This is a genomic window from Allomesorhizobium aridi, assembly GCF_043769475.1.
In the GTDB taxonomy this organism is placed as follows: Bacteria; Pseudomonadota; Alphaproteobacteria; order Rhizobiales; family Rhizobiaceae; genus Allomesorhizobium.
Genome location: NZ_CP171729.1, coordinates 4,478,405 through 4,592,969 on the forward strand (window position 1 = coordinate 4,478,405; position 114,565 = coordinate 4,592,969).

The 114,565-nt window shown below is 64.0% G+C and carries 100 protein-coding genes, 2 tRNA genes and 10 pseudogenes (2 of these 112 cut by a window edge); 63 read left to right on the forward strand and 49 right to left on the reverse strand.

What is annotated here, in order from left to right; genetic code table 11:
- On the reverse strand, positions 1-432 hold the 5' portion of the coding sequence (gene secB, locus ACG873_RS24200) for a protein-export chaperone SecB (RefSeq protein WP_394888347.1). 78 nt of this gene lie to the left of the window's left edge; 432 of the gene's 510 nt are visible here — the first part of the coding sequence; the start codon lies at positions 430-432; its stop codon lies beyond the left edge, outside the window.
- A gap of 91 nt (positions 433-523) precedes the next feature.
- The gene (locus ACG873_RS24205) at positions 524-1,006 is read right to left on the reverse strand and encodes an FxsA family protein (RefSeq protein WP_394888349.1); all 483 of its coding nucleotides are present in this window, start codon (positions 1,004-1,006) and stop codon (positions 524-526) included.
- Between the two features lie 197 nt (positions 1,007-1,203).
- Here ACG873_RS24205 and ACG873_RS24210 point away from each other — a divergent pair, with 197 nt between their 5' ends.
- The 6 genes and pseudogenes from ACG873_RS24210 (at position 1,204) to ACG873_RS24235 (ending at position 4,383) form a co-directional block, all read left to right on the forward strand.
- Positions 1,204-1,908 (forward strand): Tim44/TimA family putative adaptor protein, encoded by a 705-nt coding sequence (locus ACG873_RS24210; protein ID WP_394888350.1) that lies wholly within the window; start codon positions 1,204-1,206, stop codon positions 1,906-1,908.
- Between the two features lie 24 nt (positions 1,909-1,932).
- Positions 1,933-3,036, forward strand: coding sequence for a murein transglycosylase A (locus ACG873_RS24215; RefSeq protein ID WP_394888351.1), 1,104 nt, complete (start codon positions 1,933-1,935; stop codon positions 3,034-3,036).
- Positions 3,033-3,572, forward strand: coding sequence for a Smr/MutS family protein (locus ACG873_RS24220; RefSeq protein ID WP_394888352.1), 540 nt, complete (start codon positions 3,033-3,035; stop codon positions 3,570-3,572). Before ACG873_RS24215 ends, ACG873_RS24220 begins: the two co-directional genes overlap by 4 nt.
- Positions 3,569-3,931 (forward strand): helix-turn-helix domain-containing protein, encoded by a 363-nt coding sequence (locus ACG873_RS24225; protein ID WP_394888353.1) that lies wholly within the window; start codon positions 3,569-3,571, stop codon positions 3,929-3,931. The genes ACG873_RS24220 and ACG873_RS24225 overlap by 4 nt, the downstream gene beginning before the upstream one ends.
- 126 nt (positions 3,932-4,057) lie before the next feature.
- A pseudogene (locus tag ACG873_RS24230) lies at positions 4,058-4,144 on the forward strand (DoxX family protein); the annotation flags it as partial.
- Positions 4,145-4,248: 104 nt separating this feature from the next.
- A complete protein-coding gene (locus tag ACG873_RS24235; protein ID WP_394893823.1) occupies positions 4,249-4,383 on the forward strand; it encodes a hypothetical protein in 135 nt (44 codons plus the stop codon).
- A 3-nt stretch (positions 4,384-4,386) separates the two neighbouring features.
- Here ACG873_RS24235 and ACG873_RS24240 read toward each other — a convergent pair.
- The 6 genes and pseudogenes from ACG873_RS24240 to hslV form a co-directional block, all read right to left on the reverse strand.
- Positions 4,387-5,351, reverse strand: a pseudogene (locus ACG873_RS24240) (DUF1402 family protein).
- 106 nt (positions 5,352-5,457) lie between these two features.
- Entirely contained in the window at positions 5,458-6,795 is a 1,338-nt protein-coding gene (hslU, locus tag ACG873_RS24245; RefSeq protein WP_394888354.1) for an ATP-dependent protease ATPase subunit HslU, read from the reverse strand.
- Complete coding sequence (locus ACG873_RS24250; RefSeq protein ID WP_394888355.1) at positions 6,792-7,901, reverse strand: hypothetical protein; 1,110 nt, start codon at positions 7,899-7,901, stop codon at positions 6,792-6,794. Before ACG873_RS24250 ends, hslU begins: the two co-directional genes overlap by 4 nt.
- A 3-nt stretch (positions 7,902-7,904) precedes the next feature.
- Complete coding sequence (locus ACG873_RS24255; RefSeq protein WP_394888356.1) at positions 7,905-8,510, reverse strand: DUF2585 domain-containing protein; 606 nt, start codon at positions 8,508-8,510, stop codon at positions 7,905-7,907.
- Positions 8,507-9,025: a GNAT family N-acetyltransferase gene (locus ACG873_RS24260; protein ID WP_394888357.1), complete on the reverse strand. Its 519-nt coding sequence runs from the start codon at positions 9,023-9,025 to the stop codon at positions 8,507-8,509. Before ACG873_RS24260 ends, ACG873_RS24255 begins: the two co-directional genes overlap by 4 nt.
- The gene (hslV, locus tag ACG873_RS24265; RefSeq protein ID WP_394888358.1) at positions 9,015-9,563 is read right to left on the reverse strand and encodes an ATP-dependent protease subunit HslV; all 549 of its coding nucleotides are present in this window, start codon (positions 9,561-9,563) and stop codon (positions 9,015-9,017) included. Before hslV ends, ACG873_RS24260 begins: the two co-directional genes overlap by 11 nt.
- 633 nt (positions 9,564-10,196) lie before the next feature.
- Here hslV and hisB point away from each other — a divergent pair.
- The 7 genes and pseudogenes from hisB (at position 10,197) to coaA (ending at position 14,789) form a co-directional block, all read left to right on the forward strand.
- The gene (gene hisB, locus ACG873_RS24270) at positions 10,197-10,796 is read left to right on the forward strand and encodes an imidazoleglycerol-phosphate dehydratase HisB (RefSeq protein WP_394888359.1); all 600 of its coding nucleotides are present in this window, start codon (positions 10,197-10,199) and stop codon (positions 10,794-10,796) included.
- 1 nt (position 10,797) lies between these two features.
- A complete protein-coding gene (locus tag ACG873_RS24275) occupies positions 10,798-11,262 on the forward strand; it encodes a DUF2628 domain-containing protein (RefSeq protein WP_394888360.1) in 465 nt (154 codons plus the stop codon).
- 1 nt (position 11,263) lies between these two features.
- Complete coding sequence (gene hisH, locus ACG873_RS24280) at positions 11,264-11,914, forward strand: imidazole glycerol phosphate synthase subunit HisH (RefSeq protein WP_394888361.1); 651 nt, start codon at positions 11,264-11,266, stop codon at positions 11,912-11,914.
- Complete coding sequence (gene hisA, locus ACG873_RS24285) at positions 11,911-12,675, forward strand: 1-(5-phosphoribosyl)-5-[(5-phosphoribosylamino)methylideneamino]imidazole-4-carboxamide isomerase (protein WP_394888362.1); 765 nt, start codon at positions 11,911-11,913, stop codon at positions 12,673-12,675. The genes hisH and hisA overlap by 4 nt, the downstream gene beginning before the upstream one ends.
- Positions 12,672-13,457, forward strand: a complete 786-nt coding sequence (gene hisF, locus ACG873_RS24290; protein WP_394888363.1) for an imidazole glycerol phosphate synthase subunit HisF — start codon at positions 12,672-12,674, stop codon at positions 13,455-13,457. The genes hisA and hisF overlap by 4 nt, the downstream gene beginning before the upstream one ends.
- Positions 13,458-13,477: 20 nt before the next feature.
- A pseudogene (locus tag ACG873_RS24295) lies at positions 13,478-13,798 on the forward strand (phosphoribosyl-ATP diphosphatase); the annotation flags it as partial.
- 19 nt (positions 13,799-13,817) lie between these two features.
- A complete protein-coding gene (gene coaA / locus ACG873_RS24300; RefSeq protein WP_394888364.1) occupies positions 13,818-14,789 on the forward strand; it encodes a type I pantothenate kinase in 972 nt (323 codons plus the stop codon).
- A gap of 3 nt (positions 14,790-14,792) precedes the next feature.
- Here coaA and ACG873_RS24305 read toward each other — a convergent pair whose 3' ends face one another.
- From ACG873_RS24305 to ACG873_RS24325, 5 genes are all read right to left on the reverse strand, one after another.
- Positions 14,793-15,410 carry an alpha-ketoglutarate-dependent dioxygenase AlkB family protein gene (locus ACG873_RS24305; protein ID WP_394893678.1) on the reverse strand — a complete coding sequence of 206 codons (618 nt, stop codon included), beginning with the start codon at positions 15,408-15,410 and terminating at the stop codon, positions 14,793-14,795.
- Positions 15,411-15,486: 76 nt separating this feature from the next.
- Complete coding sequence (gene lysM, locus ACG873_RS24310; protein WP_394888365.1) at positions 15,487-16,008, reverse strand: peptidoglycan-binding protein LysM; 522 nt, start codon at positions 16,006-16,008, stop codon at positions 15,487-15,489.
- Between the two features lie 100 nt (positions 16,009-16,108).
- Entirely contained in the window at positions 16,109-16,546 is a 438-nt protein-coding gene (gene arfB, locus ACG873_RS24315; protein ID WP_394888366.1) for an alternative ribosome rescue aminoacyl-tRNA hydrolase ArfB, read from the reverse strand.
- Complete coding sequence (locus ACG873_RS24320) at positions 16,543-17,211, reverse strand: nitroreductase family protein (RefSeq protein WP_394888367.1); 669 nt, start codon at positions 17,209-17,211, stop codon at positions 16,543-16,545. The genes arfB and ACG873_RS24320 overlap by 4 nt, the downstream gene beginning before the upstream one ends.
- 89 nt (positions 17,212-17,300) lie before the next feature.
- Positions 17,301-18,911 (reverse strand): phosphoenolpyruvate carboxykinase, encoded by a 1,611-nt coding sequence (locus tag ACG873_RS24325; protein ID WP_394888368.1) that lies wholly within the window; start codon positions 18,909-18,911, stop codon positions 17,301-17,303.
- Between the two features lie 353 nt (positions 18,912-19,264).
- On the opposite strand from ACG873_RS24325, the gene ACG873_RS24330 reads away from it, so the two are divergent.
- From ACG873_RS24330 to trxA, 12 genes and pseudogenes are all read left to right on the forward strand, one after another.
- Positions 19,265-19,966: a response regulator transcription factor gene (locus ACG873_RS24330; protein ID WP_394893679.1), complete on the forward strand. Its 702-nt coding sequence runs from the start codon at positions 19,265-19,267 to the stop codon at positions 19,964-19,966.
- A gap of 21 nt (positions 19,967-19,987) precedes the next feature.
- Positions 19,988-21,772: a stimulus-sensing domain-containing protein gene (locus ACG873_RS24335; protein WP_394888369.1), complete on the forward strand. Its 1,785-nt coding sequence runs from the start codon at positions 19,988-19,990 to the stop codon at positions 21,770-21,772.
- A 6-nt stretch (positions 21,773-21,778) separates the two neighbouring features.
- Positions 21,779-22,228, forward strand: coding sequence for an HPr kinase/phosphorylase (locus ACG873_RS24340; RefSeq protein WP_394888370.1), 450 nt, complete (start codon positions 21,779-21,781; stop codon positions 22,226-22,228).
- 172 nt (positions 22,229-22,400) lie between these two features.
- On the forward strand, positions 22,401-22,802 hold the full coding sequence (locus ACG873_RS24345; protein ID WP_394888371.1) for a PTS sugar transporter subunit IIA: 402 nt from the start codon (positions 22,401-22,403) through the stop codon (positions 22,800-22,802).
- Positions 22,799-23,101, forward strand: a complete 303-nt coding sequence (locus ACG873_RS24350) for an HPr family phosphocarrier protein (protein ID WP_394888372.1) — start codon at positions 22,799-22,801, stop codon at positions 23,099-23,101. Before ACG873_RS24345 ends, ACG873_RS24350 begins: the two co-directional genes overlap by 4 nt.
- Positions 23,102-23,257: 156 nt before the next feature.
- Positions 23,258-24,655 carry an adenosylhomocysteinase gene (gene ahcY / locus ACG873_RS24355; protein WP_394888373.1) on the forward strand — a complete coding sequence of 466 codons (1,398 nt, stop codon included), beginning with the start codon at positions 23,258-23,260 and terminating at the stop codon, positions 24,653-24,655.
- Positions 24,656-24,853: 198 nt separating this feature from the next.
- On the forward strand, positions 24,854-27,421 hold the full coding sequence (locus ACG873_RS24360) for a sensor histidine kinase (protein WP_394888374.1): 2,568 nt from the start codon (positions 24,854-24,856) through the stop codon (positions 27,419-27,421).
- Positions 27,422-27,429: 8 nt separating this feature from the next.
- Positions 27,430-28,932, forward strand: a complete 1,503-nt coding sequence (gene tsaE / locus ACG873_RS24365; protein WP_394888375.1) for a tRNA (adenosine(37)-N6)-threonylcarbamoyltransferase complex ATPase subunit type 1 TsaE — start codon at positions 27,430-27,432, stop codon at positions 28,930-28,932.
- The gene (locus tag ACG873_RS24370; protein ID WP_394888376.1) at positions 28,929-29,657 is read left to right on the forward strand and encodes a nucleotidyltransferase family protein; all 729 of its coding nucleotides are present in this window, start codon (positions 28,929-28,931) and stop codon (positions 29,655-29,657) included. Before tsaE ends, ACG873_RS24370 begins: the two co-directional genes overlap by 4 nt.
- Positions 29,654-32,788, forward strand: coding sequence for a double-strand break repair protein AddB (gene addB, locus ACG873_RS24375; RefSeq protein WP_394888377.1), 3,135 nt, complete (start codon positions 29,654-29,656; stop codon positions 32,786-32,788). The genes ACG873_RS24370 and addB overlap by 4 nt, the downstream gene beginning before the upstream one ends.
- Positions 32,785-36,304: pseudogene (addA, locus tag ACG873_RS24380) on the forward strand (double-strand break repair helicase AddA). The gene addB and the pseudogene addA overlap by 4 nt, the downstream one beginning before the upstream one ends.
- Before the next feature lie 74 nt (positions 36,305-36,378).
- Positions 36,379-36,702, forward strand: coding sequence for a thioredoxin (gene trxA / locus ACG873_RS24385; protein WP_165026084.1), 324 nt, complete (start codon positions 36,379-36,381; stop codon positions 36,700-36,702).
- A gap of 192 nt (positions 36,703-36,894) precedes the next feature.
- Here trxA and ACG873_RS24390 read toward each other — a convergent pair whose 3' ends face one another.
- From ACG873_RS24390 to ACG873_RS24420, 7 genes are all read right to left on the reverse strand, one after another.
- Positions 36,895-37,977 (reverse strand): ABC transporter ATP-binding protein, encoded by a 1,083-nt coding sequence (locus ACG873_RS24390; protein WP_394888378.1) that lies wholly within the window; start codon positions 37,975-37,977, stop codon positions 36,895-36,897.
- A 9-nt stretch (positions 37,978-37,986) separates the two neighbouring features.
- Positions 37,987-39,039, reverse strand: coding sequence for a carbohydrate ABC transporter permease (locus tag ACG873_RS24395; RefSeq protein WP_394888379.1), 1,053 nt, complete (start codon positions 39,037-39,039; stop codon positions 37,987-37,989).
- Positions 39,036-40,061: a carbohydrate ABC transporter permease gene (locus tag ACG873_RS24400; protein WP_394888380.1), complete on the reverse strand. Its 1,026-nt coding sequence runs from the start codon at positions 40,059-40,061 to the stop codon at positions 39,036-39,038. The genes ACG873_RS24395 and ACG873_RS24400 overlap by 4 nt, the downstream gene beginning before the upstream one ends.
- Before the next feature lie 16 nt (positions 40,062-40,077).
- Entirely contained in the window at positions 40,078-41,340 is a 1,263-nt protein-coding gene (locus tag ACG873_RS24405) for an ABC transporter substrate-binding protein (RefSeq protein ID WP_394888381.1), read from the reverse strand.
- Positions 41,341-41,421: 81 nt separating this feature from the next.
- Complete coding sequence (locus ACG873_RS24410) at positions 41,422-43,947, reverse strand: hypothetical protein (RefSeq protein WP_394888382.1); 2,526 nt, start codon at positions 43,945-43,947, stop codon at positions 41,422-41,424.
- Positions 43,944-44,780 carry a 5-dehydro-4-deoxy-D-glucuronate isomerase gene (gene kduI, locus ACG873_RS24415; RefSeq protein WP_394888383.1) on the reverse strand — a complete coding sequence of 279 codons (837 nt, stop codon included), beginning with the start codon at positions 44,778-44,780 and terminating at the stop codon, positions 43,944-43,946. Before kduI ends, ACG873_RS24410 begins: the two co-directional genes overlap by 4 nt.
- Positions 44,777-45,877, reverse strand: coding sequence for a glycoside hydrolase family 88/105 protein (locus ACG873_RS24420; protein WP_394888384.1), 1,101 nt, complete (start codon positions 45,875-45,877; stop codon positions 44,777-44,779). The genes kduI and ACG873_RS24420 overlap by 4 nt, the downstream gene beginning before the upstream one ends.
- Before the next feature lie 107 nt (positions 45,878-45,984).
- Between ACG873_RS24420 and ACG873_RS24425 the strand changes: the two genes are divergently transcribed.
- On the forward strand, positions 45,985-47,031 hold the full coding sequence (locus ACG873_RS24425) for a LacI family DNA-binding transcriptional regulator (protein ID WP_394888385.1): 1,047 nt from the start codon (positions 45,985-45,987) through the stop codon (positions 47,029-47,031).
- Between the two features lie 38 nt (positions 47,032-47,069).
- On the opposite strand, the gene ACG873_RS24430 is transcribed toward ACG873_RS24425, so the two are convergent.
- Both ACG873_RS24430 and ACG873_RS24435 read right to left on the reverse strand, forming a co-directional pair.
- On the reverse strand, positions 47,070-47,615 hold the full coding sequence (locus ACG873_RS24430) for a flavin reductase family protein (protein ID WP_394888386.1): 546 nt from the start codon (positions 47,613-47,615) through the stop codon (positions 47,070-47,072).
- Between the two features lie 61 nt (positions 47,616-47,676).
- A complete protein-coding gene (locus ACG873_RS24435) occupies positions 47,677-48,834 on the reverse strand; it encodes an LLM class flavin-dependent oxidoreductase (protein ID WP_394888387.1) in 1,158 nt (385 codons plus the stop codon).
- Positions 48,835-48,975: 141 nt separating this feature from the next.
- On the opposite strand from ACG873_RS24435, the gene ACG873_RS24440 reads away from it, so the two are divergent.
- Both ACG873_RS24440 and ACG873_RS24445 read left to right on the forward strand, forming a co-directional pair.
- Complete coding sequence (locus ACG873_RS24440) at positions 48,976-49,653, forward strand: GntR family transcriptional regulator (protein ID WP_394893680.1); 678 nt, start codon at positions 48,976-48,978, stop codon at positions 49,651-49,653.
- 9 nt (positions 49,654-49,662) lie between these two features.
- The gene (locus ACG873_RS24445; RefSeq protein ID WP_394888388.1) at positions 49,663-50,778 is read left to right on the forward strand and encodes a Gfo/Idh/MocA family protein; all 1,116 of its coding nucleotides are present in this window, start codon (positions 49,663-49,665) and stop codon (positions 50,776-50,778) included.
- Positions 50,779-50,972: 194 nt separating this feature from the next.
- Here ACG873_RS24445 and ACG873_RS24450 read toward each other — a convergent pair whose 3' ends face one another.
- Positions 50,973-51,851 (reverse strand): alpha/beta fold hydrolase, encoded by an 879-nt coding sequence (locus ACG873_RS24450; RefSeq protein WP_394888389.1) that lies wholly within the window; start codon positions 51,849-51,851, stop codon positions 50,973-50,975.
- Positions 51,852-52,068: 217 nt separating this feature from the next.
- On the opposite strand from ACG873_RS24450, the gene ACG873_RS24455 reads away from it, so the two are divergent.
- Positions 52,069-52,446, forward strand: coding sequence for an ArsR/SmtB family transcription factor (locus tag ACG873_RS24455; protein WP_394888390.1), 378 nt, complete (start codon positions 52,069-52,071; stop codon positions 52,444-52,446).
- Positions 52,443-52,976: an SRPBCC family protein gene (locus ACG873_RS24460; RefSeq protein WP_394888391.1), complete on the forward strand. Its 534-nt coding sequence runs from the start codon at positions 52,443-52,445 to the stop codon at positions 52,974-52,976. Before ACG873_RS24455 ends, ACG873_RS24460 begins: the two co-directional genes overlap by 4 nt.
- Positions 52,977-53,082: 106 nt before the next feature.
- Here ACG873_RS24460 and ACG873_RS24465 read toward each other — a convergent pair whose 3' ends face one another.
- On the reverse strand, positions 53,083-53,478 hold the full coding sequence (locus ACG873_RS24465; RefSeq protein ID WP_394888392.1) for an iron chaperone: 396 nt from the start codon (positions 53,476-53,478) through the stop codon (positions 53,083-53,085).
- A 267-nt stretch (positions 53,479-53,745) separates the two neighbouring features.
- Here ACG873_RS24465 and ACG873_RS24470 point away from each other — a divergent pair, with 267 nt between their 5' ends.
- Positions 53,746-54,819, forward strand: a complete 1,074-nt coding sequence (locus ACG873_RS24470; RefSeq protein ID WP_394888393.1) for a siderophore-interacting protein — start codon at positions 53,746-53,748, stop codon at positions 54,817-54,819.
- 21 nt (positions 54,820-54,840) lie between these two features.
- On the opposite strand, the gene ACG873_RS24475 is transcribed toward ACG873_RS24470, so the two are convergent.
- From ACG873_RS24475 to ACG873_RS24485, 3 genes are read right to left on the reverse strand one after another with little or no spacing between them, the layout of a single operon-like run.
- On the reverse strand, positions 54,841-56,052 hold the full coding sequence (locus ACG873_RS24475) for an MFS transporter (protein WP_394888394.1): 1,212 nt from the start codon (positions 56,050-56,052) through the stop codon (positions 54,841-54,843).
- The gene (locus ACG873_RS24480; RefSeq protein ID WP_394893681.1) at positions 56,052-56,780 is read right to left on the reverse strand and encodes a TonB-dependent receptor domain-containing protein; all 729 of its coding nucleotides are present in this window, start codon (positions 56,778-56,780) and stop codon (positions 56,052-56,054) included. Before ACG873_RS24480 ends, ACG873_RS24475 begins: the two co-directional genes overlap by 1 nt.
- Positions 56,683-58,158 (reverse strand): TonB-dependent receptor plug domain-containing protein, encoded by a 1,476-nt coding sequence (locus ACG873_RS24485; protein ID WP_394888395.1) that lies wholly within the window; start codon positions 58,156-58,158, stop codon positions 56,683-56,685. The genes ACG873_RS24480 and ACG873_RS24485 overlap by 98 nt, the downstream gene beginning before the upstream one ends.
- 220 nt (positions 58,159-58,378) lie before the next feature.
- On the opposite strand from ACG873_RS24485, the gene ACG873_RS24490 reads away from it, so the two are divergent.
- Both ACG873_RS24490 and ACG873_RS24495 read left to right on the forward strand, forming a co-directional pair.
- Positions 58,379-58,738, forward strand: a complete 360-nt coding sequence (locus tag ACG873_RS24490) for a hypothetical protein (protein ID WP_394888396.1) — start codon at positions 58,379-58,381, stop codon at positions 58,736-58,738.
- A 515-nt stretch (positions 58,739-59,253) separates the two neighbouring features.
- Positions 59,254-60,294 (forward strand): OmpA family protein, encoded by a 1,041-nt coding sequence (locus ACG873_RS24495; RefSeq protein WP_394888397.1) that lies wholly within the window; start codon positions 59,254-59,256, stop codon positions 60,292-60,294.
- 15 nt (positions 60,295-60,309) lie between these two features.
- On the opposite strand, the gene ACG873_RS24500 is transcribed toward ACG873_RS24495, so the two are convergent.
- The 7 genes and pseudogenes from ACG873_RS24500 to ACG873_RS24530 form a co-directional block, all read right to left on the reverse strand.
- Complete coding sequence (locus ACG873_RS24500) at positions 60,310-61,395, reverse strand: ABC transporter ATP-binding protein (RefSeq protein WP_394888398.1); 1,086 nt, start codon at positions 61,393-61,395, stop codon at positions 60,310-60,312.
- Between the two features lie 234 nt (positions 61,396-61,629).
- Positions 61,630-62,737, reverse strand: a pseudogene (locus ACG873_RS24505) (ABC transporter ATP-binding protein).
- Positions 62,734-62,943: a hypothetical protein gene (locus ACG873_RS24510; RefSeq protein ID WP_394888399.1), complete on the reverse strand. Its 210-nt coding sequence runs from the start codon at positions 62,941-62,943 to the stop codon at positions 62,734-62,736. The pseudogene ACG873_RS24505 and the gene ACG873_RS24510 overlap by 4 nt, the downstream one beginning before the upstream one ends.
- Positions 62,940-63,899 (reverse strand): carbohydrate ABC transporter permease, encoded by a 960-nt coding sequence (locus ACG873_RS24515; protein ID WP_394888400.1) that lies wholly within the window; start codon positions 63,897-63,899, stop codon positions 62,940-62,942. Before ACG873_RS24515 ends, ACG873_RS24510 begins: the two co-directional genes overlap by 4 nt.
- Position 63,900: 1 nt before the next feature.
- On the reverse strand, positions 63,901-64,806 hold the full coding sequence (locus ACG873_RS24520) for a carbohydrate ABC transporter permease (protein WP_394888401.1): 906 nt from the start codon (positions 64,804-64,806) through the stop codon (positions 63,901-63,903).
- A gap of 72 nt (positions 64,807-64,878) precedes the next feature.
- Positions 64,879-66,189, reverse strand: coding sequence for an ABC transporter substrate-binding protein (locus ACG873_RS24525; protein WP_394888402.1), 1,311 nt, complete (start codon positions 66,187-66,189; stop codon positions 64,879-64,881).
- Between the two features lie 363 nt (positions 66,190-66,552).
- A complete protein-coding gene (locus tag ACG873_RS24530; protein WP_394888403.1) occupies positions 66,553-67,194 on the reverse strand; it encodes a TetR/AcrR family transcriptional regulator in 642 nt (213 codons plus the stop codon).
- An 84-nt stretch (positions 67,195-67,278) separates the two neighbouring features.
- Here ACG873_RS24530 and ACG873_RS24535 point away from each other — a divergent pair, with 84 nt between their 5' ends.
- The 3 genes and pseudogenes from ACG873_RS24535 to ACG873_RS24545 all read left to right on the forward strand — a co-directional run bounded on the left by ACG873_RS24535 (position 67,279) and on the right by ACG873_RS24545 (position 69,762).
- Positions 67,279-68,475, forward strand: a complete 1,197-nt coding sequence (locus ACG873_RS24535) for a Tm-1-like ATP-binding domain-containing protein (RefSeq protein WP_394888404.1) — start codon at positions 67,279-67,281, stop codon at positions 68,473-68,475.
- Positions 68,476-68,483: 8 nt separating this feature from the next.
- Positions 68,484-69,352, forward strand: a pseudogene (locus ACG873_RS24540) (phosphoenolpyruvate hydrolase family protein).
- On the forward strand, positions 69,349-69,762 hold the full coding sequence (locus ACG873_RS24545) for a cupin domain-containing protein (RefSeq protein ID WP_394888405.1): 414 nt from the start codon (positions 69,349-69,351) through the stop codon (positions 69,760-69,762). Before ACG873_RS24540 ends, ACG873_RS24545 begins: the two are co-directional and overlap by 4 nt.
- A gap of 144 nt (positions 69,763-69,906) precedes the next feature.
- Here ACG873_RS24545 and ACG873_RS24550 read toward each other — a convergent pair.
- A pseudogene (locus ACG873_RS24550) lies at positions 69,907-70,205 on the reverse strand (transposase).
- On the opposite strand from ACG873_RS24550, the gene ACG873_RS24555 reads away from it, so the two are divergent.
- Entirely contained in the window at positions 70,206-71,150 is a 945-nt protein-coding gene (locus ACG873_RS24555) for a transposase (protein WP_394888406.1), read from the forward strand. It abuts the pseudogene before it with no gap.
- Positions 71,151-71,936: 786 nt separating this feature from the next.
- Here the strand turns inward: ACG873_RS24555 and ACG873_RS24560 are convergent.
- The 3 genes from ACG873_RS24560 to ACG873_RS24570 all read right to left on the reverse strand — a co-directional run bounded on the left by ACG873_RS24560 (position 71,937) and on the right by ACG873_RS24570 (position 76,990).
- On the reverse strand, positions 71,937-73,118 hold the full coding sequence (locus ACG873_RS24560) for a M24 family metallopeptidase (RefSeq protein ID WP_394888407.1): 1,182 nt from the start codon (positions 73,116-73,118) through the stop codon (positions 71,937-71,939).
- A 218-nt stretch (positions 73,119-73,336) separates the two neighbouring features.
- On the reverse strand, positions 73,337-75,931 hold the full coding sequence (locus ACG873_RS24565) for a TRAP transporter permease (RefSeq protein WP_394888408.1): 2,595 nt from the start codon (positions 75,929-75,931) through the stop codon (positions 73,337-73,339).
- A gap of 75 nt (positions 75,932-76,006) precedes the next feature.
- Complete coding sequence (locus ACG873_RS24570) at positions 76,007-76,990, reverse strand: TAXI family TRAP transporter solute-binding subunit (protein ID WP_394888409.1); 984 nt, start codon at positions 76,988-76,990, stop codon at positions 76,007-76,009.
- Between the two features lie 114 nt (positions 76,991-77,104).
- On the opposite strand from ACG873_RS24570, the gene ACG873_RS24575 reads away from it, so the two are divergent.
- On the forward strand, positions 77,105-77,977 hold the full coding sequence (locus ACG873_RS24575; protein ID WP_394888410.1) for a MurR/RpiR family transcriptional regulator: 873 nt from the start codon (positions 77,105-77,107) through the stop codon (positions 77,975-77,977).
- Positions 77,978-77,980: 3 nt separating this feature from the next.
- On the opposite strand, the gene ACG873_RS24580 is transcribed toward ACG873_RS24575, so the two are convergent.
- On the reverse strand, positions 77,981-79,306 hold the full coding sequence (locus ACG873_RS24580; RefSeq protein WP_394888411.1) for an aspartate aminotransferase family protein: 1,326 nt from the start codon (positions 79,304-79,306) through the stop codon (positions 77,981-77,983).
- Between the two features lie 108 nt (positions 79,307-79,414).
- Here ACG873_RS24580 and ACG873_RS24585 point away from each other — a divergent pair, with 108 nt between their 5' ends.
- Positions 79,415-80,290, forward strand: a complete 876-nt coding sequence (locus ACG873_RS24585) for a 3-keto-5-aminohexanoate cleavage protein (protein ID WP_394888412.1) — start codon at positions 79,415-79,417, stop codon at positions 80,288-80,290.
- A gap of 166 nt (positions 80,291-80,456) precedes the next feature.
- Here the strand turns inward: ACG873_RS24585 and ACG873_RS24590 are convergent.
- Positions 80,457-80,532 (reverse strand) — tRNA-Ala (locus ACG873_RS24590).
- A gap of 175 nt (positions 80,533-80,707) precedes the next feature.
- Complete coding sequence (locus ACG873_RS24595) at positions 80,708-81,091, reverse strand: TIGR02300 family protein (RefSeq protein ID WP_394888413.1); 384 nt, start codon at positions 81,089-81,091, stop codon at positions 80,708-80,710.
- 183 nt (positions 81,092-81,274) lie between these two features.
- On the opposite strand from ACG873_RS24595, the gene aroA reads away from it, so the two are divergent.
- Together aroA and ACG873_RS24605 are read left to right on the forward strand one after the other, a co-directional pair.
- Entirely contained in the window at positions 81,275-82,615 is a 1,341-nt protein-coding gene (gene aroA / locus ACG873_RS24600) for a 3-phosphoshikimate 1-carboxyvinyltransferase (protein WP_394888414.1), read from the forward strand.
- A gap of 1 nt (position 82,616) precedes the next feature.
- A complete protein-coding gene (locus tag ACG873_RS24605) occupies positions 82,617-83,261 on the forward strand; it encodes an FMN-binding negative transcriptional regulator (RefSeq protein WP_394888415.1) in 645 nt (214 codons plus the stop codon).
- Positions 83,262-83,270: 9 nt separating this feature from the next.
- On the opposite strand, the gene ACG873_RS24610 is transcribed toward ACG873_RS24605, so the two are convergent.
- A complete protein-coding gene (locus ACG873_RS24610; RefSeq protein ID WP_394888416.1) occupies positions 83,271-84,134 on the reverse strand; it encodes a hypothetical protein in 864 nt (287 codons plus the stop codon).
- A gap of 220 nt (positions 84,135-84,354) precedes the next feature.
- A protein-coding gene (locus ACG873_RS24615; RefSeq protein WP_394886139.1) for an IS5 family transposase occupies positions 84,355-85,112 on the reverse strand; the annotation gives its coding sequence in 2 pieces (ribosomal slippage) (positions 84,355-84,753 and positions 84,756-85,112; 756 coding nt in all).
- Between the two features lie 194 nt (positions 85,113-85,306).
- Between ACG873_RS24615 and cmk the strand changes: the two are divergent.
- The 3 genes and pseudogenes from cmk to ACG873_RS24630 all read left to right on the forward strand — a co-directional run bounded on the left by cmk (position 85,307) and on the right by ACG873_RS24630 (position 89,971).
- A pseudogene (cmk, locus tag ACG873_RS24620) lies at positions 85,307-85,958 on the forward strand ((d)CMP kinase).
- 209 nt (positions 85,959-86,167) lie between these two features.
- On the forward strand, positions 86,168-87,874 hold the full coding sequence (gene rpsA, locus ACG873_RS24625) for a 30S ribosomal protein S1 (RefSeq protein ID WP_394888417.1): 1,707 nt from the start codon (positions 86,168-86,170) through the stop codon (positions 87,872-87,874).
- A gap of 138 nt (positions 87,875-88,012) precedes the next feature.
- Entirely contained in the window at positions 88,013-89,971 is a 1,959-nt protein-coding gene (locus ACG873_RS24630) for a hypothetical protein (protein WP_394888418.1), read from the forward strand.
- A 4-nt stretch (positions 89,972-89,975) separates the two neighbouring features.
- On the opposite strand, the pseudogene ACG873_RS24635 reads toward ACG873_RS24630, so the two are convergent.
- Together ACG873_RS24635 and ACG873_RS24640 are read right to left on the reverse strand one after the other, a co-directional pair.
- Positions 89,976-91,567 (reverse strand): annotated as a pseudogene (locus ACG873_RS24635) (5-guanidino-2-oxopentanoate decarboxylase).
- Complete coding sequence (locus tag ACG873_RS24640; RefSeq protein WP_394893683.1) at positions 91,564-92,412, reverse strand: dimethylarginine dimethylaminohydrolase family protein; 849 nt, start codon at positions 92,410-92,412, stop codon at positions 91,564-91,566. The pseudogene ACG873_RS24635 and the gene ACG873_RS24640 overlap by 4 nt, the downstream one beginning before the upstream one ends.
- 228 nt (positions 92,413-92,640) lie before the next feature.
- On the opposite strand from ACG873_RS24640, the gene ACG873_RS24645 reads away from it, so the two are divergent.
- The 5 genes from ACG873_RS24645 (at position 92,641) to ACG873_RS24665 (ending at position 96,958) form a co-directional block, all read left to right on the forward strand.
- Positions 92,641-93,453 (forward strand): ABC transporter ATP-binding protein, encoded by an 813-nt coding sequence (locus tag ACG873_RS24645; RefSeq protein WP_394888419.1) that lies wholly within the window; start codon positions 92,641-92,643, stop codon positions 93,451-93,453.
- Positions 93,454-93,505: 52 nt separating this feature from the next.
- Entirely contained in the window at positions 93,506-94,285 is a 780-nt protein-coding gene (locus tag ACG873_RS24650; protein WP_394888420.1) for a transporter substrate-binding domain-containing protein, read from the forward strand.
- Between the two features lie 179 nt (positions 94,286-94,464).
- Positions 94,465-95,133, forward strand: a complete 669-nt coding sequence (locus tag ACG873_RS24655; protein WP_394888421.1) for an ABC transporter permease — start codon at positions 94,465-94,467, stop codon at positions 95,131-95,133.
- The gene (locus ACG873_RS24660; RefSeq protein ID WP_394888422.1) at positions 95,130-95,942 is read left to right on the forward strand and encodes an ABC transporter permease; all 813 of its coding nucleotides are present in this window, start codon (positions 95,130-95,132) and stop codon (positions 95,940-95,942) included. The genes ACG873_RS24655 and ACG873_RS24660 overlap by 4 nt, the downstream gene beginning before the upstream one ends.
- A gap of 2 nt (positions 95,943-95,944) precedes the next feature.
- Positions 95,945-96,958, forward strand: coding sequence for an Ldh family oxidoreductase (locus tag ACG873_RS24665; protein WP_394888423.1), 1,014 nt, complete (start codon positions 95,945-95,947; stop codon positions 96,956-96,958).
- A gap of 60 nt (positions 96,959-97,018) precedes the next feature.
- Here ACG873_RS24665 and ACG873_RS24670 read toward each other — a convergent pair whose 3' ends face one another.
- Entirely contained in the window at positions 97,019-97,216 is a 198-nt protein-coding gene (locus tag ACG873_RS24670) for a CsbD family protein (RefSeq protein ID WP_394888424.1), read from the reverse strand.
- 172 nt (positions 97,217-97,388) lie between these two features.
- Here ACG873_RS24670 and ACG873_RS24675 point away from each other — a divergent pair, with 172 nt between their 5' ends.
- From ACG873_RS24675 to ACG873_RS24685, 3 genes are all read left to right on the forward strand, one after another.
- On the forward strand, positions 97,389-97,841 hold the full coding sequence (locus tag ACG873_RS24675) for a DoxX family protein (protein WP_394888425.1): 453 nt from the start codon (positions 97,389-97,391) through the stop codon (positions 97,839-97,841).
- Between the two features lie 143 nt (positions 97,842-97,984).
- Positions 97,985-98,959: a complex I NDUFA9 subunit family protein gene (locus ACG873_RS24680; protein WP_394888426.1), complete on the forward strand. Its 975-nt coding sequence runs from the start codon at positions 97,985-97,987 to the stop codon at positions 98,957-98,959.
- A 14-nt stretch (positions 98,960-98,973) separates the two neighbouring features.
- A complete protein-coding gene (locus tag ACG873_RS24685) occupies positions 98,974-99,741 on the forward strand; it encodes a sulfite exporter TauE/SafE family protein (protein WP_394888427.1) in 768 nt (255 codons plus the stop codon).
- Between the two features lies 1 nt (position 99,742).
- Here ACG873_RS24685 and ACG873_RS24690 read toward each other — a convergent pair whose 3' ends face one another.
- Positions 99,743-100,549, reverse strand: a complete 807-nt coding sequence (locus tag ACG873_RS24690) for an undecaprenyl-diphosphate phosphatase (protein ID WP_394888428.1) — start codon at positions 100,547-100,549, stop codon at positions 99,743-99,745.
- Positions 100,550-100,703: 154 nt separating this feature from the next.
- Between ACG873_RS24690 and ACG873_RS24695 the strand changes: the two genes are divergently transcribed.
- The 4 genes from ACG873_RS24695 to mepA all read left to right on the forward strand — a co-directional run bounded on the left by ACG873_RS24695 (position 100,704) and on the right by mepA (position 104,647).
- Positions 100,704-101,396, forward strand: coding sequence for a glutathione S-transferase family protein (locus ACG873_RS24695; protein WP_394888429.1), 693 nt, complete (start codon positions 100,704-100,706; stop codon positions 101,394-101,396).
- The gene (gene queG, locus ACG873_RS24700; RefSeq protein WP_394888430.1) at positions 101,377-102,555 is read left to right on the forward strand and encodes a tRNA epoxyqueuosine(34) reductase QueG; all 1,179 of its coding nucleotides are present in this window, start codon (positions 101,377-101,379) and stop codon (positions 102,553-102,555) included. The genes ACG873_RS24695 and queG overlap by 20 nt, the downstream gene beginning before the upstream one ends.
- Positions 102,552-103,463, forward strand: coding sequence for an SDR family oxidoreductase (locus ACG873_RS24705; RefSeq protein WP_394888431.1), 912 nt, complete (start codon positions 102,552-102,554; stop codon positions 103,461-103,463). The genes queG and ACG873_RS24705 overlap by 4 nt, the downstream gene beginning before the upstream one ends.
- Positions 103,464-103,567: 104 nt before the next feature.
- Positions 103,568-104,647, forward strand: a complete 1,080-nt coding sequence (mepA, locus tag ACG873_RS24710) for a penicillin-insensitive murein endopeptidase (protein WP_394888432.1) — start codon at positions 103,568-103,570, stop codon at positions 104,645-104,647.
- 7 nt (positions 104,648-104,654) lie between these two features.
- Here the strand turns inward: mepA and ACG873_RS24715 are convergent, their stop codons facing one another.
- The gene (locus ACG873_RS24715; protein ID WP_394888433.1) at positions 104,655-104,918 is read right to left on the reverse strand and encodes a hypothetical protein; all 264 of its coding nucleotides are present in this window, start codon (positions 104,916-104,918) and stop codon (positions 104,655-104,657) included.
- Between the two features lie 255 nt (positions 104,919-105,173).
- Here ACG873_RS24715 and ACG873_RS24720 point away from each other — a divergent pair, with 255 nt between their 5' ends.
- The 7 genes and pseudogenes from ACG873_RS24720 (at position 105,174) to ACG873_RS24750 (ending at position 112,398) form a co-directional block, all read left to right on the forward strand.
- A complete protein-coding gene (locus ACG873_RS24720; RefSeq protein WP_394888434.1) occupies positions 105,174-106,208 on the forward strand; it encodes a glucokinase in 1,035 nt (344 codons plus the stop codon).
- A gap of 114 nt (positions 106,209-106,322) precedes the next feature.
- Positions 106,323-108,182 carry an ABC transporter ATP-binding protein gene (locus ACG873_RS24725; RefSeq protein ID WP_394888435.1) on the forward strand — a complete coding sequence of 620 codons (1,860 nt, stop codon included), beginning with the start codon at positions 106,323-106,325 and terminating at the stop codon, positions 108,180-108,182.
- A complete protein-coding gene (gene dapB, locus ACG873_RS24730; protein ID WP_394888436.1) occupies positions 108,179-108,991 on the forward strand; it encodes a 4-hydroxy-tetrahydrodipicolinate reductase in 813 nt (270 codons plus the stop codon). Before ACG873_RS24725 ends, dapB begins: the two co-directional genes overlap by 4 nt.
- 46 nt (positions 108,992-109,037) lie before the next feature.
- Positions 109,038-109,659 (forward strand): annotated as a pseudogene (locus ACG873_RS24735) (2,3-bisphosphoglycerate-dependent phosphoglycerate mutase).
- 103 nt (positions 109,660-109,762) lie between these two features.
- A tRNA-Leu gene (locus tag ACG873_RS24740) sits at positions 109,763-109,847 on the forward strand.
- A gap of 184 nt (positions 109,848-110,031) precedes the next feature.
- Positions 110,032-111,228 carry a tyrosine-type recombinase/integrase gene (locus ACG873_RS24745; protein ID WP_394888437.1) on the forward strand — a complete coding sequence of 399 codons (1,197 nt, stop codon included), beginning with the start codon at positions 110,032-110,034 and terminating at the stop codon, positions 111,226-111,228.
- Positions 111,229-111,327: 99 nt separating this feature from the next.
- Entirely contained in the window at positions 111,328-112,398 is a 1,071-nt protein-coding gene (locus tag ACG873_RS24750; RefSeq protein WP_394888438.1) for a hypothetical protein, read from the forward strand.
- Positions 112,399-112,524: 126 nt separating this feature from the next.
- Here the strand turns inward: ACG873_RS24750 and ACG873_RS24755 are convergent, their stop codons facing one another.
- Positions 112,525-114,565, reverse strand: partial view of a beta strand repeat-containing protein gene (locus ACG873_RS24755; RefSeq protein ID WP_394893684.1) — the 3' portion only. It continues 4,769 nt past the right edge of the window; 2,041 of the gene's 6,810 nt are visible here — the last part of the coding sequence; its start codon lies beyond the right edge, outside the window; it ends in the stop codon at positions 112,525-112,527.

A 114,565-nucleotide genomic window follows, 5' to 3' on the forward strand; every position in this document is an offset into this window, starting at 1 on the left:
GAGCATCAACGGCGGGAAGCCGCCATTGCGGGTTGCTTCAGCGACGATCTGGCGTGCGAACGGAAACAGCAGGCGCGGGCATTCGATGAAGAGCAGCGGCAGCATGTGCTCCTGAGGGAAGCCCTCGATGCGGAAAACGCCGCCATAGACCAGCTCGACGTTGAAGAGAACGTCCTTGTCGAAGGAGGCCTTTGCATTAAGCGCCAGGTTGACGTCGAATTCCTTCTCCGAAAGCGGATTGGCGTTCACGTTGACGCTGATGTTGATGCCCGGCGCCTTGTCGCGGCCGCGCAGCGAGTTGGGCGCGCCGGGGCTTTCGAAGGAAAGATCCTTCACATACTGGGCAAGAACGTTGAGCGACGCCTGGGTCGCGGTAGCGTTTCCATTTCCGCCGGTCGGCGTGCCCGCAGTTTCTTTTTCTTTTTCGGCCATCGCCACGATCCTCTTGGTTCAGCCGCATCGCGGCCCGAATTAAAATCGAGCGTTCGCTACCATGGGCGGCATGTCAAGACAAGTTTGGCCTTCACTCCTCGTCGATCCGCCGCCAGGGCGTTTCCGACGGTCCGCCCTTCGAGTAATCGTCGCGGTCCAGATCTATGGTGCGGCCGCGACGGAAACCGCCGCCGCGCATCACGGAGAAATCGGTCGCGAAGTCGACGCGCCTCTTGAGGAATCGCCAGCCAAGGTCGCGGACGACAGGCACGAAAAGCAGGATGCCCAGAATATCGGTCAGGAATCCGGGGATCAGGAGAAGGAAGCCCGCGACCAGGATCATGATGCCGTGGGCGAGTTCACGACTCGGATCGCGCCCGGCTTCCATCTCGCGGCGGATGCGCGCCATCACGCCAAACCCCTGGAAGCGCAGCAGCATGGCGCCGGCGATGCCTGTCGCCACGATGAGGCCGAGCGTCGCAAATACGCCGATCTGCCGGCCGACAAGCACGAAGCCCGCGATTTCCAGCAGGGGAAGCACGAGCAGGAAGAGAGGGATGATGGGTATTCGCACGAAACCGCCGAGTTTTGCGTTGGAACGGGAATGCGCCGGTTGATGATGGCGCTCCGTTGTCAGATAGGTATGCACGGCTTTGATTTGAATGATGGCTGCATGCGTTCTATATGCAATGATTGAACAGCGCGACGCGGCGCCGGGTGGCGATGTCGCTCTCCTCACCCGCTTTGACACGGGATCGGTTGGCGGAAGACATGGAATTCTTCGACTTCGGCACTCTATTTTTTCTGGTCGCGGCTGTCGTGATCTTTTTCCAATTGCGTAATGTGCTGGGCCGGCGCACCGGAAGCGAGCGTCCGCCCTTCGATCCCTATACGGCTGGCCGGACCCGCAGCAAGGATGCGGCGGCCAAGCCTGAAAACGTCGTTTCGCTGCCGCGCAAGCGCACCGCCGCCGAAACCGAGGAGGCGTTCGCCGCCATCGACCTCTTCGCCAAGCCGGGTACCGACCTGAACAAGGGTTTGCGCTCGATCAAGGAAGCAGACGCCTCCTTCGACCCGAAGTCCTTCGTTGACGGCGCCAAGATGGCCTACGAGATGATCGTCATGGCCTATGCCGACGGCGACCGCAAAACGCTGAAGAACCTGCTCTCGCGCGAAGTCTATGACGGCTTCGTGGCGGCAATCGCCGACCGCGAGAAGCGCAACGAAAAAATCCAGTCTTCCTTCGTCGGCATCGACAAGGCCGACATCGTCTCAGCAGAGATGAAGAACGGCGAAGCCCATATCACGCTGCGCATCGTCAGCGAACTGATCTCGGCGACCCGAGACAATGCCGGGGCCGTCATCGACGGCGATCCCGAGACGGTCGCCGAGGTCAAGGACGTTTGGACCTTCGCCCGCGACACGCGCTCGAAAGACCCGAACTGGAAGCTCGTCGCGACCGAAGAGGAAGACTGACGCTCTACGGCTGGGGTCCGTCCAGTGTCGCTGTCGCGCGTTTTCCGCATTGCCTTCTTTGCCGATTTGCCCGGCTGGGCGGCGGATGATCAGTCCGCGGCATACGAAGCCTTTCGGCGCTCGGCCGCGCATGTCCAGACGAAGCCCTATCGCTCCGGCGCGCTCGGCGTGGAGTTTTCGAGCTTTGCCGCGGCCTACGAGGCGGCGCAGGCCGTGCGATCGCCGACCCGGGCGGATGCAAAGGGCTTTTTCGAGCGCTTTTTCCTCCCTGCACGAATAATTCCGGAGGACACCGGCGCAGGCCTCGTCACCGGCTTCTACGAGCCGGAGGTAGAGGCGTCCCCGTTCCGGACGGAGCGCTTTTGCGTGCCGCTGCTTTCCCGCCCCGACGATCTCGTCGATATTGATGACACCAATCGGCCGGCCGGCATGGACCCGTATCTGGCCTTCGCCAGGCAAACCGACGCGGGACCGGTCGAATATTTCGACCGCGCAGCGATCGAAACGGGCGCGCTTGCCGGGCAGGATCTTGAAATCGCCTGGCTCGAAAGCAAGGTCGACGCCTTCTTCATCCATGTGCAGGGTGCGGCGCGGCTCGCCATGACCGACGGTCGCCAGCGCCGCATTACCTATGCCGCCAAATCCGGTCAGCGCTTTTCCGGTCCGGGAAAGATCCTCGCCGATATCGGCGAGATCCCGCTCAACCATGTGACCATGCAGTCGATAAGGGCCTGGTTCGCGCGAAATCCGGATCGCATCGACGAGATATTGCGGCAGAACCGCTCCTACATCTTCTTTCGCGAAGCGCAGGTCGACGATCCGGCCTTGGGCCCGGTCGCGGCGGCGAAAGTGCCGTTGACGCCGGGCCGCTCCATCGCCGTGGACCGGCTTCTGCACACGTTCGGCACGCCTTTCTTCATCGATGCGCCATCGCTGACAGCGTTTGACGGGAAACCTTTCCGGCGTCTGATGATCGCGCAGGACACTGGTTCGGCGATCATCGGCTCGGCGCGCGGCGATCTCTTCGCCGGTTCGGGCTTCGCGGCCGGCGAAATAGCGGGTGTGGTGCGCAACGAGGCGGATTTCTTTGCGCTCATTCCCCGCGCTTTGGCCGAGGCGGCGCCATGAGCAAGCCGTCGAACAAAAGACTCAGCGATGAGGACCGGGTTTTGTGGAGCCTCGTAGCCCGCTCGACAAAGCCGTTGAAAGGCAAGCAGGCGGTCGACATCCCCGAACCGCCGCCTGTCTCGGTGGATGAGGCGATGGACGCGGTTGCGCCGCGACCAGCCGCTTCGCCGGCCGCCCGCCCGAAGCAGAGCGTGGCGCATTCCCTGGACCGTCCGACACACGAGAAGCTGGCGAAGGGGCGGCTGCCGATCGAAGGCCGCGTCGACCTGCACGGAATGAGCCAGGAGCAGGCTTATTCGCTGCTGCTTTCCTTCCTGCATCGGGCGCATGTCGGCGGCGTGCGCTACGTGCTGGTGATCACCGGCAAGGGCTCGTCGTCGGGCGGCGAGGGCGTGCTGCGGCGCGCCGTGCCGGCGTGGCTGTCGACGGCGCCGTTCCGACCACTCGTCAGCAGCCACGATCACGCCGCGCGCAATCATGGCGGCGCCGGCGCGCTCTATATCCGGTTGCGCCGCCACCCGGCCAAAAGCTCGTGACGCCGCTTGGGGTGAAGTTACGTGCGCTGCGGCGCGAGCGCGGCGTCAGCCAGAAAGACATGGCCAAGGCACTGGGCATCAGCGCCGCCTATCTGTCGGCGCTGGAACATGGCCATCGTGGGGTGCCGAGCTGGGCGCTTGTCCAGAAGATGATCGGCTATTTCAACATCATCTGGGACGAGGCCGAGGAGCTGGAGAACCTGGTCTGGTCGTCAGACCCGCGGGTGGTGATCGATACGGCCGGTTTGCCGCCGGAAGCCACCCGACTGGCAAATTTGCTTTCCCGGAACATCCGGCAGATGGACCAAGCAACCATCCGTGCGCTTCTGACCCTTGTGCAAGCGAAAATAAACCACTGAACGCCTGTCGGATTCCGGCGCCTCCCCGCGTCCTTTGGTGCAGACAACGCCAAACAGGGGCAGGCCATGAGTGAAAAGACGAAGATTGTAACCGGGTGGGTGCTTACGGGCGTCTATGCGCTCTTCATGCTTGGGGCGTCGATAACGCCGAAACTTCTCGGATTGCCCATCGCAAGCGAAACGATGACGCAGCTTGGATGGCAGGACGGCTACGTCCTGATGATCGGGTTGATCGAGCTTGCCTGTGTGCTTCTCTATCTATTCCCGAAGACCAGCGTGCTCGGGGGGTCCTCACCATGGGGCTGCTTGGCGGGGCCATGGCGACGCAGATCCGTGTCGGCAATCCGCTGTTCAGCCATGTCCTCTTCAGCATCTATCTTGGCTTGTTTATGTGGGGTGGTCTGTGGCTGCGCGATCCGGCGCTGCGGGCCATATTCCCGTGGCGTCGGTAGCGATCAGAACAGCGCCTGCAGTTCCGGCAGCTTCTCGTTGACGAGCCAGCCGTAGTAATTCTCTTCCGGCAATCTCGGCTCCTGCCCTTCCAAGAGACGCTTTTCATTCTCTGCCTTGAGCGCATAGGCGCGGGCTTCCGGATCGCCGACATTGTAGAGCGTCGCGGTGATGCCGGGATTTTGCGAGATGTCGAAGCCGGCGATGGTGCGGTAGGCGTCGATCGATTTCTTCAGCGTCGCAGCCACATAGGGCAGGGTCAGGTCGGGATCCATGATGGTCTCGTAGACCTGGTTCGGCTGGCCGGGGTCGAGCTTCGGCAAACCCGAGACCTGATGCACCAGATCGCTCATCTGCAGCGCGGTCAGCGGATTGAGCTGGCCGATGCCGAATGTCTGGCCGGCATAGAAGGGCTGGAAGAAGGTGGCGCTGAAGCGGTCGTCGGGATAGGCGACGCCGTCCACGGTCCGGCCGCGGAAGTGCCGGTTCCAGACCCGCTCGCGGCAGGTCCATACTTCGTAGCTGCCAGACAGGTTCGCGCACACCGAAAATTCCGGCCGCGCGATAAAGGCGACAATATCCTCCTCGCCGTAGCTGAAGCTCAGGCGGCTGCTGAGATAGGACACGGCCTTGACGTAGTAGGTCTGCAGCCGGTCGTAGGCATCGACATTGTAGGTGTGCTCGCCGACGATCGCGCCGACAATGTGGATAGGGTCGATGCCATAAGCGTTTGCCGCCCCCTGATCTTGGAACGCAGCTCGCCGTCGCTCTGCAAGAGCGCGTAGACCTTGCGGTATTTCGCCTCGAAGCTGGACCGGCCTGCCTGCGTGCGCTTGGTCGAAGCGCCGGGAACGCCAGGCTGTTCGATGTGCCGGTTGCCGGCAGGAATCAGGGTCTGCGCCCGAGCCTGAATCGCGCAGACGCCCAGCGCCAGAACCAGCGCAATCGCAAAACTGGATGATCTCGTCATTTGCCGCCGCAACCCCGCATGGCCGGGCAACCCTAGGTTAAAGCCCGGCCGGGAGTCGAGTCCTTGTTGCCTGTCAGTGTCGCCGGCCCCTCCCGGCGCGGCACCTTTAAAGGATGAATCGCGACAAATCTGTGTTCTTGGACAGGTCGCCGACATTCTTCTGGACATAGTCGGCATCGATCGTGATCTCCGAACCGGAGCGGTCCGGCGCGTTGTAGGAGATGTCGTCGAGCACGCGCTCCATCACCGTCTGCAGACGCCGTGCGCCGATATTCTCAAGCGTCGCGTTGAGATCGACGGCGATGCCGGCGAGCAGATCGATGGCGTCGTCAGTGAACGAAAGCGTCACGCCTTCGGTGTCCATCAGCGCCACATATTGCTTGATCAGGCTCGCCTGCGGCTCGGTCAGGATGCGCCGGAAGTCGTCTTTCTCAAGCGCGCGCAGCTCAACGCGGATAGGCAGGCGGCCCTGGAGCTCGGGCAGGAGATCAGATGGCTTGGACACGTGGAACGCACCGGAGGCGATGAACAGTATGTGGTCGGTCTTGATCGGCCCGTATTTGGTGGCGACCGTGGTGCCCTCGACCAGCGGCAGCAGATCGCGCTGCACGCCCTCGCGGCTGACCCCGGCGCCCATGCCGCCGTCGCGCGCGGCGATCTTGTCGATCTCGTCGAGGAACACGATGCCGTCGTTCTGAGCCGACTGCAGCGCCATCTGCACGACCTGGTCCTGGTCGAGAAGCTTGTCGGATTCATCGTCGATGAGGTGAGAATAAGACTCCTTCACCGTCGTCTTGCGGGTCTTGGTGCGCTGGCCGCCCATTGCCTTCGACAGCATGTCGTTGATGTTCATGACGCCGATATTGGCGCCCGGCATGCCCGGGATCTCGAAGCTTGGCAGGCCGCCGCTGCCTGTGTCGGCCACCTCGATCTCGATCTCCTTGTCATCGAGTTCGCCCTCGCGCAGCTTCTTGCGGAAACTGTCGCGGGTTGCGGGACTAGCCGTCTTGCCGACAAGCGCTTCCAGCACGCGCTCCTCGGCGTTGAGATGCGCGCGCGCCTTGACCTCTTCGCGCATCTTTTCGCGCACGAGGCCGATGGCGACCTCGACCAGGTCGCGGATGATCTGCTCGACATCGCGCCCGACATAGCCGACCTCGGTGAACTTTGTCGCCTCGACCTTGATGAAGGGCGCACCGGCGAGCCGGGCCAGCCGCCGCGAGATCTCGGTCTTGCCGACGCCGGTAGGCCCGATCATCAGAATGTTCTTCGGCATCACCTCTTCGCGCATCTCGCCTTCGAGCTGCTGACGCCGCCAGCGGTTGCGCAGCGCGATGGCCACGGCGCGCTTGGCGTCCTTCTGACCGATAATGTAGCGGTCGAGCTCGGAAACGATTTCGCGGGGGAGAATGTGGTCATTGTAAATGCTCTTTGACTGACTCAAGTCTGCAGGTGGCGCAGATGGGAACCGGGAAGCCGCAGTGCAATAGTTGGCGGCAGCAGGCTAAGCAGCACGCCCCGCAGGCGGTGCCAGCCGGCGCTTAGAACCAGCACGACCGCGCCGAGCACCAGGACCGTAAGCGGCACGACACCGTCGATAAGCCCGCTCGCGCCGACCAGCGAGGCGAAGGCGATGCCGGCATAGGACAGGCCCGAAACCAGCACGGCGCGCCGATCGACCACGACCGCGACGACAGCAAGCAGCGAGAACACGGCGAGGATGCCCCAGGCCGAAGCCGTATTGGTCATTCCCGATTCCGGCGCAAAGCCGCGGATCAGGGGATGCACGATCATCGGCGCTGCCAGAAGATGCAGCCAGAAGGCGATGTCGGTACGGCGCGTCACCCGCATTGGATCACTCATGTCGAAGCGCATGGCGAGCGCGAACACGGCCAGTCCGCAGATCAGCACGATGGGCGTGGAGGCATAGTCGACGAAGTCCGGCGCCGCCGTGAAAAGCAGGCCAACGATGGCGCCGACAAGCGCCAGCGTACCTGCTGCGATCGTAATCGGGACGCGAAAACGCCAGTAGTGCAACGCTGCGCCGGCCACCGTCACGAGCGCGGCGCCTGCGAGAGCCAGCGGATCATCGAAGTGCAGTCGACCGAAGCCGAGCCCAGGCCGGAAACCCGCAGCCTGTTCGGTCAGGGTCTCGAACGCATGATAGGAGGCCACGAACACCGCGGCGGCGTAGACGATCAGCAGGACGATGCTGGGCAGCGCCATGCGCCGCGTTCGGGTAAAGAACTCGGCAAGACCCCAGGCGGTCACTGCCAGAATGGCGGCCGTTCCGAAAAGGCTGAACGCCTCATAGGCAAAATAGCCGAGGGCGCCAAGAAAGAGCGCGAGGCCGATCGTCACGAAGATATCGCCAAAGCCGCTGATGAAGCGCAGCTTCTCGTCGTCCTCTGGTTCCAATGCTCCGGCCTGCGCGATTTCCAGATCGCGAAGACCCTGTGCCTGCTCGGCCGACAGCACTCCCTGCGTTACGGCGGCCTGCAAGGTATTTTCGGAGATGGCGCGGACGGGAATGTTCATTGCAACGGTCATGACTCACACCGGCCCGGATTGCCACTGCTTGATGAACTCGAAGGGGTGCAGCAGCATGATCACGTTGAGGGTCAGGTTATCGCGGATGACGAGGCCCACGCCTATTTCGAAGGCGAGCGCGAGGGTCACGATCAGCCATATAGGGAGCCGCGCCGCCATGGCAAAGCCCAGCACCATCCACAGCGTGTCGGATACCGAGTTGATGACGCTGTCGCCGAAATAATCGAGCGAGATCGTCGAGTCGCGATAGCGGTTGATGATGAAGTCGGTGTTTTCCAGCAACTCCCAGCCGGCTTCGATAACCACCGCGAAGGCCAGGCGGACGCCGACATTGACGCGCGGCATGACCAGCCAGAGCAGCCAGTAGAACAGGAAGCCGTGGATGATGTGCGAGAATGTGTACCAGTCGGCGAGGTGCTGGCTGTTCTCGCTGCTCGCCGCCTGGCCGTGCCAGAACTTGACCGTTCCGCATTCGCAGATCGGCGGCTGGCCCATGATGTAGAGCGCAATGCCTTGCGCGGCGATCAGTGCTGCGGCCACAAGTACTCCGGCCAGGAAAACGCGCCGGTGTCCGGCGGCTTGCGGATCGGCCGCCTGCGTTACAGTCATGAAAATTCCCCCTCCTCATTGTCGCGCGCCATCATCAGCGCGGGACCGTAGACCGATGTGCGCGTGTCGAACGCCTTGAAGCCGGCCTTTTCGTAGGCCCGGATCGCCCGGAGATTTGCCGGGTCCGGATCGATTATCACGCGCGGCGTCCCCTCCGCGAAGAGTTCTTCGACGAATTGCCGCACGATCGCCGAGCCGTGGCCGATGCCGACCAGATCCGGGACGCCGATCGAAAGATCGATGCCGAGCGTGCCGAAGGGCTGGTCCTGGTAGGGATGGTCGTCTTCGAGATGCGGGTCGTAGCTCTGAAGATAACCGATCGGCCTGCCGTCGAGCTCGATGATCAGCGGTTCGACCGAGATGCTGTCGATATGCTCGCGGATCGACGCGATTTCTTCGTCGGGATCGTCCCACCATTCCGCCACATGCGGTTCGGCTAGCCAGCCGGCGATCATCTCGAGATCGTCGGGCGTCACCGGCCGAAAGCTGTACCGGGGCTTCAACCTATGCGGCATCGAGGGTTTCGATGACGAAATTGCTGTTGGTGTAGACGCAAATCTCCGAAGCGATCAGCATCGCCTTGCGGGCGATCTCCTCGGCATCCTTTTCGGTGTCCAGCAGCGCGCGGGCGGCGGCGAGCGCGAAATTGCCGCCCGAGCCGATCGCCATGACGCCCTGTTCGGGTTCCAGCACGTCGCCGGTGCCGGTAAGCGCGAGAGAAACATTCTTGTCGGCTACCAGCATCATCGCCTCCAACCGGCGCAGATAGCGGTCGGTCCGCCAGTCCTTGGCGAGTTCCACGCAGGCGCGCGTCAGCTGGTCGGGATACTGCTCGAGCTTGGCCTCGAGGCGTTCGAGCAGGGTGAAGGCGTCGGCGGTGGCGCCGGCGAAGCCGGCGATCACATTGCCCTTGCCGAGACGGCGTACCTTCTTGGCATTGCCCTTCATGATGGTCTGGCCGAGGCTGACCTGGCCGTCGCCGGCGATCACGACTTTTCCGCCCTTGCGCACCGTGATGATGGTCGTGGCGTGCATGGTCAGTTCGTTCGACATTTTCTGCTCCGATTTCGCGCGAGTCCCGAGAAGGCGAAAAGCACGGTACGAGGATGGTTCCGGGCCATATGTATGCGACGTCCTGCGGAATGCAATCCAGGGGTCGCGGCGGTCGATCTCGGGTCTTGTCGTTCGGGTCATGTGTCGGTCTCGCCATGTTGAGGGCACGCGGATACGTTCCCGCGCTTCTTCTCGAAGCCGGGGTGTGGGAAGCGGCGCATGGCAGCGACGCCTAATCAATTTAATTTAGTGACGCGCTGCCATGCGCCGCCGGCGTTTTCTCCCCTTGCCGCTCCCGGCCCATGCCCTGTCCCGGTATGCTGGGACAAGGCGCGGGCGCACAGGTTCGACCCGGGGCCGGAGCGTCCCGCACGACCATGCGGGAACATCTCCGGCGCCACACTTGCCTGGATGCCGGTCGTGCACACCCGTTCCCACCAGCAAGCTGCCGGGATGGAGTATGCGGGCATCAGGGGAGGGTGTGGACAAAGCTTGGGAAAACATTCCTGACAGATGCTGACAGAAGGGGAATGGCGCGATGGCGCACCTCATCATCGCAGCCGATCCGCCAACTTTCCTTCGCAGGATCATGCTGATAGAAGGCTCGCATTCCTGAAACGCAAGGACCGCCCGATGGCCTCCCGCTCCGCCGAGATCAGCCGCAAGACCAGGGAAACCGAGATCGCCGTCTCCGTCGACATAGACGGTGCAGGCCACTCGGAAATCGCAACCGGGATCGGCTTTTTCGATCACATGCTCGACCAGTTGTCGCGGCATTCGCTGATCGACATGAAGGTCACGGCCAAGGGCGACCTGCACATAGACGACCATCACACAGTGGAAGACACCGGCATCGCCATAGGCCAGGCCCTGGCCAAGGCGCTGGGCGACCGGCGCGGCATAATGCGCTATGCCTCGATCGACCTCGCCATGGACGAGACGCTGACGCGGGCGGCGATCGACGTTTCGGGCCGGCCGTTCCTAGTCTGGGACGTTTCGTTCTCCTCGCCGAAGATCGGCACCTTCGACACCGAGCTGGTGCGCGAATTCTTCCAGGCGCTGGCGCAGAATGCCGGCGTGACGCTGCACGTCGCCAATCTCTATGGCGCCAACAACCACCACATCGCCGAAACCTGCTTCAAGGCGGTGGCGCGGGTGCTGCGCGCGGCGTTCGAGCGCGATCCACGCCAGCCGGAGGCGGTTCCCTCGACCAAGGGCACGCTGGGAGGCTAGAGTGGCGGTCTATGTCGTCATGGAGCCTCCGGCGCCTGCTGCCGACGCCATGCTGGTGCGCGATGGGTTCCACCTGTTCGGGTTCCTGACGCCGCCGATATGGCTGCTCTGGCATCGCATGTGGATCGAGGCGATTGTCGCCTTCGCGGTTGCGATGGTGCTTGCCGCCCTGGGCGAAGCGCTGGACGCCGGACTTGCCGGGACGCTTCTGTCGCTGCTGGTCTCGATCTATGTCGGCATCGAAGGCGCCGCACTTCGGCTTGCGGCGCTGCGCCGCCGCGGCTGGCGCGAATGGGGCGTGGTCGAAGCGGATTCCTTCGGCGACGCCGAGGCCCGCTATCTGTTCGACGCTGCGCCGGCGGGGCTGGAGGAGGTAGCAAGCCCGCCGCCGGCGCGGCACCCGATCGCGCCTGCCCACCGATCCGGTCCGGCGCTCGGCCTGTTCAACTATCCCGGAAAACCCTGACATGCGGGTCGCGATCATCGATTACGGCTCGGGCAATCTACGCTCGGCCACCAAGGCGTTCCAGCGCGCCGCGCGGGAAGCGGGAGTGGATGCGCAGATCGACCTGACGGCGGACGCCGAGCGCGTGCGCAGCGCCGACCGCATCGTGCTGCCGGGCGTCGGCGCCTATGCCGACTGCCGCGCCGGCCTGGCCGCGGTGGAAGGCATGAACGAGGCGATCGAGGAGGTCGCGATCGCGAAAGGGCGGCCATTCCTCGGCATCTGCGTCGGCATGCAGTTGATGTCCGAGCGCGGGCTGGAGAAGACAATAACCGAAGGCTTCGGCTGGATTGCGGGCGACGTGAAGGAGATCACGCCGGACGACCGGGCGCTAAAAATCCCGCAGATCGGCTGGAACACGATTCACGTGAAACATGCGCACCCTCTGTTCGACGGCATCGTGACCGGCGAGAGCGGGTTGCACGCTTATTTCGTCCACTCCTATCATCTCGACGCGACCGATCCGGCGCAAATCCTTGCCGTGACCGACTATGGCGGCCCGGTGACCGCGGCCGTGGCGCGCGACAATCTGGCAGGCACGCAGTTCCATCCCGAAAAGAGCCAGGCGCTGGGCCTGGCGCTGATCGCCAATTTCCTGAGGTGGAAGCCGTGATACTCTTCCCCGCCATCGACCTGAAGGACGGCCAATGCGTGCGCCTGAAGCTCGGCGACATGGAGCAGGCCACGGTTTACAATGCCGACCCGGCGGCCCAGGCGAAAACCTTTGAGGAGCAGGGGTTCGAATGGCTGCATGTCGTTGACCTGAACGGGGCGTTCGCGGGTGAGAGCGTCAACGGCGCGGCGGTCGAGGCGATTCTTGCGGCGACGAAGAACCCTGTGCAGCTCGGCGGCGGCATCCGCACGCTGGCCGACATCGAGGGCTGGCTCGAAAAGGGCCTGGCGCGGGTGATTCTCGGCACAGTGGCGGTGCGCGACCCCGATCTGGTCAAGCAGGCGTGCAGGGAATTTCCGGGTAAGGTAGCGGTCGGCATCGACGCCAAGGGCGGCAAGGTGGCGGTCGAGGGCTGGGCTGAGGCGTCCGAGCTCGGCGCGATCGAGCTGGCGCAGAAATTCGAAGGCGCGGGCGTCGCCGCGATCATCTACACCGACATCGACCGCGACGGCATTCTGGCCGGCATCAACTGGGAAGCGACGATCGAGCTTGCCGACGCGGTCTCAATTCCGGTGATCGCGTCGGGCGGCCTCGCCTCCATTGCCGACATCGTGCGCATGACCATGCCCGACGCGAAAAAGCTCGAAGGCGCGATATCGGGCCGCGCGCTCTATGACGGGCGCATCGATCCGCGCGAGGCGCTGGCGATTTTGCGCGGCGATTTGAAGCTTTCGCCTGGCTTGTTCGAGGAGCGGCTATGACCCTCAAAGCCCGCGTCATCCCATGCCTCGACGTCAAGGACGGCCGTGTCGTCAAGGGCGTCAACTTCGTCGATCTGATCGACGCCGGCGATCCGGTCGAGGCGGCCAAAGCCTATGATGCAGCCGGCGCCGACGAGCTTTGTTTCCTCGACATCACGGCTTCGTCGGAAAACCGCGAGACGATCTTCGATGTCGTCGCACGCACCGCCGAGCAGTGCTTCATGCCGCTGACCGTCGGCGGCGGCGTGCGCCAAGTCGCCGACATAAGAAAGCTTCTGCTTGCCGGAGCCGACAAGGTGTCGATCAATACGGCGGCGGTGAAAAATCCGGATTTCGTCGCCGAGGCCGCCGACAAGTTCGGCAACCAGTGCATCGTCGTCGCCATCGACGCCAAGAAGGTTGCAGGCCCGGGCGAAACCGACCGCTGGGAGATTTTTACGCATGGCGGCCGGGAAAAAACCGGCATCGACGCGATCGATTTCGCGCGAAAGGTGGTCGACCTCGGCGCCGGCGAGATCCTGCTCACCTCCATGGACCGCGACGGCACCAAGGCGGGCTACGACATCGCGCTGACCCGCGCGGTGGCCGATGCGGTGCGCGCCCCGGTGATCGCGTCCGGCGGCGTCGGCACGCTCGACCACATGGTCGCCGGCATCCGCGACGGCCATGCGACGGCGGTTCTGGCCGCCTCGATCTTCCATTTCGGAACCTACACCATAGCCGAAGCCAAGGCCCATATGGCGGCCGCCGGCCTACCTATGCGGCTGGACTCCGCCTCCTGACCATCATACAGGGTTTTTCGATGACGGATTTTTCGCTCGCCGATCTGGAGAGGATCATCGCAACGCGCGCCCGCTCCGGCGACCCGGAATCGTGGACGGCGAAGCTTTATGAGCGCGGCATCGAAAAGGCCGCGCAAAAGCTCGGCGAGGAGGCGGTCGAGACGGTGATTGCAGCCGTCAAGGGCGACGCCAAAGCCGTCATTTCGGAAAGTGCCGATCTTCTTTATCATTGGCTGGTCGTGCTGACGATCGCAGGTGTCTCGACTTCGGATGTCATGGCCGAACTGGAGCGGCGCACCGCGCGGTCGGGCACGGCCGAAAAAGGCGTCGCGCGGCCGGAGCTGAACATGCCGCCGCAATATGGGAAAAGCGATGGATCAACTCGTTCCGACCGAGAAATATTCGCCCTATCGCTTTTTTTCGGCCGAACGCTGGGCTGATTTCCGCGCCGACACGCCGCTCACGCTGACCGAAGACGAGGTCAGCCGGCTCAGCTCGCTTTACGACCCGATCGACCTCAACGAGGTTCGCCGCATCTATCTGTCTATGTCGCGCCTGCTGTCGGCCCATGTCGAGGCGAGCCAGCTGCTTTTCCATCAGCGGAAGGATTTCCTGAACGTCGACGACGCGATCAAGACGCCGTTCATCATCGGCATGGCCGGATCAGTGGCCGTCGGCAAATCGACCACGGCGCGCGTGCTCAAGGAACTGCTTGGCCGCTGGCCGTCGAGCCCCAAGGTCGACCTGGTCACCACCGACGGGTTCCTGCTGCCCAACGAGGTGCTGCGCCGCGAAAACCTCATGGAGCGCAAGGGCTTTCCCGACAGCTACGATGTCGGCGCGCTGCTGCGTTTCCTGTCGGCGATCAAGTCGGGCCAGCGCGATGTCCGCGCGCCGGTCTATTCCCACCTGACCTATGACGTGATGCCGGGCGAGTTCGTGGTCATCGACCGGCCGGACATATTGATCTTCGAGGGGCTGAACGTGCTGCAGCCGCGCGAATTGCCCAAGGACGGCAAGTTCGTCCCTTTCGTCTCGGATTTCTTCGATTTTTCGATCTATATCGACGCCGACGAGGAGATGATCCACAACTGGTACATCACCCGCTTCATGCGTCTCAGGGAGACGGCGTTCCGCAATCCCGAATCGTTCTTCCACCGCTATTCGCAGCTATCGGAAGACGCCGCCCGCGCCATCGCCGAGGGGCTGTGGGCCAACATCAATTTGAAGAACCTGCGCGAAAACATCCTGCCGACGCGGCCGCGCGCCGACCTGATCCTGCGCAAGGGCGCCGATCATCTCGTCGAAGAGGTGGCGCTCAGGAAGCTGTGAGCCTCAAACGGGACGCGTGACCCTTCTTAGCGTCAGGTTAATGCGGCCGCCATTCTTCAGGAGCGTCGACGTCGCCGGATAGATGCGGTCGACGCCGTGGAAGGCGAGCCGGCCCTCGCCGCCGAGCACGACCAGATCGCCGCTTCGCAGCCGGAAGGATTTTGTCTGCCCGTCGCGGCTGGTCTGGCCGACCCGGAACAGGCAGTCGTCGCCGAGCGAAACCGAGAGTACGGGCGCGGCGAGGTCGAGTTCGTCGCGGTCCTGATGCAGGCCCATCTTCGCCGCATCGGTATAGAAATTGACCAGGCAGGCTTCAGGCGGATGCGGATAGCCGGCGACCTCATGCCAGAGGCGCAGCAGCGCGTCCGGGATCGGCGGCCACGGCTCGCCGGTCACCGGATGGGTCGGCTGGTAGCGGTAGCCGCGTTCCTTGTCGGTCACCCAGCCGACCGGCCCGCAATTGGTCATGCGCACGCTCATCTCCTTGCCGGTGCGCGGCATGACGGGAACATAGAGCGGCGCGGCCTGAACGACCTTGCGGATATCCTCGACCAGCGCTTCCTGCGCATCGCGGTCGAGGTAGCCCGGAATGTGGCGAACGCCTTTGGGGAGCACCTGGATCATCACTTGCCTCACAGGTGAAAACGGCGGCTGTGAGCCGCCGTTCCGTCAAAGGGCTGTCGTCCGCGTTCCGGCTTCACGCCGTCTCAAGGTCGGGAATCCGCAGCACCTGGCCGGGATAGATCTTGTCCGGATGCTTGAGCATCGGCTTGTTGGCCTCGAAGATGACAGTGTATTTCGACGCCTTGCCCTTGCCGTAGGTCTTCTCGGCGATCTTCGAAAGGTTGTCGCCCTTCTTGACCGTATAGAACACCGGCTCCTTTGCGGGCGCCGAAGCTGCCACCAGCGCCGTCATGTCGACATTGCCGTCGAGCTTCAGGCCTGAATCGGGAACCACGACCTTCAGCTCGCTGGCTTCGACTTTCGAAAAACCGAGCGTGTTGCCGACAGCGACGACCGCCTTCTCGAAGATGGACTGGTCCTTGACGACGCCCTTGAGGATGATCTTGTCGCCCTTGACCGCGACATCGACGTTCTCCGTGCCGAGCTTGTGCGATTCAAGCTCCTTCTTCACAGCCGCGGCTTTCGCCGCTTCGTTGTCGTCATCGCCGAAGCCAAGTTTCTTCCCGACATTCTTCACAAAATCGAACATGCCCATGCCAGAGTCTCCTTGCGCCCCCGCGCGGCCAATCTGGCATTTCAATTGCAAAAATGGAAGCTGGATCGATGCGAAGCTCGCGCGCAAATTGCGCGGACGCTCAGTCGTTCTCGACCTTGCCGCGCAACTTCTTCACGTTTGATCGCCCCGCCTTGCTTTGCAGCCGCCTCTCAACCGAACCCTTGGTCGGCCGCGTCTTCTTGCGCGGCTTGGGCGGCGGCTCGGCGGCCTTGGCGACGAGCGCCGTCAGCCGGGCGCGCGCATCGGCCCTGTTCTGTTCCTGCGTGCGGAAACGGCCGGCCTCGATGACGATGACGCCATCCTTGGTGGCGCGCTGGCCGGCTAGGCTGATCGTGCGTTCCCGCACGCGTTCGGACAGGCCCGGCGCGTTGCGGGCGTCGAAGCGCAATTGAACGGCGGTCGCCACCTTGTTGACGTTCTGGCCGCCAGGGCCGGAGGAGCGGATAAAGTTTTCGACCAGTTCGTCTTCGCCGATGAAGACATCCGGCGCGATCGAGATGCCGCTGCGTTCGGTCATTCGCGCCAGACGATGATCTCGTCCGCTCCTTTGCGCCTTATGTCCGGCACCTTCGCGTCTTCGGCCGGGTAGCCTGCCACGAGCAGGATAATCGCCTTCTCACGGTCGGGCCGATCGCAGATCGCATTGAGAAAACCCATCGGTGAAGGCGTGTGGGTCAGCGATGCAAGCCCGGCATTGTGCAGGCTGGAAATCAGCAGGCCGGTGGCGATTCCGACCGATTCGGGCACGTAGTAATGCTTGATCTTTCCGCCATCCGGACCGAGGCCGTAGCGCTGGGCGAAGATCGCGATCAGCCACGGCGCGGTTTCCAGGAACGGCTTATCCGGATCGGTGCCGAGCGGGCCGAGCGCATCGAGCCATTCCTGCGAGGCGCGACCGCTGTAGAATTCGCGCTCCTCCTCTTCCGCCGCCACGCGGATACGCGTCTTCATCGCGGGATCCGAAATGCAAACGAAGGTCCAAGGCTGCTGGTTAGCGCCCGACGGCGCGCTCGCCGCTGTCATCACGCAATCCTCGATCAGGCGGCGCGGCACCGGGCGGTCGGAAAAATGGCGCACCGTGCGCCGCCTCGACATCAGCTCGCGGAACTCGGCGGCGCGTTGCGCCATGTCCGGCTCGGCATATCCGCGGAAGCGCAGCGGACTTTCTTTCAGCTCGGGCATTGGTTCCTCCGGCCTCGCGATGGAACGGTTTAGCCAAAAGAAAAAGGCCCGGCAAATGCCGGGCCTTAAAAAGCGAGCTGTGAGACCAGCTACTCCGCCGCTTCCTGCATGCGCGGCGCCGCGCCCAGCACGGAGGCGTCGACATGCGCTTCGAATTTGCCGAAATTGTCGATGAACATGCCGACGAGCTTTTTTGCCTGCCGGTCATAGGCCTGGCGGTCGGCCCAGGTCGACCGGGGATCGAGCATCGCCGCATCGACGCCGGCCACGGCGAGCGGCGCCGCGAAGCCGAAATTGGGGTCGGTGCGGAATTCGGCATTGTTGAGCGATCCGTCGAGCGCGGCCGCAAGCAGCGCCCGCGTCGCCCTGATCGGCATGCGCTTGCCGGTTCCGTAGGCGCCGCCGGTCCATCCGGTGTTGACCAGCCAGCAATCGACGCCGTGCTCGGCGATCAGCCGGCGCAGCAGATTGCCGTATTCGGAAGGGTGGCGCGGCATGAAAGGCGCGCCGAAGCAGGTCGAGAATGTCGCCTCGGGCTCGGTGACGCCCTTCTCGGTTCCAGCGACCTTGGCGGTATAGCCGGAAAGGAAATGGTACATGGCCTGCGCCGGCGTCAGTTTGGCGATCGGCGGCATCACGCCGAACGCGTCGGCGGTCAGCATGATGATGTTCTTCGGGTGGCCTGCGCGGCCGCTCTTGCTGGCGTTGGCGATGAAGGAAAGCGGGTAGGCGCAGCGCGTGTTTTCGGTCAATGAGCCGTCGTCGAAATCCGGGACGCGGTTCTCGTCGAGGACGACGTTTTCCAGCACCGTGCCGAAGCGGCGCGTGGTGGCGAATATCTCCGGCTCGGCCTCCGGCGAAAGGCGGATCGTCTTGGCGTAGCAGCCGCCTTCGAAATTGAAGATGCCGTCCGGCCCCCAGCCATGCTCGTCGTCGCCGATCAGCGTGCGCGACGGATCGGCCGAGAGCGTGGTCTTGCCCGTTCCGGACAGGCCGAAGAATACCGCCGCGTCGCCATCCGGCCCGACATTGGCCGAACAGTGCATCGGCATGACGCCGCGGGCCGGCAGCAGGTAGTTCAGCACCGTGAACACCGACTTCTTCATTTCGCCGGCATAGGAGGTGCCGCCGATCAGAACGATCATGCGGGTGAGGTCGACGGCGATCACGGTTTCGGTGCGACAGCCATGCCGCGCCGGATCGGCGCGGAAGGAAGGAAGGTCGATGATGGTCAGGCGCGGCACGAAGCCGTCCAGATCCTTCGCCTTCGGGCGGATCAGGAGGTTGCGGATGAACAGCGAATGCCAGGCATATTCGGTGACGACGCGCGTCGCGAGCTTCTGGCTCTCGTCGGCGCCGCCGACCAGATCCTGCACGAACAGATCCTTGCCGGCCGCATGCGCCGTGAAATCGGCCAGCAGCGCATCGAAATGCGCCTCGCTGATCGGCTTGTTGTTGTCCCACCAGACATGCGGCTCGGTCGCCGCGCTGCGGACGACGAACTTGTCCTTGGCCGAGCGCCCGGTGTGCTGGCCGGTATAGGCGACGAGCGCGCCGTGCGCCGTCAGGCGAGCTTCGCCGCGGCGAATCGCCTGCTCGTAAAGCGCCGCCGCGCCGAGATTGTAATGGACGTCGCCGGAGGTCGTCAGGCCGGCCCTGTCGATCCCGCACCCGGGATTGCGTTTTCCTATTTCCGTCATCTGGGCCCTTTCAGACGCCTGCCGCCGCTTCGCACCGACTGGGAAGGCTTCCCAAGGGCACAAATCCGTCAGAAACAGAAAAGACGAACGATTTCAAATCATTAATCGATTTAAAGATTTTGAAATATTTTTAAATCGGTTGTATTGGCCAACAAGCCGCATCGCATCCGTGGTATAAGGGATTGAGATCGCTGGGCCAAACGGGTAAGGAGCCACCTCGGGGCGGAGCGATTGTGGCAGCCCGGCTGTGACATCGGCCGGTGGATGTGCCACATTTTGTACCTAATTTGTCCCCCAATAACCCCTTCTCGACGAAGGAAGGGACACCCCCGCTCATGAGGGAGCAACTTGAAATGGCGACGATCGCGCTGGTCGATGACGACCGCAACATTCTGACCTCGGTGTCGATAGCCCTGGAATCGGAGGGGTACCGAGTCGAAACGTACACCGACGGCGCCTCGGCGCTGGAGGGGCTGGCGGCGCGCCCGCCGAGCCTTGCGATACTGGACATCAAGATGCCGCGCATGGATGGCATGGAACTTCTGCGCCGCATGCGCCAGAAGAGCGACCTGCCAGTCATCTTCCTGACGTCGAAGGATGACGAGATCGACGAATTGTTCGGGCTGAAGATGGGCGCGGACGATTTCATCCGCAAACCATTCTCGCAGCGCCTCCTGGTCGAGCGGGTCAGGGCGGTGCTGCGCCGCGCCTCGGCCCGCGAGGCGGCCGCCAAGACGCCGAACCAGCAGGCCCGTTCGCTGGAACGCGGCCAGCTCGTGATGGACCAGGAGCGCCATACCTGCACCTGGAAGGGCGAACCGGTGACGCTGACTGTCACCGAATTCCTGATCCTGCATTCGCTGGCGCAGCGTCCGGGCGTGGTCAAGAGTCGCGACGCGCTGATGGATTCGGCATATGACGAGCAGGTCTATGTCGACGATCGCACCATCGACAGCCACATCAAGCGCCTGCGCAAGAAGTTCAAGGCGGTCGACGACGATTTCGAGATGATTGAAACCCTCTACGGCGTCGGCTACCGGTTCCGCGAGGCTTAGGCCTAAAATCCGGCGATCCGAATGGTCTTGGAAGTGGAGTTGAAGAAGCCGGCGGCCGCCATGAAGCGGCCGCGCCGGGTCGTGCCTTCGCTCCTGTCCAGGATCACCGTGCCGCTGCGGCGCTTCCTCGGCCATCACGTCTTCTCGAGCCTGACACGGCGCATCCTTTTCCTGAACCTCGCCGGCCTCGGCGTCCTTGTCGTCGGCATCCTCTACCTGAACACTTTCCGCGACGGGCTGATCGACGCCCGCGTCGAAAGCCTGATGACGCAGGGCGAGATCATCGCCGGCGCTATCGCGGCTTCCGCGACGGTCGAGACCGATTCGATCAGCATCGATCCCGAGAAACTGCTCGAACTGCAGGCCGGCGAGAGCATCGGCCCCGGCTCCGACCAGCTCGACAATCTTGACTTCCCGATCAATCCGGAGCGCGTGGCGCCGGTGCTGCGGCGGCTGATCTCGCCGACCAGGACGCGCGCACGCATCTACGACCGCGACGCCAACCTGCTTCTCGATTCCCGCCATCTCTATTCGCGCGGCCAGATCCTGCGCTACGACCTTCCGCCGGTGGCGGAAGAGGAGCCAAGCCTGTTCGAGCGGCTCCAGAAGGCGGTTTTCGACTTCTTCCGCGGCACCGACCTGCCGATCTACCGCGAGCAGCCCGGCGGCAACGGCGCGGCGTTTCCGGAAGTGATGAACGCGCTGACCGGCAGCCCCTCCACGATCGTGCGGGTCAGCGAGCAGGGCGAGCAGATCGTCTCGGTCGCTGTTCCCATTCAGCGCTTCCGTGGCGTGCTCGGCGTGCTGATGCTTTCCACCGAAGGCGGCGACATCGACAAGATCGTCAGCGCCGAGCGCAAGGCGATCCTGCGCGTCTTCGGCGTCGCGGCGCTGGTCACGGCGCTCATGTCCATGCTCCTCGCCTCCACCATCGCAAACCCGCTGCGCAGGCTCTCGGCTGCGGCGGTGCGGGTGCGCCGCGGCGTCAAGAACCGGGAGGAAATCCCGGATTTCTCCGACCGCCAGGACGAGATCGGCAATCTTTCGATCGCCGTGCGCGACATGACCAACGCGCTTTATGCCCGCATCGAAGCGATCGAGAGTTTTGCCGCCGACGTGTCGCATGAGCTGAAGAACCCGCTGACCTCGCTGCGCAGCGCCGTTGAAACCCTGCCGCTGGCAAAAAGTGCGGAATCGCGCGAGCGGCTGATGGATGTGATCCAGCACGATGTCCGCCGCCTCGACCGGCTCATCACCGACATTTCCGACGCGTCGCGGCTTGACGCCGAGCTGGCGCGCGAGGACGCCGGCAAGGTCGACCTGAAGCACCTGATTTCCGACCTGGTCTCGGTCTCGCAGGAGGCCGGCCGCCACAAGCGCCCCATGAGCATCGACTTCAAGGCAGCGAAACTGCCGCAGGGCGTCAAGGGCTATTATGTCACCGGCCACGACCTGCGGCTCGGCCAGGTCATCACCAACCTGATCGAGAACGCGCGTTCCTTCGTTCCCGAGGAGGGTGGGCATATCAGCATTTCGCTTGCGCGCGAGGGCAAGTTCGTCATCGTCACCGTCGACGACAACGGTCCCGGAATTCGCTCCGACAGCATCGACCGGATATTCGAGCGCTTCTACACGGACCGCCCGTCGAGCGAAGCGTTCGGCCAGAATTCTGGCCTCGGCCTGTCGATCAGCAGGCAGATCGCCGAGGCGCATGGCGGCACTCTGACGGCGGAAAACATCCCCGGCGGCAAGCCCGGCGACATCAAGGGTGCGCGCTTCGTCATGACGCTTCCCGCCGAAGGCTGACGGAAAATGGCCCCGCAGAACAACATGCACGGTACGGCGGTCGTGCTCGGCGACCGCGGCGTTTTGATCACAGGCGGCTCCGGCTCCGGCAAATCGACGCTGGCCCTGGCTCTCATGGCGGAAGTCAGGCGCGAAGGAATGTTTGCCCGGCTGATCTCAGACGACCAGCTTTTCCTGGTCGCCCATAGCGGGCGGGCAGTCTGCAGCGCGCCACCGGCGATCGCCGGGCTGGTTGAGGTGCGCGGGGTCGGGCCGCAGGCGGTCCTGTCCGAGCGCGCGGCCGTCGTCGATCTACTGGTCAGGCTTGTGCTGGCGGGTGAAGCCGAGCGTTTTCCCGAGGAAGCAACCGCCACGCTCGCCGGCTGTCAGGTCGCCTGCCTTGACCTTGCGGAACGCAACGCCGCCGGTGCGGTCGCGGCCGTGGCAGCCAGGCTCCGCCTTCCGCCATTCGTCTAATACAGGCGGCTGCGATGACAGGAAATGCGTCAAAATGCACGGTTCAGCCGCAATTTGGGACTTGTCAACGCGCGCCGCGTCGACAAGATAGCGCTCCCGCCGTCCCGGAGAAATGGAGCGCCGGGCATTTCAAGATGAGCTTGTGAAAAGCCGTGACGGGAGCCGCCGCAGAATGATTGGACTCGTGCTTGTCACGCACGGTCAGCTGGCCGAGGAATTCCGCCACGCCGTCGAGCATGTCGTCGGGCCGCAGCAGAATTTCGCAACCGTCGCCATCGGAGCCGATGACGATATGGAGCAGCGCCGGCGCGACATCGTCGACGCCGTCGCCCTGACCGATACCGGCGCGGGCGTGGTGGTGCTGACCGACATGTTCGGCGGAACGCCGTCCAACCTCGCCATTTCAGTGATGGAACCCGGCCGCGTCGAGGTTATCGCCGGCATGAACCTGCCGATGCTGATCAAGCTGACCAGCGTGCGCAAGGCCGACAACATGAGCGGCGCGCTGGAGGAAGCCCAGACAGCCGGCCGCAAATACATCAACGTCGCCAGCCAGCTCCTGAGTAGCAAATGAGCGGGATGCCGTTTTCTAGCGAGGACGGCATCGTCAGCCGCGATTTCGAGATCGTCAACCAGCGCGGACTGCACGCCCGCGCCTCGGCCAAATTCGTCCAGGTGGCGGGCAGCTTTCGCGCCTCGGTCGACGTCGAGCGCGACGGCGTGAAGGTAGGCGGCACCTCGATAATGGGCCTGATGATGCTGGCGGCCAGTCCCGGAAGCTCCATCAGGGTCACCGCCAGGGGACCGGAGGCTCCCCAGGTCATGGCCGCGCTGGAAGAGCTGATCGCCAGCCGTTTCGGCGAGGAATCCTGACGTCCGCGCGTCCGGCAGGACATGCAGGAATAAAGATTTCTTTATATCCCATTGTCGGAGGCCAGCTTATCTGTTAGTCAGGCGCCGATAAATTGCGCCCTTTTGAACGGTTTTGCGCCGGGGCGCTCGTCAAACTCATTTCACCGGAGCGCTGCCATGGCAGATAAGGATTACATCGTCGCCGACATTTCGCTCGCCGACTGGGGCCGTAAGGAAATCGAGATCGCCGAAACCGAAATGCCGGGCCTGATGGCCTGCCGCGAGGAATTCGGCGAAGCCAAGCCGCTCAAGGGCGCGCGCATAACCGGATCGCTGCATATGACGATCCAGACTGCGGTGCTGATCGAGACGCTGAAGGCGCTCGGCGCAGAAGTCCGCTGGGCGTCCTGCAACATCTTCTCCACGCAGGACCATGCCGCCGCGGCGATCGCCGCTTCCGGCGTTCCGGTGTTCGCCGTCAAGGGCGAGACGCTGGAAGATTATTGGGTATACACCGACCGCATCTTTCAGTGGGCCGACGGCGGCACGTCGAACATGATCCTCGACGATGGCGGCGACGCCACCATGTACATACTGATCGGCGCCCGCGCCGAAGCCGGCGAGGATGTGCTGTCCAATCCGGGCAGCGAAGAGGAAGAAATCCTGTTTGGCCAGATCAAGAAGCGCATGGCGGCGACGCCGGGCTTCTTCGCCAAGCAGAAGGCTGCGATCCGCGGCGTTACCGAAGAGACCACGACCGGCGTCAACCGGCTCTACCAGCTGCAGAAGAAGGGCCTGCTGCCCTTCCCGGCGATCAACGTCAACGATTCGGTCACCAAGTCGAAATTCGACAACAAATACGGCTGCAAGGAATCGCTGGTCGACGGCATACGCCGCGCCACCGACACGATGATGGCCGGCAAGGTCGCCGTGGTCTGCGGCTACGGCGATGTCGGCAAGGGCTCGTCCGCCTCGCTCAAAGGCGCCGGCGCCCGGGTCAAGGTGACCGAGGTCGACCCGATCTGCGCGCTGCAGGCGGCGATGGACGGCTTCGAGGTCGTGACGCTGGAAGACGCCGCGCCGACCGCTGATATTGTCATCACGACGACCGGCAACAAGGACGTCATCACGCTCGATCACATGCGCATGATGAAGGACATGGTGATCGTCGGCAATATCGGCCACTTCGACAATGAGATCCAGGTGGCGGCGCTGCGCAACCTGAAATGGACCAACATCAAGCCGCAGGTCGACATGATCTCCTTCCCGGACGGCAAGCGGATGATCCTGCTTTCCGAGGGCCGGCTGCTCAATCTCGGCAACGCGACGGGCCACCCGAGCTTCGTCATGTCGGCGTCCTTCACCAACCAGGTGCTGGCGCAGATCGAGCTCTGGACAAAGCCCGGCGCCTACGAGAATCAGGTCTATGTGCTGCCCAAGCATCTTGACGAAAAGGTCGCCCGGCTGCACCTCGACAAGCTAGGCGCCAAGCTCACCGAGCTGAGCGGCGAACAGGCAGCCTATATCGGCGTTACGCAGCAGGGTCCGTTCAAGCCGGAACACTACAGATACTGATCTGCGTTTACCAAACTACCAGATGTTGAAGCCGGGCGGTTGACTTTCCGCCCGGCTTTCTTTTGCGCCGCAGCCTTCTTCACGCCGATTCGCCCAGACTGTATGGTGGCGTGATTCGCGATGCTTTCGCTCTTCTGCGGACCGGCGGGGCATCGTCGGGCGGTCTTGAAATTCAGACGGCGGAGAGGAAACATAGGCATGCCGGGGGAATACCCGCGTCGGGCGGGACTGGCCGTTACCGGCGGCCGCAACGACTTTCATGCCGGCGCACGGTTTGGCGGAACAAGGCTGGTGCGCCTGTTCGTCCGTTCGTCCGCCGGGCGCCTGCTTGGCGCTACCTCGCTGTCCACGCTTTTGCTTGCAGACATTGCGGTCGCTCAGACCGATGCGGCCGTGCGCATGGCAGGCCTCTCGGTCGACACCTTCGAAGTCATGCAGATGGCAATGTTCACAGGCGTGATGGGCGCAGCGCTGATCTCCGCCATTGTCCTGATCAGAGAACGGGCGCGCACCTCCGGCGAAAACGCCGAACTGCGCACCCGCATCGCCGACCTCAACGCCGCACTGCAGCGCTCCGAAGCGCTCCTCAACCTGCGCGACCAGCGCGTCGTTGTGTGGACCGCCGAGAAGCAGAAGCCGGAACTGATCGGGACACTGCCGGCCGAGACCGGCGCGCCCGAGGACCGTTCCGCCTTCCTGGCATTCGGACGCTGGCTGATGCCGCGCTCGGCCGCGGCGCTGGACCACGCAATGGCGGGACTGCGTGAAAGAGCGGCCGCTTTCGATCTGGTGGTCGAAACGCAGGGCGGCTCTCCGCTGGAGGTCCAGGGCCGCAAGAGCGCCGCCCACGCCCTGGTCAAATTCATGTCCCTTTCGGAGGCGCAGCGCAACCAGGCGCGGCTCCGGCTCGATAACCAGCGCCTCTCGACCGAGTATGAAAGCATGCTCGGGCTGCTCGACGCGCTGAAGACGCCGTTCTGGCTGCGCGCGGCGGACGGGCGGTTGAAATGGGTCAACCGGGCCTATGCGGAGGCAGTGGAAGCCTCCAGCCCCGACGCCGCGGTCGGCGAAGGCAAGGAGTTCCTCGGCACGCAGGCGCGCGAGGCGATCGCCCGCCAGCACGTTGCCTCGCCGGTTTTCGAGCAGAAGCTGTCGACTGTGATCGGCGGCGACAGGAAGGTATTCACCGTCACCGATTTTGCCGGCGGCTCCGGTTCGGCCGGCATCGCGCTGGACATGAGCGCCGTCGAGGCTATCCGCGAGGATTATGAGCGGACCGTCCGCAGCCACGCCGACACGCTCGACCAGCTTACCACCGCGGTCGCCATCTTCGACAACGGCGAGAAGCTGCGCTTCTTCAACCAAGCGTTCCAGAAGCTCTGGGACCTCGATGGCGGCTTCCTGGCAAGCGCGCCCGACAACGCGCTGCTGCTCGACCGGCTGCGCAGCGAGGGCAAGATCGCAGAACAGCCGGAATGGCGACGCTGGAAGGAGAATCTGCTTGGCGCATACCGTGCGGTCGAAACGCAGGAACATTGGTGGCATCTGCCCGACGGGCGCACCGTTCGCGTCGTCGCCAACCCGCAGCCGAACGGTGGGGTAACCTGGGTCTTCGAGAACCTGACCGAGAGGATGAACCTGGAGAGCCGCTACAACACGGCGGTCAGGGTTCAGGGCGAAACGCTGGACAACCTGGCCGAAGGCGTGGCGGTGTTCGGCCCCGACGGCCGCATAAGGCTGTCAAACCCGGCCTTCGCCGGGCTCTGGGGGCTGCCGTCGGACATGGTCGAGCGGAAGATGCACATTTCGGCGATCCGCGCCGAGTGCGATGCGCTTGCCAAGGATAGCCCATGGGGCGGCTTCGTCGCCGCGGTTACCGGCTTCGATGACGAGCGACGCGACAGGCATGGCCAGACCGAGCTGAACAGCGGCATCGTCCTGCGCTTCGCCGTCATCCACCTGCCCAACGGGCAGGTTATGATGACCTTCGTGGACGTGACCGACAGCGTCAATGTCGAGCGGGCGCTGAAGGAGAAGAACGAGGCGCTGCAGAAGGCCGACCAGCTAAAGAACGATTTCGTCCAGCACGTATCCTACGAACTGCGTTCGCCGCTGACCAACATCATCGGCTTCACCGAATTGCTATCGCTGGCGGCGACGGGACCGCTGGCGCCGCGCCAGCGCGAATATGTCGAGCATATCGGCTCGTCGTCCTCCGTGCTGCTCACCATCGTCAACGACATTCTCGACCTTGCCACGGTCGACGCCGGCATCATGGAGCTGGAGATCGCCGAGGTCCGCATCGACCAGACCATCGCGGCGGCAGCCGAGCTTATCGCCGACCGCCTCGAAGAGCATTCGATAAGGCTGGAGATCGACGCGGCCGCGGCGCCCAAGGCCTTCCATGGCGACGAGACCCGCATCCGCCAGATCCTCTACAATCTCCTGAGCAACGCCGTGAACTACGCGCCTGAGTCCAGCGCGATCACGCTTTCCTGCCGCCAACTGGAGCAAGGTGTCGAATTCGCCGTGCACGACGACGGACCAGGCATGTCGCCCGAAGTCCTCGACACCGTATTCAAGCGGTTCGAGCCGCGGGTCAACGGCGGCAGGCGACGCGGCGCAGGCCTCGGCCTGTCGATCGTCAAGAGCTTCGTCGAACTGCACGGCGGCAGCGTCCGCATCGACAGCGGCAGGGACCGCGGCACCACGGTGATCTGCCGGTTTCCGGCCGCGCCGAGCGGCGTACGCGCGGCGGCCGAGTAGCGGGCCTGATGGACGTTTCCGCGCTTGAGCGCTTCCTGCCCGACGAGCGGGCGACCGGCATGCTGGGCGCGGACCTTGCGCTGGCGCTGCGCGCCGGCGATGTGCTGGCGCTCGAGGGCGACCTCGGCGCGGGCAAGACGACCCTGGCGCGCGGCCTGATCCGGGCGCTTGCCGAGGATCCCGAGCTGGAAGTGCCGAGCCCGACCTTCACGCTGGTGCAGGCTTACGAGGCGCGGATTCCGATCCACCATTTCGACCTCTATCGGCTGTCCTCGGCCGCCGAGCTGGACGAGCTGGGCTTTGACGACGCGATTTCGCAGGGCGCGGCTCTGGTCGAATGGCCGGACCGGGCGGCAGGCCGCCTGCCGGCAAGCGCCGTTTTCGTGGAACTCACGCACGAACGCGACGGCAGAACGGCGACGGTCACGGGAACAGGACATGTTTTCGAGCGCATCACCCGTTCGCTCGCCGCGCGCGATTTTCTGGTGCGGTCGGGCCACGGCGACGCGCAGCGGGCATACTTCACGGGCGATGCCTCGGCGCGTTCCTACGAGATCGTTCGCGACGGGCAGCCGCTGGTGCTGATGAATTCGCCGAAGCTGGTGCTCGGCCCGCCGGTGCGTGACGGAAAGCCCTATGCCGAGATCGCGCACACGGCGCAGTCCGTTTCGGCCTTCGTCGCCATCGACCGTGCGCTGAAGGCCGGGGGCGTGGCGGTTCCGGAAATTTTCGCTGCCGATCTCGAACGCGGTTTCCTGCTTATCGAGCATCTCGGCTCGGGAAGTTTCCTTGACGATGGCCGCCCGGTTGCGGATCGTTACGCGGCGGCGGCCAAACTGCTCGCTGCGATGCATGGCCGGAAGTGGCCAAGTCGCATGGAAGCAGCGCCCGGCGTGACCCATACGGTGCCGCCCTTCGACCGCGCCGCGATGATGATCGAGGCCGATCTGCTGGTGGACTGGTATATTCCGTTCTTAACCGGTAAGCCGGCTAATGATGAAATCCGATCCGGATACCATGATGCATGGAGCCAGGTCTTCGACCTCATGGAACGCGCGGAAAAGACGCTGATGCTGCGCGACTTCCACTCGCCGAACCTGATCTGGCGCGGCGAGCGCCGGGGCCACGACCGCATCGGCGTGCTCGATTTCCAGGATGCGCTGATCGGGCCGTCGGCCTATGATCTCGCCTCGCTGGCCATGGATGCGCGCGTGACGGTGCCGCCGGAAATCGAGCGCTCGACCTACGACGCCTATGTCGCCGCGCGCCGTTCGGCGGGGCCGTTCGACGAGGCCGGCTTCAGCGAAGCCTATGCGGCTACGGCGGCGCAGCGGAACTCCAAGATCCTCGGCATCTTCGTGCGCCTGAAGGAACGCGACGGCAAGCCGGACTATCTGCGCCATTTACCGCGTATCCGCGACTATCTCGGCCGCGCGCTGGCGCATCCGGCGCTTGCCGGTCTAAAGGATTTCTACCGGCGCAACGGCCTGCTAGGAGACACTGAAGAATGAGCGGCGCGCCTGATACCGCAATGGTCCTCGCCGCCGGGCTCGGCATCCGCATGCGGCCGATCACCGCCACCAAGCCAAAACCGCTGATCGAAATTGCCGGCAAGCCGCTGCTCGACTGGGGCCTCGACAGCCTGGCCGAGGTCGGCGTCACCAAGGCCGTCGTCAACGTCCACTACCTGCCCGAACAGATCGTCGCCCACGCCGCCATGCGGCAAAGGCCGAGGGTGGTGATTTCCGACGAAAGCGCGGCGTTGCTCGATTCGGCCGGCGGCATCGTCAAGGCGTTGCCGGAGCTCGGGCCCCGGCCGTTCTACATCGTCAATGCCGACACCTTCTGGATCGACGCGGCCGAGCCCAGCCTCGCCAGGCTCGCCTCCGCGTGGGACGCGTCGAAAATGGACATGCTGCTCCTGCTGGCCGACATCGCGTCAGCCACCGGCCACAGCGGCAGCACCGACTTCCTGGTTGCGCCCGATGGCCGCCTGTCCCGCGCCGGCGGCGATCCGGCGGGGCTGATCTACGCCGGGGCAGCAATAGTCGACCCCGGAATCTTTGCCGGCGCAGCAATCGCGAAACAATCGCTCAATCTTTATTTCGACCGCGCAATCGCGGGCGGGCGGCTGTTTGGCCTTCAAATGAACGGCAGCTGGATCACGGTCGGCACTCCGGATGCCATAGCGCCGGCGGAGGCGGCGGTCGCGCGGGCGCAGGCAGTCGGCGCATGAACGGCCGACTTCTGCCGCCGCGGGTGTTTTCGATCCCGCCGGCCGTCGCCTTCCTGCCGACGCTGGCCGAAGCGTTGAACGATGGCCGGCTCGTGCCCGGCTTCCGCTTCGACGGCGATCCGCTTGCGCTCGCCGACGCGACGATTTACGTGCCGACCCGCCGCGCCGCGCGCGAGTTGAGGGGCATCTTCGTCGACAAGGCCGGCGGACGCTCGGCGATCCTTCCGGTCATCAGGCCGCTCGGCGAGTTCGACGAGGACGAGGCTGCCTTCGCCCCCGACAGCGCGGCGGCGCTCGACTTGCTGCCACCCATTCCCGCCGCGGACCGGCTGCTGCTGCTGGCGCCGCTGGTGCGGGCATGGAAGCGGCGGCTTCCCGCCCATGTGGCGGCGCTGTTTGAGGAAGATGTGGTCATTCCCGCCTCGGCCTCCGACGCTCTCTGGCTGGCGCGCGACCTTGCCGCGCTGATGGACGAGATCGAGACCGAGGGTTCCGACTGGAAAAAGCTTGGCGAGCTGGTTTCCGGCGATCTGGCCGGCTGGTGGCAGGTGACGCTCGATTTCCTCGAGATCGTCACGTCGAGCTGGCCGGCGCTGCTTGCCGAGCGCGGGCAATCGAACCCCGCCGTGCATCGCAGCGCGCTGATCCGGCTGGAGGCGGAGCGGCTGCGGCGAAATCCGCCCGCAGGCCCGGTGATCGCCGCGGGCTCCACCGGCTCGATCCCGGCGACCGCCGAACTGCTGTCGGCGATCGCGCGGCTGCCGAACGGCGCGGTGGTGCTGCCGGGGCTGGACAAGGCGCTCGACGAGCGGTCGTGGTCGGTCATCTCGGATCTCGCGCCGCAGGCATCGGTTCTCGGCCACCCGCAATACGGGCTGGCGAAGCTCTTGCGCAAGATCGGCATTCCGCGGGCTGACGTCGAAGAGATTGGCGTCCCTGACAGGGCGATGTCGGCGCGGACGATCCTCGTCGGCCAGGCGCTGAGGCCGGCCGAAACGACGGATGACTGGGCCGCCGGCCGCGCCGGCATGGATACCGGCGGGCTGGCCGATGCGCTCTCCGGCGTGACGCTGCTCGAAGCCGCGAATGAACGCGACGAGGCGGCGGCCATCGCGTTGGCGCTGAAAGCCGCGGTCGAAGCGCCGAACCGCACTGCAGCACTTGTCACCGGCGACAGGAACCTGGCGCGGCGCGTCTCGGCCGAATTGCTGCGCTTCGGCGTGCGCGCCGACGATTCCGGCGGCACGCCGCTCGCCAACACTGCGCCGGGAGCGCTTCTGCGCCTGCTGGCGCAGGCCGCATTCCGGGCCGGCGACCCGGTGGCGCTGCTTTCGCTGCTCAAGCATCCGCTGCTTTCGCTGGGGCTGGAAAGACAGGCGGTGCGGGCGGCGGTGGAAACGATCGAACTCGTGGCCCTGCGCGGCGGAACCGGCCGGCCGGATCTCCATGAGCTGCGGGCATTGTTCGATGAGCGTTATGCCGGCTTGGCAAGTCGGAGCAGACAGCCGGCCTGGTCCAGTCGCCTGAGCGAAAGGCGCATCAACGCAGCGCGCGACGCATTGGCGCGGCTGGCCGAAGCCGTAGCGCCGCTTGGCCCGTTCCGCGAAGCCGGCGAGGTCGAGCTGGCGGCGATCATGCGCGCGACGGTGATGACGCTCGAAAATCTCGCGCGCGGCGCTAATGGGGGCAGCGGCGGCCTTTATGCCGGCGACGCAGGCGAGAAGCTCGCCGAACTCATGCGCGGGCTGGTCGCCTCGACGGCTTCGTTCACCTTCGACGCGGCCGAATGGCCGGACGTGCTGGAGGCGCTGCTTGCGCCCGAAATCGTCAAGCCGGCTCACGGAACCGACAGCCGCATATCCATCTGGGGCGCGCTGGAGGCGCGGCTGCTAAGGGTCGACACGCTTGTCGTCGGCGGGCTGAACGAAGGCGTGTGGCCGCGCAAGCCGCAGGCCGACCGCTTCATGTCGCGTGTCATGAAGACCGGCATCGACCTCGAGCCGCCGGAGCGGCGCATCGGACAGTCGGCGCATGATTTCCAGATGGCGATGGGGACGGAGGACATCGTCCTGTCGCGGTCGGCCCGCTCGGGCGATGCCCCCGCCGTTCCCTCGCGCTGGCTGCAGCGCCTGCTGGCCTTCGCCGGACCCGGTCAGGCCGAGATCATGCGCGCCCGCGGCGCTGCGCTGCTCGACTGGGCGCGGGCGCTTGACGCCGGTGCGCCGGTGAAATTCGCCAAGCGGCCCGCGCCAACGCCGCCGCTCGATGTCCGGCCGCGCCGGTTTTCCGTGACCGAGATCGAAACGCTGCGGCGCGATCCCTACGCGATCTATGCACGCAGGATCCTCGACCTTGCGCCGCTCGATCCGCTGGTGCGCGATCCCGGCGTGGCCGAGCGCGGCACGCTGTTCCACAAGATACTTCACCGCTTTTCCGAAACGGTTGCCGATCCGCGCGACGAAGAAGCCTACGGACTGCTCATCGACGCCGGCCGCGAGACCTTCGCCGAGGCGGCATTGCCCGAAGATGTAGCGGCTATATGGTGGCCGCGCTTCATGAAGATGGCTGCGGAGTTCATCGCCTGGGAGCGCAGCCGCGCGGTAAATGTCGTCAGCCGCCACCCGGAAGCGCGCGCCGAAGCGACGCTCGTCGGCGGCTCCGGCGTGACGCTGTCCGGCTACGCCGACCGCATCGACCTGCTGCCGGCCGGCATGGCCGACATCATCGACTACAAGACCGGCTCGTCGCCGTCGAAAATGCAGGCGCATACGTTGCTGGCGCCGCAGCTGGCGCTTGAGGGCGCGCTGATGCAGCGAGGCGCGTTCCGCGAGCTTGGCAGCCGCACGCCGGCGGAACTCGCTTTCGTGCGGCTCAAGGCCAACGGCCTGGTGCTGGAAGAATCGATTTTGCGTGTGAACGGAACGCCAAAATCCGGCCCAGTGCTTTCGGAGGAAGCCTGGGAGCGCCTGGAGGCGCTGCTCGACCACTACAACAATTTCCAAGCCGGCTATCTTTCGAGGGCGCTGCCGTTCCGCGAAGGCGAGACCGACGGCGACTACGATCATCTCGCCCGGGTCCTGGAATGGTCGGCCGGCGGCGACGGGCCGGACGATCTGGACACCGGCGAATGAAGAAGAAACCCATCGTTCCGAAGGAAACCGCCGACCGGCAGGCAAAGGCCTCCGACCCGCAGCATTCCGTCTGGGTGTCGGCCAATGCCGGCTCGGGCAAGACGCATGTGCTGGCGCAGCGCGTGATCCGGCTTTTGCTGGAAGGCACCGATCCGTCCAGGATATTGTGCCTGACCTACACGCGCGCCGCCGCCGCCAACATGTCGAACCGCGTCTTCTCCAGCCTGTCGGCCTGGACGATGCTCGGCGACGACGAGCTGGCGCAACGGATCGAGGAGCTGGACGGCAGGAAGCCCGATGCCGAGAAGATGCGGCGCGCCCGTCGGCTGTTTGCGCAGGCGCTGGAAACCCCCGGCGGGCTGAAGATCCAGACGATCCACGCATTCTGCGAATCCGTGCTCCACCAGTTCCCGCTGGAAGCCAACATCGCCGCGCATTTCGAGATGCTCGATTCGACGATGGAGCAGACGCTCTTCGCCACCGCGCGGCGCGAGATGATTACGGGTGCTGCAGCCCGCAATCCCGAACTCGCGGAGGCTTTCGCGACCGTGCTGGAGCGGGGCGGCGAATGGGGCCTCGACATGCTCCTGAAGGAGATCGTGCAGAAGCGCGACGGCCTGCGCCTGCTGATCGATGCCGCTGGCGGCGGTCCAGCGCCGTACGAGGCGCTGTTTTTGGAATTCGATTTTGCGCCGGAAGACAGCGCCGAGGGCATCGCGTCCGTGGCCTGGCCGCTTCCCGGATTCCCACCGGATTTCTTTGCGCGGTTTTCCGAAGCAGCGGAGGCGGTCGATGCCCGCTCTGTAATCAAGGACATCCTGCCCGATGCGGTTCTCGCTTTCGCCGAAACCGATCCGGTGAGGCGTCTGCAATTGCTTCAGCGGGGCTTTCTCAAGGGCGACGGCGAGCCTTATGCAACCTCCAGGATGTTCACGAAGAGGCTGCTGGCTCGCCTGCCCGATCTGCAGCAGCGCTACGCGCAAGCCACAGACGCGATCATCGCCGCCTGCGACCGGCTGGCGCTGTTTCGCATGCTCGAAGGCACGCGAGCGGCGCTGACCATCGCCGACTGGCTGATCGCCCGCTACGAACAGCTGAAGGCCGGTCGCGGCTTCCTCGACTTCAACGATTTGATCACCCGCACCGTGCGGCTGCTCGCGCGCCAGGATGCCGGGCCATGGGTGCAATACAAGCTCGACAAGGGCATCGACCACATCCTGCTCGACGAAGCGCAGGATACGAGCCCGGACCAGTGGAACGTGGTCAAGCGGCTGGCCGAGGAGTTTTTTGCCGGGCTCGGCGCGCGCGACAATGTGCACCGCACGGTGTTCGCCGTAGGCGACGAGAAGCAGTCCATCTATTCGTTCCAGGGAGCCGCGCCCGAATCCTTCGCCCAGACCGGCCATGAATTCTCGCAGCGGATCTCGCGCGGCCAACGGCAGCTTCGAGAGGGTCGGCCTTACATGGTCGTTCCGCTCGACCGGCGATGTGCTCGCGGCCGTCGATCTGGTGTTCGCCGGCGAACAGGCCCGCCGCGGCCTGTCGCAGGATCCCGAGCCGCCGGACCACAAGGCAATCCGCGCCAATGAGCCCGGCTATGTCGAGCTGTGGCCCTCCGTCGGCGCCGAGGCGATCGATGAGCCGGAGGACTGGAGGGAAGCGATCGACCATGCCCAGGCCCCGGCGGTGCGGGTGGCCGAGCAGGTCGCCGCGACCATCCAGGGCTGGATCCAGTCCGGCGAGATTATCGAGGGGACCGGCAAGCGGTTGAGTGCCGGCGACGTCATGGTGCTGGTGCGCAAGCGCGACCGCTTCGTCCACGCGCTGGCGCGCAGCCTGAAGAACCGGCGGATCCCGGTCGCAGGCGCCGACCGGCTTAGCCTGCCCGGCCATATCGCGGTCAAGGACATGATGGCGCTCGGCCGGTTCCTGATCCAGCCGGAAGACGATCTGTCGCTGGCGGCTGTGCTCAGAAGCCCGGTCTTCGCCCTGAGCGGGGACGATCTGTTCGCGCTCGCCGCCGGCCGCGGCAAGAGCATGTCTTTGGCTGCCTCGCTGCGCAAGCATGGCGAAACCGACATCCGGCTGGGGCTGATCGCCGAGAAACTCGATGCCTGGGCCGGCGAAGCTGCGTTCAAGCCGGTCTTCGAATTCTATTCGGGCGTGCTCGGCCGCGACGGCGTGCGCCGGCGCATGATCGCGCGGCTTGGCCAGGAGGCCGGCGACATTCTCGACGAGTTTCTGAGCTTCTGCCTCGCAGAGGAGCGGACCGGCCTGCCGGGGCTGGAAGCCTTCTTGGCGACGCTGGAAAGTGCGGGGCCAGACATCAAGCGCGAGATGGACCAGACCCGCGACGAGGTCCGCATCATGACGGTCCATGCCGCCAAGGGGCTGGAGGCTCCGGTGGTGTTTCTCGTCGACAGCGGGGCAGCCCCGTTCAGCGAGCAGCATCTGCCGCGCCTGGTGCCGTTCGAGCCGCAAGGCGAGCTTCACCGCGTCACGGCCTATCTCTGGCGCTCGGCCGCCGACATCGCCAACGGCGTTTCGCAAGCGGCGGCGCTGCGCATCAGGGAGCGCGCCGACGATGAATACCGCCGCCTGCTTTATGTCGGCATGACGCGAGCCGAAGACCGGCTGATCGTCTGCGGCTATCATGGCAAGCGCGGCCAGAACGACGCGACCTGGCACGCCATGGTCGGCCGGGCGCTCGGCGGTTCGGAGCATAGCGAGCAGCGCCCGCATCCGGCGGGCGGCGAACCGGTGCTCCGCTTCCGGGTAAGCGAGGCCGCGCAGGCCGCATCCGCCGTCGAGCCCACCGCCGGGCTTGCGCGCTCCATCGCTGAAATTCCGCAAGGGCTGTTCGACGAGCTGCCTCCCTCGGAGGCGCTGCCGAAGCCGCTTTCGCCCTCCGGCGCCTCGGTGCTGATCGAGGAAACAAAGGAGCCGGTGATTTCCGGCCGCTCGCCGGTGCTCGATCCGGAACTGGAGCCGGGTTTCGCCATCGCCCGCGGCATCGCGCTGCACAAGCTGCTGCAGATGCTGCCGTCCTTGCCCCCAGCCGAGCGCAATGCCGCCGGCCGGCGTTATCTCGAGCGTGTCGGCGCGGGTTGGCCAGACGGGGAACGCGAAACCGCGCTGGCCTCGGTCGAGGCCATTCTCGCCTCGCCGCGTTTTTCGCCGCTGTTTGCGGAAGGGTCGCGCGCCGAGGTCTCGGTCATGGGCAAGCTGAAGGTCAGGGGCAAGGAGCGCGCTGTTTCCGGCACGATCGACCGGCTCGCGGTCACCGCCGGCGAAGTGCAGATCGTCGACTACAAGAGCAACCGCCCCGCTCCGCAAACGCTGGAAGCCGTGCCGCCCGCCTATATCTTGCAGCTCGCGCTCTACCGTGCGCTCCTCCAGCCGCTCTACCCCGGCAAGGCGGTCACGGCGGCGCTCCTGTTCACCGAGGAGCCGAGGCTGATCGAGGTTCCCGCAGCCGTGATGGACGAGGCTCTTGTCCGACTCACGCAGGCGTGACACAAATCCTGCTTGAAGCCATCCGCCTCCGGCACCACATGTGGTGCCACCTCGAACCCCGAAAGGATTTCACCATGGCCACTGTGAAGGTCGACAAGAACAGCTTCAAGGCGGACGTGCTCGATGCCGCCGGTCCGGTAGTCGTTGATTTCTGGGCCGAATGGTGCGGTCCCTGCAAGATGATCGGTCCGTCGCTTGAGGAAATCTCGACCGAAATGGCCGGCAAGGTGAAGATCACCAAGGTCAATATCGACGAGAATCCGGAGATCGCGGCGCAGTTCGGCGTCCGCTCGATCCCGACGCTGATGATCTTCAAGGACGGCGAAGTCGCCGACATGAAGGTCGGCGCGCTGCCCAAGACCGCGCTGTCGCACTGGATCAGCGGCAACGTAGCCTGATTTCGGCAAAAGAATTGCATTCGAAAAGCCCGGCCTCGAGCCGGGCTTCTTCGTTGGCGGCTATATGCTTTTTAAGCACGTATCGACAGCTCACGATCGGCCCGCTAAGGCCTCGAAATCTCGGTGGCTGGCGCGCCATGCCGGGACGCCCGTTCATTCTCCAACGCCGTCCCGGACAGGGTTGACCGACTTTTAACTCACAGCGATGCGCAAGCCGGTGTTATCGAAAAGATGCAGATGGCTGGTATCGAACTTCAGATCAACCGTGTCGCCTGAAGCCACCGGACATTGCCCGGCGACAACCGCAAGCATGGTCTGGCCGCCGCTTATCTTGGTGTGGACGATTGTCTCGGAGCCGAGGGCTTCCACCAGCGCGACGCGCGCCGCGATATCGCCCCTGCCGGCATCGACGAGGCTGATGTGATGTGGCCGCAGTCCGAGCGTCACACCGCCATTCACCGCGTTGACGATTCCGTCGATCTCGAATCCAGCTGAACCGTCCAGCGTGAGGCTCGACCGACCAGTACCGGTGGCTGCGGCCTTGACCGGCAGGAGATTCATACGCGGTGCACCGATGAAACCGGCGACGAACAGATTGGCCGGATGATTGTAGAGGTCGAGCGGCGTGCCAATCTGCTCGATGCGGCCGGCGCGCAGCACGACGATGCGGTCGGCAAGCGTCATCGCCTCGATCTGGTCGTGCGTGACATAGACCATCGTCGCCGACAGCCGCTCGTGCAGGGCGGCCAACTCGGCGCGTGTCGAGATGCGCAGTTCGGCGTCGAGATTGGACAGCGGCTCGTCAAGCAGGAAGGCGGTCGGATTGCGCACGATGGCGCGGCCGATCGCGACGCGCTGGCGTTGGCCGCCGGAGAGCTGGCCGGGGCGCCGGTCGAGATATGGCGCGATTTCCAGCATCCGCGCCGCTTCGGCGATGCGCGCATCGATCTCGGCGCGCGCCATGCGGGCGTTCTCCAGTCCGAAGGCCAGGTTCTGGCGCACGCTCATATGCGGGTAGAGCGCGTAGGATTGAAACACCATCGCCAATCCCCTGTCGGCGGCTGGGACCGTGGTCACGTCCTTGCCGTCGATCGCGATGGCGCCCCCTGTTGGCCGATCGAGCCCGGCGATGAGCCGCAGCAGCGTGGACTTGCCGCAGCCGGAGGGCCCGACGAAGACGATCAGTTCGCCGTCAAGGATATCGAGATTTATGTCGTGCAGCACGCCGACTTTGCCGAAGGCCCTCGATACGTCGGTGAGTGTGATCCGGCTCATGATTTGCCTCTATTTCAGACCGGAGCCGGCAATGCCGGTGGTGATGAAGCGCTGAAGGAAAATGAACACCAGGACGACCGGGATCATGGTGACGACAGTCATGGCCAGGATGTAATGCCATTGCACGTTGAGTTCGCCGGCATAGGTGTTGAGACCAACCTGCAGCGTATAGAGCTCCCTGCGCGACAAGACGATCAGTGGCCAGAGGAAGTCGTTCCAGCGCCAGACGACGGAAAAGATCGCGAGTACCGCCAGCGCGGGGGCGGTCAGCGGCAGGATGATGCGCCAGTAGATCTGCCATTCGGACGCCTTGTCCATGCGTGCTGCATCGATCAGCTCGTCGGGGATCGTCAGCATGTACTGGCGCAGCATAAAGACGCCCGTGGGCGTCGCCACCGTGGGCAGGATCACGCCCCATAGCGAGTTGAACAGCCCCATCGCCGAGATGACCGAATAGAGCGGCACCAGAATGACGGAGAGCGGCACCATCAGCGTTGCGACGATGAGCATCATCACAGCGGAGCGTCCCCGGAAATTGTACTTCGACAGCGCGAACGCAGCCATCGAATTGGTCAGGAGCGTGATCAGGGTCGCGACCACGGTGACGAAAACGGAGTTGCGCAAATAGAGAAAGAAATCGAAGGCGAGGAAAGGCTGGACATAATTGTCGAGCGCGAAGGCGATGCTGCGCTTGGGCGTGCGGTTCTGGATGTTGACGCGTATCATCTCGCCCGGGTTGGCGGGATCGACCATCTGCGCGACGATGCCGAGGCGGCGCACTTCGGCGAGCACGCGCACGCTGCCGTCGTCATTGCGCACTTCGAAGAGCTGCAGCGGTTCCTCGTAGCCTTCCACTACGGCTTCCGCGGTGACATAGGGCAATATGGTCGGGGGGAATTCTGCCAGCGCGGCGGGCGTCTTGAACGACGAGTTGACGAGCCAGAGCGCCGGGCCGAACATGACGATCAGCCCGCCTATCAGCCAGAACCAGGTGAAGACGTCCGTCCAGTGCCAGCTGGCGCCGCCGCGCCGGCGGAACAGGAATTCCGCAACACTGCTCATCGCGTTTTGCCCCGCTGCTCGTTGCGCCTTGCGATGCCGAGCTGGATCAGGGTCAGCACGACCAGCACCGCGCCCATGAGGATCGAGGCGGCGGAGGCGAGCCCCGGATTGCGCAGCAGCGACGCAAAGCCGACCTCGTAGATGTACTGCGTGAGAAACAGCGTGCTGGTGCCGGGACCACCGCCGGTCAGCACATAGACTTCGTCGAATATCTGCACGGCGCGGATGAGTGTCAGCACCAGCACGACCAGGAGGTTGGGCGCCAGCAAGGGCAGCGTTATGCGCCAGAAGACGCGCCAAGGCCGCGTGCCGTCCATCTCGGCGGCCTCATAGAGGTCTTTCGGAATGGCTTGGAGGCCGGCGAGAAGGATCAGCGCATAGAAGCCGACATGGGCCCAGACCGACACCATGATCGTGGCCGCGAAGGCCCAATTGCGCTCCACCAGCCAGTTGACCGGGGTTCCGCCCATCTCGAACACCATCAGGTTGAGCAGACCCTGCCGCTGCAGTATCCAGCGCCAGATGAGACCGACCACGACCGGAGACAGAAGGACAGGGAAAAAGAACACGGCGCGCCAGAAACTGCGCGCGCGCAGGTCCCGGTTGAGGACGAGCGCGGTGACCAGCGCCACGGCGACCATCATCGCCACCTGCAGCACGACGAAGGCCAGAGTGTTCCAGACCGCGATCCAGAACAGGTCCTCGGTGCAGCTCTTCGGGTCCAGATAGCTGCCGCAGTTGAACAGCCGCTGATATTGCTCAGCGCCGACGAAGGTGCGGTCGCCGAGGAACAGCGCCCCGCCACCGGTCATCGAATACAGGATGTTGATGACCAGCGGAAACAGCACGAAAATGCCGAACACGAGCATGTTCGGCGCCAGGAAGAACACGGCCATGCCGTTGCTGCCGGTGCGCCGCTGCAACATGCGCAGCGGCGCATCGAAAAGATTGGCAAGCCAGCCCACCGGCGCCAGGATCATGGCGCCGGCGCGAGTTGCGATGCCGTTTCGGACCTCTTCCATGAAAGTGCCGCGACGGCTACTTCGAGGCTTCGGCAACTTTTGCCTTGATGTCCTCGTCGATGCGCACGAAAGCCTCGTCGAGCTTCAGTTCGCCAGCCATGACCTGGCTTATGCGCGTCACCAGGGCGCCATAGACGGGGGTTCCCCATTTCCAGGCAGGCAGGGCCGCGGCATTCGGCGCGATCTTGCCTGAAGCCTTGATGAAGGCGTCGAGCGATGCCTTGACGTTCTCGTCATCGCTCTTGAAATCGATCTTGCCCGCGAGAACGCCCTTGTGCGCGGGCAGGAACAGGGTGCGCTCGGTGAACTCGCGCACGATGTCCTCACGCGCCAGGAAATCCATCACCTTGCCGACTTCAGGCGCGTTCTTCGTGTATTTGATGGCGACCAGCGCCGCGCCGCCAGGCAAGCCGGTGCAGGCGGCAGGGCCGCACGGCGAGCCTGTCGCCACCCAGTCGAAGTTCTTGCCGATCTTGCCGGCGAGGTTGGCAACCTGCCAACTGCCCGAATAATAATAGGCGATCTGGCCGTTGATGAAGTCGTCGGCCCCTGCCCGATATGTGGTGCCGGATGCCGACACCCAGGTTTCCTTGTTCATGCGGCCGTCTGCGACCCAATTGACCAGCTTTTCGGCGAACGCCTTCGTGCCGGCGTCGATCGGCGCCGGCAGTCCATCGCCGCCGATGTAATTGGCGCCATAAGAGATGTTCGGCGCTGAAATACGATGGCCGCTGCGGTCAATGGCAAAGGCAGCGTTGAGCTGCTGGCTCTGCTGCACCTTGCCGGCGGCGTCGATCCATTCGTCCCAGGTCGCGGTTTCGGCCGGGATCGGCACGCCGGCCTGTTCGAAAAGCGTCTTGTTGACGAAGCCGCCGGTCAGCGTGATCTGGGTCATGAAGCCCGGAACGATCTTGGAGCCGTCGGGGCGCATCCAGTCGAACTGGTCGCCGAAATTCGTCTGCCAGTATGCGGGATCAGCCACCACAGGCGTCAGATCGAGCCAATGATCGGCGAGTTCCTTGATATTGGTGACGCGGGCGATGTCGGGACCCCGTCCTGCCTCGAGTTCGACCGGGAGCTGCTCCTGGATGACCTTGTAGGCGACGTTATCGAGAATGACGTTGATGCCCGGATTGTCTTTCATGAAGCGGTTGAGCAGGTCCTGGATAACCTCCCCCTCGACGCCGTCAGAGTACCACATCACGCGAACGTCGCCTGCGAACGCCGTCGACGACAGGAGGCCCGCCGAAAGGCCCAGGATTATCGAATTCATTCTCATGGTTCACTCCTCCACTTTGTGCGGCTTCACCGCTTGATTATCGTTGTCCGAAATCTTGTCGGGCTCCCTTTGGTCCGATCCTCACCTGGTTGCGATTGCGTCGGGTGTGAAGAACGTGGCTTCGCCCGTGACCTGCCAGCCGCCCGGATCGATCACACGCCCCTCCGCCTCGATGCGGCCATCTGGATGGAACAGCACCTCACCGTATTCCGGGTCTTTGACCTGCAGAAGGTCATTTTTTCCGCGGCCAAGCGCGAGCTGGGAAAACCGCGCCTCGAATTTCTCCAACGAACTGTATTGCCGGCGTCGGCCCAAGCGAGTGATCCATACGGCTTGATGGCCCGGCACGCGCAACTCGTTTCCAGCGGTCGGTCCACGGCCGACCAGCTCGAAGGCGCTGTCGGCCTTCAGCATCGCGAGCCCATCGCCGCCGCGGGCCGAAGCGATATATTCCTTGACCCACGCTTCATCGAACGCGCCCTGTGGGAACCACGCATGGGTAAAGTCGGGCTGCTCGGCAGCGCAGCTGAACAGCGCAACGGCCAGGTCGCGGTATTGATGGATGCGCGGTAGGGATCCGGAGCCGCCCCAGTAGGACGGACGGCCGTAGCCGGAATGAATCGTCTCGCCCGGATGGTTGATCCATATCTGCGCGTCGGGATTGTCGCCCAAGCGCAGATGAAGCACCGTTTCCTGATAACCCCATTCATTCCAGCGATAGGCTGCGGCACTTCCCATGGCGAAATCGCGGGTCTTGTAATGGTAGAGCTTGGCGATCCGGTTCTGGCCCTGCGCGAAGCACCATTCCTGCGCGCCGTCGCCCTCCATGCAAGCGAGGCTGGTCAGTTCTTGCGGGACGTGGAGGCCATGGTCGCGCAGGCAGAGCGCAAGCTGCGGCAGAGCGTGGAAGCGCATGCCGTAGAAACCCTTGCCCCACAGCATGCGCGCAATGCCGGAAAGTTCCAGCGAACGGGCGGCCCGCAGCGTATGTTCGTAAGAGCGTCCCTGCGCACCGGTAAGGACGCCCTGCTGAGCGGAGCGGGCGACGATCTCGAGCAGGCGGTTGATTGCAGCCCCGGCGCGCCGGCGGACATCGGCATCGGGCGCAAGCGCGTACAGGATCGTCAACCCCTTCAGATCGATCGGGAAATAAGGGGCGGAGTTGAATTCCGCCATTTCCCATTCCTCGAAGTGATCGAGCCAGGCGCGCACGCGCGCAAGGCCGACAGCCGACTGCTCCGCGCCGGTACGCCCTGAGCGGACGAAGCGGGCCTCGGGCAGGAGATGGCCGCCGAGATAAGCCGCAGTGTGAAACAGGAGTGCGTGGTTTTCGGAGAAGTACCACTGCACGTCGTTGCCCGGCTCATCCATCCAATAGCGGTAGTTGAGGATCGCCGCGTCAATGCGGCGACGGAGATCGACAGCGATCGAGTCGCCATAGACGCGACGGCACCAGAGCAGTGGAACCAGGATGAAATCGGCGCAATCGTGGCAATCCTCGATTGCCGGCAGCGCAGCGGCGATCATGGCGTCGGTTTCGGCTCCGCCGCGACCCGTCGCCAGCCGCGCCAGCGCACGCACTGTATCGGCCTCCGCGAAATTGGCGACCTGTTCCAAGGCTTCGCCGACCCTGTCGGCAAGGACGGCAGGGGCGCTGCCCTGGCGCTCCGCATGGCAGATCTCTACACCGAAGACTCGCCTGACGACAAAGCCGGACGAGGAGAGCGACACGGCGAAATGCCGGAAGTCGGCGGGGAGGTCTTCCGTGGCGGCAATAGCGATGCGGTTTGCCCCCGCTTCGATGCGGCGGCGGAAGATCACGGGTTCTTCGATCGACATGAAGTCGCCTTCGATCTCGATCGATACGTCCGCCGCAACCGGCAGCGCTACATCCGTCACCAGCGCCACTTCGCCGCAAGAATATGCTGGGCGCTCGAAATGCATTGCGTCGAGTGCCTCTTCCATCGCCGCCGCGACATCGCCTTTGACGGTCGTAGGCAAGGCATGTTCGGCGTCGGGACCAGTCAGATAGTCGAGTTGGAAGAAGTAGCGTGCGTCGCGCTCGGCGAGATCGTCGAACCAGATGCTGATTTCGTTGGCGCCGGCGACGAGATCGACCTCGAAATCCTGAGAAGCCTCGAGATTGCGCCCGTAGGGCGCCATCCAGCCGGCCTCTACTCCGTTGACGAACAAAACGGCGCCGCCACAGGTGCGAAGCCGCAGCCGCGCCTGGCCGGCGGAGGCTGCGTCGAGCACGGTACGTGCCCAGGTGCCGATCGCGGTCGGGCGGAACCAGAAGCCCGACAGGTCGACGCGCGGCGAGCCGAACGGAAGCCAAACACGGTCCGGCTCGAACACTCCCTGCGGCTCAGGTCGTTTCCCGCGGCGTTCGGCGGCAAACTCGGTTCGGCAGGGATATTCGTGCGGGATAAAATTCTTGTGCTTGGTGAGGAAGAAGAAGGGGTCCATCTCCCCTTGCATCGGCTGATCTGCAACGTCGTAGCGCTGCTCGGACGTTGCGCCCACGAGCCAGTAAACGACGGGACCGCCGAATGCGAGCGGCCGGCGCAGCGTAAGATCGCGTTCGATCGGTTCCACGGCGTTCATCGCAGCGTCTCAACAGGTACGGGGGACACGTCGTTATAGGCCTGGTTCTCGCCCGTCATGCCCCAGACGAAGGCATAGGGGCCGGTGCCGCTGCCCATATGGATCGACCAGGCCGGCGAGATGACACAGTCGCCATTTGCCACCATCAGATGGCGGGTGTTGTCAGGTCGTCCCATCAGGTGGACCACCCGGTCTTCCGCCGCGAGATCGAAATAGAGGTAGGCCTCCATGCGCCGCTCATGCAGGTGAGGGGGCATGGTGTTCCAGACGCTGCCCGGAGCGAGATCCGTGATGCCCATCAGCAGCAGGCAGGAAGGCGCGACTTCCGGATGAATGTACATGCGCAATGTGCGCTTGCTGGCGCGCCGCTCCTCGCCGAGTTCAAGCGGTTTCGCCTCGGACTTCGCGATCAGCCGGTGCATGATGTCTGCGCCTGCCGGAACCGAGTTCATATAGAACCAGGCGGGGTGCGCGGCGCTGTCGCTTTCGAGCGTCACCTGTTTGGCGCCGCGCCCGACATAGAGCACATCGCGATTGGCAAGCGCGAAGCGCTGTCCGTCGACGCTTATGGTTCCCGCGCCGCCGAGGTTTGCGATGCCCATCTCGCGCGCGGTGAAGAAATGAGGCGTGCCGACATCCGCGCCGTCGCCGAAACCAAGCGGCTCTCCGGTTGGGCAGGCGCCGCCGACGATCATGCGGTCGAGATGGGTGTAGGCGAAGGCGATGCGGCCCGGCTCGAACAGCCGCTCCACCAGAAACTCGGCACGCAGCCGCTCCGTCCCGTAACCGTCGATGTCGCCCGGACCGGCGCCGAAGAGAACGCGCATCGTCATGCCGCGGCCTCGGCAGCTTCGGCATGGATCATCCCCTCGGTAAGGCAGAGGATCGCCAGGGCCTGGCCGTAGCCGGTAGGCTGAATCGGGATGTCGCGATAGAACTGGAGATTATGGCCCATGCGGGTGCCGTAGGACACGTTTCCGAGCACGCCGCCCTCATCAATGTTGGCGAGAACAGCGTCGAGTGCGCGCAGGCCCGCCGGACCGCACGCCTTGGGTCCGATGCCTATGCGCGCAGCCTTCATGAGACCATAGCCAATGCCGGCCGTGGCCGACATCTCTTCATAGGACGCCGGGTCGTCGAGCAAAGTGTGCCATGCGCCAGACGGCGCCTGCAGGCGCAGCAGCGTTTCGATCTGCGCTTCCAGCACGCCGAGCAGATAGGCTTCGACTGGCTTGCCGATACCGCCATTTTCGATCAGGTCGAGGATGCCGACCGTGATCCAGGCGTTGCCGCGGGCCCAGAGCGCGCGGGCAAAATTATGTCGGCCGGCAAATGTCCAGCCATGGAACCACAGGCCCGTTTTAGGGTCGGCGAGATAGCGAGCATGGACGAGGAACTGGCGAACAGCCTCGTCGATGCAAGATTGCCGGCCGGCCGCGCGTCCATAGAAAGCGAGGAACAGGCCAGCCATGAACAGTGTGTCGTCCCACAATTCGTCGTCGTTGATCTTGTCGGAGACGTTGTGCTGGAACCCGCCCTCGGGCGTGCGCGGCATGTCGCGAACTAGCCTTTCGGCCCATTCGCCGAGCGGAGCTTCCCAGCGCGGATCGCGTGTCGTGCCCCAGAGCAATGCCAGCGCCATCATTGGAGCGGTGGTATTGATATTCATCGGCGGCAGACCCGCCCTCAAATGGCGCTCGTACCAGTCTTCGATTGTCGTCAAAAGCTTCGGGTCGCGATTGTGCCGCCAGAGGCAAACGAGGCCGTAGAGCCCCACGCCCTGCGGCCATTCCCAGGAATCGAAGCTGATGTAGTCGCCGGCGGTGCCGTCGAGGTTAGGCTCGTCGAAACGGCCGTCATGGCGCAGGCCCGTCATGCCATGCACGAGCAGGTCGAGCTTCGAGCGCATATCTCCCGCTGACGGCGTCACTGCTCCTCCCAAGTTTGCACGATGCCGGGCAAATGGGTGCCACAGGCATTTTTGTTGCGCAATCTGAAATTTTTTTGCAGCATGCAGATCTTGGGAGGGGACAGCCGATGGTCGTCAAGATCGAAAGCGGAAAGCGCGGCACACTCAGCCGGCGCGTACGGCTCGAAGACATTGCCGCGCGCTGTGGCGTCTCCGTCAGTACGGCGTCGCGGGCGCTTGCCGGTGGCAAGGGTGTGCGCAGCGATCTTCGATCGACGATCATCGAAACCGCCAAGAAGCTGAACTACACGATCCCGACTTCGATCACCGGCCGCAAGGTGATCCTCGCCGCGAGCAACGCCGCGATGATCGACTATGTCCGCAACCAGTTCACCTTCTATGTGCTCGACGGACTGAACGAGCGTGCACGGACTCTCGGTGTCGAGCTGGTGTCGCGCTCCATCGCCGACACCGGAGAGCAGCTCGCGCTGCTTGATGAGGCCAGGCAGGACAAGAGTGTCGTCGGCTGCCTGTTTCTGACGCTTGACGATGAGGCGGTGCTGACGCTGACCGGCGGTTTCGGCAAGCCGATCGTGCTCATAAACGGCGACGACCCGGCGATGCACCATTCTAGCGTGACGCCATGCAACCGCTCCGCGGCGCATCTCGCGACGCAGCACCTGCTCGACCTTGGCCACCGGCGCATCCTGTTCCTGATGCGGCGCGGGCGGCGCACCATCGAGCGTCGCTTCGAGGGCTGGCAGGATGCGCTGCGCGAGCGCGGCCTGGCCGCCGAGGGCCTGGCTGTGGAGGTGTCGGATTGGCTGCCGGACCTTGCGGTGGAAGCGATCGCGCGGCGCATCGAGGGTCGTGGCCTCGACTTCACAGCCGTGCTCGCAGCGGGCGACAGCCTCGCTATCGGCGCTATGATGGCGATCCAGAAGTCCGGTTACAAAGTGCCTGCCGACGTGTCGGTCATGGGTATGGATGACCTGCCGCAGGCGGCTTTCCAGAACCCGCCTCTCACGACGATGCATATCCCGATGCGCGAGATCGGCGCGGCGTCGCTCGACCTCCTGCTCGCGGATCTCGGCGGCATGGACCTGCCGCCGCGCCGTGTCGAATTCGCCTGCCATATCGTGCAACGCCAGTCGACCGGCGCGGTCCGCGCCTGAGCCGTATGGTTCACACCGATGTGCGGACCAGGCCATCACTAAATCGATGGCGTCGCGTTCGAGCCGTCTTCGAAGCGTCCGTAACCTCCGCCGAAGAAAATCAGAGGTTCGCCGTCTCGCAAGGTCGCGGCGGTCACTCGGGCAACGACGATCAAATGGTCGCCGCCCTCGTGCCCGGAAATCCGCGCGCATTCGAACCGCGACAGGCAGCCCCCCAGCAGCGGCACGCCGGCATCGTTCAGGTCATGCGGGAGACCGTCGAAGGCTTGACCCACGCGAGCGAAGCGCTGGCTCAGTTCCATCTGCTCTGCGCCCAGAACATGAACCGCGAAATGCTGGCAGCCGGCGAAGGCGGCAAAGCGCTTCGAATGCCGGCCGATCGACCAGAGCACGATCGGCGGGTCGAGGGACACCGATGCAAAGCTGTTCGCGGTAATGCCGATGGGTCCCTCGGGCGTCATCGTGGTGACGACGGTGATACCGGTCGCAAACCGGCCGAGCGCGTCGCGGAACTCGCGCTTGCGATCGGGGCCGGGCACGAAGCTTTTCATCGGTTGCTGCTCGGGGTCGAGGAAGTGGTACATCAGGCGACCTCCTGGCCGAGGGGTGCGGTGCAGGGTTCGTCAAGGCGAATTCGCATCATCATCATCGCCGTTCCCCGGTTCCGAGCGGAGTCGCCGGGGTGATTTCCGGCACCCGGCCATAGGCGTGCGGCAGCGAGCAGGTCTTGATGTTCGGCAGCACGCGCTTGCCAAACGACAAGGCCTCGTCGAGATGCGGATAGCCGGAGAAGATGAAGGCGCGGATGCCCATTTTCCGGTATTCCTCGATCTCGCTCATCACCTGGTCGGTCGAGCCGACGATCGCGGCGCCGCAACCGGAGCGGGCGCGGCCAATGCCGGTCCACAGGTGCCGCTCTACATAGCCTTCCGCGTTAGCGCCGGCGCGGTTCTTTGCCTGGTGCGCGACGCCAAGGGATGTCGCGTCCAGTGCGCGGGCGCGGATAATCCTGCCCTGCTCGTCGTCGAGTTTCGAAACCAGCTCCTCGGCATATTCGCGGGCTTCAGCTTCGGTGTCGCGCACGATCACGTGGACCCGCAGACCATAATCCAATGTGCGGCCATGGGCGGCTGCGCGCTCATGGACGTCGCGCATGCGCTGAGCCAGCACGTCCTTGGTCTCGGGCCACATAAGATACACGTCGCACTGTGCGCCGCAGAGTTCGAGCGCGTCGGGAGAATAGCCGCCGAAATAGAGCAGCGGCCCGCCATTCTGCTGGTAGGGTTTTGCGGGATCGGCGGTTACTTTCTTGAATTGGTAGATCTCGCCCTGATGGTTGATCTCGTCGCGCGTCCAGGCCTGACGCAGGATCTCGACGACCTCGTGCGAACGCCGATAGCGGAAGCGGCTGTCGGCGACTTCGCCGGGAAAGTCGGAAGAGATGACGTTGACGGTCAATCTGCCCTTCAGCATGTGGTCGAGCGTGGCGAGCGTGCGGGCCAGCATGATCGGCTGCATTTCTCCGCAACGTACCGCCGCGAGAAGATTGATCGTCGAAGTTATCGGAGCGCAGCCCGCCACGAAGGACAGAGTGTCCTGGCCGACCTGATAGGAGGAGGGACACAGGATATTGCGAAAGCCCAGTTCTTCGGCCGTCTTGACGATATCGGAGCAGTGCTCCCAGCTCGACCGCAGCGCGCCATCCGGTACGCCGAGATAGCGGAAATCATCGGAGCACAAAGCGGAAAACCACGACACTTCCGTTGCGTCGAGATCAGCGGACGTCACCGGAACCACCGTCAATGTCCGCACTCCCTTCATCGTTAATTAGTGCCGCGACCATCTTTCCCTATTGAATATCATTCGTGTTCGTGTAGATCAATAGTGTATCAATTTTGTGGTGGAGACAATTTGACCCCGTCCAGAAACGTCTACGCGCTGCCGATGCATCAGCAGGTAAGCGAAATGCTGATCCGCGAGATCGCGGCTGGGCGGATGATCGAGGGCGAGAAGCTTCCGCCTGAGCGCGACATGGCTGCGGGCCTCGGCATAGCAGTCGGCACGTTGCGCAAGGCGCTCGGCGATCTCGAGCGCAAGGGCTTGCTCAGTCGCATCCAGGGTTCCGGCAACTACGTGCGTTCGCAACCCGACGTGGCCAGTGTCTATTCCATGTTCCGGCTGGAACTCCTGGAGGGAGGCGGGCTGCCGACGGCGCGCGTTCTGTCAGTCGATCGGCTGGCGAAACCGATGGACCTGCCGGTATTCGGATCCAGCGGCGAGGCCCATAGGATAAGGCGGCTGCGCAGCCTCGGCGGCAAGCCGGCGGCGCTGGAGGAGATCTGGCTCGACGGTTCCCTTGCGGAGACGGTTGGTATCGAGGAATTGTCGGATTCGCTCTATCTCTACTATCGCAAGGCGCTCGGCGTATGGATCTTGCGTGCAGAGGACCGTGTCGGGGTCGGCGAGGTGCCGGAATGGGCGCTGCCTGAATTCGGCCTCGCACCGGGCGGCGCCGCCGGCTTCATCGAGCGTACCGGCTGGATGCAGGACGGCGCCAGCGCGGAGTTTTCCAGGACATGGTTTGATCATGGCATCGCGCGCTATGTCGCGCGGCTGCGATAGGGAACGGATATGGCGAAGCACATTTCCTACGGCATTATCGGCTGCGGCATGATGGGGCAGGAGCATCTTCGCAACATCGCGCTGCTGCCCGATGTCGGCGTCGCGGCGATCTTCGAGCCCGACGCGACGATGCGCGCACGCGCGGCAGGCCTAACCCCGGAAGCCTCGATCGCCGGCTCGGTCGCGGAGGTGGCGGCCGATCCGCGCGTCGACTGCCTGCTCATCGCAAGCCCCAATCATGTGCATTTCGCGCAGCTCAAGGAAATCGCGGCTATCCGTGCGCTGCCTATCCTGGTCGAGAAGCCGCTTTTCACCGATCCGGTCGACGCAGCCGCGGTGAAGGCGTTCGCCGCGACCTATACCGCACCAGTCTGGGTCGCAATGGAATACCGCTACATGCCGCCGGTCGCTCGATTCATCGAGCAGGCGCAGAACGCCACCGGCGGCATCCGAATGCTGACGATCCGCGAACATCGTTATCCATTCCTGGACAAGGTGGCCCACTGGAACCGCTTCAACCGCCATTCGGGCGGCACATTCGTCGAAAAGTGCTGCCATTTCTTCGATCTCATGCGGCTGATTCTGAAATCCGAACCGGTAAGAATCATGGCGTCGGCCGGGCAGGAAGTGAACCATCTCGACGAAAATTATGACGGCGAGACACCCGACATCTGGGATTGCGGCTACGTGCTGGTCGATTTCGCCAGCGGCGCGCGCGCCATGCTGGAACTGTGCATGTATGCAGAGGGCAGTCGCTATCAGGAGGAGATCAGCGCCGTCGGTGCTCGAGGTAAGGTCGAATGCCTCGTGCCGGGTCCGGGCCGCTTCTGGCCAGCTCATCTCGGCGCGGCGCCGACGCCGCAGTTGATCGTGAGCCCGCGCCTTCCGCAGGGACCGTACACCGTCGAGATTCCGGTCGACCCGCAACTGTTGGCGGCCGGCGATCACAACGGCTCGACTTTTTATCAACATCAGCGGTTCTGCGCCGCCGTGCGAGGCGAAGGGCAGGTTGAGGTGACCTTGGATGATGGCTGGAAAGCTGTCGCCATGGGTATGGCCGCGCAATTGTCGTCAAAGCAGGGGGCGGTCATTTCCAACCCGCTCGATGCTGCTTTAACCTGCTGACGAGCTTCGTTTCGGAGCGCAGCCCGACAGCGTGTCGATGGTGCTGTTGGCTATCCCGTTCGAGCGTTCTGATCGTCAGCAGATAGCAATAGCGCCTGTCGGCGAGCACTTCGCTCTAGCAATCGGCGCATCACAAATCAGTGGGGCAACGCCGCGCCCTGATAAGGCCCTCCGACAAGCTCGCAGGCGTTCTCCTAGGGAAGCTGCGTGGGTCCCTCCTGTGTTCGCTTGATGAACTCCATCATGAGGGAGAGTGCTGGTTCGGCGTGCGTCTCAAGCAGGAAGTGCCCGCCGTCGAAAATGTGAGCCTCCATACGCGGCAGATCCTGCATCCATGACAGCGTTTCAGCGATGTCGAACCACGGGTCGTGGCGGCCCCACAGCATGAGCGCAGGCGGTTGCCATTTTTTCAGATAGCCGGCGATCGCATCGAAACGCGCGGCGTGGTTCTTATAATCGGCGATGATCGCGTGTTGGGTCTCCATGCGGCCGGGAAGATTCATCACCCTCCAGTCCTCGACCCAGGGTTCGCCTCTGATCGTGGCGGCGACATCCTCCGGCAGGCCGCCGGTATATTGCTCGCGTGTGAATTCGAAGGTCAGGTGGGGAGTTGCGGCCGCTTCGTTCTCTTTTGTCGGTTCTGACCAGAATTTTATTGTGGCGTCCCATAGGGGGCCGAAGCCGGTTCGATGCGCGTTTGCGTTCTGAATGATGAGACCCGAAACCAGCTCAGGCACGTGCATCGCGATCTGCAGGCCGACAGGCGCGCCCGAGTCATGCAAGTAGATAAAGCGGCGCTCTATCGCGAGGTGATCCAGTAATTCCGCAGTTGCGCCGGCGAACGCTGTAAACGAAGCCGACGGCAGAACGTCGGATTGGCCGTAGCCAGGCAAATCAGGCGCGACCACATAGGCGAGGCGAGCCAAGCCAGGGATTAAATCGCGAAATGTTCGCGATGAGCTTGGAAAGCCGTGCAGGAGGAGCAAAGCGGGGTTGGATGGATCGCCCGCAGTGACATAGGCAAGCTCGGTTCCACCGGAGAGACGCATTCGGCGTTGTGCAGGCAGGCTCATGTCAGGATTCCGTTTTGCCGTCTGGAAAAGGAGCTCAACTCAAACGAGCGTCACGAGTTCCGGATGTCGCCAAGAAGCGTGTGGCCGGTCTTCCTTCATGGTCGGGCAATTTGTCAGTGTCCACACGGCGCCCGGCAACCTGGACAAATGTCTCGACCGCCGGATTTATTCAACCAATCGGTTGACTTTCTGAAAACGCGTGCTTATGTTCAACCGCATGGTTGAATTAGAAACACCCCAGATGAACTCCGTATTTCACGCTCTCGGCGACGCAACGCGCCGGCAGATGCTTCGCGAACTCGCCAACGGCGAGCGAACGGTGGGCCAGCTTGCGGAACCCTTCGCGATCTCGCTCGCGGCTGCCTCGAAGCACATCAAGGCGCTGGAGAACGCCGGCCTGATCCGCCGCGAGGTGCGCGGCCGCATCCATCTGTGCCGCCTCGACCCTGGACCGCTCGCCGGCGCCCATCAGTGGCTGAGCTTCTACGAACGCTTCTGGACCGGTCGTCTGGACGTCCTCGAACGGCTTCTCCGCGAGGACGACGCACGCAAATCCCCCAAACCCGAACCTGAACCCAAAGGAGACGACCAATGAACGAACTCGCGACCCTGGACGCCTATGGCGTGCTGACCGAGCCTGCCACGTTGAAGATCCAGCGCCTTCTGCCCGGCCCCGTCGAGCGCGTCTGGGCGTATCTCACGGAGAGCGAGCTGCGCCGCCAGTGGCTGGCAGCGGGCGATATGGAAATGAATGTCGGCGCGCCCGTCGAGTTGGTCTGGCGAAACGACGAGCTTACCAACCCGCCCGGGCAGCGGCCGACGGGCTTCTCCGAAGAGCAGCGGATGCAGAGCCGGATCACCGAACTCGATCCTCTCCGCAAGCTCGCCATCGCCTGGCAAGGCAGCGGCGACGTATCCTTCGAGCTGGAACCGCAGGGCAGCGAGGTGCTGCTCACCGTGATCCATCGCCGCCTGCCTGATCGTGCAACGACGCTGATGATCGGCGCCGGCTGGCACATGCACCTCGACATCCTGGCCGCCCGCGCGACAGGCAAGGAGCCGGAGCCGTTCTGGGATGGCTGGAGCCGCCTGAGGAAGGAATACGACAAGCGGGTGCCCGCCTGACGGAATTCACGAGGTGAAGCTCCGCCTGGTCCAACGGGCGGAGCGCCTAGAACCCGTTCTGCTTTGGGTGGAGCCGGTTCTCGATCTGCAGACCGGATCGCGATCATCACCGCTTCCTCGATCCGGCCGCCTCGCCCTTGCCGTGCTCGGCGGCCTCCTTCGCGCGAAACCGGGCGATGTCTTCGATTAGCTTCACGGGAACGTCCTCCGATAGCGGAAAGCGGATCGTGCCCTTGCTGACTTTGTACGGCGAAAGCTCGTCCTCGAACGCCGCCACGAGGCTGTCGGTCGCGGGATAGAGCGAATAATGCCGCTTCCAGCCGGCGAAATAGATCACCACGCGGCCATGCGCCCTGTAGGCGGGGATCTGGTACGAGATCACCTCCTCGGCTTCGGGAACGGCCTTGCGAATGGCGCGCCGCACGCGCCCGAGCATGTCCTGCGCGGCCCCCGGCTGGGAGGCAATATAATCGTCCACGGATTTGAAGTCGGTCCTGGCCATCGTGCCTCTCCGCTGCTGCTCCGCCGGCACCGCACTGGCGGGCATCACGGCATTATCGCCCGCATGGCTTTCGGTTCAAGCGCCCGTCCGATCGCCTCGGCCCCAAATCTGACATAATCAATCAAGTTTTAAGTGGCACCGCGCGCGCTGCTGTGGCATGTCGGGACCGGCAGCGGCCGGACGCCGGAGGTGCGCAATGGCTTGTCCGCCTGCGCCCGCCGACGCAGCCCGGCCGCGGCCTGAAGACAGCAGCGGAGAGACTGAACAATGGGCCAACTGAGCGCCGAAACCCGCATCAAGGATCCCGATATCCGGTCTGTGATGGACAAGCTGCGCGCCGAGCACAGCGACTATGAGGTCGATACCGGGATCGACGGGCAGTGGGAATTCCGCACGCATTACGGTTCGCTGAACACCGTGCTCGACAACCGGAGCGTCCTGATCCGTGTCCACGCCGAAGACGAGACCTGCCTCTCCTACATGAAGATGGGCGTTGCCGGCCATATCGCCGAGCATCTTGGCACGACGGCCGGCATCCGCTGGACCGGAGACGGAACCGACGCCGGCACCCCGGTCTTCTTCCGCGAGATCACGGTGATTTCCTCGACGCGCATTGCCGCCCATATGCAGCGCGTGCGCTTCGCGGCGAGCGACCTCGGCCGTTTCGCCCAGGGCGGGCTGCACGTCCGCCTGCTCCTGCCGCCGCACGGCAGGAAGCCGGTGTGGCCTTCGGTGGGGGCCGACGGTCTGCTGGTCTGGCCGTCGGGCGAGGACGCCCTCGTGGTCCGGGTCTACACGATCCGCGCGATCGACGTGGCCGCGGGCTGGGTCGATGTAGATTTCGTGCTGCACCCGGGCAGCGAAACGCCGGCCGCGACATTCGCCGAGAATACAAAAGCCGGCGACGTCATCGGCATGATCGGCCCCGGCGGCGGCGATGTTCCGGAGGCGGCGAACCTGCTGCTTCTGGGTGACGAGACAGCACTGCCGGCCATCGGCCGGATTCTCGATCGCCTCGCGCCTTCAACCCACGCCGAGGTGCTTCTCGAAGTCGACGGCCCGGCGGACGAGATCCCGCTGGCCGGCGGCGAGAACATCCGCATCACCTGGCTTTACCGGCACGGGCGCGAAGCCGGAACCGCGGGCCTGCTGCCCGATGCCTTGCGCAAGATGGTTCCCGCCTCCCTGCCGCCGGACCTTTATGTGTGGGCAGGCTGCGAATTCGGCGACTTCCGCGAGTTGCGGAAGCTCGTGCGTAAGGAATGGGGGCTGAAGAAGGACCGGCACCTGGTCGTCGCCTATTGGCGGCGCGGCGTCTCGGGCGAAAGCGACGACGAGTAGCTTGCCTGTCCGACCGGCCACTCAGCGCCGGTCGGACACCATCGCAATCGCGGGCACGGCCAGGAGCGCTACGACGCCTGCACCGGCAAAGAAGGCGCCGTAGCCGAAATGCTCGGCGGCATAGCCTGCCACGACGCCGCCAGCCATGCTCACCAGCGCGTCCATGCACTGGAACAGCGTGAAATCCACGCCTGCCTGCCTCGGATCGGACCAGCGCATGAATTGCGCATAGAGCGCCACGAAGCCCAAGGCCAGGATGCCGGACGAACTGGCGATCGCGACGCCGAACAGGACCGTCCTGGACAGGCCGCCCTGAAGGTCGAAAACCGAGAAGTAGAAGAGCGACGCCGCCTGCAGGACGAGGGCCGCCACGAGAACGTTGCGCACCCCCCACGGCTTGACCAGCGCGCCGCCGGCAAGGGCGGCGGCGACCCCGACGAACATGCTGCCGACGCCGTTGAGGAACCCGATCGCCGACAGGTCGAGCCCCGCATCGACAAGGAACGGGCCAAGCATTACCAGCCCCACCTTCTGGGCGACGACGTAGATCGCCGCGGCCGCAAGGCCGCGCCGGATTTCGGGACGCCGCAGCGCGGCGGCCAGCGAGGGAACGTGCTCCCGCGTCTCGTCGGGCATGCGGCGAGCCGGACCCAGCACGAACGGCAGGCCAAGCAACAGCACCAGCAACGCCATGGCCCAGACGGCGACCCGCCAGCCGGAAGCGTCGACGAGCACGAGAAACAATCCCCCGCCGATGGCCGAACCGAGATAGGCGCCGCCCACCTGCGCGGCGTTGCCCCAGCCATGGTTTTCCTTGGCAAGGCTCTGCACCGCAAAACCGTCGCAGGCTATGTCGACCGTGGAGGCGGCGAGGGCCACAATCGTGAGACAGGCGAGCACCGGAACCAGCGAGGCCGGCCCGGCCGCGCCGACCGCGATCAGGCCTAGGACGGAGATGAGGCCGCCGACGAGCACGACCATCCCGCTCCGGTTTCGCCCGGCTGGCGGAAGCCGGTAGCGCTCCACCGCCGGCGACCAGAGGAATTTGAGCGCCCAGGGCAGGGCGATCAGCGAAACCAGGCCGATGCGGTCGAGCGATACGCCTTCGGCGCGCAGGACTGCCGGCAGGCCGGCCCATGTGATGCCGCCGATGACGCTCTGCGCCACGTAAAGCCCGCCGATCGCCAGGAACAGGGCAAAAGGCGACGCCGCCTTGGGGGCTGGAGCGTGCATCAGAAGCGGTACCGGAGGCTGCCGAACACGGAGCGGCCTTCGTCCCAATAGCAGTTGCCGACGGTGCAGACCGGCTTGCGCTCGTCGAGCAGGTTCTTGGCGTTGACCTGCAGCATCAGCCCCTCCATGTCCGGATTGAGCGCGCCGAAGTCATAGGAGAGCGCGGCATCGACGAAGAAGCGATCGTCGTTCTTGAAGGAATTCAGGTCGTCGCCGTAGCTCTCGCCGACGTAGCGGACGCCGGCGCCGAGCCCGAGGCCTTCCATTGCACCATCCTGGAAATCGTAATGGCCCCACAGCGACACGATGTGGTTGGGCGTGGACGAGAGCTCTTTGCCCACCGTTCCCGGCAGACCCTTTTTGATCTCCATCTGCATGTAAGTGTAAGAGCCTATGAAGGACCAGCCATTGTCGAACGACGCGCTGCCCTCCAGCTCGAAGCCGCGGGACGTAAGATCGAGCTGGCGCTGCCGCTGGTTGCCGGCGTCGTCGAAGGTGCCGTCCAGCACGACGCCGTCCGTCTGGTCGATGTCGAAATAGGCGGCGCTGATGATCGCGTTGGTGTCCGGGATCTCGTATTTGACGCCGAACTCCATCTGTTCGGCAGTGGTCGGCTGCGCGACCTGCCTCTCATTGGTCTCTCCGTCGTAGACGAAGCCGAGATTCGGCGAGAACGAGGTGGAATAATTCGCGTAGGGGATGATGCCCCATTCGGTCCTGTAGGACAGCGCGACACGGCCGGAGAAGGCGCTGTCCTTCTGGTCGGTCTCGCTCATCAAATAGTCGACGCTCTGCGAGATCGACCCAATCATGGCGACCGCTGAGAAAGAGCGTCCAGTCGTTCCACTCCAGCTGGTCATGCAGGTAAAGGCCGTACTGGTTCATCTCCTGGCTGCCGGAGAAGTAGAACGGCTGATCCTTGATGTCGTCCACGGACAGGACCGAGGACGCCGCCTCGGCGTCGTAGTTGGACCAGGCATAGTCGAAGCCGGCCACAGCGGTATGCTCGACGGGACCGGTGTCGAACTCGAACTGCGCCATATTGTCGACGACGAAGTTCCTGACATTCTCCTTGTAGTGCCCCCAGTAGCGGTCCGGCGGCGCCGGGTTGAAGCCGCTGTATTTGAGGTCGGCGTCGACCCCGCTGTAACGGAGGTTCTGGCGCACCGTCACCACGTCGTTGAAGCGGTGCTCGAATTCGTAGCCGATGCGCCCCTGCTTGTTGGTGAAATCGTTCCAGTCCGGATCGCCCGAATAGATGTCGGATACGGTGCCGTAGGACGGATTGTGGAAGAACGCCGTGCTGCCGGTCACCGACTGGGAATACTCGCCGAGGATGGTAAGCTTGGTGTCCTCGTCGGGATTGAAGGTGATGGCGGGCGCAAAATAAGCCTTGTCGTCGGCATAGCCCGGGAGATCGGTGTCGGCCAGCCGGCCAAGCCCGGTCATGCGATAGAGGATAGTGCCCTCCTCATTGGCCGGCCCGGAGAAATCGAACGCCGCCTGATAGCGGTCGTAGCCGCCGAAAAGCACTTCGACCTCACGGAACCGCTCTTCCTTCGGCCGCTTCGTGACCAAATTGACGATGCCGCCGGGGCCGCTGACGCCGTAGAGCGAAGAAGCGGGGCCTTTCAGGATGGTGATGCCTTCTATGCCGTATGGCTCGGTCTTGAACCAGGCCGAGGGGCCGTTGTATTGGCGCAGCCCGTCGCGAAAGATGCCGTTGTGGTAGGCGGGGAACCCGCGGAGATAGAAGGCGTCGTAGCGGCTGTCGAAGCCGAAGCTGTTGGGATTGGCGCTGGCGGTGTAGCTGAGCGCCTCGTTCAGCGTCCGCGGCTTCTGGTCTTCGATCTGGTCCTGCGTCACCACTGAAATGGCCTGCGGGATCTGGACGATCGGCGTATCGACCTTGGTGCCGATGCGGTCCGTCTTGGCGACATAGCCGTCCTGCACGAGGATATCGTCGCTCTCGGCCTCCACGCTTATCTGCTCGAGCACGGTGACGCCGCGTTCGTCCTGCGCGTAGACCGGATGTGCCATGACAAAGGTAGCCACGCCTCCCAACAGCAGCGGCTTCAACCGGCTCGTCATCGTCTGCCCTCGCATCAAGTCTCTCCGCGTCACGTTTTGGAATCGCGACAGGCCGTCACAAATATGACTAATCGAGTCAAGTTATTTTTGGACGCTCTCAACAGTCTTGCGCTGCCGCGCCACAATGCCGTTGCAAGCGCGCCACGGATCGGTCGTGCTGGCGCCCAACTCGGAACCTATTTGCATGCGGTTGATTGGGGTCGGGACGGGACTGCCGCTGTGGGAGAATTTTACGATGTATCGCCAACCAAAAATCCTGGCGGGGACCGCGCTTGGCCTGCTCATGGCCTGCGGACCGCTGGCAGCCATGCCTCTGCCGGCGCCGTCAATGGCGCAGGAAACCGTTCCGCTGGTGCTCGCGGAAGAAAGCCGGGGAGCCGAGGTTCTCAAGAAAAGGCGGGCCGAGAAGACGCGAGAGAAGGCGCAAGAGAGGGGCGAAGAAGCCGCCGAGAGCGAGAAGAAAAGCGAGCAGCCCGGCAAGCGGCGCGTCAAACGCGAAGACGAGATCCTCAAGGGAACGCCAGGCCGAATCCAAGCCTGCCGAGGAACCGCGGCGCAAGCGGCGGGCGGAGAAGGAAGCCGCCCCGGCCGATGAACCCGCACCACGCCGCAAGCGCGAGGCGGCGGAGAAGCGCGAGCCTGCCGAGGAGCCTGCACCGCGCCGCAAGCGCGAGGCGGCGGAAAAGCGCGAGCCGGCCGAGGAGGCTACTCCGCGCCGCAAGCGGGAAGCGGCGGAGAAGCCCGAACCCCGGAAAGAGAAGCCGGCCCGGCGGGCCGAACGTGAAGAGGCGGATCGCGACGAGGCCGTGGCGCGCGAGAGACGCGAGCGCCGTGAGCGCGAAGTGATTGTCGAGCGACAGCGTCAGGAAGAGCGCGAACGAGCGGAGGCGCGACGGGAGCGCAACGCGGAGGAACGCATTCGCGAGCGCCGCGAGCGCGAGAACGTTGCCGACGAACAGCTCCGGGAAGAGCGCGAACGGGCTCAGGCCCGCGAGCGCGATGCGGAGGAACGTATTCGCGAGCGCCAGGCCCGCGAGAGAAGGGATGAAGACGAGGCGGCGCGCTCGGAGGACGAGGCCCGCGAGGAGCGCCGGGACAGAAGGCGGGTTTTTGACAGCGACAAGGAGCGGCGGCAGGCGCGACGCGAACGTGAGCCGGGTCCTGTCGAGGTTCTACCCTTGCCGAGAGACGATCGCTCCGCGCAGAGAGACCATCGTCCGCGAGATAAGGCCCATCGACGAAGCCGGGGTTCGCGTCGAACGCCGCGAGCGCCGCCGCGAAAGGCCGGAGGGCGTCGAGATCCTGCGCGAAATGGGCGACCGGCTGATCCTGCAGTTCGGCGACCAGATGATGGTCGAAAGCGACGACCGCCGACGCCTGTCGCGCGGCGCCCGGGAGGTCTACACCGAGGAGCTCCGCAACGGGCGCATCCGCGAAACGATCGTGCGTCCGAACGGGACGCGCATCGTCACCATCCGCAACGCCTATGGCGATGTCCTGCGCCGCTCCCGCTTCACCCCGGACGGCTACGAGCAGGTGCTGTCTTATGTCGACGAGTCCGACTACGACCGCCTGCGCGAGTGGCGCGATCCCGGGCTCGACCTGCCTCCGATCCGGATCGACATTCCGGAGGACGAGTACATTCTCGATGCTTCCGGCGACTACGGCGCCGACGACTACTACGCGTTCCTCGACCAGCCCCCGGTGGAGCAGGTCCAGCGGATTTACTCGGTCGACGAGGTGAAGCGTTCCGCGCGGGTGCGGGACATCGCGCGCCGGGTGGACCTCGACACGATCACCTTCGAATTCGGTTCGGCCTCGATCGCCGAATCGGAAATCGAACGGCTGGAAGGTCTCGCCAACGCGATGGACCGGCTGCTCAAGGAAAATCCGGCCGAAACCTTCCTGATCGAGGGCCATACCGACGCAGTCGGCACCAATGCCGCCAATCTGGCGCTCTCCGACCGCCGGGCCGAGGCGGTGGCGCAGGCGCTGACCGACGTATTCGGCCTGCCGCCGGAAAACCTCACAACGCAAGGATATGGCGAGGAATACCTGAAGATCGACACGGATGAGCCGGAGCGGGAGAACCGTCGCGTCGCCGTCCGCCGTATAACCGCGCTGGTGGCGCCCGTGGCCAGCGCCGACTGAGCCCGGCGGTATGCGTCAGCCTGCGTGACGCAGGCTGACGCCGCTCGCCTGGTCGAACAGCACCACCTTCTGCGGATTCCAGGCGAAGCGCACCGCTTCCTCCAGGGCCACCTGGGTCCTCGCCGGCACGGTGGCGCGGATCATCGCGTCGCCGACGCGCAGGGTCAGTATCTTCTCGACGCCGTGGTTTTCGACGTCGTGTATGTGCGCCTCGACCGGCGCGCCGGGCTCCAGATAGATGTCCTCGGGCCGGATGCCGAAGGTAAGCGGGCGTCCCTCCGACGGCGCGGCGGCCTGCGGCGCGCCGGCATAGGGCAGCTCGAAGTTCATCGGCGCGACGATCGCCCGGCCGCCCGACAGCTTGCCGTCCAGGAGGTTCATCGGCGGCGAGCCGACGGAACGCGCGACAAATGTGTTCCTCGGATTGTTGTAGATCTCGTTCGGCGTGCCGGTCTGCACCAGATGGCCGTTGTTGAGCACGCCGATCTTGTCGCCCATCGACATCGCCTCGATCTGGTCGTGGGTGACGAACAGGAATGTCTGGCCGAGATTCATCTGCAGGTTTTTCAACTCGGTGCGCAGCGCCTCGCGCAATTTGGCGTCGAGTGCGGAAAGCGGCTCATCCATAAGGAAGACGCGCGGCTGGCGCACGATGGCGCGGCCGATCGAAACGCGCTGCATCTCGCCACCCGACAGCCGGTCGGTCTTGCGTTCCATAAGATGCTCGATGCGAAGCGTCTTTGCCGCGCGGGCGACGCGCTCCTCGATCTCCTTCGGTTCGATACGCCGGATTTTCGACTTCAGCGGGAATTCGAGGTTCTGGCGCACCGTGTAGCGCGGATAAAGCGAATATTGCTGCAGCACCAGCGCAACGTCGCGCTCGGCCGCGCCCCAACTGCCTACATCGACGCCGTCAATGAAAATTTGGCCCTCGGTCGGCGCTTCCAGGCCGGCGATGAGCCGCAGCGTCGTCGTCTTGCCCGCCCCGGTCTCGCCCAGAAGCACAAAAAACTCGCCGTCGGCGATATCGAGATCGAACCCCTTCAGCGCGGTGTGGTTCCCGAATTTCTTGGTGATGTTTTTGAGCTGGATATGGGCCATTATCCGATCCTCGGCGCCAAGCTGAAACACCCCTCATCCGCCTTCACTTCGTTCAGGCACCTTCTCCCACAAGGGGAGAAGGTAAAATCTGGCGTTAACTCCACTGCCAATCGCCGACCCGAGTGATTGGTAGGATCAGGAATGGCAAACTCCCCTTCTCCCCTTGTGGGAGAAGGTGCCTGAACGAAGTGAAGGCGGATGAGGGGTGCTGGACGGGGCGCAAATGCTGAAAAATCACAGCCTCACCCCCAGCGAATTGCCGCTCTCCGTGTCGAAGAAATGCGCCTGCGCCGGATCGAGGCGCGCAAAGACGCGGTCGCCGGCATTGGCGACATAACCGCTCCTGGTGCGGGCGCGCAGCATCTGCGAGCCGACCTTGAGGTCGACGATGTCGTAGGAGCCGAGCGGCTCGATGATGTGCGCCTCGACCGGCAGGTAGCCGTCTTTGGCCTGCTTTTCGACGAGCACTCCCTCTGGGCGAATACCGAGCGAAAGCCCGCCGGAAGCGGCCTTGCCGTTGAGCTTCGACAGCAATTCCCTGGGGAAGCCGAACCCCTCGGCGGAACCCTCGACCGTGACCTTGGCCGCGCCTGCGGATCTCGGACACGGTGGCAGCGGCGACGTTCATCACCGGGCTGCCGACGAACTGCGCGACGAACAGATTGGACGGGTGGGCATAGACTTCGGACGGCGTGCCGACCTGCTGCAGGATACCCTCATGCATGATGACGATGCGGTCGGCAAGGCTCATCGCCTCGATCTGGTCGTGCGTGACATAGATGGTCGTCGACCCCTGCTTCAGGTGCAGCCGCTTGATCTCGGCCCGCATCTCCTCGCGCAATTTGGCGTCGAGCGCTCCGATCGGCTCGTCCATCAGCATCGCCTTCGGCCTTCTGACCAGCGCCCGGCCGATGGCGACGCGCTGCATGTCGCCGCCGGACAGCGCCGATGGCCGCTTGTCGAGGAGATGGCCGATCTGCAGCGTCTTGGCCACGTCGCGCACCTCGCGGTCGATGTCGGCCTTGCTGGTGCGCGTGGCGCGGAGGGGAAAGGCGATGTTCTCGTAGACCGTCATGTGCGGGTAGAGCGAGAAGGACTGGAACACGAAGGCAATGTCGCGATCGGACGCCTTCGTGTGCTGGACCGGCTTGCCGTCGATCAGTATGTCGCCTTCGTCGATCGTCTCCAGCCCGGCGATGGCCCGGAGCGTGGTCGTCTTGCCGCAGCCCGACTGACCGAGCAGCACGATGAATTCGTTGTCCTCGATCTTCAGGTTCAGGTCCTTGATGACCTGCACCGCGCCGAAATATTTCTGGATGCCTCTGAGTTCGATCTGGGTCATGAGTGACCTTCTTTGCGCGGAACTTCCACGTCCTCCGGCACGATCTTCGAGCCGAACCAGTTGGTGAGCATGAATGTCACCAGGCCCACGATGATGATGGTCAGCCCGTAACGGTGCAGGAAGAAATTCCATGGCTGGCAGAGCGCGACGATGCCGAGCACCATGACGATCTCGGCAATGCGCTGGAGTTTGTCGCTGCGGATCATTTGCGGATCGCTCCGAAGGACATGCCGCGCAGCAGGTGGTTGCGCAGGAGGAAGGTGAAGATCGCGACCGGCAGCAGGAACAGGAAGGTGCCGGCGGCGATCACGGTCCAGTCCGGCAGGCCGGAGCCAACCTGGCTTGGAATGAAGGGCGGCGCGGTCTGGGCGCGGCGGTTGGTCATGATCAGCGCAAACGCGTATTCGTTCCAGGCCGTGATGAAGCAGAACACCGCCGTGGCCGCGATGCCGGTTGCGGCCTCGGGCAGCACGACCTTGAAGAAGGCCTGCATGCGCGTGTAGCCGTCCACGAGCGCCGCCTCCTCGTACTCCTTGGGAATTTCATCCATGAAGCCCTTCATCAGCCAGACCGAGAAGGACAGGTTGAAGGCCGTATAGAGAATGATCAGGCCCCAATGCGTGTCGTTGAGGCCGACCACGCGATACATCAGGAACATCGGTATCGCGACCACCACCGGCGGCAGCATGCGTGTCGACAGGATGAAGAAGAGCAGGTCGCCCTCGCCCTTCACCTTGAAGCGGGAGAAGCCGTAGGCCGTGAAGGTGCCCATGCCGACGGCGAGCACGGTCGAGGTTATCGCCACGATCAGCGAGTTCATGAAGCGGTCGGGATAGCCGGATAGTTGGACTTCGCCGCGGCCCGAACGCACGACCTTCTCGCCGCCGTCGAAGATCAGGCGCTCCCACCACGGCGCCGCCTCGTACTCCTCCGGCGAGGGCGGTGCGCGCAGTTGCGAACGCTTGGTGAAAAGCTTCACGAATGGCGAAATCTCCGGCGTGAACACGATGGTAGGCGGAATGGTGGTCGCCAGATTGCGCGGTTTGAAAGCCGTCGCGGTGATCCAGTAGATCGGCGCCAGGAAGATCAGCGTGATCAGCAGGACGGCGACGATCGCGACCCGGTTGAGCGCCACTTCGCCCGATGTGCGGACTGCCGCCATCTCAGCGCTCCTTCACCTTGTTCAGGTACTTCACGTAGATGTTGGTGATGGCCAGCACCATGATGAGCACGATGTAGGCCAGCGCGCAGGACATGCCGGTCTGCCATTCCTGGAACGCCATCTTGTAGAGGCGGATCGAAATGACCTCCGTCGTCGGCTGGCTGGACAGGATGTAGGCGAGATCGAAGGTCTTGAACGCCTCCATGGTCCTGAAAATGATCGCGATCATCAGGATCGGCGCGACCAGCGGCAGGGTGATGCGGAAGAAGGTGTACAACGACCCGGCGCGATCGATCGCCGCCGCCTCATAGAGATGTTTCGGCACGGCCGAGAGGCCGGCGAGCGAAAGCAGCATGACGAAAGGCGACCACATCCAGATGTCGGTGATGGCGATGGCGTAGAGCGCCATGTCCGGGTTGGACAGCCATTCGAAATTGCCGAGGCCGAGCACGTAGTTGATGACGCCCCACGAAGGATCGTAGAGCAGTTTCCAGAACAGGCCGACGACCGCCATGGACAGCATCATCGGCAGGAGCAGCAGCGTCGTGATGAGCCCCTTGAAGGGGATCGCCCGGTTGAGCAGCATTGCCACGCCGAAGCCTACAAGAACCTGGCCGGTGACCGAGACGATGACATATTTCGCGGTGATGGCGAAGTTCGACCAGATGAACGGGTCGTTGAGCAGCGCCCGGTAATTCGCGAGGCCGACGAATTTGGCCGGCGCGTTGGTCGAGGCGCGGAAGTCGGTGAACGAATAGCCCAGCGAATAGATCAGCGGGAAGATATTGAAGACGATCAGGAACACGATCGTCGGAATGATGAAGAGGTTGCGGATCGAGATGTCGCTCAGGCCCCGCGAGGCGGCGCGCGATTTCGGATCCAGCGTGGTCATGACGGCAGTGGCCAAAACTCTCCTCCTCTGAGAGCTCCAAAAGAAAACGGAGGGGACGGGCGCGCCCCCTCCGAGCGTTTATGCCGCTTATTTCACGCGGTTGTACTTTTTGAAGGTCGCGTTCCAGTCGGCTGCGAGCGCGTCCAGCACTTCCTTCGCCGTACCCTGGTCGCCGGTGATGAAGGGATAGACGCGCTGGTTCATTGCGATCAGCAATTCGGCGTATTCCGGCGTCGCCCAGAAGTCCTTCACCTTGAACATGGTCTCGTAGAAGGCCTTGTTGTAAGGCGTGGCGTTCTGGAATTCAGGCGACTCCAGCACCTTGGCGCTGGCGGTATAGCCGCCGAGCTCGGCCCACTTCTTCTGGGTCTCGTCCTTGATGAACCATTCCAGGAACTTCATCGCCTCTTCCTGGTTCTCGGAATAGCTGACGACGGAGATGCCCTGGCCGCCGAGCGCAGCGTACTGGTCGCCGTTCGGTCCGGGCGGGTTGGCGAAGAAGCCGGTGCCCTTGGCGTTCGGGTTCGAGGCTTCGTTGATGAGAGCCGGGAAGAAGGCGAAGTAGTTCATGCTCATCGCCGCCAGGTTCTCAGTGATCGCCTGGTTGTCTTCGATGAAGAAGCTCTTGGCCCAGCCCGGAGGGGTGAAGCTGTAGAGTTCCTTGTAGGCTTCGAGCGCCTTGACGTTCTGCTCGGAGTTGATGATGCCGTCGACCTTGTAGTTGGCGTAGTCGCCAAGCTCGCCGCCGAAGGAGAAGATGGCATTCTCGACGCCCATCACCAGCGCGTCATAGGAGTTGTCAGTGTAGATGGCGACGCCGTAGCGCTTCTCGTCGGGGCGATGGAAGAATTCGGCGATGTCGCGAAGCTGTTTCCAGTCCTTCGGAACGCCGAGGTCGTAACCGTATTTCGCCTTGAAGGCTTCCATTTCCTTCGGGTCTTCGAACCAGTCCTTGCGGTAGGACCAGCCGACTGCGTCGCCTTCCGCAGGAACGGACCAGTACTTGCCGGAATTCGAAGGATATTCGGCGTAGTATTTCACCGTCGCCGGGGCCATCACCTCGGTGAGCTTGTGCTTGTTGAAGAACTCCGTGAGGTCGACGTAGTGGCCGCCTTCCGAGGCGGCGCCGATCCACTGCGAGTCACCAACCACCATGTCGTACGCCGATCCCTTGGCGTTGAATTCGGTGAAGGCCTTGGTCTGGAAGTCCGACCACGGGGTGGTCTCGACGGTCACCTTCACGCCGGTTTCCGCCTCGTATTCGTTGACGAGTTCCTGCAGATAATTGGCCGGATCCCATTCGGCCCAGAAGATCGTCAGTTCCTGCGCGAACGCCGATGTTCCGCAGGCAAGGGTAAAGCCGATACCGGCGAGAATGCCGGTTACTGTCTTGCGCATTACAAGTTCCTCCCTTGTGTGCATTCTATATCGTCTGCAAGCCGGCTCTTTCCTCGTGCCGACCTGATAGTCCTCCTGCCGCCGCTCGCGGTCCCCGGTCCTCTCCGTCACTATTTGAACCGATTTAGGCGCGTTGCCTCCCAGCGCGTCCTCCTCAATCTGGTATTACCAATCCAAAGCTGCCGTCAAGCGGTTTCTTCCGGCTTCCGACCGGCTTGAAACACCCCTGCAGCTTCAATTTATCTTCATTCTCACCTGCTTACGTGCCGCCGTAGCGACAGCAGGCAAAAGCCTCCCATTTCTTGAGAAGAAGGGCAAGCGGCATGCAGCGCTATCTGGTAGAACCAGTTCCGCCCGCATCGCCTACGTCCCCTTCCCGCTCTCGGCTATGGCGCCACGCACCAGCGTCGCCGCCGCCCATTGCGCGACCGCCCTCGTCCGCTCGCCGTCCAGACCCCAAATGTCCTTCAGAACGATCAGGACTTCAACGCCGAAAACGAGCGAAAGCGCCTGCGACAGGCGATCGAACTGCCTTGGGGCAAGCTTGCCGCGCAGCGGCGCCATCGCGTCGCGCAGGAGATCGACGCGATGGCCGCGCGTGAACTGCGGTTCCGTCCCCAGTGTCCCCGCCTGCCGCCGCGCCCACTGGTCGAGCGACAGCTTCAGCGCGGCCTTGAAGGTGGCCTCGAATTCCTCGATGCGTGGCAGCGAGGTGTCGATGAGGTCGGCGACGCGCGCCTCCGGGTCGGCGGAATCCGAACGCCAGGTCAGGATCGGGCCGAGGCCCTCGTCGACCACGGCGTGGATCAGCGCCGCCTGGCTGGGAAAATAGCGGTAGGCCGTGGCCCGCGATACGCCCGCCGCCTCGGCTGCCTCGCTGACCGACGGGGTCGCGCCACCCTGCATCAGGCGCGTCGCCGTCTCCAGCATCAGGCGTCGCGTGCGGGCCCTGGGACCGCGTTCGACGTCGTCGATCGTTGCCGGCTGTTGACGTGAGACTTCCATACCAATACGATACGCTCGTCTCAAAAAATTGCAACGCCTGATTTTGCGGGACAGCGCGGCAACGGGAGTCGGCGGAGGAGCGTCGTGAAGCGCATCTATGTGGTCGGCACGGCCGACACGAAGGGTGAGGAACTGGACTTCCTCGCCGAACGGATCACTGCTGCGGGCGGAAAGCCGGTGCGGGTCGACATCGGCATCACGACGCCCGCGCGGCCTGCGGACATCTCCGCCGCCGAAGTGGTGGCCGGCGCTCCCGACAGCATCAAATCCGACATCGCTTCGGGCGATCGCGGCCGCGCGGTCGCGGCGATGGCGACCGCCTTCGCCGGCTTCATGAAAACACGCGACGACATGGGCGGCATCATCGGCATCGGCGGCGGCGGCGGCACTTCGATCGCGACCGCCGGCATGCGCGAATTGCCGCTCGGCTTGCCGAAAATCATGGTCTCGACGCTCGCCTCCGGCGACGTCGCTCCCTATGTCGGCGTGTCCGACATCATCATGGCGCCGTCGATCACCGACATGGCCGGGCTCAACCGCATCAGCCGCGCCGTGCTGCACAATGCGGCGCAGGCGATCGTCGCCATGGCTTCCAATCCTGCCCCCGTCATGGCCGGCAAGCCGGCAATCGGACTGACCATGTTCGGCGTGACCACGCCCTGCGTGACGGCAATCAGCGAAGCGCTGCGCGCCGACTACGATTGCCTCGTCTTCCACGCCACCGGAACCGGCGGGCGAACCATGGAAAAGCTCGCCGATTCCGGCATGCTCGCGGGCGTCATCGACATCACCACGACGGAAATCTGCGACCTCCTGTTCGGCGGCGTGCTGCCCGCCGGCGAGGACCGGCTCGACGCTATAGCGCGGACGAAAATCCCCTATGTCGGCTCGACCGGCGCGCTCGACATGGTCAATTTCTGGGCGCCGGAAACCGTGCCTGTGCCTTGGCAGGCGCGGTTGCTGTACCAGCACAATCCCAACGTCACATTGATGCGCACCACCGCCGAGGAATGCGGCGAGATCGGCGCCTGGATCGGCCGCAAGCTCAACGCCTGCGAAGGGCCGGTACGCTTTCTCATCCCCGAAAAGGGCGTTTCGGCGCTCGACATCGAAGGCGGCGCGTTCTTCGATCCCGAGGCCGACGAAGTGCTTTTCACGGCAATCGAAACAACCGTCACGCAGACGCGGCAGCGCCGGATCGAGCGGCTGCCTTTCCACATCAACGACCCGCAATTCGCCGAGGCCGCCGTCGTGGCGTTCCGTGAAATCGCCATACAATGAGAGCCTGAATGCCCGTAATCCCACGCCAGCAAATCCTTGAAAAATTCCACACTATGGTCGAACGCGGCCAGCCGATCGTCGGCGGCGGGGCCGGCACCGGCATCTCGGCCAAGGCCGAGGAGGCGGGCGGTATCGACCTGATCATCATCTACAATTCCGGCCGCTACCGCATGGCGGGGCGCGGCTCGGCCGCCGGGCTGCTCGCCTACGGGAACGCCAACGAGATCGTCAAGGAGATGGCCTACGAAGTGCTGCCGGTGGTGAAACACACGCCGGTTCTGGCCGGCGTCAACGGCACCGACCCGTTCGTCATCATGCCGCTGCTGCTTGCGGAACTGAAGACGATGGGCTTTTCCGGTGTGCAGAATTTTCCGACCATCGGCCTGTTCGACGGCTCCATGCGGCAAAGCTTCGAGGAAACCGGCATGGGTTTTTCGCTCGAAGTCGACATGATCGCCGAGGCGCATAAGCTCGACCTGCTGACCACGCCCTACGTCTTCAACCCGGACGAAGCCCGCGCCATGACAGAGGCCGGCGCCGATGTCATCGTCGCGCACATGGGCGTGACTACGGGGGTACGATCGGAGCGACCTCGGCCGAGTCGCTCGACGACTGCGTGGGCGAGATCGACGCGATCGCGGAGGCCGCCCGCTCGGTGCGGAGCGACGTTTTCGTGCTCTGCCATGGCGGGCCGATCTCAATGCCCGACGATGCAAAGTACATTCTGGACCGTTGCACCGGCTGCCACGGCTTTTATGGCGCGAGCTCGATGGAAAGGCTGCCCGCCGAAACCGCCATTCGCAATCAGACCGAGACATTCAAGGGGCTGGCGCTCGGCGCACCGGCGGCAAACAGGAATCGGGGAGGAGCCGCATGACCAGGGAACGGAATTTCGTCTATCCGAAAGAGGTAGACACCTTCGCCTTCGACTGGGGCAGGCTAGCGTTGACGGTGGCTCCGGAGGTGAACGGCGCGTCGCGGTTCTCCGGCGGCGTGGTCGATCTACAGAAGGGCCAGGGCCATGCCCGGCACAATCATCCCGGCGCGGAGGAGATCATCTTCGTGATCTCCGGAACCGGCGAGCAGATGGTCGAGGACGAGGAGGGCAATCCGGTGGTGAAGAAGGTTGGGTCGGGCTGCACGATCTATGTGCCGGAAAGCCGCTTCCATTCGACGACGAACACCGGCGACGGGCCGATGCAGCTTTTTGTCGTCTATTCGCCGGCTGGCCCGGAACTGGCGCTACGCGAGCTGCCCGATTTCCGGCTGGTGCCACCGGGTGGCTGAGAGGAACCGATGTCGCCGCTGCTGATCCTCTGGGGTAGGGCGATCGCATAAGGGCCTCAAATCGGGTGCGAGCGAACGTTTCGCCGGATGTCCATACCTGAGAGGATTCTGGCGCCCTCTGCGTTGAGGCATGGCAACTGTGTTTCAGGCATATGCTTTCTGGTCGCGTTGCATGGCGTTGAGGATGGTGAGGAGCTTTCTGGCTGCGGCGATGACGGCGAGTTTCCTGGAGCCGGAGCGGGCGGCGATGGCGCTGTAGAAGGCCTTGAAGCGCGGCGCAGCGCGGATGGCGCCGAGCGCCGCCATATAGAGCGCCTTGCGCACGCGCGGCCGGCCGCCGCGGATGGGGCGCCGGCCGCGCCGCGTTCCCGATCGTTGTTGCGCGGCGCCAGCCCGGCCAGGCTGGCGATGGTTTTGGGCGAACGGCCTCCGAGCTCGGGCAAATGGGCGATGAGGGTGAGCGCGGTGACGGGTCCGACGCCGGGGGCCGAGCGCAGGATGGCGAACGTGGCGGCGGTGGCGGCGTCGGCTTCGGCGATGGCGCTTGCGATGACCGCCTCGATGGTCGCGATGCGCTTGGCGAGGCAGGCGACGGCCGCCTCGATGTCGGCGATGACGTCGGGATCGAAGGCTTCGCCGAGATGCCTGGCCTCGCGGCCGAGGCCGGCATCGCCAGCACCAGGCGCAACCCCGTCCAGACCCGCCGCTTCGCCGAGGCCGGCGGGCTTCTGGCTAAGACCGACAAGCTCGACGCCCGCATGCTGTCCGACTACGGCCGCCGCTTCACCCCGGCGCCCGACCAGCCGCCGTGCCGCCAGCGCGAGCGCATCGCCGCCTTGGCGCGCCGCCGCGACCAGCTCGTCGAGGCCCGCGCCCGCGAGGCCAGGCATCTCGGCGAAGCCTTCGATCCCGACGTCATCGCCGACATCGAGGCGGCCGTCGCCTGCCTCGCCAAGCGCATCGCGACCATCGAGGCGGTCATCGCAAGCGCCATCGCCGAAGCCGACGCCGCCACCGCCGCCACGTTCGCCATCCTGCGCTCGGCCCCCGGCGTCGGACCCGTCACCGCGCTCACCCTCATCGCCCATTTGCCCGAGCTCGGAGGCCGTTCGCCCAAAACCATCGCCAGCCTGGCCGGGCTGGCGCCGCGCAACAACGATTCGGGAACGCGGCGCGGCCGGCGCCCCATCCGCGGCGGCCGGCCGCGCGTGCGCAAGGCGCTCTATATGGCGGCGCTCGGCGCCATCCGCGCTGCGCCGCGCTTCAAGGCCTTCTACAGCGCCATCGCCGCCCGCTCCGGCTCCAGGAAACTCGCCGTCATCGCCGCAGCCAGAAAGCTCCTCACCATCCTCAACGCCATGCAACGCGACCAGAAAGCATATGCCTGAAACACAGTTGCCATGCCTCGCTCTATCGGAAGTCAAAGGCGGTGGAGGGGGCGCTGCGAACCTCAAAAAGTGGATAGAATCCACCTCCATTTCGGCTCGTTCACAAAAATAACGGTTGCGGATCAATGGCATGACAGCCGGCGAGAAGAATTTCGCAGCCTGATTTGTTCACACCCTCTGCCCCTCGCGCATAATCTCCTCACCGTTCTGACGGGACCTGGTGCGCACCGGGTATCAGGCAGAATGGCGGTGACCTCCCGGCGTGGGTTCGGTATCCACGTCTCCGAGGGCGTCCGACGGGCCGGCATTCCGAGCGAAGCGTCAATGCTTCGTGCAAGGAAGGCGGATCATCCGCGCGTCATTGTCCATGGAAAGAACATGGAGCGGGGCGCGTGACCGGTCGACTGGGGCGACAGACACCGGACGGGCGGGCATGGGAGTGCCTGTTCTTTTTACGAATTCGTGCGGCGCTTTCCTGCCCGCCCGTCTTCCCGACTCCTGAGCCTGTCGAAGGGCTCGCAAATGGCCAGGGCGGAAACGCAGCGTGGCAATGAAGAACTGCGCTCCTCCCTTCTCCCCTTGTGGGAGAAGGTGGATTGGCGCGAAGCGCCAAGACGGATGAGGGGTGTTGGACGGAATGAGGCGACGGAGGTGGGGTTCTCACAATGCGATCAAGCGAGGACTATGGCACTCCGTCCAGCACCCCTCATCCGACCGCCCCTTCGACAAGCTCAGGGTCGGCCACCTTCTCCCAAGGGGAGAAGGAAGATAAATCTCGCCCCGGCGTCAACCACCCCGGTTCCACCCCCTGCCGCGAGCGCCGAACATTTCGTAGCCTCCGTCCTTCACCGCGACCGTGTCCTCGAGCTTGATGAAGCCGCGGGTCGGATGCAGCATCGTGGTCTCGACCGACAGCACCATGCCCGCCTCCAGCGGCCTTGCGGCGTCCACGCCCTCATAGGCGACCGGATGATTGGTCATCAGGAACGGCGCCTCATGGGTGATGAGCCCCATGCCGTGCGCGAAGAAATCGGTAAAGGCGGCGCTGGGCAAAATATTCAGCACATTTTCGGCATAGGCGATCATGTCGCCGCCCAGAACGCCGGGCGCGATCTTCGAAAAGGCTGCTTGCTGCACCGCTTCGATCTCAGCCAGCAGATCCTGCAATTGCTGGTCCGGTTCGCCGAGCACCGCCATGCGGCAGAGGTCGCCGATGTAGCCGTGATAATTGCCGCCCGAATCGAGCGACATCACCTCGCCGGGATGCCAGGCTTGCGGCGAGACCGCGCGGTTATGGCTCGAGCCCAGCGTCAGCAGCGCATATTCGAAGGTCAGGCCGCGATTGGTCTCCTCGCGCCGCAGCGCGTCGACGATCTGCCCCTTGGTCGAGCCCGCCCCATGGCTCGAAAACACCGCCAGCATGGAATCGGTGATGAGTTCCGAGGCAATGCGCAGCTTTTCCAGCTCCTCCGGCGTCTTCAGGGCCCGCATGCGCTCCAGCATCGAGGTCGCATCGACCAGCTTCGCGCCATCGAGTCCTTGCAGCACGCCATGCGCGTCGGCCGGCAGGAAAGGCGGCTCGATGCCGATCCGCGCACCGGCTTTGCCGATCTTCTTCAGGTGCTCGACCGCGAGGCCGCCAGCATCCATCGTGCCCCATGTCGCGGTGTGGACCGACGGCGTCCAGAACGGATTGTTGTGATGCTCGCCGCCTTCCATGCGGTTGCCGACATAGGCGGCATGCTCCGGCCGGCCCTTTTCGTAGATCACCACCGGCAGATAGCGGCTGTGCCCGATCGCATCCATGGCGGCGAAGAAGATGAATTTATAGCCGCCGAGCAGATACTGGACATTGTGCTTGGAGGTGGCGACCAGGACATCGATGCCGGCCTCTTCCATGAGGCGGTCGACACGGGCCTGATCGAACGGGATTTCTATGCCGGAACTCTTGCCGGAAGGTGCGTTCATGATCTCTCTCCCTGGCTGCATATAACTGGTAGGACCAGTTATATGCAATATCCAGACGGCGTCCGGGAGGTCTCAGAGTCTGTTTCGAAACTCGCTATGGTGAGTCATATGACGGTGTTTTCGAGAACCGGAGCGGAGCGGACATTCGGGTCCGTGAGCACCGGAAGCGCAGAAAACGCCGGCAGATGACCGCCAGAGTAGAGTTTCCAAACAGGCTCTCAAGCCGCCTTCGATTCCCGAATCGCCGCACGCTTGCGGGCAAGCTGCAGCCCGGCAATGACGGCGGTAACCGCCAGCGCGGCTCCAATGGGAATCAGGCTGGACGGCTGCTCGGCCTTTTTCAGCACTGCCGTGACGTCGTAGCCGACATCGAGCCCGATGCGCTTGGCGTAGGAGCCGAAGTCGACATTGGTGATCATCAGCGTATCGCCGGCCGGCGTGACGGTGAGGCCGATGCGGCGCAGCCGCTCTAGCGGCTCGGCCGGTTCGCCTAGCGGCACGTTGACCGTCTTGCGCACATCGTCGCCCATCAGGTCGATGCCCTCGACCACGAAGTTCAGCCGACCGCCGTCCGGCGCCTGCTCCACAGCCGAAAGGAATTCGCTCGCCGGCAGTTCCTCATAGGGCGGAGACACCTGGTTCAGCCACCAGTCCGGCCGGAACAGGGTGAAGCAGACCAGCAGCAGGACGGCGCTTTCCCAGAGCCGGCTCTTCGTCACGAAGAAGTTCATCGTCGCCGCCGAGAAGATGAGGATAGCGGCGAGCGAGACCGCGGCGACCCAGAAGATATGCGGCCAGGTGTCGACGCCGATCAAAAGGATCGCCGGATTGAAGATGAAGACGAAGGGCAGGATAGCGGTTCTGAGCGAATAGAGCGCGCCCTGGAACCCGGTGGCGATAGGGTCTTCCTTGGAGATCGCCGCCGCCGCGAAGGCGGCAAGCCCGACCGGCGGCGTGATGTCGGCCATGATGCCGAAATAGAAGACGAAGAGGTGCACGGCGATCAGCGGGATCGCCAGCCCGGCCTGCGAGCCGAGATCGACCACCACCGGCGCCATCAACGTCGCAACCAGTATGTAGTTTGCGGTGGTCGGAATGCCCATGCCGAGCACGAGGCTGATCGCCGCGATCAGGATCAGCATCAGGATGACGTTGCCGCCCGAGATGAACTCGACCAATTCCGTCATCATCAGGCCGAGGCCGGTCAGCGTGATGGTGCCGACGACGATGCCCGCGGTGGCGGTGGCGATGCCGATGCCGATCATGTTGCGTGCGCCGAGCGCCAGCCCGTCGATAAGGTCCGCGCCTGCAGCCCAGGTCGCGGCGGTCAGGTTCTCATGCCGGAAAATCGCCATCAGCGGCTTGCGGGTGGCGACGATGCCGAGGATCGTCACAGTCGCCCAGAAGGCCGACAGACCTGGCGAAAGCTGCTCGACCATCAGGCACCAGAGCAGCACAGCGATCGGGATCAGAAAATCGAGCCCGGTCCGGGTCACGTCCCAGGCGCGCGGCAATTCCAGGATCGGCGCGTTCGGGTCGTCGAGCGCCAGATCGGGATGGCGCGACGAATACCAGATAGTCGCGACGTAGAGGACGATGCCGGCAATGGCGAGCACGGTCGGTGCGGCCGCGCCAAAGGCCGCCTGTATGGCGGCGATCCCGTAATAGAGGATGCAGACCGCAAGAATGCTGCCGGTGAGCCCGATCCCCATGCGCAGCCATCGTTCGCGCCTTGGCGTCGGGCGCTGCGGGATCGGCTTCATGTCCAGCTTCACCGCTTCCAGATGCACCATGTAAAGCAGCGCGACGTAAGAGAAGACGGCCGGCAGCAGCGCGTGCTTGACGATCTCCGAATAGGGAATGCCGACATATTCGACCATCAGGAACGCCGCCGCGCCCATGACCGGCGGCATGATCTGGCCGTTGATCGATGCGGACGCTTCGATTGCGCCAGCCTTCACGCCGGAAAGCCCGGTGCGCTTCATCAGCGGGATGGTGAAGATGCCACCCGAGACGACGTTCGATACGGACGACCCGGAGACGACGCCGTTCAGCGCCGAGGAGACAACGGCGACCTTGGCCGGACCACCGCGCAGATGCCCAAGCAGGGCGATCGATATCTGCATCATCCAGTTGCCGGCGCCGGCCTTTTCCAGAAGCGTACCGAACAGCACGAACAGGAAGACGAAGCTGGTCGAGACACCGAGCGCTATGCCGAACACGCCTTCGGTCGTCAGCCATTGGTGGTTCAGGAATTTGATGAGCGAAGCGCCGCGATGCTGGATCACGTCCGGCATGTACTGGCCGGCGAAGGTGTAGAAGATGAAAACGCAGGCGACAACCACCATTGGCAGGCCGAGCGCCCGGCGCGTCGCTTCGAGAAGAAGCAGGATGCCGACCGTGCCGGTGACGAGGTCGAGCGTCGTCGGCTGGCCCGGCCGCCCGGAAAGCTGGACATAGAACAGGAACAGATAGGCGCCTGCAAAAGCGCCGGCGAGCGCCAGGACCCAGTCCAGCAGGGGCACGCGGTCGCGCGGGGAGGATCTCAGCGCCGGATAGGCGAGGAAGGTCAGGAACAGGGCGAAGCCCAGATGGATGGCGCGGGCCTCGGTGTCGTTGAGGATGCCGAAGCCGAAAACGAAAGCCAGGGGCGAGGCGTACCAGAGCTGGAACAGAGACCAGGCGACCGCCACCCAAAGCAGCACCTGTCCGGCTAGCCCGGCCGCATGGCGGCCGCCCGTATCGGCCTCGGCGACCAGCTGTTCCAGCTGTTCGAGATCGACCTCGGCCGGCTGTTCCTTGACTTCGCTCATGACGCCCTCCCTTTTTATGGATTGTCGCCGGCGGGCTCCCCTCGAACCCGCCGGCCTGTCGTCAGTTCGCGAAGCTTACTTCAGCCAGCCCTTCTCCTTGTAGTACTTTTCCGCACCGGGATGCAGCGGCGCCGAATTTCCTTCCGCGACCATCTTTTGCGGATCGAGATTGGCGAACGCCGGATGCAACGACTTGAACTCGTCGAAATTCTCGAACACTGCCTTGGTCAACTGATACACGCTTTCCTCGGGAACATTGGCCGAGGTGACCAGCGTGGCGAGGACGCCGAAGGTTTCGGTGTCGTCGGGGTTGTTGTTGTAAAGACCGCCCGGAATGGTCGCCTTGGCGTAGTAAGGATTGTCGGCGACGAGCTTGTCGACCACTTCGCCCGTCAGCGGCACCAGCTTCGCGGCGCAGGTGGTCGTCGGATCCTGGATGTTGGCCGAGGGATGGCCGACGCCGTAGAAGAAGCCGTCGATCTTGCCGTCGCAGAGCGCCGGGCCATGCTCATCGGCTTTCAGCTCGGACGCGAGCGAGAAATCGGCCAGCGTCCAGCCCATGGCGGTAAGCAGGCGTTCCATGGAAGCGCGGGTGCCGGAGCCCGGATTGCCGACATTGAAGCGCTTGCCCTTGAAGTCCTCGAACTTGGTGATTTTCGCATCCGGATGCGCCAGCACGGTGAAGGGTTCCGGATGGATCGAGAACACGGCGCGGAGATCGGCATGCGCGCCGCCGTCCTTGAAGGATTCTTCGCCCTTGAAGGCGTTGTACTGGACGTCCGACTGGGCCATGCCGAAGTCGAGCTCGCCTTCCTTGATCGTGTTGACGTTGAAGGCGGAGCCGCCGGTCGATTCAACCGAGCAGCGAATGCCGTGGGTCTTGCGGTCCTTGTTCAGGAGCCGGCAGATCGCGCCGCCCGCGGCGTAATAGACGCCGGTGACGCCGCCGGTGCCGATCGTCACGAAATTCTGCTGCGCCATCGCGCCGCCAGAAAACAACAGCGCGGCCGACAAGGCCACGGCCTGCGCTCCGCGACGCATAATCCGGTCATGTTTCATCTAGTTCTCCCTTGGTTTTGCGTGCCGATGCGGCCATCGCGCTTTTTGTATCGAAGGCACGTCGCCCTATGCTACGATTGTTGCGCTTTATCAATCAAGGGGAATACTTGTTACATGGATGGGCGCGATGCGGGTTTCGAAGAGGTCCAGGGCCGCATACTGGCCGACCTGCCCGACCTGAGTTCGGAACTACGCAAGGCGGCGCGTTTTCTGGTCGACCATCCCGACGAGGTGGCGCTGGTGTCGATGCGGGTTCTGGCCTCGCGCTCGGAGGTGACGCCCACGACCTTCGTGCGACTGGCGCGGCGGCTGGGTTTTGGCGACTGGGCGGCGCTGCGCAAGCCGTTCGAGGACCGGCTGCGCTCCGGCAACGCGCCCTTCGCGGCCAAGGCCGACGCGCTGGTCAAGCGCGGGGCGGAGGCGATCTTCGCTGAATCGCTGCGGACGATATCGGCCAATCTCGCAGCCGCCGAAGCCGTCAATGGCGGCGACGAAATCGCCAGGGCCTGCGCCATACTGGAGCGGGCGCAGCGCATCCGCGTCGCCGGGTTCCGCAGTTGCAGGGCGCCGGCCCACGCGCTGGTCTATCTCTGCCGGATGTTCCGGCGCGACATCACGCTGCTCGGCGGCGACGGCGGCGCGCTGGAGGCGGAGCTGGCCGCGCTCAGCAAGAGGGAGGCGATCGTGGCGATCGGCTTTTCGCCCTATTCGCGCGAACTTGGGCCGGTGGTGGAAGCCGCGCGGCGGCACGGCGTGCCGATCGTCGCCATCGCCGACAGCATGGCCGCGCCGGTTGCGCGGCATGCTGAGGTGACGCTTCGCTTCTCCACCGACAGCCCGTCCTTCTTTCCGTCGGTGGCCGCCGCAATGGCCATCGTCGAAGCTCTCGCCGCGACGATGCTGGCGCGCAGCGGGCCTGCCGCCGCCGAACGCGTGCGAGAAACCGAGCTGGAGCTGCAGGCGTTCGGCGCGTATCTGGCGGAGTAAAGCCTACACGGCGACAGCCGCGTCTACGGCGTCGCCGAGCCGTTCGACCACCGCGTCGATTGTCGCGGCATCTATGATGAAGGGCGGAGCGATCAGCACGTGGTCGCCGTTCACGCCGTCGATCGTGCCGCCGCCGGGATAGACCGCAAGGCCGCGCGCCATCGCTTCGCGCTTGATCCTGGCATGGAGCTTCAGCTTCGGGTCGAAGGGCGTCTTGGTCGAGCGGTCCTCGACCAGTTCGACGCCCATGAAGAGGCCGCGCCCGCGAATGTCGCCGACATGCGCATGATTGCCGAAGCGTTCGCCCAATCGCCGCGAAAGATGCGCGCCCATAGCCCGGACATTGGCGAGCAGATCGTCGCGCGCGATCACCTCCTGGACGGCCAGCGCGGCGGCGCAGGCCATAGGATGGCAGATATAGGTGTGGCCGTGCTGGAACAGGCCGGAGCCGTTGGCGAATGCGTCGAAGATCTTCTGGCTGAGCAGCACCGCGCCGATCGGCTGGTAGCCGCCGCCAAGCCCCTTCGCCACCGTCATCAGGTCCGGCGCGACGCCGTCCTGCTCGCAGGCATGAAGCGTGCCGGTGCGGCCCATGCCGCACATCACCTCGTCGAGGATCAGCAGGATGCCGTAGCGGTCGCAGATGGCGCGGATGCGCTTCAGATAATCGGCGACCGGCGGCACCGCGCCGGCCGTCGCGCCGACCACCGGCTCCGCCACGAAAGCCATTACGGTTTCGGGGCCGAGTTCCAGCACCTTGTTTTCCAGCGCCTGCGCGGCGCGCGCGGCGTAACTTTCATCGCTTTCGCCCGGCTCCTGGAAGCGATAGGCGTAGCAGGGGTCGATGTGGTGCGTCGCGATCAGCAGCGGACGAAACTGTGTGCGCCGCATCTCGTTGCCGCCGGTGGCCAGCGCGCCGAGCGTATTGCCGTGGTAGCTCTGGCGGCGGGCGATGATGTTGCGCCGCTGCGGCGCGCCGGTTTCGACGAAATACTGCCGCGCCATCTTCAGCGCCGCCTCGATCGCCTCCGAGCCGCCGGAGACGAAATAGGCATGGCTGATGCCTTGCGGCGCGCCCGCCACCAGCCGATCGGCCAGCCGCTCGGCGGGCTCGTTGGTGAAGAAGCTGGTATGAGCATAGGCGAGCCTGTCCGCCTGGGCATGCAAAGCCGCGGTCACATCCGGATGCCCATGGCCGAGGCAGGACACCGCCGCGCCGCCCGAGGCGTCGATATAGGAACGCCCGTCGGCATCAAGCAGATGCACCCCCTGGCCGCCGACGGCCACCGGCAGGCTGGCATGGATCTGGCGATGCAGGATTTTGGTCATGATGTCCTCGGAGGGCCGGCTTGATTATGGCGAGAACCTAGACCTGCCGCCGGAAAGATGCAACATATGTTACATTGTGGATCGAAATGAAACAAATGGATTGATCGCGTGACCGCACCCGACCCGAACGCTGCCGCCCCCGTCGCAATCGCGATCGCGCCGAACGGTGGCAGGCGCACCAAGGCCGATCATCCGAAGCTGCCCATGACGGCGGACGAGCTTGCCGCGACGGCCGCGCGCTGCCTGGAGGCGGGCGCGTCGATGATCCATGCGCATGTGCGCGACCGGGACGGCGGGCATCTGCTGGACGCCGATGCCTATCGCACCGCCACCGCTGCGATCCGCGCTGCGGTGGGCGACCGGCTGGTGATCCAGATCACCAGCGAGGCGCTCGGCATATATTCGCCCGCCGAGCAGATGGCGGTGGTGCGCCAGGTGCGGCCGGAGGCGGTGTCGCTCGCGCTCAGGGAACTACTGCCGGACGAGAGCCACGAGGCCGGCTTCGCGGAGTTTCTGGGCTGGCTGCGCCGGGAAAAAATCATGCCGCAGATCATTCTCTACACGCCCGAGGAAGCGGCGCATCTCGCCGCGCTCAAGGCGCGGGGCCTGATCCCGTTCGACGACGTTCCCGTGCTCTACGTGCTCGGACGCTACACCGCCGGCCAAAGATCGTCGCCCGGAGACCTCCTGCCATTTCTCGCGCCCGGATTGCCCCGCTTCGGCCACTGGTCCGTCTGCGCCTTCGGTGCGCGCGAAACCGCCTGCGTCACGGCCGCCGCGCTGCTCGGCGGCCATGTCCGGGTCGGGTTTGAAAACAATCTGTTCCTGCCGGACGGATCGCAGGCGCGGGACAATGCGGAACTGGTGGCAGCTGCCGCAGCGGCCATGAGCGCCTGCGGCCTACGGCCCGCGACGGCGGAGGACCTGAGCAAGGACTGGCAGCGGATTTCTGACCTACCTAGGCGTGTGCCATTGGGGGCATAGCCTATTATTGCGATTACGCGGCGAGATTATTACAAACACCGTTGATACGCTGCCGCGTTGAGCGATCGGCGCGATCCTTGACGAAACCCTGCTGCCGCTTAAAAGATTCAATCAGCTTCCAGCGATAGAGGCTGCCAATGGAATATTAGTACCCCTAAGAGGATGTTGGTGGAGCCAAGCGGGATCGAACCGCTGACCTCCTGCATGCCATGCAGGCGCTCTCCCAGCTGAGCTATGGCCCCATTCCGGCCGAGGCCGGCGCCGTTTCCGGCGAGTAGTTCCGGCCCGGGCATCGAGCCCGCGCCGTCATCGAAGGCGGCTTCTAAACCGGCTCCATTCGGAGATCAAGCCTTTGCATCAGGCTTTGATCGAATTGTACGGCGCTGCGGCATCACTGCGGCGCAACCGCATTCCCGATCAGACGTCGTCGTCGTCGCCGACGCCGATTATGTCGGAAACGTCGTCGTCGTCTTCCTCTTCGTCCTCGAGGAACACGTCCTCGTCGTCGTCGCCGAGATCGACATCTTCCTCGTCCTCGATCTCAGGCAGATCGTCGCCGGTCTTGGCCTCGTCCTCGGCCTCCTCGAGCGAAACGACTTCCGCGCCTTCCTCCTCGGTGTCGAGTTCCTTCTCTTCGACCTCTTCCTCTTCTTCGTGGACCTTGCTTCCGGCCGATTCGAAATAGGACAGCGGATACGTCTTCCCGGTGTAGGGAGAGACGATCGGATCCTTGTTGAGGTCGTAGAATTTGCGGCCCGTTTCCGGGTCGATACGCTTTGTTCCGAGTTCGGATTTCGCCACTTTTGAGCCTCGTCCTTGAAAGTCGGTCCCCTTAACCACTGTTTCCGGGTCTGTCAAAGCCAAAATCCGGGCTTCCCGGAACGGCCGCCGCGGGGGGATGACCAAGGCTGCGCCGCGTGATAGGAACCGCCGCGAAATTCAGGAAAATGCGGGTTTTGCCGCCGTTTCCGCATGAGGAAAGATATGGCGCACAACTCGCCCGCACAGCCCGCCACAGCCCGGAAATCAGCCGCACTCGCGGGAACCGTCAGGATGCCCGGCGATAAGTCGATCTCGCACCGCTCGTTCATGTTCGGCGGTCTCGCGTCCGGGCAGACCCGCATCACCGGCCTGCTCGAGGGCGAGGACGTGATGCGCACCGGCGAGGCGATGAAGGCGATGGGCGCGCGCATCGAGAAGCGCGGCGCGGAATGGATCATCGACGGAACAGGCAATGGCTGCCTGGTCGAGCCGACCGCGGCGCTTGATTTCGGCAATGCCGGCACCGGCTCGCGGCTGACCATGGGGCTCGTCGGCACCTATGACATGGAGACCACCTTCATCGGCGACGCCTCGCTGTCGGGCCGGCCGATGGGCCGTGTGCTCGACCCGCTGCGCGAAATGGGAGTCCAGGTGCTGAAAGCTTCGCCGGGCGACCGCATGCCGATCACGCTGCGCGGGCCGAAGACCGCGGCGCCGATTTCCTATCGCGTGCCGATGGCCTCGGCGCAGGTCAAATCCGCCGTGCTTCTGGCCGGGCTGAACACGCCGGGCATCACGACGGTGATCGAGCCGGTGATGACGCGCGACCACACGGAAAAGATGCTGAAGGGTTTTGGAGCGAACCTGGAAGTCGAGACCGACGGCGATGGCATTCGCCATATCCGCATCGAAGGGCAGGGCAAGCTCGTCGGCCAGACCATCGCTGTGCCCGGCGACCCGTCCTCGGCGGGCTTTCCGCTGGTGGCGGCGCTGATCGTGCCGGGTTCCGATATCGTCATCGAGAACGTGCTGATGAACCCGACGCGGACCGGCCTCATCGCAACGCTTCTGGAAATGGGCGCGCGGATAGACCTCCTCAACCCGCGTAATGCCGGCGGCGAGGATGTCGCCGATTTGCGCGTGCGCTCGTCCGAGCTCAAAGGCGTTTCAGTGCCGGCCGAACGTGCGCCGTCGATGATCGACGAATATCCGGTGCTGGCCGTCGCCGCCTCCTTCGCCGAGGGCGAGACGCTGATGCAGGGGCTGGAGGAACTGCGCGTAAAGGAATCCGACCGGCTGTCGGCCGTCGCGAACGGGCTGAAGGCCAACGGCATCAACTGCACGGAGGGCGAGGCGTCGCTTGCGGTGCGTGGAAAGCCGGGCGGCAAGGGGCTGGGCGGCGGGCTGGTAAAGACCCATCTCGATCACCGCATCGCCATGAGTTTTCTCGTGCTGGGCCTAGCCACCGAAAAGCCGGTGACCATAGACGACCGCACCATGATCGCGACGAGCTTTCCGGAGTTTATGGGCCTGATGACCGGGATGGGCGCGGAGATCGATTGACATGTACCAGCCGCCGCACTTTCGCGAAGACGACCTTGCCGTTCAGCATGCGCTGATCCGTGCCCATCCGCTCGGCCTGCTGATCACGGCCGGACCTGACGGCCCGAACGCCAATGCGCTGCCTTTTCATCTGGTCGCGGGGGGCTCGCCGAAAGGCGTGCTCCAGGTCCACATGTCGCGGGCCAACGGGCAATGGAAGGAGATCGCAGCGGGCGCACCGGTTCTTGTCGTCTTCCAGGGCGAGAATGCCTACATCACGCCCTCCTGGTATGCGACCAAGCGCGAGACCGGCAAGGTCGTGCCGACCTGGAACTACGCCATCGTCCAGGTGCGCGGAACCGCGAGCGTCATCGACGACGCCGGGTGGCTGCGCACCCAGATCGAGGCGCTGACCGGCGGGCACGAGGGTCGCCGGCCGGCGCCATGGTCGGTCGGCGATGCGCCGGATGCGTTCGTCGCCGCGCAGATCAAGGGCATTATCGGCGTGGAGATCGCTATCACTGAGATCGAAGGCAAATGGAAGGTCAGCCAGAACCGGCCGAAGGCGGATATTTCCCGCGTCGCGGAGGCGTTGGACGATTCGGCCGAGACGCACGCCAATGCCGACATGGCGGCGTTGGTGCGCCGATACGGCATGCGGCCGTGACCGCCCCTCCTAACCCGGGCGCCGTCCGAAGATGGCTCTTCGCGCGAACGGTCCGGCGGACACCGCGGCCGGGGCGGGTGGGGACGACGATGGTGGCGCCGCCCCGGTCAGCTCTCCGCCTTGGAGCAGCGACAGCACAAGCCGCGGGAACGGCCACTCCGCGTCCTTGAGGCGGGCTTCGATCGCGACCTTTTCGCCGTCACCGCGCCCATAGGTTGAGCCCGGCGGAACCGCTCCCTTCGTGCACCAATGCGTCAGGAAATCGAAGCACAGGATGCGCAGCCAGTTGAAGGACACGGGCGCGGGCTCGAACACCACTTCCCCGCCGAACAGGGCGGCGGCTCCGTCGGTCATGAAACCGTTGTATTCGCGTCCGTCCCGCATTGAGGTCTGGCGGATGACTCCGACAAAAAGCGGCATCGGCAACAGTTGTGTTCGGGTGAGGCTCCTGAAGGCCTCGCTCGGCAAGACGACGCCGGAGGCAGGCCAGAACACCGAGACAGGCTCGGCCGCCTCAGCCAGCGCGACGGCCATCTTGTAGGTGACTATAGAACGCAGATAGGAGTGCCTGAACTCGTTCTTGACCGGCGCGAGAGCGTCGTCAATGTCGGCTTGCGCCATCACCGTGATCATCAGGTGAGCGGCGTGCGGGCCGAGGACGACGGCATGTTGTCCGCGGAGTCGCTCCGCGACCAGCGAGCAGGAGAAGCTGGTGTTCTCGTTGGCCGCCGGCGCCGCGAAGACCTCAACGCCGATCTGTGCGGCCCCCGCGTCGATCACGAAGGCCTGGAAATAATCGCCGCTACCATCGGGAACGTTGCCGTAGCGCGAGATGCGGTCGGCGTCGGTAACGGGTCCGTCATCGGCCGCCAAAGTCGAAAGGCGGTCGCAGAGCGCTTTGATGTCAAATCTCTGTGCCTGGTCGAAGGTCATCACGCAGTTCGTCTGAGGAACCTTCATGTGATGATATGTGCCTAAAATCATAGCCGACCTCCAGTTGGATGGAGAATGGCTCGCGTGTGATTGAGGTTCAGTCAACGACTTCGGTTAATATTCGGCTGCCGTGCGATTTTTGCCTAGGTTGAGGACTCATTCAGATCCAGGCTGAAATGATTGCAGCGAGAGCGAGGGCTGAGAGGTAGTTCTGTGCATGGCGATCGTATCGTGTTGCGATGCGGCGCCAGTTTTTCAGCTTACAGAACATGCGCTCGATAAGGTTTCGTCGGCGATATGCCTTGTGATCGAGCGGATAGGGCGTGCGCCGTGCGGCGGTTGATGGAATGATTGCCTTGATCCTGGCCCGTTTCAGCCAATTGCGCAGACTGTCGGCATCATAGGCTTTGTCGGCCAGTAGCCTTTTGGGCTTGGCCACCATGCCGATCAAGGGAATGGCCATGGTGATGTCGGCGATGTTGCCCGGCGTCAGCGCGAAGGCGACCGGTCGGCCGCGATCATCGGCCAAAGCATGGATTTTGCTCGTTCTTCCACCACGCGAGCGGCCAATCGCTTCCGAGAATTCCCCCTTTTTGAGCCTGCCGCAGAGCGATGCGCCTTGACGTGGCTGCTATCGATGGACAGCTCATCCGGAACGGGCCCGGCAGCCGCCATCTTCTCGAAGATACGCTGCCAGATACGGCGCTGCGACCACCTGTTGTAGCGATTGTAGATTGTGGTTGGCGGACCATAAGCCGTAGGCACGTCGCGCCAGCGGCAGCCGGTCTTGAGAACATGCAGGATGCCCGAAATCACCCTGCGGTCATCAACCCGAGGTTTCCCCGCTTTGCCGCGAGGAAGATGCGGTTCCATCGCCCTCCACGCCTCATCCGACAACCAAAATAAGCTCTTCGACATCAGTCCTGCCTCCAGCGACTCATTGAAGGCGAAGAATACCAATGGAAATCAGTCGATTGTATGAGTTCTCAACCTAGGCTTGCCGAACCTGACTTCTCGGCATCCCGCTGGGGCGACACGTCAGTTCGATCGGTTAGCAACCCGTTGACTGTCATGCTCTTGCCTTCCGGTCTCTTCTCCGCTTCAAAGCTCGAATGCCTCATTCCCTCACCATCGCCATTGACGGTCCCGCCGCATCCGGCAAGGGAACGCTCGCCCGGCGGGTGGCCGACTATTATCATCTGCCGCATCTCGATACCGGCCTGACTTATCGCGCCGTGGCGCATGAGATGCTGCGGCGGGGCTGGCCGTTCGACGATGCCGCGCATGCGATCGCAGCCGCTCGGCAGATCGATCTCGGCGCGCTCGACCGTGAGACTCTGTCGGCGCATGAGATCGCCGATGCCGCATCGAAGGTGGCCGTCATCCCAGAGGTTCGGCGCATCCTCGTCGAAAAGCAGCGGGCTTTCGCTCGAAATCCAGCCGGCGCGGTGCTTGACGGGCGCGATATAGGGACGGTCGTCTGCCCGGATGCCGACGTGAAGCTCTATGTCACGGCAAGTGCGGAAGTGCGCGCGGGACGGCGGCTGCGCGACATCAGAATCGCGCGGCGGCTGGGCTGATTTCGCCGAGATTCTCGCCGACATCGTGCACCGCGACGCGCGCGACATGGGCCGCGCGGACTCGCCGCTGAAGCCCGCTGCCGACGCGCACTTGCTCGACACCTCGGAAATGGCTATAGAGACCGCGTTTCTCGCGGCCAAGTCGATCATTGACGACGTGCTTACCAAGAGAAGCAAAGCCTGAGCTGGCTGTTCCCACGACTTCCGATTGCCGGAGCGCGCGGGAATACCCATATCGGGCAAAGAACCAGCCTGCCAGCATTCTCCATGCGCCGGAACAGCCGCGAAAGCGGCACAAGGGCCTTTTGGCCCGGAATGCAGGCAAGCTAAACGCAACGCAAACCCACGGCGCCAGCCTACCGCACGGAATGCGGAGGCTTTCCAGGAGAAACAATGTCTACAGCAAATCCAACCCGCGACGATTTTGCCAGCCTTCTCGACGAGTCGTTTTCGGACGGCAATTCGGGTGAAGGCCAGGTCGTTCGCGGCACCATCACGGCCATCGAAAAAGACATGGCCATCATCGATGTCGGCCTCAAGGTCGAAGGCCGCGTGCCGCTGAAAGAATTCGGCGCCAAGGCCAAGGACGGTCAGCTCAAGGTCGGCGACACGGTCGAGGTATATGTCGAGCGCATCGAGAACGCGCTGGGCGAAGCCATGCTGTCGCGCGACAAAGCCCGCCGCGAAGAGAGCTGGGTCAAGCTCGAAGAGAAGTTCAACAAGGGCGAGCGCGTCGAAGGCGTGATCTTCAACCAGGTCAAGGGCGGCTTTACCGTCGATCTCGACGGCGCCGTGGCCTTCCTGCCGCGCAGCCAGGTCGATATCCGCCCGATCCGCGACGTCTCCCCGCTGATGCACAACCCGCAGCCCTTCGAGATCCTGAAGATGGATCGCCGCCGCGGCAACATCGTCGTGTCGCGCCGCACCGTTCTTGAGGAAAGCCGCGCCGAACAGCGTTCGGAAATCGTGCAGAACCTCGAAGAGGGTCAGGTTGTCGAAGGCATGGTCAAGAACATCACCGACTACGGTGCGTTCGTCGACCTCGGCGGCATCGACGGCCTGCTGCATGTCACCGACATGGCATGGCGCCGCGTCAACCATCCGACCGAGATCCTCAACATCGGCCAGACGGTCAAGGTGCAGATCATCCGCATCAACCAGGAAACGCACCGCATCTCGCTCGGCATGAAGCAGCTCGAGAGCGATCCGTGGAGCGAGATCGGCACCAAGTTCCCGATCGGCAAGAAGATCAAGGGCACGGTCACCAACATCACCGACTACGGCGCGTTCGTCGAGCTGGAGCCGGGCATCGAGGGTCTCATCCACGTTTCGGAAATGTCGTGGACGAAGAAGAACGTGCATCCCGGCAAGCTCCTTTCGACCACGCAGGAAGTCGACGTGGTGGTGCTCGAGGTCGATCCGGCCAAGCGCCGCATCTCGCTCGGCCTCAAGCAGACGCTCGAGAATCCGTGGGAAGCTTTCGCCCGCAACCATCCGGTCGGCGCGATCGTCGAGGGCGAAGTCAAGAACAAGACCGAATTCGGCCTGTTCATCGGCCTCGAAGGCGATGTCGACGGCATGGTCCATCTCTCCGATCTCGACTGGAACCGTCCGGGCGAGCAGGTCATCGAAGAGTACAATCGCGGCGACATCGTCAAGGCGCAGGTGCTCGACGTCGACCAGGAGAAGGAACGCATCTCGCTCGGCATCAAGCAGCTGGCGCGCGACGCGGTCGGCGAGGCTTCGATCTCGGGCGAACTGCGCAAGAACGCTGTCGTCACCTGCGAAGTCACCGGCGTGAAGGATGGCGGGCTGGAAGTCCGGCTCGTCGATCACGGCATCGAAACCTTCATCAAGCGCAACGATCTGTCGCGCGACCGTGACGAGCAGCGCCCCGAACGCTTCACCGTCGGTCAGAAGGTCGATGCGCGCGTCATCGTCTGGGACAAAAAGACCAGGAAGATCCAGGTCTCGATCAAGGCGCTGGAAATCGCCGAAGAGAAGGAAGCGGTCGCCCAGTACGGCTCGACCGACTCCGGCGCTTCGCTCGGCGACATCCTGGGCGCCGCGCTCAAGAGCCGCGGCGGCAAGGACGAGTAATCGTCCTTCTCTCCCGAAGCTGTAGAAAAGCCCCGCCGGAGCGATCCGGCGGGGCTTTTCTTTGCCGGGCGGTCATGCTCGCGCAATTTACCGGAAAGCAAGCTCCATGAAGTATCACTGGCAAGCAAGGGGGCTTGCATGGCTGAAATCTATGGCGGACTTGCCGGATCGCCGTCGGCATGGTTGCGCAGCGGCTACATGCGCTCGCCGGTCGTCTGGACCTGGTTGGGGCTGGCCTTGCTGCTTTCAGGCCTCGCTGCCTTGGGATTTCAGCCCAACGGCGATCTCGACGACGTCCTGAAGCTGCATGAAATTCGCTATGTGCTCACGTCGGGCAACATATTCGAGAGGACATTGCCCGGAATCCTGCAGCCGGAACCTTTCGTCACGCACTGGCCGGTGCTCGTCGATATCCCTTACGTCCTGGTCGCCTGGGTATTGACGCCGGCAATCGGATTGGAGGCCTCGCTCGCTGCAGCCTCATACGCAGTTCCTCTGCTGCTTCTGGGGCCTGCCGTATATTTCTTCTACCGCATCGTCTCGGCGCTGGACTTCGCCTACCCGGCAATCGTCCTGCCGCTGGCCGTGGGCTTCGCCTTCCGCAGCTTTGCCGAATTCGCCCCAGGGCGGATCGACTATCATAACCTGGAAGTCCTGCTGCTTCTCGCTTCGCTGTCCCTGACTCTCACGCCGGGCCGTATCGCTGCCTTGGCCAATGGGTTTGTCACTGCGCTGGCGCTCGCTGTCAGCCTCGAATTCGCTTTGTTTTTTTCGTTGGTGCTTGGGCTTTACGCCGCTGATTTCGTGCTGTCGGCCCGCGACGGCGCCAGCCGACTGTCGGTGTTCGGCTTGGCGCTCGCCGCGGCGGCGGCAATACTGTTTGTCATAACCGTGCCGCCGGTCGCCTATGGCGTCGCTGCCTGCGACACCTATTCAGCGCCGCATCTCACGGCATTGGTCTGCGCCGGACTGTCCTTCGCCGCGGCGCCCATGCTCGTACGCTGGCATGATACGCCCGTCTGGCGAGCGGCTGTGCTCGTCATCCTGGCCGCGACAAGCGTCGCGATTCTGGTGATCCTGTTTCCGCAGTGTCTCGGTGGACCCTACGCCGGCGTCAGCGACTATCTTCGGGACAATTGGCTGGACCGGATCGGCCAGGAAAAAAGCCTGTTCGCGCGCCGCGACTTCGTGCTTTCGTCAGACGTCCTGCCGATGACGATTCTGTTTATCGGCGCACTGGCCCCGGTGGTGATATCGACCGGCGATCGTGGCGGGAACCGCGCGCTGCTGATTTTCACGCTGTCTTCGTATGTTCTTTCCATGATTTTCCTTTTTGTCGGCGCATTGGCCCCGGCGGCTGTGTCGATGCGCGAGCGCGGCCGGAACCGTCCGCTCCTGATCATTACGCTGTTCTCGCTGCTCGCGCTCGTGCACGCGATCCTCTATTTCCGCTATATCCGATACCTGCCGATTTTTTCCGGGCTCGGACTGGCATTCCTTTTTGCAGTCATCGTGCCGGCAAGTTCGAAGTTTGCCGGCTCCAATGGAACCGGGGCATCCGCGGGCCTTCAGTCGAAGTATTCGCTGCTCGTTCCAGGCCTGGTCCTGAGCGTCGCCATCGTGCTATTTCACCTTGTGGCAAGCCCGGCCGAGCCAAGGCTCGTCGCGGCGGAAGTCGCCGACCGCTGCGATCTCTCTTCGATCGGAGCCTTCGGCTGGCCCGAGGGGACAAGAGTCCTGTCGCCACCGCTGATCGGCATTCATCTTCTCTCGCCGCAACCCGGCCAGGCCGTCGTTGCTATTCCTTTCCATGCGGGGGCGCGAGGCGTCGAGCGGGCCTATCGGTTCCTCGATCCGGCGACTGCCGATCCGCGCGCGGTGCTCGATACGGCGCAGGCGACGCATGTCGCGGTTTGTGCCTGGCGCGCCGGACCATTGCCGGAGCTGATGGCCAGCTATCCCTTCGCCGCTTCGTTGATGGAAGGGCGGCCGCCACCATGGCTCGTCGAATGCACAGGCGGCGCGTCGTCTCCGCTGCGCATATACCGGTACCGGAACGCCGGACAACCGGAGCTTGCCTGCCCGGCTCGGCTGTGAGCGATCAGGCGACCTCTATCTCAATGAGATAGGTTCTGCCCGAGGCTCGCCTGAGCGCGGCAGGCAGGTCCAAAATGTTTCCGAGCCGCTCGGCGGCCACGCCATAGGCTTCGGCCAGCTTGCAAAAATCCGGTGGCGCGGGCGATACGCCGACCGGCTCGACGCCGACATCGCGCATCGAAGTTTCGATCTCGCGATAGCCTCGATTGTTCCAGATCACGAAAATGACCGGCGCTCCGGCGTCAAGCGCCGCGCCGATTTCCGGCAGCGTGAACTGGAAACCGCCATCGCCGGTCAGGCAGACGACCGGCGCAGTCGGATCGGCAAGCGCCGCTCCGATTGCCGCCGGCGGCCCGTAGCCCAGCGCGCCGAAGCCGGTGGCGGCGTTGAACCAGCCCCCGGCCGGTCGTGGTCGTAGCAAAGATTGGCGGCGTAGACCGGCTGCGTCGAATCGCCAACGATGATCGAACCCGGCAGCGTATCACGGATCGTCTCGACCACGGAAACCTGCTCCCGCATGGCGGGGCCTATCTCGGCGAGGGCGGCGGTACGCGCCGTCTCCGCGCGTTCGGCGCCGCCTGATCGTGTCCTGCCGGCGGGTTCAGCTCCGGCCATCGCGACAAAAAGCGCTTCGAGCGCCGTCGCGCAATCCGCCTGGATGCCAACCGTCGCAGGATGACGCGCGAGTTGATCTGCGCCGATATCGATCCGCACCAGCCGGACCGGCAGCACGAAGCCGCCATCGGCGTACATGTCGTAATCGGTGGGGCCGAATTCCGTTCCGGCCGCGATAACAAGATCCGACTCCGCCATCAGTGCACGGACGGCTTGGAGGCTCGGGCTGGCGTGGACGCCGAGCGGATGGCGATGGAGCAGACCGCGCGCATTTGCCGTGGTGACCACCGGCGCATCGAGGCGCTCGGCAAGTCCCGCCAGTTCGGCTCCAGCTCGCTTGGCGCCGCCGCCGGCGAGGATCAACGGGTTCTCGGCCGCGAGCGCCAGCCTCGCCGCTTCGGCAATTGCGGCGTTGTCGGGCGCCGGGGACACAACGTTGGCCGGAAGCATCGCCAGTTCGCCGGCGGGCTTCGCCATGACGTCGGTCGGTATCTCGATATGCACCGGACCGGGCCGCGCGGTCGCAAAAAGCGCGAAGGCGCGCGCCAGCACTTCGGGCAACTCGACTGCCTGCTCGATCCGGTGCGAGAACAGCGCCACCTTCTCCATCATGCCGCGCTGGTCCGGCAATTCGTGCAGATAGCCGAGCCCCTTGCCGAGCGTGCCAGTGGCGTTCACACCCGATATGACCAGCATCGGGACGGAATCGGCGCGCGCCTGGCCCATGGCGGTGATCGTGTTGGTCAGGCCCGGACCGGTGATCACGAAAGCCACGCCCGGCCGCCCCGAAATGCGGGCGTAACCGTCAGCCATGAAACCCGCGCCCTGCTCGTGGCGCGGCGTGACGTGGCGTATCTTCGAGCGCGCGAGACCGCGATAAAGCTCGACCGTATGGACGCCGGGAATGCCGAACACGGTGTCGACGCCGTGCGCCTCGAGCAGCGAGATCAGCGCCTCGCCGACGGTTTTCTCGTTGCTCATCCCCGCAGCATCGGGCGTGTCAGGCAGGTCGGCCCGCCTTCGCAGGCGATGCACAGCGCGTCAGCCTCGAAAGTCTCGACCGTGCAGCCGGCGGCTTCCATGGCTGCCCTGGTTTTCGGGAAGCCCGCAACGGCGATGACCCTGCGCGGCGCCGTCGGCAGCACGTTGAGGCTGAGGCCGTGGGAGGCGTGGAATTCTTCGGCGTCGCCCTGCACCAGCTTTATGCCGCGCGCCTTCAGCATCTGATAAAATGCGGCGGGCAGAAGCGGCGCATAGACCAGCGCCAGATCGTCGGCCAGCGGGCTGATCACCGACATCAGGTGAAGGCAGGCCTCCTCGCCGTGCCAGAGCGGCAGGTCGTAGCCGTAAACCTCGATGCCGAGCGGCGACAGCAAATTTGCGATCTGCTGTATGCCGTGCTGGTTCGTGCGCACACCGCGGCCGATGGCGAGCGTCTTGGCGTCGACCCAGACGCAGTCGCCACCTTCGACGGTTCCGGGATCTTCGACCCGGCCAAGGATAGGCACGCCCATGCGCCTGTAGGCGGCCTCGTGCAGCGATGGTTCGGTTCGACGCAACGCCTTTCCCATGGAAAGGATGATGGCGCCATGATCGGTCATCAGCGACGGATCATGGGTAAACACCGAATCGGCCAGTCCATCCTGAATATCGTCGAGCCATTCGATCGAAGCGCCGGACGCAGCGACGAGATCGGCCAGCGCCTGGTGCTGTTTCGCCGCGCGTTCAGCATCGAAGCCCGGTCCGTAGTGCCAGGTTTCCCGGTCGGCACCGTGCATGGCGCTGCCGGCGCGGCGCATCAGCACGCGCTTCAACGGCGCCGCCATCGATTGCGATCCGAACATCTTTCCGGTCTGCAGGTTCAAATCGTCCTCCCGGTTTGCCAGCGGCATGGAGCCACTAAACATTTTGCGCGACCGCCCGGCAAGGGCCACGGCAGGCGGGTTGACGGAGGCAAGCCGCCCGGTCCATCCTGTCATAGGGACGTGAGTTTGTGACTTGGTAATGGGTACGGGATTCCATCGGAATCGAAATCGCCGCAAGGGCTACACGGCATGAGCAATGCCGATGCAGCGGCGCTTTCGGCAGACGCAGCCAATGAGGCGGCCGAAGCCATTCACGTCGAGAACCTGCACAAGAAGTTCGGCCAGTTGCATGTGCTGAAAGGTGTCTCGATGTCGGCGCGCGACGGCGAGGTCGTGGCGATCATCGGCGGCAGCGGCTCGGGCAAGTCGACGCTGCTGCGCTGCATCAACTGCCTGGAAAACCCCACCAGCGGCCTCATCCGCGTCAATGGCGAGGAGATCCGGCTGAAACCGGATGGCCATGGCGGCAGCGTGCCGGCCGACCGCCGCCAGATCGAGCGCATCCGCTCCAGGCTCGGCATGGTTTTCCAGAGCTTCAATCTATGGAGCCACATGACGCTGATCGAAAACGTCATCGAGGTGCCGGTGCATGTGCTCGGCGTAAAACGCAACGAAGCCATCGCCGGCGCGGAAAAGCTGCTGGAACGGGTGGGGCTCTCGGAAAAGCGCGATGTCTATCCGGCCTTTCTGTCGGGCGGCCAGCAGCAGCGCGGGGCGATCGCCCGGGCGCTGGCGGTCCAGCCGCGCGTCATGCTTTTCGACGAGCCGACTTCTGCGCTCGACCCCGAACTGGTCGGCGAGGTGCTGAAGGTGATCGCCGATCTGGCGCGGGAAGGCCGCACCATGGTGCTGGTGACGCATGAGATGAAGTTCGCCCGCCAGGTCGCGAGCCATGTCATCTACCTCTACAACGGGCTGGTCGAGGAGGAAGGACCGCCGGAGCAGATTTTCGGCAACCCGAAGTCCGAAAAGCTGAAACAATTCATCCGCAGCATCCACTGATTGCGGGCGAATACCGGGAACATCAACGAAAAACAAAATGGGAGTTCGTGACATGAAAAACATCCTCAAAACCACAGCGCTGGCGCTGGCGCTCGGCATTGCTAGCCTCGCCGCCGCCAATGCCGAACCGGTCAAGGTCGGCTTCTCGCCGGAAGCCTATCCGCCGTTCTATTCGGCCGACGCCTCGGGTAAATGGACAGGTTGGGAAGTGGAGATCGTCCACGCGATCTGCGCCGAGGCAAAATTCGAATGCGAATTGACGCCGATCCCGTGGGACGGCCTCATTCCGGCGCTGACGACGAAGAAAATCGACGCGATCATGAACTCGATGTCGATCACTGAGGAGCGCAAGAAGACGATCGACTTCTCGGACAAGTACTACAACACGCCGACCGCGATCGTTGGCCCCAAGAGTGAAAAATTCGGCGCGACGCCAGCAGACCTCAAGGGCAAGATCATCGGCGTCCAGGTTTCCACGACGCACTCGGCTTACGCCAAGAAGTATTTCACCGAGGCCGCCGAGATCAAGGAATACCAGACCCAGGACGAGGCCAACCAGGATCTCGCGGCAGGACGCATCGACGCAACACAGGCCGATTCGATCGCGCTCGACGCCTTCCTGAAATCCGAGCAGGGAATGGCCTGCTGCGACCTCAAGGGCCATGTCGCCGAAGATCTCGAAATCCTTGGGCCTGGCGTGGGCGCAGGCGTGCGCAAGGAGGACACGGAACTCAAGGAAAAGATCAACGCCGCGATCAAGGCCATACGCGCCAACGGCAAATATGACGAGATCACCAAGAAGTACTTCGACTTCGACATTTACGGCAGCTGATCGGCTGTGATGGGCGGCTGCGCGGATGAGAAGTCCGTCGCAGCCGCAGCCACAAGGAAGCGGGCTACCCGCTCGAATAAGCAGGACCGGGCCGATCGAAGCGTTTCTTCTTCCGCTGTCGCAGGCGAGCATTTTCGATCTCCTGGCGCTCGAGCTCGCCGGGCTGGGGCGGCAATCTGTTGCGCGGGCTGGCCAATTCGGTGCTCATCGCGGTGGGGGCCTTCGGCTTCGGCCTCGCCATCGGCACCGGCGGCGCCTATGGCAAGCTGTATGGCGGGCCGATCGTGCGCGACCTCCTGGAGGTCTACACCACCATCGTCCGCGCAGTGCCGGAGCTGGTGCTGATCCTGCTGCTCTATTTCGCCGGAAACGACCTGATCAACCGGGCGCTGGACGCGCTCGGCTACGCACGCATCGACATCAACGGCCTTGTCGCCGGCATCTGGGTGCTGGCATTCGTGCAGGGCGCCTATTCGACCGAGGTCATTCGCGGCGCCATCCTTGCCATCCCCCAGGGCCAGATCGAAGCCGCCCGCGCCTACGGTATGTCGCCCGGACTACTCATGCGCCGCATAACCCTGCCCGCGATGCTGCCCTTCGCCATACCCGGGCTCGCCAATCTCTGGCTGATCGCGACCAAGGATACTGCCCTGCTGGCGATCGTCGGCTTCAACGAACTCACCCAGGAGACCAGGACCGCGGCCGGCCAGACCAAGGCCTACTTCACCTTCTTCCTGGCGGCAGGCGTGCTGTATCTCCTGCTGACGCTGTTCTCCAACGTCATCATCGCCCAGGTGGAGCGCTGGGCCCGGCGCGGCATGCCGCGGATCGCCGGGGGCGGCCAATGAGCACGCACACAAGCAGCCTCGTCGATACCGCAGCGCGTGCTTCGCTCTGGCTGCAGCCGCATCGCATCGTGCTGATCGCCGTGGGCCTGGGGCTGGTCGCGTCGGCCGCAATCTTCATGCGCTGGGACTGGATCCCGGCCTATTACGACCTGGCGCTCCAGGGCATCTGGCGGACGATCTGGATCCTCATCGTCACCGGGATACTCGGCTTTGCGCTGGCGGTTCCGCTTGGCCTCGTCCAGGTAACAGGCCCGCGCTGGCTGGCATGGCCGGCCAACGCCTTCTGCACCGTGATCCGGGGCACGCCGCTGCTGCTCCAGCTCTGGCTGCTTTATTACGGGCTGGGTTCGCTGTTTCCGCAGTTTCCCTGGGTCCGCGGCTCGTTTCTCTGGCCCTATCTCAGGCAGGCATGGCCCTATGCGGTGCTGGCGCTCACGTTCTCCGTCGGCGGTTATGTCGGCGAGGTCATGCGCGGCGCCTTCGCCGGCGTGCCGCGCGGCCAACTGGAGGCGGCGCGCGCCTATGGTATGCGCCGGCGGACGATCTTCCGGCGCATCTGGCTGCCGCAGGCGATCTACAGCGTGCTGCCGACGCTTGCCGGCGAGACGGTGCTTCTGCTCAAAGCGACGCCGCTGGTAGCGACCATCACCGTCGTCGATATATACGCCGTCGCCTCGCGGGTGCGTCAGGACACGTTCATCGTCTATGAGCCCTTGCTGCTGCTCGCTCTGATCTATCTCTGCATAACCGGCATCATCGTCTTCGCCTTCCGCAAGCTCGAAGCGAAAATCCCGACGCGGCTGGGCTAGACATGACCGGAACCGTGACGATCGGCATGGAAGAAGCGCTGGCGCTCTGCGAAAGCGCAGCGAGGCGTGCCGGTGCAAATGCTGAGGTTGCTGTTTCGATGGCCAGATCCGCTGTCGCCGCCGAAGCCGAGGGGAAGGCGTCAGTCGGATTGGCGCATTTCGTCGACTATCTCGAGGCATTGGAAGCTGGCCGCATCGACGGCAATGCCGTGCCCGAGATCACGCGCCCGGCCGGCGCTATCATCCTGTCCGACGCCAAAGGCGGCGCGGCGCATCCCGGTTTCGACCGCGCGTTCGACGACCTTGTCGACACGGCCCGGAAATTCGGCGTCGCCATCTTCAGCCAGAAGAACGCCTATACCTGCGGCGCACTCGGCTATTTCGCAGGACGCCTGGCTGAGCGAGGGCTGGTTTCGATAGCGGCTACCAACGGGCCGGCGCTGGTTGCGGGGGCCGGCGGCACGAAGCCGGTCTATTGCACCAATCCGCTGGCCTTCGCAGCCCCGGCCGCGGGAGGCCCGCCGCTGCTGATCGACCAGTCCTCCAGCGCCACCGCTTTCGTAAACATCCGCAAGGCGGCCCATGCCGGCCAAAGCATTCCGGAGGGCTGGGCGCTGGATGCGGCGGGCAACCCGACGACCAATGCGAGCGCAGCGGTCAAGGGCACGCTGCTCGCCTTTGGCGGAAGCCGCGGCGCGAACATCGCCTTGATGGTGGAAGTTCTCTCAGCCGGGCTGTCGGGCGCAAACTGGTCGCTGGACGCGCCGCCCTTCATGACCGGCTCGCAATCCCCCGGTACGGGGTTGTTCGTGCTCGCCATCGAGCCGAAACTGCTGGATCCGGATTTCGACATCCGGATGGCCGCGCAACTCCGCCGGCTTGCCGACGATTACGGAGTCCATATTCCGGGTTTGGCCAAGGCCGAGGCGCGGCGGAATTCCCGCGAGGCGGGTCTTTCCGTTCCGCGCACGGTCCACGAGGCGATCACGCGGCGGGCCGCGGCCTTAAAGCCATGAACACCGCCGGCTGACCGCCACGTCGGCGATCCTTGCGCATCCGAAAGGACGCACGGCGCTCTAATGGCGGGTCAGCCACTCGTCGATTTCGCGCTCGGCGTCCTCCTGAGACTTGCCGTAGGCCTTCTGGATGCGCCCAGCCAGTTCCTTGCGCTTGCCGCTTATGACATCGAGATCGTCATTGGTGAGCTTGCCCCATTTGCTCTGCACCTTGCCCTTGAACTGCTCCCAATTGCCTTCGACCTGATTCCAGTTCATCTCCGTCTCCTTTCAGGGTTCATCGGCCTGGACGGCCTTCGAAGGAACAACGGCCCGTCACTGCCTGGGTTCCGCACAACCGGAAGATGCAGGATCGGATCAAACCTTGTTGACTTGACCGTGAACGGCTTCGCTCCAAGTTTTTGCGCACTGCAACAAAGGAGCATTCGATTTGGCCGTAGCGACACAGACATCAGGCAAGCGCCTGCTCATTCCAGCCCTACGCGGCGTGTATGCCGGCCTGCACGACAGCGCCGAAACGCTGCTTCGGGTCGTTGCGGGCGTGGCGCTGTTCACCCACGGCCTGGGCAAGATAGGCGACCCGTTCGGCGCTGCCGGAATGGTCGAGGGGCTCGGCTTCTATCCGGGCACGTTCTGGTCGCCGCTGCTGTCGTTCACGGAGTTCTTCGGCGGCATACTGATCGCCATCGGCCTGCTGACCCGGCCGGCCTCCTTCGCGGCGCTGATCGTCCTGCTCGTCACCGTATGGTTCCACTGGGTCACGAAGGAACAGGGCTATACGGGAGCCGAAAAGTCGATCCTGTGGTCGGCGGTGTTTTTCTTCTTCGTCATCCGCGGCGGCAACCGCCACTCGGTCGACGCCAGGATCGGCAAGGAATTCTGACCGGACGCCGTTCTCTCCGCACACGAGACTGCAGGCCCTGCGGGAGCCATTCCGTGGGCTTTGCATTCGGCGCAGCCACGTCCGCGCTCTTTGCCTTTGCCGAGAAACCGATTATGACACGGCGAAAGCGACCGGAGCCCGCCATGACCGAAATACTGCAAACGCCGAAGCTCGTGACCGTTTTCGGCGGCTCCGGCTTTCTGGGCCGCCATGTCGTGCAGGCCTTGGCCAAGCGTGGCTATCGGGTCCGCGTCGCCTGCCGGCGGCCGCATCTGGCGGGGCATTTGCAGCCGCTCGGAAATGTCGGGCAGATCCAGCCTATACAGGCCAATCTGCGTGTGCGCTGGTCGGTGGACCGCGCGGTGCAGGGGGCCGACCACGTCGTCAACCTGGTCGGCATCCTCTACGAATCGGGCCGGCAGAAATTCTCGACCGTGCAGGATGTCGGCGCCCGCGCGGTCGCCGAGGCGGCGCGTTCGGCCGGCGCGGGCCTGACCCACGTCTCGGCGCTGGGAGCCGACCCCAAGGGCGAGGCGAGCTATGCCAAGACCAAGGCGCGCGGCGAACTTGCCGTTCTCGAAACCGTTCCCGACGCGGTGATCTATCGTCCATCGATCATGTTCGGTCCGGAAGACGGCTTCTTCAACCGCTTCGCCAACATGGCGCGGTATTCGCCAGTGCTGCCGTTGATCGGCGGCGGCAAGACAAAATTCCAGCCGGTCTATGTCGGTGATGTCGCCGAAGCGATCGCGCGTTCCGTCGACGGAAAGGTCAAGGGCGGCACGATCTACGAACTCGGCGGGCCGCGGATCATGAGCTTCAGGGAATGCATGGAACAGATGCTCGAGACGATCGGCCGCAAGCGGATCCTGGCGACGCTGCCATGGTGGTTGGCAAGGCTGCAGGGATCGATCCTCGGCCTGCTGCCCAAGCCGCTCCTGACCACGGACCAGGTGACGCTGCTGAAGACTAACAATGTCGTCTCGGCGGAGGCCGAAGCTGAACGGCGCACGCTGGCCGCCCTCGGCATACAGGGCCGCTCCACCGCGGCGATCCTGCCGACCTATCTCTGGCGCTACCGCCCCGCCGGACAGTTTTCGCAGAAGACCGAAGCCTGACCGAGGGCCGGGCGGTGGAGTCACTCGCCGCCCTGCTTCCAGAAGGGCTGAGCGCCACTGTTGCGGCGCTGCTTGTCGTCGCCAGTTTCTTCACCTCGGCGCTGACCGCCGCCTTCGGCGTCGGCGGCGGCATCGCAATGCTTGCGCTGATGGGGCTGTTCGTTCCGGTAGCGGCGCTGATCCCGGTGCATGGCGCGGTGCAGCTGGGCTCCAATACCGGCCGCGCCTGGCACCAGCGCGCCAATGTCCGCACCGATGTCGCCATTCCCTTCATCGCCGGCAGCGTTGTCGGGGCGGTCGGCGGCGCCTTCCTAGTCGTCCAGCTGCCAGACGCGCTGCTCAAGCTGGTGCTCGGCGGCTTCATCATCGCGGTGACGTGGACGAAAATCCCGGGCATCGAGCGGCTGGGCCGGGCCGGTCTCGCCGTGGCGAGCGCCGCGCTGGCTTTGATGACAATGTTCGTCGGCGCGACCGGACCGCTGCTTTCGGCGGTGTTCGCGCAGATATTCGCCAACGACCGCAAGGCGCTGGTGGCCACGCATGCGGCCGGCATGACGGTGCAGCACGCGCTGAAAATCGTGGTGTTCGGTTTTGCCGGCTTCGCCTTCGGCGACTGGTTGCCGCTAATCGCGGCGATGATCGCCTCGGGCTTTCTCGGCACGCTTTACGGCACGAGGATGCTCGAGAGCATGCCGGAAGAAACCTTCAAGAGATGGTTCCGCATCGGCATCACCATCCTTGCGCTCGACCTGCTGAGGCGCGGGCTGGCAGGAATGTTTTAAATTAACCCACCAGATAAAGCGCGGCGAGGCCGGCGCTGCCGACGATCAGCCGCCACCAGCCGAACAGCGCGTAGCCGTGGCTCGAGACGTAGCCGAGCAGCGAGCGGACCACGACGACCGCCATGATGAAGGCCGCGATGAAACCGGTCACGATCACCGGCAGATCGGCCAATGACAGTATGTCGCGGTTCTTGAAAAGGTCGTAGGCGAAGGCGCCAGCCATGGTCGGCATGGCGAGGAAGAACGAGAACTCGGCCGCCGAGCGCTTGTCGGCGCCCATCAGCAGCGAGCCTATGATCGTCGCTCCGGACCGCGACGTGCCGGGAATCATCGAAAGGCATTGAACCAGCCCGATCTTGAAGCAGAGCGAGAGCGGAAACTGCATCACGTCGTAGTATTTCGGCTTGAGCGTCAGACGGTCGACCCACAACAGCACGAAGCCGCCGATGATTAGCATGATGCAGATCAGCTTCGGCGTTTCGAACAGCACGGTTTTGATGAAGCCGTGCGCCAGCGCGCCGATGACCGCCGCAGGCAGGAAGGCGACGAGGATGCCGAGCACGAAATGCCGGGTTTTGGCGGATCCCGGCAGATCGACGGCAATCCGCCACAGCCGGGCGGAATAGACGGTCAAAATGGCCAGGATCGCGCCGAGTTGGATCAGGACTTCGAAGGTCTTGCCGGTCGATTCGAAACCGAGGAAATGCCCGGCCAGGAGGATGTGCCCCGTCGAGGACACCGGTATGAACTCGGTCAACCCTTCGAGCAGGCCGAGCAACAGCGCTTCCACGATCGTCTGGCTTTCCATGTGTCTCCCGGCTGAATCGCGATTGGTCGGCGTTTGCTTGTCACGGCGCGGAAGTCCCCCTATAGGTCGGACGCCTTGACGGCCCGTCGATCGGGCGGGTCATGATCTACCCGCGCCACCGGCAATTGACCAGCGCGCTTTTTATCGCAGGACCATGCTGACGCTTTTCCACCATCCTATGTTCGCTTCGTGCCGTTTCGTCCGCCTTGCCTTCGGCGAGTATGGCGAGGAATTGGCCCTGATCGAGGAGAAGCCATGGACCCGGCGCAAGGAATTCCTGGCGCTTAATGCCGCAGGCACGCTGCCTGTCCTGCTTGCCGAGGGCGATGTGCCGATCGTCGGCGCCGGCGTGATCGCCGAATATCTCGACGAGACCCGCGGCGTTCTGAAGCGCGAGAAGCGGCTGTTCGCCGAAGATCCCATGGAGCGGGCCGAAATTCGCCGCCTGGTCGACTGGTATCTGATCAAGACCGACGGCGAGGTGACCCGGCATCTGGTGCGCGAACGGGTGCTGAAGCCGCTGATGTCGGAAATACAGGGCGGCGGTTCGCCCGATTCGGCCGCGATCCGCGCCGCCCGCGCCAACATCCGCCAGCATATGAAGTATACGAACTGGCTGGCCGGAACGCGGCATTGGCTGGCCGGACCGAGGATAACCTATGCCGACCTCGCCGCAGCCGCGGCGATTTCCGTGCTCGACTACCTCGGCGAGGTGGACTGGCGCGACCACAATGCCGCGCGCGAATGGTATACTCGCGTGAAATCGCGGCCCTCGTTCCGTCCGCTGCTGGGCGACAGGGTGCGCGGCCTTTCGCCGGTGTCTCACTATGCGGACCTCGATTTCTGAAAAGCCCCCACGGAGCGAGCGCCTGCGGCGGATGATCGACCGCGAGGCGAGACTGGCCGGTTTCGACGCTGTCGCCGTCGTTTCGCCGGACGCGATCCCGCTTGCGCCGGCCCGCCTCTCCGAGTTCATCGCCGAAGGTTTCCACGGCTCGATGGAGTGGATCGAGGAAACCATGCTGCGCCGGGCAAACCCGAGGACGCTGTGGCCCGATGTGCGCTCAATCATCGTGCTCGCCATGAATTACGGTCCGGACTATGATCCCGGCGAGGTGCTCGAGAAGCCCGATCGCGGGGCGATCTCGGTCTACGCGCAGAACCGCGACTATCACGATGTCATGAAGGGCCGGCTGAAGCAGATCGCCGGCAAGATCGCAGCGCAGGCCGGCGTCGACGTGAAGGTCTTCGTCGACACCGCGCCGGTCATGGAAAAGCCGCTGGCCGAGGCGGCCGGGCTCGGCTGGCAAGGCAAGCACACCAATCTGGTCAGCCGCGAACATGGCTCCTGGCTGTTTTTGGGCAGCATCTTCACCACCGCCGAGCTTGCACCGGACGCAAGGGAGGAAGATCATTGCGGCTCATGCCGCGCCTGCCTCGACGTCTGCCCCACGGACGCCTTTCCGGCGCCCTACCGGCTCGATGCGCGGCGCTGTATTTCTTATCTCACCATCGAGAACAAGGGCCCGATACCGCACGAATTCAGGCAGGCGATCGGCAACCGCATCTATGGCTGCGACGATTGCCTGGCCGCCTGCCCCTGGAACAAGTTCGCGCGCGCCGCGTCGGAAGCGAAGCTCGCCGCGCGCGACGACCTGCGCGAACCGGCTCTCGCCGACCTGCTGTCGCTTGACGACGCCGCCTTCAGGGTCCTCTTTTCGGGTTCGCCGATCAAGCGCATCGGCCGCGATCGATTCCTGCGCAACGTGCTGGTCGCGGCCGGCAATTCCGGCGAGACCGGTTTGATGGCGCGGTGCAAAGCACATCTCGACGACGCTTCGGCGCTGGTGCGCGGCGCGGCGGTCTGGGCGCTTTCGCGGCTGCTGGATGCGCGGAGTTTCGCCGAACTCGCCGCCGGCAGGATGGCGGAAGAAGGCGCCGCGGACGTAATCGCCGAATGGAATAAAGCACTCGAAGCCACCGGAAGGATCAAGAGCCACGCATGAGCAGCTTTTTCATCTTCGGCGCCGGCTATTCAGCCCAGGCCTTCGCAGCCGCAAACCGCGATCCAGAAACCGGGATCGCGGGCACGACGCGCTCGCGCGAGAAATTCGATCGGCTGAGACGGGCCGGAATCGAGCCTCACCTGTTTTCCGGCCAGATGACGCCCGAACTCACTGACGCTCTGCGAGGCGCCAGCCACGTCATCGTCTCGACCGCGCCCGACGAGGCCGGAGACCCGGTGCTGAATGCGGCGCGCGACCTGATCGTGGCGAAAATGCCCGAACTCAAATGGATCGGATATCTCTCCACGGTCGGCGTCTATGGCGACCATGGTGGGGCGTGGGTCGACGAGACCAGCGAATGCCGCCCGGTTTCGCGCCGCTCCACATTGCGCCTCCAGGCGGAGCAGGAATGGCTGGAGCTTGGCCGTGAAGCCGGCGTTCCGGTCGCGGTCCTGCGCCTTGCCGGCATTTACGGGCCCGGCCGCAACGCCTTCGTCAATCTGTCCGAAGGGACGGCGAGGCGGCTGGTCAAGCCGAACCAGGTGTTCAACCGCATCCACGTGGCCGACATCGCCGGCGCGCTGTGGCATCTCGCCGGTCTCGATCGCGGCGGCGTTTTCAATGTCACCGACGATCTGCCCGCTCCGCCGCAGGATGTCGTTGCCTATGCGGCCGGCCTGATGGGCATCGAGCCGCCGCCCGAGACGCCCTTCGAAACCGCTGAATTATCCCCGATGGCGCGGTCGTTCTACGGCGAAAACAAGCGCGTTTCCAACGCCGCTCTCAAGCAGGCCGGCTACACCTTCCGGTTCCCGAACTACAAAGCGGCGTTCGATGCGATGTGGGCCGAAGGGAACTGGAAGGGCGCAGGGCGAGAGGACGCACGCAGCCCGATCGGAAGGTCGTGATCGAAAACCGGCTCAGGTCGTGGTATGATTTGGGACACTGCCGATTCACGTTTCAGTAACCAGCAGCTTTCAAGGTTGGGGTCGGGGCTTAAAAATACGCGGGAATGCGCATGAAATTGTCAGCTGGATCGACAAAGCGCCTTGCGATGGCGCTCGCCGCAGGCCTTGCCATGTTTACGGCAGCTCCGCCGCAGGCCAGTGCCGAACAATTGGCCAAGGTTCTTTTCGGCAGCCAGAAACTGCCGGCCGCCACCGCCGCCAGATCCTACGGCTTCTATTCCAAGGGCTGCTTTTCGGGCGGACTCGCAATCGCGACAGACGGGCCGACCTGGCAGGCGATGCGGCTCTCGCGCAATCGCCGCTGGGGTCATCCGACAATGATCCGGCTGGTGGAGAAGCTTTCGCGCGACGCGGTTGCAGACGGCTGGCCTGGCCTGTTGCTCGGCGACATCTCGCAGCCGCGCGGCGGGCCGATGCTGACCGGCCATGCTTCCCACCAGATCGGCCTCGACGCCGACATCTGGCTGACGCCGATGCCCGACCGCCGACTTTCGGCGGTCGAGCGCGAGAACACGAGCGCGACCTCCATGATAAGGAAAGGCGGGCTGACCGTCGACGAGCGTATCTGGACGCCGGCGCATGCCCGGCTGCTCCGGCGCGCCGCCAGCTATGGCGAGGTCGAACGCATCCTGGTTCACCCCGGAATCAAGAAGAAGCTGTGCGAAACGGTGAAGGGCGACCGTAGCTGGCTGCGCAAGGTGCGGCCGTTCTGGGGCCACGACTTTCATTTCCACATCCGCATCGGCTGCCAGCCGGGATCGAGCGGCTGTAAGAAACAGGCGGAGACCATGCGCGGAGACGGCTGTGACGCGTCGCTCGCTTGGTGGTTCACCGAAGAGCCATGGCGCCCCAACAAGAACCCGGACGCGCCGAAAGCGCGCGACCTGATGACGATGAACAGCCTGCCCAAGGAATGCCGCGCGGTGCTGGAAGCGCCCGCACCTGTTTCGGAAGCAGCCGTCACGATCGGCGGTGGCGGAACGGCGGTGGCGACGGCGCCTGCCGCGCCTTCGGAAACCATCACGATCGAGACGATCGTCGGCGCGCCGCCGGTCGCGGCCAGCGCCTTCGCGCCCACGCCCGATCTCGGCGTGCCGCTGCCGCGTCCGCGCCCTGCAGATTAGCGGCGGTCTAGCTGCGGTTAACCAGCTTGTTGAAACGGCTGGTGCTACCCTCCTCGGTCTTGTCCTGATAGAGGAAGGCCAAATTGTTCTGGTCGAAGATCTCGAAGAATCTGTCCCAGCCGATCTCCTCCAACCCTTCCTCGGGCTCGCCGAAATCGATGCGCAGGATGCCGCCTTCGCCGCTGTCGCGCACCCGCGAAGGCTTGCCGCCGCGCGCTTCGGCCCATTTGCGGATGTCGTCGTGATTGGTCGTCGTTTTCGCTTCACTCATGTTCGTCTCCGCTCTCGGATTTTCTCTGTCGCGACCTAACTCCGGAGGACAGCAGACGTTCCTGCCGCAACAGCGCGCAGCCCGCCTCTTTCGCGGGAACGGCTCCTCGTCTATAGCCTTCAACCGATTTAGACCTTGGCGAAGCACGTGGGCGAGACAAGTTCGTTGCTCCGCTGCGGCAGATGTCGCATTAGGAAAGTCGCCGCTGGTCGGGCGTCCGCCTCTCCGGCGCCGAAACAACTGGAACGCAAGAGCATGCCGATTTCCGGAGACGAGGAACAAGGCTTGAAATTTCCCATCCTGATCGGCGATGTCGGCGGCACAAATGCGCGTTTTGCCATCGTTCTCGATGCAAATTCGGAGCCGAGCGAGCCGAGTATCGTGCAGACAGCGAGTTTCGCCACGATCGACGATGCCATCCGTTCGGCCGTTTTGGACAAAACCCCGGTCAAGCCCCGCTCGGCCGTGCTGGCTATTGCCGGACCCGTCGACGGCGACGAGATCGCGCTGACCAATTGCCCCTGGATCGTGCGGCCGAAGTCGATGCTGGCCGAGCTCGGCCTCAGCGACATCGTCATTCTCAACGATTTCGAAGCTCAGGCGCTCGCCGTCGTTGCGCTCGGCGCGGAGCACATGGAAAAGATCGGCGGGGGCGAGCCTGAGCCCAATGCGGGCAAGGTCGTGCTTGGTCCCGGCACCGGGCTCGGCGTGGCGGGGCTGATCCATGCCTGCGGCAGGTGGATACCCGTGCCCGGCGAGGGCGGCCATATGGACATAGGTCCGCGCACCGCGCGCGACCGGGAGGTTTTCCCGCACATCGAGCCGATCGAGGGCCGCGTCTCCGGTGAGCAGATCCTGTGCGGACGCGGCCTGGTCAACACCTATCGCGCGGTCGCAAAGGCCGACGGCAAAGCCGCGCCCATGACCACACCGGCCGAGATCACCGCCGCCGCGCTCGATCGTTCCGATCCCGTCGCGACTGAAGCGCTCGAACTGTTCGTCACCTGTCTCGGGCGCACCGCCGGCGACCTCGCTTTGGTGTTCAAGAGCCGCGGAGGCGTGTTCCTGACCGGCGGCATAGCACAGAAAATCGTGCCGGCGCTGAAGACCGGCAATTTCCGCGCCGCATTCGAAGACAAGGCGCCGCACCACGATCTCATGAAATCGGTGCCGGTCTATGTGATCACCCATCCGCTGGCGGCGCTTGCCGGCCTCGCCGCCTATGCCCGCACGCCGGAACTGTTCGGTGTTGAAACCGGGGGACGGCGCTGGCAGGCTGCGTTGCAGTGATGTCGCAGCCGAGCTTCTTCGGCGGCAGGCATAGGCAAGGCGGACCGATGGCGCTAAGAGGGTCTCGAACTTGCGGTGCGCCGCAGCACAACAAGACGCGGACGGATATTTGAGTTGACGGACCGAAAGAAGCGCCAGACCGACCCGGGCGAGATCGTCGCGGTCATCAGGCGGATCATATCCGAGAACGGCCGCGAATATGCCTGGCACTATGCCGGGGCGGTGCTTTGCTTGGTCTCGATAGCGGCGACGACCGCTTTCGCCGCCTGGGTAATGCGCGATGTGGTCGACGAGATTTTCTACCGGCAGCGCAGCGACCTGATCATGCTGATCTGCCTGGCCATCATCGCTGCCTTCGCCATTCGCGGACTGGCCACATACAGCCAGTCGGTGATCCTCGCCAAGGTGGGCAACAACCTCGTCGCCCGCTACCAGAAGCGGATCTTCGACCATTTGATGAAGCTCGACATCGGCTTCTTCACGGAAATGCGGTCCGGCAGGCTTGCAGCACAGATCAACCAGAATGTCGGCGGCATTCGCGACCTGCTTGGAACGACCCTGACCGCGATCGCGCGCGATCTGGTCTCGCTTGTGGCGCTGGTGGGCGTGATGATCATCCAGGATCCGGTCCTGTCGATGATTGCCCTTCTGATCGGACCGCCGCTGGTTTTTACCGTGAATTATCTGATGCGGCGCCTGCGGGGCGTGACGCGCCAGGCGGTGGAGATCAACTCGCGCCTGATCGGGGCCATGCAGGAAGCGACCCAGGGTGTCGCCGTAGTCAAGGCGTTCACGATGGAGGAGCAGCTTTCGCGTAGGATGAGCAAGCTCATCGCGACGGCGGAGGCGCGCTCCAACAAGATCGCGCGCGTATCGGAGCGGCTTACGCCGATCGCCGAAATGCTGGCTGGCTTCGCCATTGCCGGCGTGATCGCCTACGCCGGATACCGCGCGACCTATGGCGGGCAACTGCCCGGCGCGGTGTTCTCCTTCATCACCGCGCTGCTGCTTGCCTATGATCCGGCCCGACGGCTGGCGCGGGTGCAGGTCGGGCTCGAGCGCTCGCTGGTCAACGCCCGCATGATCTACGAAATACTCGACCTCGAGCCGCAACAGGGCGACGAGCCGGGCGCACCCGCTCTGGAAGTGCAAAAGGGCGAGGTCCGTTTCAACGAAGTCTCCTTCGCCTATGCGGAGAACCTTCCGGTTCTCTATGGCGTGGACTTCGTCGCGGAGGCAGGCAAGACAACGGCGATCGTGGGCACGTCGGGGGCCGGGAAATCGACGCTGACAGCGTTGCTCGAACGATTCTACGACGTCGACGGAGGCTCCATCGAAATCGATGGCCAGGACATTTCAAAGGTGACGAAGCAGTCGCTGCGTCAGCAGATCGCCTATGTTTCGCAGCAGCCCTATTTGTTCGAAGGCTCGATCCGAGACAACATCCGCTACGGCCGCGAGACGGCGACCGATGCGGAAATCGAAGAAGCAGCGCAACTGGCCGCGGCGGACGAGTTCATTCGGCAGCAGCCGCACGGCTACGACACGCTGGTCGGTGAAAACGGCGTTACGCTGTCCGGCGGACAGCGCCAGCGCATTTCGATCGCGCGCGCCATCGTGCGGCAGGCTCCGATCCTGCTTCTCGACGAGGCGACGTCGTCGCTCGACAATGAATCCGAAGCGCGCGTACAGGATGCGCTTGCAACGGTCATGGAGGGGCGCACGACGATCGTGATCGCGCACCGCCTCTCCACTGTGGTCAATGCCGACCGCATCGTGGTGCTGGAACAGGGCAGGCTGGTCGAGGAAGGCACGCACCAGTCGCTGCTGGCCAATCCGCACGGCATCTATTCCCGCTTCCACCGGCTGCAGAGCGCCAAGGGCCTCGGCCTTGTCAACGACATCAAGAAGGCGGCCAAGCCGGCACCCGCGCAGGCCAAGCCAGCCAGGATCGCACGCGGGAGAACAGCATGAGCGATATGCGTCTCGTCGTCGTAGGAGCAGGCGGCCGAATGGGGCAGACGCTGATCCGCACCATGCGTTCCATCCCCGGCGTCACGGTCGCCGGCGCAATCGCGCGCTCGGGATCGCCCCATCTCGGCAAGGATGCAGGCGAACTCGCCGGCATCGGCACGCTTGGCGTTCCGATCACCGACGATCCGCTGCCGGTCTTCGCCAAGGCGGATGGCGTGCTCGATTTCAGCATACCGGCGGCGACCGTCGAATTTTCCGGCTATGCGGCGCAGGCCCGCATTGTCCACGTCATCGGCACCACCGGCTGCTCGCCCGAGGACGACGCCAGGATCGCGGCGGCGGCGCGCCATGCCCCGATCGTGAAGAGCGGCAATATGAGCCTCGGCGTCAATCTGCTGGCCGTGCTGGTCGAGCAGGCGGCGCGAGCGCTCGAACCCGAGGATTTCGACATTGAGATCCTGGAAATGCATCACCGCCACAAGGTCGACGCGCCTTCGGGCACCGCGCTTCTGCTTGGCGAAGCCGCGGCCACGGGGCGCAATATCGCTCTCGCGCAAAACAGCGTGCGGGTGCGCGACGGGCATACCGGCGCCAGGCGCGCCGGCGATATCGGCTTCGCGACGCTGCGCGGCGGCTCTGTGGTCGGCGACCACTCGGTGGTACTCGCCGGCACGGGCGAGCGGATCACGCTGTCGCACAGCGCCGAAGACCGTACGATTTTTGCACGCGGCGCGGTGAAGGCGGCGCTCTGGGCGCGAACCCGCAAACCAGGGCTCTACTCGATGCGGGACGTTCTCGGGCTTTCATAGGCAGAGACGCCCGTCTCCACTAATCACGGCAACAAAGAGGTAAGACATGTCCGGAACACTGGTGCTCGTCCGCCACGGCCAGAGCGAATGGAACCTGAAGAACCTTTTCACCGGCTGGCGCGATGTGGATCTGAGCGAGCTGGGCCATGCGGAAGCGAAAGCGGCGGGCCAGAAGCTGAAGGAGCGCGGCCTAAAATTCGATATCGCTTTCACCTCGGCGCTGAAGCGCGCACAGAAGACCTGCCAGTATATCCTTGACGCCGTCGGCCAGGAAAACCTGCAGACGATCCGGGACGCCGCGCTCAACGAGCGCGACTATGGCGATCTGAACGGGCTCAACAAGGACGACGCCCGGGCCAAATGGGGCGAGGAGCAGGTCCATATCTGGCGCCGCTCCTACGACACGCCGCCGCCCGGCGGCGAAAGCCTCAAGGACACGGGCGCGCGCGTGTGGCCCTATTACCTGCACGACATGCAGCCGCATGTGCTGCGCGGAGGAACGGTGCTGGTCGCCGCGCACGGCAATTCGCTGCGCGCGCTGATCATGGCGCTGGACGGAACCTCCGGTGAGGACATCGTCAAGCTGGAACTCGGCACCGGCGTTCCGATCATCTACAAGCTCAACGCCGATCTCGACCGTCGCCTCGAAAGAGGTGCTCGCCGGCTGATTCCAGGTGCGGCAAGCCTGGACAAGCTATCCTCCTGTTCGCGCGCAGTTTTAGGAAATCGCGCGTTGACAGGCCAGCCGCGCCCGCTTACATCAGCGGCGCTGCCCAGATGGCGGAATTGGTAGACGCGCACGGTTCAGGTCCGTGTGCCGCGAGGCGTGGAGGTTCGAGTCCTCTTCTGGGCACCAAACTGCTGTTTCAGACGGTCCTACAACGTCCAGAAACGATACGAGAAGCCCGGCAATCCGGGCTTTTTCTTTGTCTGGATGTCCGTGGGCGTCCAGCTAGGTTTGTTGGCATCCGAGCGCTTTGTTGGTATTCTCGTTGGCATCGAGGCAAAAACCAACATCGCGAGCTTTCAGGATACCAACAATGCCGCTGACAGATACGTTGATCCGGTCTTTGAAGCCCGCTCGAACACCCACCAAACATAGCGACGGCGGTGGATTGCATGTTCTCGTCTCGGCGCAAGGTTCAAAGCTCTGGCGGCTAGCCTATCGCTGCGACGGAAAACAGAAGACGCTGGCGCTGGGCGCATATCCCGCCGTTTCGCTCGCCGACGCCCGGCAAAAAAGAGACGGCGCAAAGAAGCTGCTGGCGTCGGGCGTCGATCCGGCGCAGCAAGCCAAGACAGACAAGCTACACCGGCTGGCGTCGAGCGCGAGCACCTTCGACGCGGTTGCCGACGAATTCCTCGCTAAGATGGCGCGGGAAAGCAAGGCTGACGCGACGCTGACGAAGAAGCGTTGGCTGATCGGGATTGCCCGCGCCGATCTCGGAAGCCGTCCAATCGCCGAAATCAGCGCGGCCGAAATTCTCGTGCCGCTTCGAAAAGTCGAAGGGCAGGGAAACTATGAAACCGCGCGCCGTCTTCGCGCGACGATCGGGCAGGTGTTCAGATATGCGATAGCAACGTCACGCGCGTCGAACGATCCGACGTTTGGCCTCAAAGGCGCTTTGATTGCGCCAGTTGTGACGCACCGGGCCGCGTTCACTGACAAGGCCGGGTTCGGCGGGTTGCTGCGGGCGATATGGGGCTATGAAGGCACACCGGCGACAAGGGCGGCGCTGCAATTGATGGCGCTGCTTTATCCGCGGCCCGGCGAGTTGAGGCAAGCCGAATGGAGTGAATTCGATTTGGACAAGGGCGTGTGGACCATACCGGCCGCGCGCGCGAAAATGCGGCGGGAGCACAGGAAGCCGCTGCCATCTCAAGCCGTCGAAATAATGCGGGAGTTAAAATCGATGACGGGACATGGACGGCTCGCTTTTCCGTCCGTGCAATCGACGTTGCGCCCGCTTAGCGAAAACACGCTTAACTCGGCGCTGCGCCGGCTGGGCTTCACGAAAGGCGAAGTAACGGCGCATGGTTTCCGCGCCACGGCTTCAACACTTCTAAATGAAAGCGGCAAATGGCTCCCCGACGCCGTCGAGGCGGAATTGGCGCACGTCGGCGCTGACGAAGTTCGCCGCGCCTATCATCGCGCGGCTTACTGGGACGAGCGCGTGAGAATGGCTGGTTGGTGGGCAACGGAAATTGACGCCATGCGGACAAGCGTCACGACCTGATCCAAGAGTCTGTGAATCAGTTAAGGAAGGGGCTGGTTACGCGTCGATTGCAACCGCTAAAATGGCTCCAATCCGAGCGTAATTCAGAATGGAGCCGCAGTGCCAACCTTCAAGCCGCTTTGGGTGACTGATCCGATCCAATATCTACTCCTATGCCGCTTTCCTCACCTCCGCGTCTATGAAGACGCCACAAAAAATCTGCTAGCCAAGATGTCTCTCGCCAAGAAAGCGGAACTATCCGTTGAGGTGACAGCATATCGGGATGAACTGGAAGCCCTAACAGATGTGGAGATCGAGGAACGTGTCGAAGCTGCGCGTCCGATTGAAGATGAGCGCTTGCGCCTACAAGCGATTTCCGACGAGGGGCAGCGCCCGTTTAATCAGCCATACGCCAAAGCAAATTTCGAGCATTGGGCGAAGATGTCTTATTGGAGCATCGACGAAGCGGTAGCCTTGTCCTTGGGCAGAGATCCGAAAGTGGCTTCCTGGAAGGCTGTCGAGAGCGTGTTGTGGACCTCAGCATTTGCAAGAGAGTTCTCCCCTAAGCGCGAAGTAGCCATGCGCGCCCAAACGATGGGCCAGTTGTGGGAGCGGACAAGCCCTTCGACATTTCTGGCATGGGCGGAACGCATGCAATTCTCGATGCCCGCTGAACTGGTTGAGGCCGTCAAGGCGCTGGGCATTCAGATTTGCGATTGGAAGACGCTGTATGAGAAGGCCACAAAAATTGCGGAAGAAGCGCAGGCAAGTGTGCGCGAAAAGCATGCCGCCCACATGGCCTCAATGGCGGATCATTCCCAAGCAATCGATAAGATGCGCAGCCACCAGAACGAGCTCAGCGAAGGCTATCAGAAGCTGTTGGCTAAGGGTGACGAACTGGTCGCCCTGAAGGATGAGCGGATTGAAAGTCTTGAGTCCGGAATTGTCGTACTCGAAGCCAAGCTCGCTTCATCGGATGAACGGCCTCTTGGAACCAGAGAGCGCGACAGCCTTCTAAAGCTAATCATTGGGATGGCGGTCGATGGCTACGGCTATGATCCGAAAGCGGTAAAAAGTCCTATAGCAAAAGAGCTTTCGGATAGTTTGGAAAGGCTGGGCATTTCGCTCAATGACGACACTATCCGAAATTTTCTAAAGCAAGCTAAGGACTTACTGCCCGGTGCCGAATGACTCATGGGTCGTCGCCTGAGAAGCAGACCCTGTGAGCTGCGTGATGTGGGCACATCTCCGGTCCCGGTGCTACTCATGGCTGTTCAAGTCGAGCGCAGGTCGTCCCCCGCGCGGAAGTCCCCAATATCAAACCACAAGGAAATCGTTCGCATCCACTGTCCCTGATATGCCTGTTAGCGTTAGTGTTGCGAACTGCATTTTTGCGCCTGCACCACTCCCATCGGCATCGTAGAACAGACTGCCGTTGTTGGTGTCGTACAGGATGTAATCATTGCCATCGACGGCGGTGCCACCTGCGTTGGAAACGAAAGTGCTGGCGCTCAGCGTTCCCGTCGACGTCAACTGCGAAAAGATCGCATTGTCCAGCCAGATCTTGTCGTTGTTGTTTGCGCCAAAGTCATTGATTGTGTCCACGTTGGTGGTCGCGTCTAGCGTGGTATCAAAGTAAAATGTGTCATCGCCACCACCGCCGGTCAGGCTATCATTCCCAGTTCCGCCATGTATGTGATCATTGTTCGATTGTCCGAAAACGGTGTCGTTACCGGAACCAGCTAGTACCGTATCAGCGGCGCCTTGTGCAAAGATCACGTCGTCGCCGCTCGCGTAACCGCCGCTGACAGTTTCGCCTGCATTTGTACCTGTAATGACGCTGAAGCTTTCGGAGAAAGTGGCTGCGCCCTGGGTGACCTGGACAGTAAGTTCATAGACGCGGTTGTCGTCCAGATTGCTGGCGCTTATCACGCCTGTCGAACTTACTGCGAGGTCTCCAGCGAAGTCCGCTGCCACGCCCCCCGTGAGGGTCGTTGCCGCCAGACCGGTTAAGGAGAATGAGTATGTTGGAGCCCCGCCATCCGGGTCGACGACCGACATTTGACCGAACGGTCCGTTCGGCAAGGAGTTTCCAGGCGCCCCTGTATAGGTGAAGATAAGGTCCGTCGCCGCGTCGTTGACCGGCGTCACCCCAACGGTCACGCTGTGCGAGATGCTGGTATCTGTGCCGTCGCTGACCACGATGTCCACTGTGCGGGGTGTCGTGTTGGGCGTATCGCTAATGTTGTTGTACTGAATGCCCTCCAAGATCGTCTGGTAGGTTGCTAGGATCGCTGTGCCTGTGATGGAAAGAACGCCGGTTGCCTGGACATAGGTCACGGTAAGGCCGGCCGCCGCCGCCAAGGCCATCGCGTTGAGCGACAGCGACTCGACGGTGTTGCCGTCCGGACGCGCCCCCAACGTTGCCGTCAAGGAAGTGATGTTTGCCGAGTCGACATCGCTGATAGTCGCTGACGGCGCGATGACAACGGCTGTCTGCTCGATGAAACTCGCCGTCGCATCATTTCCTGCCGCTCCGCCGTTCAAATCCGCAACCGGCGCGTCGTTGACGCCCGTCACCGTGACGGTCAGCTGGCCGGTGTCGGAGCCGCCAAGCCCGTCGGAGACCGTGTAGGCGACCACCACGTCCGTCGTGGCCCCCGCCGCCAGGTGCTGGTAGGCGGGGTGCGTGGTGTCGAGCGAATAGCTGCCGTTGGCGTTGAAGGTCAGGCCGGCCGGCGCCGGATTGACCAGCGCATAGCTGAGGCTCGCGCCGTCATCGATATCGGTGTCGTTGCCCGCCACCGAGCCGGTGATCAGCGTGTCCTCGTCGCCCGCGTCGGTGTCGTCCACCGCAACCGGCGCGTCGTTGACGCCCGTCACCGTGACGGTCAGCTGGCCGGTGTCGGAGCCGCCAAGCCCGTCGGAGACCGTGTAGGCGACCACCACGTCCGTCGTGGCCCCCGCCGCCAGGTGCTGGTAGGCGGGGTGCGTGGTGTCGAGCGAATAGCTGCCGTTGGCGTTGAAGGTCAGGCCGGCCGGCGCCGGATTGACCAGCGCATAGCTGAGGCTCGCGCCGTCATCGATATCGGTGTCGTTGCCCGCCACCGAGCCGGTGATCAGCGTGTCCTCGTCGCCCGCGTCGGTGTCGTCCACCGCAACCGGCGCGTCGTTGACGCCCGTCACCGTGACGGTCAGCTGGCCGGTGTCGGAGCCGCCAAGCCCGTCGGAGACCGTGTAGGCGACCACCACGTCCGTCGTGGCCCCCGCCGCCAGGTGCTGGTAGGCGGGGTGCGTGGTGTCGAGCGAATAGCTGCCGTTGGCGTTGAAGGTCAGGCCGGCCGGCGCCGGATTGACC

Coding starts and splice junctions, on each gene's coding strand:
- ACG873_RS24210 (WP_394888350.1), top strand. CDS start 1,204: ATGGAATTCTTCGACTTCGGCACTCTATTTTTTCTGGTCGCGGCTGTC.
- ACG873_RS24220 (WP_394888352.1), top strand. CDS start 3,033: ATGAGCAAGCCGTCGAACAAAAGACTCAGCGATGAGGACCGGGTTTTG.
- ACG873_RS24235 (WP_394893823.1), top strand. CDS start 4,249: ATGGCGACGCAGATCCGTGTCGGCAATCCGCTGTTCAGCCATGTCCTC.
- ACG873_RS24250 (WP_394888355.1), bottom strand. CDS start 7,901: ATGACCGTTGCAATGAACATTCCCGTCCGCGCCATCTCCGAAAATACC.
- ACG873_RS24255 (WP_394888356.1), bottom strand. CDS start 8,510: ATGACTGTAACGCAGGCGGCCGATCCGCAAGCCGCCGGACACCGGCGC.
- ACG873_RS24260 (WP_394888357.1), bottom strand. CDS start 9,025: ATGCCGCATAGGTTGAAGCCCCGGTACAGCTTTCGGCCGGTGACGCCC.
- hslV (WP_394888358.1), bottom strand. CDS start 9,563: ATGTCGAACGAACTGACCATGCACGCCACGACCATCATCACGGTGCGC.
- hisB (WP_394888359.1), top strand. CDS start 10,197: ATGGCCTCCCGCTCCGCCGAGATCAGCCGCAAGACCAGGGAAACCGAG.
- hisH (WP_394888361.1), top strand. CDS start 11,264: ATGCGGGTCGCGATCATCGATTACGGCTCGGGCAATCTACGCTCGGCC.
- hisF (WP_394888363.1), top strand. CDS start 12,672: ATGACCCTCAAAGCCCGCGTCATCCCATGCCTCGACGTCAAGGACGGC.
- coaA (WP_394888364.1), top strand. CDS start 13,818: ATGGGAAAAGCGATGGATCAACTCGTTCCGACCGAGAAATATTCGCCC.
- lysM (WP_394888365.1), bottom strand. CDS start 16,008: ATGGGCATGTTCGATTTTGTGAAGAATGTCGGGAAGAAACTTGGCTTC.
- arfB (WP_394888366.1), bottom strand. CDS start 16,546: ATGACCGAACGCAGCGGCATCTCGATCGCGCCGGATGTCTTCATCGGC.
- ACG873_RS24320 (WP_394888367.1), bottom strand. CDS start 17,211: ATGCCCGAGCTGAAAGAAAGTCCGCTGCGCTTCCGCGGATATGCCGAG.
- ACG873_RS24325 (WP_394888368.1), bottom strand. CDS start 18,911: ATGACGGAAATAGGAAAACGCAATCCCGGGTGCGGGATCGACAGGGCC.
- ACG873_RS24330 (WP_394893679.1), top strand. CDS start 19,265: ATGGCGACGATCGCGCTGGTCGATGACGACCGCAACATTCTGACCTCG.
- ACG873_RS24335 (WP_394888369.1), top strand. CDS start 19,988: ATGGTCTTGGAAGTGGAGTTGAAGAAGCCGGCGGCCGCCATGAAGCGG.
- ACG873_RS24340 (WP_394888370.1), top strand. CDS start 21,779: ATGGCCCCGCAGAACAACATGCACGGTACGGCGGTCGTGCTCGGCGAC.
- ACG873_RS24345 (WP_394888371.1), top strand. CDS start 22,401: ATGATTGGACTCGTGCTTGTCACGCACGGTCAGCTGGCCGAGGAATTC.
- ACG873_RS24350 (WP_394888372.1), top strand. CDS start 22,799: ATGAGCGGGATGCCGTTTTCTAGCGAGGACGGCATCGTCAGCCGCGAT.
- ahcY (WP_394888373.1), top strand. CDS start 23,258: ATGGCAGATAAGGATTACATCGTCGCCGACATTTCGCTCGCCGACTGG.
- ACG873_RS24360 (WP_394888374.1), top strand. CDS start 24,854: ATGCCGGGGGAATACCCGCGTCGGGCGGGACTGGCCGTTACCGGCGGC.
- tsaE (WP_394888375.1), top strand. CDS start 27,430: ATGGACGTTTCCGCGCTTGAGCGCTTCCTGCCCGACGAGCGGGCGACC.
- ACG873_RS24370 (WP_394888376.1), top strand. CDS start 28,929: ATGAGCGGCGCGCCTGATACCGCAATGGTCCTCGCCGCCGGGCTCGGC.
- addB (WP_394888377.1), top strand. CDS start 29,654: ATGAACGGCCGACTTCTGCCGCCGCGGGTGTTTTCGATCCCGCCGGCC.
- trxA (WP_165026084.1), top strand. CDS start 36,379: ATGGCCACTGTGAAGGTCGACAAGAACAGCTTCAAGGCGGACGTGCTC.
- ACG873_RS24390 (WP_394888378.1), bottom strand. CDS start 37,977: ATGAGCCGGATCACACTCACCGACGTATCGAGGGCCTTCGGCAAAGTC.
- ACG873_RS24395 (WP_394888379.1), bottom strand. CDS start 39,039: ATGAGCAGTGTTGCGGAATTCCTGTTCCGCCGGCGCGGCGGCGCCAGC.
- ACG873_RS24400 (WP_394888380.1), bottom strand. CDS start 40,061: ATGGAAGAGGTCCGAAACGGCATCGCAACTCGCGCCGGCGCCATGATC.
- ACG873_RS24405 (WP_394888381.1), bottom strand. CDS start 41,340: ATGAGAATGAATTCGATAATCCTGGGCCTTTCGGCGGGCCTCCTGTCG.
- ACG873_RS24410 (WP_394888382.1), bottom strand. CDS start 43,947: ATGAACGCCGTGGAACCGATCGAACGCGATCTTACGCTGCGCCGGCCG.
- kduI (WP_394888383.1), bottom strand. CDS start 44,780: ATGACGATGCGCGTTCTCTTCGGCGCCGGTCCGGGCGACATCGACGGT.
- ACG873_RS24425 (WP_394888385.1), top strand. CDS start 45,985: ATGGTCGTCAAGATCGAAAGCGGAAAGCGCGGCACACTCAGCCGGCGC.
- ACG873_RS24430 (WP_394888386.1), bottom strand. CDS start 47,615: ATGTACCACTTCCTCGACCCCGAGCAGCAACCGATGAAAAGCTTCGTG.
- ACG873_RS24440 (WP_394893680.1), top strand. CDS start 48,976: ATGCATCAGCAGGTAAGCGAAATGCTGATCCGCGAGATCGCGGCTGGG.
- ACG873_RS24445 (WP_394888388.1), top strand. CDS start 49,663: ATGGCGAAGCACATTTCCTACGGCATTATCGGCTGCGGCATGATGGGG.
- ACG873_RS24450 (WP_394888389.1), bottom strand. CDS start 51,851: ATGAGCCTGCCTGCACAACGCCGAATGCGTCTCTCCGGTGGAACCGAG.
- ACG873_RS24455 (WP_394888390.1), top strand. CDS start 52,069: ATGGTTGAATTAGAAACACCCCAGATGAACTCCGTATTTCACGCTCTC.
- ACG873_RS24460 (WP_394888391.1), top strand. CDS start 52,443: ATGAACGAACTCGCGACCCTGGACGCCTATGGCGTGCTGACCGAGCCT.
- ACG873_RS24465 (WP_394888392.1), bottom strand. CDS start 53,478: ATGGCCAGGACCGACTTCAAATCCGTGGACGATTATATTGCCTCCCAG.
- ACG873_RS24470 (WP_394888393.1), top strand. CDS start 53,746: ATGGGCCAACTGAGCGCCGAAACCCGCATCAAGGATCCCGATATCCGG.
- ACG873_RS24475 (WP_394888394.1), bottom strand. CDS start 56,052: ATGCACGCTCCAGCCCCCAAGGCGGCGTCGCCTTTTGCCCTGTTCCTG.
- ACG873_RS24485 (WP_394888395.1), bottom strand. CDS start 58,158: ATGCGAGGGCAGACGATGACGAGCCGGTTGAAGCCGCTGCTGTTGGGA.
- ACG873_RS24490 (WP_394888396.1), top strand. CDS start 58,379: ATGTATCGCCAACCAAAAATCCTGGCGGGGACCGCGCTTGGCCTGCTC.
- ACG873_RS24500 (WP_394888398.1), bottom strand. CDS start 61,395: ATGGCCCATATCCAGCTCAAAAACATCACCAAGAAATTCGGGAACCAC.
- ACG873_RS24510 (WP_394888399.1), bottom strand. CDS start 62,943: ATGATCCGCAGCGACAAACTCCAGCGCATTGCCGAGATCGTCATGGTG.
- ACG873_RS24515 (WP_394888400.1), bottom strand. CDS start 63,899: ATGGCGGCAGTCCGCACATCGGGCGAAGTGGCGCTCAACCGGGTCGCG.
- ACG873_RS24525 (WP_394888402.1), bottom strand. CDS start 66,189: ATGCGCAAGACAGTAACCGGCATTCTCGCCGGTATCGGCTTTACCCTT.
- ACG873_RS24530 (WP_394888403.1), bottom strand. CDS start 67,194: ATGGAAGTCTCACGTCAACAGCCGGCAACGATCGACGACGTCGAACGC.
- ACG873_RS24545 (WP_394888405.1), top strand. CDS start 69,349: ATGACCAGGGAACGGAATTTCGTCTATCCGAAAGAGGTAGACACCTTC.
- ACG873_RS24555 (WP_394888406.1), top strand. CDS start 70,206: ATGGGCGATGAGGGTGAGCGCGGTGACGGGTCCGACGCCGGGGGCCGA.
- ACG873_RS24560 (WP_394888407.1), bottom strand. CDS start 73,118: ATGAACGCACCTTCCGGCAAGAGTTCCGGCATAGAAATCCCGTTCGAT.
- ACG873_RS24565 (WP_394888408.1), bottom strand. CDS start 75,931: ATGAGCGAAGTCAAGGAACAGCCGGCCGAGGTCGATCTCGAACAGCTG.
- ACG873_RS24570 (WP_394888409.1), bottom strand. CDS start 76,990: ATGAAACATGACCGGATTATGCGTCGCGGAGCGCAGGCCGTGGCCTTG.
- ACG873_RS24575 (WP_394888410.1), top strand. CDS start 77,105: ATGGATGGGCGCGATGCGGGTTTCGAAGAGGTCCAGGGCCGCATACTG.
- ACG873_RS24580 (WP_394888411.1), bottom strand. CDS start 79,306: ATGACCAAAATCCTGCATCGCCAGATCCATGCCAGCCTGCCGGTGGCC.
- aroA (WP_394888414.1), top strand. CDS start 81,275: ATGGCGCACAACTCGCCCGCACAGCCCGCCACAGCCCGGAAATCAGCC.
- ACG873_RS24605 (WP_394888415.1), top strand. CDS start 82,617: ATGTACCAGCCGCCGCACTTTCGCGAAGACGACCTTGCCGTTCAGCAT.
- rpsA (WP_394888417.1), top strand. CDS start 86,168: ATGTCTACAGCAAATCCAACCCGCGACGATTTTGCCAGCCTTCTCGAC.
- ACG873_RS24630 (WP_394888418.1), top strand. CDS start 88,013: ATGGCTGAAATCTATGGCGGACTTGCCGGATCGCCGTCGGCATGGTTG.
- ACG873_RS24640 (WP_394893683.1), bottom strand. CDS start 92,412: ATGGCGGCGCCGTTGAAGCGCGTGCTGATGCGCCGCGCCGGCAGCGCC.
- ACG873_RS24645 (WP_394888419.1), top strand. CDS start 92,641: ATGAGCAATGCCGATGCAGCGGCGCTTTCGGCAGACGCAGCCAATGAG.
- ACG873_RS24650 (WP_394888420.1), top strand. CDS start 93,506: ATGAAAAACATCCTCAAAACCACAGCGCTGGCGCTGGCGCTCGGCATT.
- ACG873_RS24660 (WP_394888422.1), top strand. CDS start 95,130: ATGAGCACGCACACAAGCAGCCTCGTCGATACCGCAGCGCGTGCTTCG.
- ACG873_RS24665 (WP_394888423.1), top strand. CDS start 95,945: ATGACCGGAACCGTGACGATCGGCATGGAAGAAGCGCTGGCGCTCTGC.
- ACG873_RS24670 (WP_394888424.1), bottom strand. CDS start 97,216: ATGAACTGGAATCAGGTCGAAGGCAATTGGGAGCAGTTCAAGGGCAAG.
- ACG873_RS24680 (WP_394888426.1), top strand. CDS start 97,985: ATGACCGAAATACTGCAAACGCCGAAGCTCGTGACCGTTTTCGGCGGC.
- ACG873_RS24690 (WP_394888428.1), bottom strand. CDS start 100,549: ATGGAAAGCCAGACGATCGTGGAAGCGCTGTTGCTCGGCCTGCTCGAA.
- ACG873_RS24695 (WP_394888429.1), top strand. CDS start 100,704: ATGCTGACGCTTTTCCACCATCCTATGTTCGCTTCGTGCCGTTTCGTC.
- queG (WP_394888430.1), top strand. CDS start 101,377: ATGCGGACCTCGATTTCTGAAAAGCCCCCACGGAGCGAGCGCCTGCGG.
- ACG873_RS24705 (WP_394888431.1), top strand. CDS start 102,552: ATGAGCAGCTTTTTCATCTTCGGCGCCGGCTATTCAGCCCAGGCCTTC.
- mepA (WP_394888432.1), top strand. CDS start 103,568: ATGCGCATGAAATTGTCAGCTGGATCGACAAAGCGCCTTGCGATGGCG.
- ACG873_RS24715 (WP_394888433.1), bottom strand. CDS start 104,918: ATGAGTGAAGCGAAAACGACGACCAATCACGACGACATCCGCAAATGG.
- ACG873_RS24720 (WP_394888434.1), top strand. CDS start 105,174: ATGCCGATTTCCGGAGACGAGGAACAAGGCTTGAAATTTCCCATCCTG.
- dapB (WP_394888436.1), top strand. CDS start 108,179: ATGAGCGATATGCGTCTCGTCGTCGTAGGAGCAGGCGGCCGAATGGGG.
- ACG873_RS24745 (WP_394888437.1), top strand. CDS start 110,032: ATGCCGCTGACAGATACGTTGATCCGGTCTTTGAAGCCCGCTCGAACA.